Origin of the sequence: Mariniphaga sediminis (assembly GCF_003573545.1) — a bacterium.
In the GTDB taxonomy this organism is placed as follows: domain Bacteria; phylum Bacteroidota; class Bacteroidia; order Bacteroidales; family Prolixibacteraceae; genus Mariniphaga; species Mariniphaga sediminis.
On sequence record NZ_QWET01000001.1, the window covers coordinates 461,372 to 576,714 of the forward strand.

The window sequence follows — 115,343 nt, forward strand, 5'->3', positions numbered from 1 at the left end:
AAGTTTTGGCGTATTTATCCTTATTTCAGGCTATTTTGAAAGGTTAGTTGTACAAATAAAATAACACTTTATATGAAAAATTACAGAAATAATCATCAATAATGCGTAATACAGGAAAATTGAATTCAGAAATAATCATTAAGCAGGTGAATGCCTATTGTAAAAAACATCTCAATAGCGAATACCGGGATATCTGCACTCGTGTATCTCAAGATTTAAAGGAGGATGAACCGGGTATTTTTGAACGGGGAAAAGCAGAAATCTGGAGTGCTGCCATCGTTTGGGCAGTTGGAAACGCCAATTTTCTTGGTGACAAATCGTTTGAACCGTATGCTTCACTGGCTGATATTTGCAACTATTTTAATGTAAACAAATCAACGGTGGGGCAGAAAGCGTCAAGGATTCGAGATTTACTTGATATCAACCTTTGGAATCCTGATTACCGGACAAAAAATCCGGCAGGCGATTTTATCGATAGCCTGGTAATGACCCCCGAAGGTTTTATCATTCCTGCCAATATGCTCGATGATGATTTGGAGGAGGAGCAAAATGCGGAACCAGAAGATGATGAGCCAACAGAATACCTGGTGGTTTTAAGCTCATTAAAAAATGTGGATAACGCTTCTTTGTACCAATTGGAATACATCGTAAGGAAGGCGCTTTCAGCAGAAAGCAAATTTATAGCTATTGAGAAACAACATTTAAAAACTGTTTTGATAACATTCTATGGAACAATGGCGGATGTAGTAGCAATGGAAAATAAATTACAATCTTCCGGCTTCTCCATAGCCAATCTTTATTATGCAGATTACGATAATAATGAACAGTAAATTAAAATAATGCAAATTACTCAAACCATCATCCACTTTCCCGATATTCAGCTTCAAACCCGCGATGCGCATAAATTGCGCGGCTATTTTGGCAACCTGTTTAAAGAACATTCGCCTTTGCTGCATAACCATTATCAGAATGGAAAAACAAGGTATGCCTACCCGCTGGTGCAATACAAGGTTATTGATAAAACACCATTGCTGGTTGGCTTTCAGGAAGGAGCCGATCTGCTGGTTTCGCTGTTCCTGAAAATAAAAGAAATGGAAATAGAAGGGCGGCAATTCCCGGTACGGGCAAAAAATATTCAGCAAAAACAATACAACCTCACGGTGAACCAACAGCTTTACAATTACCGGTTCAAAACCCTGTGGATGGCGCTGAACCAGGATAACCACCGGAAATACCAGCCATTGGACGAAACCGCAAAAGCTCAGTTCCTAAACCGCCAGTTACAAAACAATATTCTCAGTTTTTATAAAGGACTGTCGTTTCGTATATCGGAACGCATAATGGCCATTGCACGGGTAGATGAAAAACAAACCCGGTTTAAAGACCAGACCATGCTGGCTTTCGACGGCGAATTTACCACCAATGCCTTTCTTCCCGAAATGGCCGGTATTGGAAAAGCTGTCAGCCGCGGTTTTGGCACCGTACATCTAATACAATAAAGTTTGAAACATGCAACTAATTATCAACACCTGGGGAACCTATGTACACATAAAAGATGAACTGTTCGAAGTAACCCTGCCCAAAGACGGCGAAAAACAAAAACACCACTTTGCCAGTCAGAAAGTAACTTCCATTTTAATGAGCAAAGGCGCGGCTATCAGCACCGATGCCATTATTCTGGCTATGAAAAACAACATCGACATTATTGTTTTTGAATACGACGGAATGCCGGTTGGCCGGTTCTGGCACAGCAAGCCGGGCAGCACCTCGCGTATTCGCAAGCAACAACTCGATGCCAGTTTAAATCAGACGGGGGTATTCTGGATAAAATGCTGGCTTGCAGCCAAACTCACCAATCAAATTGAATTCCTTAAACGGCTCAAAAATCACCGTCCTGCCACAGCTGGCACAATCCAGGAGAAGATTGATGCCATTTCTGGGTTAAAAATAAAAATTGAAAAGAAGGACGCGGAGAAAATAGATGAAATCGATAGCTCGCTCCGTGGTTTTGAAGGAACAGCTGGGCGTGTGTATTTCCAGGTTTTGAGTTCGTTGCTGAACGAAAGATACCAGTTTGAAGGGCGCAGCTTCAGGCCTGCAAAGGATCCATTTAATGCGTTTTTGAATTATGCCTATGGCGTTTTGTACAGCCGTGTGGAGAAAGTGCTGGTTATTGCTGGTCTCGACCCGTATGTGGGATTTATGCATCGCGATGATTACAATACAAAAAGTATGGTATTCGATTTTATTGAGCCTTACCGCATTTATGCCGACGAGGTGGTGTTCAAACTATTCTCCGCAAAAAAGGTAAACGACAGTCATACCGATTCCATTACAAACGGGATAAGCCTGAATGCTGAAGGGAAAAATTTGCTGATGCAGTCGCTAATGAAATTTCTGGATGAAGATAAAATCAGGTACAAAGGGCGCAACCAAACCCGGATGAATGCCATGCAGATGGATGCCCACCAGTTTGCCAACCGTTTAATACAAAAATTATGATTTGTTGGGTATTGTATGATATAAAAAAGGACAGGCCGCGAGCCAAAGTTGCAAAAAAATGTAAACTCGCAGGGTTATACCGGGTGCAGAAATCGGTTTTCCTCGGCAGTCTCGAAGACAACGATAAGGATACTTTGGAACTGGAAGTAACCGAGCTAATCGACGAAGAGACTGATTCGGTTTACATTTTCCCGATGAGCAAAAACGAACTCAGGCAAACCTCATTGCTCGGGCAGGCTTTTGATAAAAAACTAATTACCGACGAAGTTAAAGCGTTGTTTTTCTGATGTCAGTTACACCATCACATATTATTGAATACCTCTACTGTCCCAGGTTTACTTATTTTGAATATGTATTGTGTATCCCGCAATACGAAGAAAGGCATTATAAGGTAGAGAAGGGGAGACAGGTCCATGACCAGAAACTGGAAAGAAACAAAGATTACCTGCGAAAAAGAATAGGTGCCATTGAAAAATATCCTGAACAGTACCTGACCAATGATTTATTGCGTGGGAAGATTGATGAAGTCCTGCTTTTAAATAATGGGACAATGGCCCCTCTTGATTATAAATTTGCTAAATTTAAAGATCGAATTTATGAAACGTATCGTACGCAGTTGGAATGTTATGCTGTATTGATTGAAAGTAATTTTCAGAAAAAGGTGGAAAAAGGTTTTCTGGTTTATACCCGTTCTTTGAATAAGTTAGTTGAAGTGCCCATAGATGAAAAAGCCAAATCAGAAATTCGGCACGTTTGTAGAGAAGTCAATGATGTGGTTGAAAAAAATGTTTTCCCAAAGGCGACAAAATACAAACAACGTTGTGTCGGGTGCACCTACCGGAATATTTGTGTAAAATAGTTTTACGGGTGGTAATTTATTTGAAGAAGTGGAGGATCAGTATTTAAGGTGTTGTAAATAAGAAATATAGATTTTCGGAAATGAATGGGAAATCATATAGAATGAAGTTCTTTGACATATTGAAAATAGGAAAATACATAATTATAAACTATTTATATTCGGCTGGAATACAGAGCGTAGAATGAAGCTACGGCTCCCAGACGAAGTTCCAACAGAAAAAGGATTGAAACATAATAGCTTCAATCCAGTAAGTTGTCGTCTTGGCCTCCCAGACGAAGTTCCAACAGAAAAAGGATTGAAACAAACCGCCGCCTCCTATATTGCAAATTGATAACTTCCTCCCAGACGAAGTTCCAACAGAAAAAGGATTGAAACACCAATGTAGGCGATGGTTGGTTAAGGGTTTGGTACTCCCAGACGAAGTTCCAACAGAAAAAGGATTGAAACCAAAACTGAATTTGAAAAATCAAATAATGACCCCACACTCCCAGACGAAGTTCCAACAGAAAAAGGATTGAAACTAATAAATGGGGCAGTTGAATGTATAATTCAGTTCGCTCCCAGACGAAGTTCCAACAGAAAAAGGATTGAAACAAAACAGAGCTTACAGTTTTAGAACCTGAGAAAAGTTCTCCCAGACGAAGTTCCAACAGAAAAAGGATTGAAACTATCTCATAATTTTTATTTAATTCCCAGTATTTTCACTCCCAGACGAAGTTCCAACAGAAAAAGGATTGAAACGGATTGAAAGCGCCACGGTTTTTAAACCCCAAACACTCCCAGACGAAGTTCCAACAGAAAAAGGATTGAAACAGTAGTTGGTTTGAATTGAAAAGATTCAAATTCAAACTCCCAGACGAAGTTCCAACAGAAAAAGGATTGAAACAATATGTTCACCCTAACCTTTACAAAAAGTACCTCAAACTCCCAGACGAAGTTCCAACAGAAAAAGGATTGAAACTCATTCCAAAGTCAGGAGGAACAGCAGACGGCGATGCGCTCCCAGACGAAGTTCCAACAGAAAAAGGATTGAAACTCGTAGACATAATCGGGATGCATAGGAATATTCAACCTCCCAGACGAAGTTCCAACAGAAAAAGGATTGAAACGGGACATTACGCAAAACATTGACAATATAGATAATGACTCCCAGACGAAGTTCCAACAGAAAAAGGATTGAAACGCTAAAAATCCAACAATACAAGATATCCGGGAGGCTCCCAGACGAAGTTCCAACAGAAAAAGGATTGAAACTGCGATAGGTGAAGGAGCCCCGATATGGCGCACATACTCCCAGACGAAGTTCCAACAGAAAAAGGATTGAAACAAAAATATAACGCCATTAGTGGCTAAAATTTGAGAACTCCCAGACGAAGTTCCAACAGAAAAAGGATTGAAACCTACCCGATTGGAGTTTGATGCCATTACCCGCCTGCCTCCCAGACGAAGTTCCAACAGAAAAAGGATTGAAACTATTTACCGAAGTAAGCGAAGTAAGAAAAGTAAGGACTCCCAGACGAAGTTCCAACAGAAAAAGGATTGAAACATAGTTTAGCTCAATATCTTTCTGGTTTTTTGTCAGACTCCCAGACGAAGTTCCAACAGAAAAAGGATTGAAACATACAAATAAGATAATATATCAGATTCATCGTCTGCTCCCAGACGAAGTTCCAACAGAAAAAGGATTGAAACTTTCTACTCTAAGCTGATTACTGGTTCCATTGCGCGCTCCCAGACGAAGTTCCAACAGAAAAAGGATTGAAACAATGTGTCGGTGGGGGTTATAGTCGTCAGGGTGTCGCTCCCAGACGAAGTTCCAACAGAAAAAGGATTGAAACTATATACCACAAGAGAAGCAGAAGGAGCAGTTATATCTCCCAGACGAAGTTCCAACAGAAAAAGGATTGAAACTGGAAGTTGGCATAATGTGCAAAATCCGGCTGTACCTCCCAGACGAAGTTCCAACAGAAAAAGGATTGAAACTTTTGATGGGTGCAGCAGCCGTTCCGGGACTTATTCTCCCAGACGAAGTTCCAACAGAAAAAGGATTGAAACCCGGCCAGCGCAGGAGGCAATGCAGATGCAACAACAGCTCCCAGACGAAGTTCCAACAGAAAAAGGATTGAAACAGAAATATTATGAGTCAGCATACAACCGGAATTTCAGCTCCCAGACGAAGTTCCAACAGAAAAAGGATTGAAACTGGCTGTAACCCGCATAAACAGGAACATATTCAGTTCTCCCAGACGAAGTTCCAACAGAAAAAGGATTGAAACAAGTTTTCAAATATCCAGTCAATGGCTGCTGGTGAAACTCCCAGACGAAGTTCCAACAGAAAAAGGATTGAAACTTGTAATATCAGCGGCAACTGCTCCTGTATATGCTGCCTCCCAGACGAAGTTCCAACAGAAAAAGGATTGAAACATCAAAACCTCTGTACGACGGAATTAAAATAGAAGCTCCCAGACGAAGTTCCAACAGAAAAAGGATTGAAACCGAATACCGGTCATAGTCGCTAAAAACTCCATTTCCTCCCAGACGAAGTTCCAACAGAAAAAGGATTGAAACTAACGGAACTATTTCAGAACTGATAATCTATAATCCTCCCAGACGAAGTTCCAACAGAAAAAGGATTGAAACGCAGTTCAAAATACAAATCCTCCTCTGTTTTCCTCCGGCCTCCCAGACGAAGTTCCAACAGAAAAAGGATTGAAACTAACGGAACTATTTCAGAACTGATAATCTATAATCCTCCCAGACGAAGTTCCAACAGAAAAAGGATTGAAACACAAAACCACAAACCTCTGTACGACGGAATTAAAATACTCCCAGACGAAGTTCCAACAGAAAAAGGATTGAAACTCTTATGTCCCACAACTCAACACTTTTTTTGATGGCTCCCGGACGAAGCTCCAACAGAATAAGGATTGAAACGCCGGTCTACAACATCGTGATGCTCGGCATATATCACTCCCAGACGAAGCTCCAACAGAATAAGGATTGAAACTGAAGTACGTCCGGTTGATTTAGAGGAAAAGGCCCTCTCCCAGACGAAGTTCCAACAGAACAAGGATTGAAACTGACGAGGGCAATCCTGCAAAGCATCCGGTTGATTACTCCCGGACGAAGTTCCAACAGAACAAGGATTGAAACATGAATGCGCGGTTACAAACCGCACGTCCCTGTTGTGCTCCCAGCAGAAGTAGCAATGTCTTGGCAACTGTCTAATAGTAAATTATAATACCTGTCCGCTTGTTGTTCAGACCATTTTTCAACAGTATATTCCCAAATTTCATTAACTACCAGACAACAACAAATTTTAGCGTTAATAAGAAATAATCCTGCTATAAGCCGAACCGAAATGGTTCAAAAATTGAAAATAAATGAATCCGCTATTCAAAAGCATTTAGGATCACTAAAAAAAAAGGAGGTTTAAAACGAATTGGTGGCACGCGTGGGCATTGGCAAGTGAATCTCCCGGAATAAACCACCCTCTCATAAACTGTGTAAGCATAAATCGATTACCAGCTACTAATAATTTTTTCTAACAGTATACTGTCGTGTTGAAGATAAGCTTATCTATACTTGAATGAAGTGGTGTAGTAGTGGTGTAGTTCAGTTGCCCTGAAAAAATGAACGACAAAATTCCCAAAATCAGATTGTACTCGAACATATTTTTGCTTATGCACAGGTTTTATCCTATGGGTGTAGCATTCTGTCATGATTGATTCTTTTCAGCCAAAACAGAGGGGCGAAATAAGTTGCGAAAGGACAGAAAATTTGTGAGGGTTTTAAAGTGTTTGTATGGCAATGCAACAATTACTAACTTTGAAACAGCAGATATTACTAAAAACAGTACAGCGTATATTACTAATTTTTATACAACATTTTTTACTAAATTTGCTCCATGATTTTATAATAAGGTTTTAACAAAGAAAACTGATATGGCTTCACCTTCTGAAAAATTAGCACAATCTCTGGAGCAGCTTCAAAAACTGCAAAATGAAAAGGGAATAGCAGTGGTTCGGGCCAATGACTTGTCCAGAACGCATAAGGAGCGTCTAATTGCCAACGGATTTCTTCGCGAGGTTATCAAAGGCTGGTATATTTCAACCCGGCCTGACGAGCAGAAGGGAGACACCACTTCCTGGTACATCTCATTTTGGTATTTTGTTTCAGTCTATTTGAATGCCCGTTTTGGCAAAGACTGGTGCCTTTCACCGGAGCAGTCGTTGTTGCTACACAGCAGAAACCGGACGGTTCCTAAACAACTTCTGGTGCGTTCGCCCAAAGCTCAGAATAACGTTGTAGAGTTATTGCATGGTACTTCTTTTTACGATTTGAAAGTGACAATCCCACCACAAACTCAGCGGGAAGAAATTGAAGGAAACCAGGTATATTCTTTGGCTTCAGGGCTTGTTTTTTGTTCTGCCGGCTTTTTCTCAGGTTGCCCTACCGATGCAAGGATATGTCTATCCATGATAAAAAATCCGTCGGAACTTTTATCTATGCTGCTTAACGGGGGACACACCATTATTGCAGGTCGGCTGGCGGGTGCATTCAGAAACATCGGGAATAACCGGTTTGCAGATGAAATTGTCAGTACCATGAAATCGGCCGGATATGATGTGCGTGAAAACGATCCTTTTAAAGAAAAAAATTCTTTTGATTTTGGTAACCGGGAGACATCTCCTTATGCCACACGCATCCGTTTAATGTGGAACAATATGCGTGAAACTGTAATAAAAAACTTTCCGGATGCACCGGGATTGCCAGCCGATAAAAAACAGTTTCTCGAAAAAATGGAAGAAAAGTATATTTCCGATGCCTATCATTCGTTATCCATTGAAGGTTACCAGGTAAGCCCGGAGTTAGTCGAACTGGTCCGTAGTGGGAAATGGAACCCCAACGCCAGAGAATTTGATAACCGGCAAAAAGATGCCATGGCAGCAAGAGGATACTGGCAGGCGTTTCAGAAAGTAAAAGAGAGTATCCGGGAAGTTTTAAATGGCGAAAATCCGGGAGCAGTTGCCGATAAAGATCATGGTGCCTGGTACCGCGAATTGTTTGCCCCGGCTGTTACCGCCGGAATTATCAAAGTATCTGATTTGGCCGGATACCGGAATAGCCAGGTGTACATAAAAGGGGCAACCCATGTACCGCCCAATGCTGCTGCGGTGCGCGATGCAATGCCTGTACTTTTTGAATTGTTGCAGGAAGAACCCGAACCGGCCGTACGTACTGTGATGGGACACTTTGTTTTTGTTTACATCCACCCATACATGGATGGTAACGGAAGAATTGGGCGTTTTTTGATGAATGTCATGCTCGCCTCAGGCGGTTATCCTTGGACCGTTATTCCGGTTGAAAAACGTGATGATTACCTTTCTGTGCTGGAAAAAGCCAGCGTAAACCAGGAAATAGAAGATTTTGCAAAGTTTATTGCCAGGTTGGTTGCTGAAGTTCAGTGAAATGAAATTATACCCCTCAAATAACAATTCAATATTTAAATGGAATTTAGCTGATTTCTTTTTGTCTGGTAATAAAGTATAAAGGCACGTTTTGTTTTCTCGTTCAAAAAAGAGCGCCGTGTTAATTCCTCAACCATGGGTTGTACCTGCAAAAAAGGTTTTAAAATTCTGTCCCTTCTTTTCTCGTCAATTTCAAATCTTCCGGCCAGTTCCTGAAAATCGTGTAACCCGGGATGATTGCTTTTTCTCATGGCTTCCGACTGAAAACCGTTACTGAACAACCCACCATTCAAAGCAAAATCCGTATCATCCACGTGGATTTTTGTATTGAGCAAATCATAAGCCGGACTAAGCACATAATCTCTCCCTGATGTTTCGAGAAGTGCATAATTTTTCAGATGTGCATCTCCGTTTGAAAACAGGAAGTTAAAAACAATCAACGAGAATAACTTCTCAATTTCCACGCGCCAGGCAGGAACATATTTTTTTAGTAATTCACCCATTTCCTCATAGCTGAAATCATACTTGAAGTTTTGTCCTGCATTTTCTTCTGTCTTACCGGCCAGCGATGCAAAATCTTCTTTTCCCCATTTCAGACCATCTTCTTTAACATCGAATCGTTTTGTGATATAGGCAGGTTCGCCGTCGGAAAAAAATATCAGTGCATTTTCGGCGGTTTGCAAACCATATACCTGCCGGGCAATTTGCATGGTTAAATGCTCGTTTGCCGGAACCTGGCTAACATTTTTTACATCCCTGGGGATAGGTTTTAACAGGTATGTTCCCTGCTCTCCTTCTTTAGTCAGGCGCAATTTATTTTTTTCAAGTATCAGCGAGAGTTTCTCCTGAACTCCGGATATTGAAATTCGTTTTCGGTTCTCAATAAATTTTTCGGCATCCTCCTCATTGCTTTGGGGTGGGGCATAAGGCAATACATGACTTACTTTTCGTCCCTGAAAGACCCTGCGCAAACAGGCAGTGCTGTAAGTATTAAATCCTTCTGCCAATGTTCCCGGACAATATTTTAGTTCTGGTAAAGTCATTCTTTAATTTCTGATAATGTTATTGCTCCAATAGTATCGGTTTTTGCCGTGGCCAACAGTAATCCAAAATAATCCTTTTCGTCAATCTTCAACTGACGGGTTTGCAGTTGTCTGTTCACACCTTCCGATAACATATTAAAGAAAAACGGAAACAAGTACTCCGATTTGTACACCTGTTTGCTTTTGGGCATGGTCAGGCTAATTGGCGGAAGTTCATCGTTGGCAAACCAATTATCATCATAACGGAATTCATAATCATTTGCTGAAAATTGTGTTAGTATTCCCGCCAGTTTGCCGTTTCTGTATACATTCGCTTTTCGCATTTTTTATAATAGTGGTTGTTTTACTGCAATTTTAATTTCCATACCGAGGATTTCAGCAATTTTATTCACTATCTGAATGGTTGGATTAGCCTGTCCCCGTTCAATTTTATAAAGCGTATTTATGCTGATTCCCGCCATTTCAGCCAGATCGGGCTGTGTTATGCGAAGCACCTTCCGTCTTTCTTTTATCTGTTTTCCTATCTCCTTACTTGTCATTATAATGTGATTTTGAGGTAAAATTAGTGTTTTGTTAATAAAAAAACAAGAGATATCACAGTATAATGTGATTATTGGATGAAAAGTAAGAGTTCACTAGTTCAAAAGATAAAAAATCATATTATAGTGTGATTTTATATGGTTTATTTTGACTCATTATAAATAAAAAAACCTGCAAATCATTTGATTTACAGGCTTTTGATGTTTTTTGGATTTCCTATCCGTCGGGGTGAGAAGATTTGAACTTCCGACCCCTCGCCCCCCAGACGAGTGCGCTAACCAGACTGCGCCACACCCCGATGCTAAAAATGCGCCTGCAAAAGTAACAGTTGAATTTTGTTCTGCAAAACTTTTTTTAGTAATTGCCGGAATATTTTTTAATCCTTTATAGGTTTGCTCTATCTGAGGTTCGTTTTTATTGATTGGATTTGTGGTGTGTAAAGCAGGATGTTTTATATTTTTGCAATTCAAAAAAAATTAACGATATGTTTAAGCCACTTGATATTAAAGAAAAAGAAAAAGACAATGATGTTCAACCTACGGATGTTGAACAGGTAAAGTGTTTAATAATAGGTTCCGGTCCTGCCGGGTATACAGCCGCTGTGTATGCTGCCCGTGCCAACCTGAACCCGGTCCTTTACGAAGGTCTTCAGCCAGGCGGTCAGTTAACAACAACCACCGAGGTCGAAAATTACCCTGGCTATCCGGAAGGAGTAACCGGCCCGGTAATGATGGAAGATTTTAAGAAGCAGGCCGAACGGTTTGGAGCCGACATAAGATGGGGGATGGCTACCAAGGCCGATTTCTCAGGAGATATTCATAAAGTATGGATAGACGATAAAAAACTGATTGAAGCTGAATCCGTAATTATTGCTACCGGAGCCACAGCCAAATATCTTGGTCTGGAAGATGAGAAAAAGTATGCAGGAGGCGGTGTTTCCGCCTGTGCTACCTGCGATGGATTTTTCTATCGTGGTAAGGATGTAGCGGTTGTTGGCGGGGGCGATACAGCCTGTGAAGAAGCTCTTTATCTTTCCGGGCTTTGCAACAAGGTTTATATGATTGTACGCCGCGATGTTTTGAGGGCTTCTCGGGTTATGGCCGAAAGGGTAAAGAAAACACCAAATATTGAAATTTTGTGGAAGCACCAGGTCAAAGGGCTTTATGGAGATAATGGTGTGGTAGAAGGAGCTTCACTGTTTAAAAATAAAGGCGAAGAAGGTGAGGAGGAAACAAAAATTAAAGTGGATGGATTTTTCCTGGCTATCGGGCATAAACCCAACTCCGATATTTTTAAAGAGTATTTGGAAACCGACAAGGTAGGATACATTCAAACGATCCCCGGAACTTCGAAAACCAATGTTCCCGGCGTTTTTGCCTGCGGTGATGTGCAGGATTCTATATACAGACAGGCTGTTACTGCAGCCGGATCAGGCTGCAAGGCCGCTATGGATACGGAACGGTATCTTTCTGAAAAGAATGCCTGAAGAATTTATTACGAATTAGACAAAAAAAATAATCCCGGCGCGTCATGCCGGGATTACTCAATAACCTTCAAAAGCGTCTACCTGGTTTTCTGTTTCAGGTTTGTAATGTGACAAACATAATTAATTTGGTTCAGTCATAACTGATTTCAATAACTGATTTCCAAGGTGCAAAAAGCTGATATTTCTGCTTCCAAAAACCTTAGGAGATCGATTAGTTGTCCATCAGTTTCATCTGAAGGTAGGAGTATAACAGTGCATACATTTTTGCCCGTTGTTCGTTGGTGGATGCCCCGGCATGTCCTCCTTCCGTATTTTCAAAATAGTAAATTTTATACCCCATGTCATGCATTTTGGCTACCATTTTGCGCGCATGCCCCGGATGTACCCGGTCGTCGCGGGTAGAGGTAGTAAAAAATACTTCGGGGTAATTCATCCCTTCTTTCAGGTTGTGGTAGGGCGAATATTTACGGATGTATTCCCACTCTTCCGGCACGTCCGGATTACCATATTCTGCCATCCAACTGGCGCCGGCCAGCAGTTTGTTATAACGTTTCATGTCGAGCAGGGGAACCGCACAAACCACAGCGCCATACAAATCGGGACGTTGGGTAAAGGCTACGCCTACCAGTAATCCGCCGTTACTACCACCATAAATTCCCAATTTTTTGGGAGAAGTAATTTTTTTCGAGATCAAATTTTCGGCTATTGCATGAAAATCGTCGAAGACACGCTGGCGGTTTTCTTTTAGTCCGGCCTGGTGCCACTGTGGTCCAAACTCACCACCTCCGCGCAGATTAGCGAGTACATAAACTCCTCCTTTTTCAAGCCATGCCGTTCCGGTAAGCGCCGAATAGCGGGGTAACTGAGGAATTTCAAAGCCTCCGTAAGCATAGAGCAGGGTAGGATTTGTTCCATCAAATCTTATTGATTTGGCATGCACCACAAAGTATGGAATGGGTGTGCCGTCTTTGGAAACCGCCTCAAACTGCTTTACCTGATACTTTTCAGTGGGAAACCAGGAAGATAGAGATTTCACTTTACTGAATTTACCCGTTTCAGCATCGCCAAAGTAGAGGGTGGATGGTTCCAGAAAATTCTGAAAATAAAAAAAGTAATGGTTGCTAAACTGATCGGAAGAGCCGAGGGAAATATTGCCAAAGTCAGGGGCATCGATCTTTTCTTTGATCCATTTACCATTATAGCGGAAAGCAAACAATTCACTTTTTACATTGTTGAGCATGTTTACCAGTAAACAGTCTTTGGTGTCCGATATCCCGGTAATACTAATCCTTTCACCGGGTTCTACCACCAACTCGAAGTTCTTTTTTTCTGCTAACAGATCATCATATTCAATACTTATAACAGCTCCCTGGGGAAATGTCTGACTATTAACCTTCCAGTCTGATTTTAGCTGAAAAATGACCTGTCCGTTAAAAAAAGTATTGAGTTCAATATCTTCCGGCAGTTCCGGTTTTAAAAGCTCCCCATTTTCAAGAAAGTAATATTCTCCCTCGTAAAACGAAGTGCGGCGCATAATCACCTGGTACACTCTGTCACGGGTATGCTGTGTGTAACCCCAAATTCCCATGTCGTTTTCATTCCCATTGAAGATTTCTTTTGCATCGTTCAGGTTGGTTCCTCTTTTCCATATTCTAACCTGTTTGGGATATCCGGAGGTGGTAACGCCATCTCCAAAATCAGTAGAAACCATCAGCGTATTTTCGTCAATCCAGCTTGCTCCTCCCTTTGCTTCGGGAAGAGTAAACCCATTTTCTTCAAATGATTTTGTCCGGGCGTCAAATTCCTTTATCAAAACAGCATCGCCACCTCCTTTTGAGAGGTTTACCAGAAATTTGTTGTAGTCCGGATATAGCCCGGTTGCCCCTTTAAAAACCCATTTTTCCCCATCCTTTTCAGAAAGTTCATCAATGTTCAGTAAAATTTCCCAATCCGGGTTCCCGTCTAGGTAGCTTTTTGTTGTTGCTCTTCGCCAGATTCCCCTTTGGTATGTCTTATCCTGCCAGAAATTGTAAATATAACTTCCGCGAATGGTGGGGTCTGCAATACGGTCGTCCGAGTTGAGAATTTCGAGATTTTTCCCGTACGTGTTTTCGTAACCGGGTTGGGATGTAAGCGTTGCCAACGATTTTTTATTCCATTCTTCCACCCACTCAAGGGCTTTGTCGTCATCTACTCCTTCCAACCAAAGATAAGGATCGTTGTTTTGGGCCATAATAAGTTGTGTTAACATTGCTAAAATAGTGAGTGTTGCCAAGTGTTTCATTGCTTTTATTTTGAAGATTATTTTTTAATTGTAAAAATAACGGCCTTCAAAGAATAAAAACATGAAAATTACACATCTTTAAGAATTTTTCTCTACGGACTTTTTAAATGATGTTTGAAATATATATTTTCGTAACAGGAAAATAAACCTGAGGAAAAGATCTGTATAGAGGATTATTACATAGATATATGAAATTATGCTTTCCAAAGGTTAAAATTTAAATATGGCAACATTACTTTTCTTTTTTGTTTTATCCATTGTAATTTCTTTTTTCTGCTCCATGTGGGAGGCGGTTATATTAAGTGTTACCCCCTCATATATTAGCCGTATGCAAAAGGAAAAGCCCCACACTGGCCACATGCTCAATATAATGAAAGACGATATTGACAGACCGCTTTCAGCAATTCTTACTTTAAATACCATTGCACATACGGTAGGAGCTTTGGGCGTGGGGGTTCAGGCCGGTAAATTATTTGGCAACCATCAGGTTGACTTTTTTTTTATTCAAATAACTTTTGAGTCTTTAATTGCCGGAGGAATGACACTGGCTATCCTTGTTCTCTCTGAAATTATTCCCAAAACGTTAGGGGCCAACTTCTGGAAGCAACTAACGCCGTTCACTGTTCGTTCATTGAAGGTGTTGATGTTTGTTTTGGCTCCTTTCGTATGGATGAGCAAGGGAATTACCCGGATGGTGAAAACGGAAAAAGGACGCAGTGTATTTAGTCGGGCCGATTTTGCCGCTATGGCCGATGCAGGGCTTAAAAGCGGCGCACTCGACCGGGAGGAAAAATCGATTATTCAGAACCTGCTTCGGTTGGAAAACCTGAAAGTGCGCGATATTATGACGCCACGTTCCGTAATTGTAATGATCGATGAAGAACTGACGATGGGCAAGATTTACGAAGAACTGAACCCCATGGTTTTTTCCAGGATTCCGGTTTACCAGGAACATCCCGATAATATAACGGGCGTTATTTTAAAAGATAACATCCTGGAAAAACTTGCCCAGGATAAACATTCCGTGAAGGCATCGGAAATAAAACGCGACATTCTGTTTGTGGAAGATAACTTTACCGTGGCCAAGCTTATGGATACGCTGATTTTAAACCGCGAACACCTTGCCGTGGTTGCCGACGACTTTGGCAGTGTAGTGGGACTGGTAACAATGGAAGACTTATTTGAAACTTTGCTGGGGCTGGAGATTGTGGATGAATCTGACAAAGTAGAAGATCTGCAGAAGCTGGCGCTGGAAAAGTGGAAAAAACGAACCGACAAACAGCGCCTGAAAGAATAGGCTGGAAAAGATACACATTCAACCGTTATCCTTTTAAGTTTACTTTAAATTGACTGGAGAAAAAATTCTTCAATAAATTATCCCCATAAAATGCTTTATTTTTGAGGGAGATAAAAATTTAGAATCTAAAAACAATCGAAATGAATATTAGTGCATTACAAAAAGAACGGGCAAATTACCAGCCCAAGTTGCCCAAATCATTAAAGGGAGCAGTGAAACTGGTGGAAGGCGACAAAACAGAATCTGTTGCCGATCCTAAAGAGATAGAAAAACTGTTTCCAAATACCTACGGAATGCCTCTGATTACATTTGAGCAGGGCGATAACGGAGCCCAGAGTGCACCGGTAAACGTAGGGGTTATTCTTTCGGGCGGACAAGCCCCGGGCGGACATAATGTGATTTCCGGAATTTTTGACGGGATTAAAAAGATTCATTCTGAAAGCAAATTATACGGCTTCCTCGGCGGCCCCGGCGGACTTGTAGATCACAAATACATGGAGCTGACAGCTGAAATTATTGATGAATACCGGAATACCGGCGGATTCGATATCATTGGTTCAGGGCGTACGAAACTCGAAGAAGAAGCACAATTTGATAAAGGACTGGAAATTGCCAATGATTTAAACCTGAATGCACTGGTGATTATTGGTGGCGATGATTCGAACACCAATGCCTGTGTTTTGGCAGAATACTATGCACAGAAGAATACAGGCGTGCAGGTAATTGGCTGTCCAAAAACCATTGACGGCGACCTGAAAAATGAAATGATTGAAACTTCCTTTGGTTTCGATACGGCCACTAAGGTTTATTCCGAACTGATTGGCAATATTCAGCGTGATGCCAATTCTGCCAAAAAATACTGGCATTTTATTAAGCTGATGGGGCGTTCCGCTTCGCATATCGGATTGGAATGCTCGTTGAAAACACAACCCAATATCACACTCATTTCGGAAGAAGTAGCTGCCAAACAGCAAACGCTTAGCGAGATTGTGGAATACATGGCAGGAGCCGTGTCGCAAAGGGCGGATAACGGAGAAAATTTTGGTGTAGCCCTTATTCCTGAGGGGTTGATTGAGTTTATTCCGGAGATGAAAATTCTTATCGCGGAACTGAATGACTTGCTGGCTGAAGGAACGGAAAGCGAAAAGGAATTTAAAATGCTGAGGAAAAGTCACCGTTTGGAGTGGGTTGCTTCTCATTTAACCGAAGATTCAGCTAAAGTGTTTAAATCATTGCCGTCGGGGATTGCCACCCAGCTTACTCTCGATCGCGATCCGCATGGAAATGTTCAGGTTTCGCTTATTGAAACCGAAAAACTTCTGGGCGAAATGGTGAAAGAAAAACTCGGCCAACTGAAAAAAGAAGGTAAATTCTCGGGCAAATTCAGCACACAGTATCACTTCTTTGGTTACGAAGGACGTTGTGCTGCTCCGTCCAACTTCGATGCCGACTATTGCTATTCATTAGGATACACTGCATCGGTTCTGATTGCAGAAGGAAAAACAGGCTACATGGCATCGGTACGTAACCTTACTGCTCCGGCAGAGGAGTGGGTTGCCGGCGGTGTGCCGGTTACCATGATGATGAATATGGAAAAAAGGCACGGGCACATGAAACCCGTTATCCAGAAAGCATTGGTTGAACTGGAAGGAGCTCCATACAAATATTTTGTATCGAAACGTGGCGAATGGGCGCTGGGTACGCACTATATTTATCCTGGTCCAATCCAGTATTTTGGCCCTACTGAAGTTTGTGATCAGCCTACCGAAACCCTGAAACTGGAGAAAGCTTAATTTTCGGCCGGTTATACCGGGCTGATTTACAGGTTATACAATGGGCAGCAGGCAAATTATTTTGGCCTGCTGCCCATTGGTGTTTTTGTCGGCCTGTTCAGATGGATTTAACGAAAGAACAGGTTAAAAGAAAATGGGCATTAGAAGCTGTTAACCAGGGTGTTTATTTTTAAGAGCTTTTCCAGCAGCGGTTCCAACAGATCCAGTTTTAGCATATTGGCCCCGTCTGATTTGGCCTCTGCAGGGTGGGGGTGGGTTTCAATAAAAATTCCGTCCACACCCACAGCGATTCCGGCCCGGGCAATGGTTTCAATCAATTCGGGCTGACCGCCGGTAACGCCACTGGACTGGTTCGGCTGTTGCAACGAGTGGGTAATGTCAAGTACAACCGGTACATTCAGCTGCTGCATTTCAGGAATGCTCCGGTAATCGACAACCAGGTCGTGATAGCCAAAAGTAGTTCCGCGCTCGGTGAGGATGATATTGGAGTTGCCACTTTCTTTTACTTTATTCACGGCAAACTGCATCGCTTCTGCCGAAAGGAACTGTCCCTTTTTTATGTTTACGGCCTTGCCGGTTTTTGCTGCTGCTACAAGGAGATCGGTTTGCCGGCACAAAAAGGCCGGGATTTGTAATACATCCACATACGGGGCAGCAGTTCCGGCTTCTTCTGCGGAATGAATGTCCGTAACAACTGGGATGTCAAATGTTTGGCTCACTTTGCGTAGTATTTTCAGTGCTTTTTCATCGCCAATTCCTGTAAATGAATCCAGTCGCGAACGATTGGCCTTTCGGTACGAACCTTTAAAAATATAGGGGATATGAAGGCGATCCGAAATCTTAACTATTTTTTCAGCAATCTCCAGGGCCATTTTTTCGCTCTCGATGGCACAAGGACCAGCCATCAGGAAAAAATTCCCGGTGGCTGTGTGTTTTAATTTATCTACTTGCGGAATCATTTTTATCTTTATAAGTGATTGACAAAAATAGGAATACCTTGTCAGAAGCAAAAGCGAATAATAAAAAACGAATAGAAAAATAAAAATGGGATAGTACAAAAATGGACGTTTTGCATTTTATTCATATAAACCTGGTTCATGAACGTGGGAAACAAAGAAAACGATATAAGTATCTGGCAAAGTTTTCGGAAGGGAAATAAAGCAGCCTTTCAGAAAATTTATATTGAAAATTACCGGTTTTTGTATAATTACTGCAGAAAGTTTGTCAGTGATAAAACGTTGGCTGAAGATGTTATCCAGGATGTGTTTGTAACCGTTTTTGCTGAAAAAGAGAAGTTGCGCGACACAGACAACATCCGGTTATATCTTTTTAGTGCCGTGCGAAGGCGGTTGTTTAGAATCCTGAGTACCAAAGAATATAAAAATACAAATTTGTTTGACCCTCATTTTCCTGAGTTTCATTTCGAGGAAGGAGTGGAGCCTGATTATGGAGAAGTTGAAGAGCAGAACCGCATGTTGAAGATTTTGTTCCGCGCTGTAAATAAGCTGGGGGCCAGGCAAAAGGAGTTGGTTTATATGAAATACTTTTCGGGCTTGAATAATAAAGAAATGGCCCAGGTGCTGGGAATCAGTTACCAGACAGTACGAAATACCCTCAGTAATGCACTGCAGAATATCCGTAAGGATTTTGAAGGCGAATTACCCAAAGGAAGAATGGTGGTATTGTTCAAATATATTCGAAAAATGAATGGTACAATATAGCCATTTGAGTATTCTATTATTATAACAGTTTTGACAATGCAGACGAAATTTGAAAATACGGACGACTTTTTAAACAGCGAAGAATATAATAGATATGTTCTTGGTCAATCAGGACGTCTGCAAAAAAAATGGGATACTTTTTTCAAAGCACATCCCGAAAAAAAAGCGGATGCCCGGAGAGCCCGTAAAATAATAAAGGGATTGGCAGAAATGAAAGATACAACGGCCGATTCGGAAATAAGCGAATTCCAGTTGTACCACAATTTTGAAAAAACATGGAAAGAGTATAAATATTCCCAGTCAAATACATGGATGAGGGGGGCTACTGTTTTTATGCGCCGCGCACTTGTGGTAGCAGCGGTGGTTATATTTGCTGTTGTCGTTTATACCCTGTTGAATAAGTTTATTATTTCAAGCAAGCCGGAAAATGTTTTTTATTCTGAAATTTATGTGCCACCAGCCCGGCAAAGCCAGCTTACTTTACCCGATGGCTCTAAAGTTTGGGTGAATGCCGACTCCCGGTTAAAGTATTCCAACCATTTTAATGCGGACGAAAGAGATATATACCTTCAGGGAGAGGCCTATTTTGAAGTAACGAAAAATACTGAAATTCCTTTCCGGGTTATTTCCGGCGAGGTAGAAGTCCGGGTTGCGGGAACAAAATTCAGTATGCGGGCATACCCGGAGGAGAACAGGGTGGAGGCTGTTCTGGCCGAAGGTAGGATAGAGTTTTTTACAAACCAGGAAACATCGGAGAAATCTTACCAGCTAAAGCCGGGAGATAAGGTCATTTATAATTTGGACAACAATCTCGTTTTACTTTCCGAACAGAATATAACCAGGGAACTTGCATGGAAAGACGGGCAGCTGGTTTTTACGAATGCGCCGTTATTTGATGTATGCCGAAGTTTGCAGCGTTGGTATGGTATTGAGATTGAGATTACCGGAGACACCCTGGGGCTCCATCCTTTTACGTTCACTGTGGAGCAGGAAACCATTGAACAAATTCTGGAATACCTGACCCGGGCGGCCCCTTTGGAATTCAAAAAAATGAAAGTTGAAAACACGGAAAGCGGGGAGGCGAAAACAAAATATACCATTTACGCAACAAAGTAAATTATTGAATAATAACAGGTAAAACTAAAATATGGAAAAAATAAAATGAATTAAATGAGGAAATGGAAGGTGCGCCAACACCTTCCATTTGCAATTTGCACTTAACAATGTGCCTACCAACAGTTACAATTGTCAAATTCAAACCATTACAAAATTATGGAATTTATGAGAAAAATGCCCGATCCGGGGATTAAATTTTCCGGATTGGCAAAATGGATGAAAGTTATGAAATTAACAACTTTTTTGCTGTTTTTCGCCGTGGTCCAAACTCTTGCTGTGGATGCCTATTCACAAACCAAGCTGTTGACGCTGGATATGAAAAATGCAACGATAAGGGAAGTGCTCTATGAAATAGAAGAGAGCAGTGAGTTTTTTTTCCTTTACAGTAATAAGCTCATCGATGTGGATCGGCGGGTAAATATTTCTGTGAAAAATAAGCAGGTAGAGGAAGTGCTCGACCATATTTTTAAGGAGCAGAAAGTAACCTACTCTATTATGGACCGGCAGGTTATTATTCACCCCGAAGGAATGGTGCCTGGTAGGTCTGGCAACATTTTTCAGCAAACACAACGTGCCGTATCCGGTAAAGTGACCGACACCGGTGGGCAGCCTCTCCCCGGTGTTACCGTCGTGATAAAAGGATCTACTCAGGGGACAGTTACCAATGCCAACGGAGAATATTCCCTGAATAATATCCCGGATGGCGTTACGCTTGTATTCTCATTCGTAGGAATGAGAACCCAGGAGGTGGTAGTGGGTACCCAGGCGAAGGTGAACGTAGTGATGAAAGAAGAGACTATCGGGATTGAAGAGGTAGTGGCTGTTGGTTACGGAACGCAGAGAAGAAGTCTGGTAACGAATGCCATTTCCAGTGTGGGTATCGATGATGAGAATATGAGAAACGTATTATCTCCTACTCAGTTGCTTCAGGGAAGGGCAGCAGGGGTAACAACCTCCACTGGCTCCGGTAACCTGGGGGCTGCCGAGAGGGTAAGCATCAGGGGAATGGCTTCTATCAGTGCCAGCAATGAACCCCTTTACGTTATAGACGGCATCCCCATTAATAACACAAATGCACAGATTTATAATTTTGGCGAATCAATGAGTTCGCTGGCCTCCTTTAATTTAAGAGATATTGAATCCATCGAAATTCTGAAAGATGCTGCTTCTGCCGCAATTTATGGCTCGCGGGCAAATAACGGGGTTATCCTTATTACTACCCGTTCAGGACAAAAAGGTCGTTCAGATATTAAACTGAATGTTAGTTACGGAATTTCCCAGTGGGCTGACAGAGATAAGATTGATTTGGTTGACTCCAGAATGTTTGTGGAACAATACAATGAAGGAGTTGCCAATTACAATGAACAATACGGTTTGCAGATTGGCGATGCCAGTTATAAAAGGCCCATTATGAACCCTTTTAATGGTTTGCCGGATACCGACTGGTTGAGTACGATTACCCAGCTGGGAAAATCTTATATTGTTGATGGAGCATTTTCAGGAGGAACTGAAAAAACGATTTTTTATGTTTCCGGGGCATATACAAACCAGGAAGGAATCATTAAAACAAACTCCATCGAAAAAATAAACTTCAACGCGAAAATCAGCCACGAAATGAACTCCTGGCTTGAAGTAGGAGCAAACAGCAGTGCAAACTATATTAAAAATAATCAAATTCCCGGAGCAAATCTTGGAACAACCATTCTGGCCCGTGCCATGGAACAGAGGCCGTTCGACAGGCCATATAAACCCAATGGGGGCTATTATGTGGGAGGGACAGAAGAGATGCTTCGCCACAATCCTGTCCAGATTTTGAATGAGCAGACTGCTTATCTGGACCAGTTTCGGTTTCTGGGGAATTACTTCGCGTTGTTCAAATTTAAAGAGAACTGGACTTTGCGTTCTTCCATTAACGCCGATTTAAACTATGTGTACGATTATGTGTATTATAACGAGGTTCATCCGTATGGAACGGGAGTAGGACGCTTAATAGACGGTAAGCGATTTGTTACAAACATGCTTTATGAGAATGTAATGAACTATAACAAAACCTTTGGCGATTGGTATTTTGCCGGGATGTTAGGACATTCTTTTCAGAAAGTTTCTGCCAACACTTCCAGCATCGATGGAAGGGGCTTTCCCTCTCCTGCATTTCATGTAATCGGCGTAGCCTCTGAAATTGCCGGGGCCAGCGGAAGTATTTCCGAATATGCTATGGAGTCGTATTTTGGAAGGTTAACTTCATCATACAAAGACAAGTATATTCTGAATGCCACTTTACGTACGGATGGATCATCGAAATTTGCTCCCGATACAAGGTATGGTTGGTTCCCTTCTGTTTCTTTAGGTTGGAATATTTCGGAAGAGGATTTTATGGCAAGTAGCAGTGCAGATCTTAAATTCAGAATAAGTTACGGAAGAACAGGAAACCAGGATGGTATCAGCAATTATGCTTTTCAGCCTTTGATGGCAGGAGGGCAGAACTATGGCAATGTTAGTGGTATTGCAGTCACCAGCTTCGGAAATAATGATTTGACCTGGGAAGTGGCCGACCAGTATGATGTAGGCTTTGATTTGGCTTTTCTGAAAGGGAAAATCAATATGATGTTCGATGCCTACATTAAAAATACAAACAACCTGCTTTATTCCAGGCCGGTTCATGCAACCACCGGTGTAACCAGTATTACCAGCAACATTGGTTCTATGCAGAACAAAGGGTTAGAGTTTACCCTGAATACCCACTTTAACCTGGGGCCTGTAAGATGGAACAGCCAGTTCAATATTTCAACGAATAAAAATGAAATTACCAGTTTGCTGGAAGATGACGCTCCTATTTCAATCGGAGGAAACAGGGCCTTGCAGGTTGGAAAAGAGTTAGGGTCTTTTTACCTGTTTGTTCAGGACGGTATTTACCAGTACGACGGAGAAGTTCCCCAGCCGCAGTACGATATTGGTATCAGGGCAGGAGATGTGAAATGGACGGATGTGGACGGAAATGGTATTATCAATGATAACGACAGGATGGTAGTTAGTTCTTCAAACCCCGATTTTTCGGGTGGCTGGAATAACTCCTTTAATTACGAAGGATTCCGTTTGGATGTGTTTACATCTTTTATGTATGGCAACGAAGTGTATGCCCAGTGGAAGTCAGACTGGAACGGAAGGATCGGAAACCACTATAATCCGGTGGTGGAATTATGGGAAAACCGGTGGACCGGTCCGGGTACAACTAATAAATATCCGCGGGCATTACACGGTGATATTAATAATCACCGGAATTCGGACCGATGGCTGGAAGATGGCTCTTTTATCCGTTTACGGACGCTTACGTTGAGCTACAACTTTTCAAATGAATTGTTGAGGAATTTGGGAATGAGTTCATTAAGGGTATATTGCCAGGCGGATAACCTCTTTCTGCTGACGAAATATTCGGGTTACGACCCTGAAGTAAGTCAAAATCTCGATCCCCGGTATTTTGGACACGACAGGTATGTAGTTCCTCAGCCGAGAACGATTTCAGTCGGTGCTAATATTAAATTTTAAAAACGCTTTATTATGAAAATATTTGTTGGTTTATTATTGAGTGTTTTTTTGTTGGCTGCATGTAGTGAACAATTAAATATTTCCCCTTATTCAGCCGTTGCTCCTGAAAGCATCACGGAAAATGATTTATCTGCGTTGGAAAGAGGGATGTACCACAGTGTTCAGAATGATCCGGGCAGGTCATTCTGGGTGTTGTTCGACCTGTTGGGAGGCAACCTGACCGGAAGTTCAGGAAACCCCAGCGACATTATAAATGGCATCCTCAACCCGTTGAACTCTGATGTCGGAAATAACTGGAATGGCTTGTACCGTGCATTATACCAGGTGAATAATGTTATTTCAATTTCAACGGATGTGCCAACGGGTAATACCCGGAACAGGGTAAAAGGAACCGCCCACTATTTCCGTGCATTTATTTACTATTCGCTGGTTACCCGTTGGGGGGATGTTCCGGTTTTGCGAAGCAATACGCTCGAATTGGTGACCAGGGATCCTGCATCAGAAGTATGGTCATTTATAGAAGAAGACCTGGAACTGGCAGGTCAGTTACTCGGCGATGCAGAAAGCTATTATTATGTATCGAAGGATGCAGCTACCGCCCTGATGGCAAGGGTTAAACTTGGCCAGGGAAAAATGGACGAAGCGGCAACTTATGCTGAAAAATTAATAACAAGCGGTAAGTACCAATTGGATGCCTTTGAGAAAATATTCAGGAAACAATTCAATGGTGAAATCATTTTTGCCTTTGAGAATCTCACAGAAGAATCAGGGAATAACCTGAGCAGCCAGTTTTATACGTATGCCCATCCGAACCGCGGCGGGTATTTCTGGCGGCCAGCTATGGAAGTAGTTGAAATGTTCGAAGATGAAGATAACCGGGCTGACATTTCTATTACAGAAGTAGCCGGTAGTTATTGTGTCAATAAATATCCGAGCGGGCAAACCGGTACCGATCCTATCAATGTTTCGCGCCTGGCAGAAATGTACCTAATCAGTGCCGAAGCCAAAGGAAGGGCAAATGGCCTGGCAAGGCTGAATGAACTTAGAAACTTCAGAGGCCTGCCAAGTATCAGTCCGGCTAATGACGAAGAATTTATTACGGCCATTTTGGATGAAAGAAGAAAAGAGTTGCTGGCAGAAGGGTTCATGTATTATGATTTGGTTCGAACCGATAGGGCAGCTCAGGAACTTAACTTATTTGACCATCAGCATCTATTGCCAATTCCCGGACGTGAATTGCTTCAAAATCCAAACCTCGAACCAAATCCGGGGTACTAACTTTTAAAAGCTAAGAATCATGAAGAAATTAATGTTATATATCTTGGGGTTCGTATTTGTTCTCTTTATTCATTCTTGTGAAGAAAAAGAAACGTATGCTGAATTTATCCCCATTCCATCCACTGAAAATGGAGAAAAGCTTGTTGAGAATACCGACCTTTTTGCTTCCATTTACCGCGACACCACCTACTCTTTGGTTAATGGAGTGGATGTTACCGAAATGGCATACCTTTCAGTAAAAGGGCTTGCCATGCGCCTCTTTTTGTTTGAAGTGGACCTGAGTGTCCCCGGAGTCACGTTACAATCTTCCCTGCCTTACAATAAATATGAATTTGCCATGCAACCCATGACAGAGCAGGCACTGGCTGTTGACAGTGAAGAAACATTTGTATGGGGAGGTACCAACGGCGACTTTTACAATATGAACACAGGTGTTCCGCGCGGCTTGTATGTCAGGGACGGTCTTGTGCTGAAAAATGCTTTTGATTCGGGCGACAGATCTTTTTTTGCCATTACCGATAACGGAAAAGCTGCTGTTGGCTCTGTTGATGACTATCCTCAGATGAAGGATGATATTAAAGAAGCTGTGGGTGGAAGCGTTTGGCTGGTCCGGAATGGCGTGGTGGTTGCCCAAACCAATAATTCTGTGGAACCGCGCACTGCCATTGGTATCAGCGAAGACCAAAATAAAGTGTTTATTATGGTAATAGATGGCCGGAATTTTTCCTATTCCAATGGGATGACTTATACGGAACTCGGACAGTGCCTGAGCGCCCTTGGCGCCCACGAGGCAATTAACCTGGATGGTGGCGGCTCTTCCACATTTTTTATCAGAAATACACCTGATTTTACAGAAGACCGCTTTGAACTGGTAAACTGGCCTTCCGACCGTGGCGGAAAAGAACGCGCTGTGGCCAACGGGTTGTTTATTGTTAGTGAAAATTAATCTGGATAAATTGTAAATTATGAATAAGACTAATATAAAATATTTGTATCGAATATTTCCTCTGTTTCTTTTGATTGCCTTTGCCGGATGTAAAGAGGAAATTGATTTGGAAAGTTTTACCCCCGATGAGCCTACCATGACGATAACTTCAGGAGAAATTGAGGTTTCAAATGAGGAAGAATCGTTTGAAATAGACATTGAGTCCAATTTACCCTGGAGGGCAGAAGCGGATGTCAACTGGATTAGCCTGGAAACAAAGAGTGCTCTGGGAGATGCCAGGCTTGTTTTTGCGGTGGCCCGCAATACTACTTTGGAAGAAAGACAGGGTACTATCCGGGTGTGGATTACCAAAGAGTACGACAAAGAAATTGTGGTCACGCAGGCGCCGGGTGAACCAACCGATGTTACGGTTCACTGGTATGTGAAGGAAGGTGCAACCGGTGACGGTTCATCCTGGGGAAATGCTACTTCATTAAGCAATGCACTTCAGAAAGTTGAAAACGACGGAGATGTGATTCATATAGCAGAAGGAACCTATGCCCCTGTGAACACAATCAGGAACGGAGAGGAATCTGACCCAGGCGATGTTACGTTCGAAATTTCCCGCAACATTACCTTAATCGGCGGTTATTCTTCCAATCCGGCTGAAGGAGAGGAACCTGATGCTGCCACTTATGAATCTGTTTTGTCCGGAAGCCTTGAAAGCGGGGGCTTTGCCTACCATGTGGTAACTGTTACGGCATTAAAGTCTGAGTTAAATAAGGTGGTGTTGAAAGGATTGACCATTACTGAGGGGCTTGCGTCGCCTGATGCCAGTGATGTTTCCGTTGATGGGACAACCTTTCCGCGAAACCATGGCGGGGGAATTATCATTGGTGGCGCCAATGTTGACCTGATGGATTGCAAGATTTCTGAAAACAGTTCAGGCCGCCATGCTGCTGGTATGTATGTTTTTGCATCGGCTTCGGTTTACATGGAAAGTTGTGAGGTGAGCAGCAATATTGGCATAAATTCCAACTCAAATGCCGGAGGAATGTTTCTCGACAATGCAACGGCCGTTATCCACAATACCCGGTTTACATTTAATAACGCTGGCGGGGTTTGTGCGGGAATAATGACGCTTAATTCGGCAAACATTACGCTCTATAACTCGATAATTGCCAACAATACTTCGAGAACACATGGTTGTGGTTTCTACAACCGTACAAATTCGAAAGCCCTTTTGGTAAACTGTCTTATTGCAGATAACACCAACAATACCGGAAACGGAGGAGGGTTTGCCGCGCACAACGGGACCACTACCGACATTATCAGTTCAACCATTGTCGGAAACTCTGCAAATGCAGGCGGTGGCATGTATATTTATGCCGGAAATACCGTGAATCTGTATAACTCCATTGTGGCTCAGAATAGCCCGGCGGAAGAACAGATTGTTCTGGCCGGAACACTGATGCAGAAAAAATCGATAATTGGTACCGCCGTTTTTGACGGAGATCAGAATCAGATCCCCGATGTTGTGTTCAATGCTGATGCAATGCTTGAAGACAAGGGGAATTTTGTGATTGTTCCTGTGGGAGAAGGAAATCCTGCAACAATTTATGGAATGTCATCACCAGAGTTGGGTATTCTCGGAAATTCTGTTAGCCCGCAGGTTGAAGACGAAATTATTACATTTGATTTATTAGGAAACTCAAGGGAAAATAAAAATACCATGGGTGCTTTCATTCATACCAATTAATAAGTTATATGAGTTCAGCTCTCTGCTCAAATGCAGGGAGCTGATTTTTTTATATGTAAATAATAAATGCCCAAAAGATAATAGATAATGAAAGTGTTATTTCGGAATGTTCTGCTCTTTTCAGCATTGTTTTTTTCGTTTCAATGTTTAGGAAACCCTTTCTCTCAACAGGAGGATTCCCTGAAAAACTTTTCTGAAAATCAACCTGATGTAGAAAAGATTGCCCGGATTGACTGGAATGAAACCTTTATTCGGGATGGCATTATTCTAAAATCAGCAAAGGTTGAACTGTTTGAGTCGCAACAAGCCATTTTTTTTGTGGAGATAGATACCAGTATTGCCGCGCTGAATTATTTTGTCGGAATGCCAGCGGACAAGCTATTGCCAACCAGTACCCAGGCAAAAGAAAAGGACGCTTTAATTGCCATTAATGGTTCTTATTTTAATATGAAAGAAGGTCCCAGCCGCCATTTTGTAAAGATTGAAAACAAGGTGGTCGCTGAAACAGCCCAAAGTGAGTTTGAGACACGTGCAACGGGTCTTTTTTCTGTTACACACAACCGGGCAGATATTGGTGAATGGTCATCTGAAACGGAAATGGAATTAGCTGGCAATGCAGCATTTGCTTTGGTCGCAGGCCCCATTGTTATCGACGATAATAAGAAGATGGAAATGTGGGATAGTCCTTTTGTCAATAAAAGGCATCCACGCTCTTTTGTTGCTTTTAGCAAAGGGAAATTACTGCTTGGCGTTGTAGATGGAAGAGATCCTGGCCGGGCAGAAGGAATGAATCTGCACGAATTGCGCATATTGGCCCGCGGACTGGGGTGCTCCGATTTGCTGAATCTGGACGGAGGCGGATCATCTACACTTTATGTAAAAGGCGTTTCCGGCACGGGCATTATTAATGTACCTTCCGACGGGCAGGAAAGGCCCGTGAAAAGCATTATTTATTTGACGCAGCAGTAATAAAAACTCCCCAAGCTATTTTCTGGCTTGTTTCAGGGTTCACCCCTTTTTTGAGGGAAAACTTTGTCCGGGCAGCGTTACCTTTTTAGTGATATTAGGTTATTTATATCTTTCAATTATTCCAATGAATTGGATAGATAAAAAATATTCAGAGAGGTTTGTGGTGGACCTGGTTCAATATCTTTTCCGAAATGGTTACTGATAAAAAATCGAAAACTTCCTAAATTTTTTTGAGCTTTGCTATCCCAGATTAAACTTCTGCTACTCCAACAGAAACAATGTGTTATAAGGATCAGTTCTTCCTGTTGCCCATTTTTGACTGGGCGGGAATAAAGAGATATAGATAGTTTCGGAGATTTGATCATTGGTTTTTTATTCCTTTTTTAACACTTTTGTAAATAAAAATTGCAACAAAAGCCAAAAATAGAAATTTTAGTTGGACAAATATCCCAGTTTTCTGATCAGAAGGCATTTAAGCAATTTTTTGATTTGTATGCAAACCGGCTTTTCGAGTTTGCATTTTCTTTTCTTAAAAGCAAACAACTTGCAGAGGAAGCGGTGGCCGATGTTTTTTTTAAAGTATGGCTCAACCGGGAAACACTTCCTTCTATTGAAAATATAAAGGCTTACCTTTTTAAGGCTACGTACAATACTACCCTGAATTATCTTGACGAGGAGAAGCGGCGAAAGGCCATTGGACTTGATGATATAAAAGTGGATCTTGGAGTGGATCTTATATGTCCGGAGACAGAGCTGATGACCAAGGAACTGAAAGGACGGATTGATCAGGCAATTGAATCGTTACCGCCCCGTTGCAAACTGATTTACAAACTGGCAAAGGTGGAGCAGATGAAGTACAAAGAAATAGCATCCTTGCTGGATATATCCGTGAAAACCATTGATCATCAGTTATCAATAGCCATTAAGAAAATTGGAGAAGAAATAAGGGAATACCTGAGCCGGGATGGGAACAACAGTAATTTTCTTGTGCTTATGCAGCTTTTTATTCCGCTAAAATGATTTCGCCTGTTTACATGATATGAAGTTTTTTTATGAGATCATATAAAGAGTGTGTCCCTTTTTTGTAATAACCTGATATTGTGCTATATGGGATGGTAGCATGGATTTTATCCTGTACAGTGAATTGAAAAAATAAAAAAACTTCTCCTTGCTTTAGGGGATTTTAAAAAAGCTGCTGTTATAGGGTATATAAAAGATTTTTAATGAAGGGAGATTCTGTTTGGAATATTATTACACGTCATTTAGCCGAAGAAAGTACCGCGGAAGAAAAACAGGCGCTGGACGAATGGACTAAAAAAGACAATTTAAACCAGGGAACATTGGATCGATTGAGGGAAATGTGGGAGTATAATCCGGTGCGGCAGTCAGGATATCCGAAAATTTACGAAGCATTTAAAACCCGGCTTAATCATTATGAAAAAAGGCAGACAAAAAATCCATTTCTTTACTATGCGGTAAGGGTTGCAGCCGTTTTATTCCTGCTGATTGGTACTGCTGCATTGGTTAACACAATGGTTCCCTTTTACAATAACAGGGAAATAACCTGGCAGGAAATAACTGTGCCCAAGGGTAGCCGGACTTCCATCTTGTTGCCCGACAGTTCAAAAGTATGGATTTCCAATAACTCAAAAATCAGATATCCCGATAAGTTTGCGTCCGGAACCCGGGAGCTTGAACTAACCGGGGAGGCCTATTTTGAGGTGGTGCACAACAAGAAGAAACCTTTTATAGTACATGCCGGTTCAGACAGAATTAAGGTCCTGGGGACAAAATTTGCAGTTTCTGCCTACCCGGATGACAGTGTTTTCAAGGCAGAATTATTGACAGGGAAAATTCAGGTGGATATTCATACCGGAAAAGGGGACGACAGCTATAAATCATTTATAGTGAAGCCTTCTTATAGCTTAGTTTACAACAAAACCTCCGGGGATATAACTTCTGCGGTTATCCCGGATGGTTTTCTGGATTACTGGAAAAATGGAATATATACCTTCTCCAACGAAAGTCTGGAAAGCCTGGCACAGAAAATTGACCGGATATACAATGTGCAAGTTGTTTTCGAAAACGATTATATTAAAACAAAGCGTTTCAGCGGAAATATAAGTATCGATGATAACATATTTACATTTATGGAAGCGGTGAAGCGTACCAGCCTGGTACCATTAGAATACAGGTATGAGAATAACACAATATTTATTAATCTAAAATCAGACTAAGCATGCCTATTTAAAATAACAAAAAGCGGAAAATGCTCCAACATTTTCCGCCTGTGATCAATCAAAAATGATAGCAGGAAGGGCTATCACAGTTAAAAACTAATCGTTTCAAAATTATGAAAAAATTTAAAACAAAGCCGGGAATAGTATTTTATATTCCCTTAAAGAAAGTGTTGCTTATGACAAAGTTGACAATGTTTCTTTTACTCCTGGGGCTCTTACAGGTGTCTGCCGAGAGCTATTCACAAACAGCAAAATTGAGAATAAAGATGGAAAATGTTCCTATCGTCGAAGTTTTTGACGAGATAGAGCGGCTTAGTCAGTTTCGTTTTTTTTATGATAACGACCTGGTAGATTTATCTGAGAATGTGTCGGTAGATGCTGAAGGGGAATCTATTGCAGACATTCTGGATAAAGTTTTCCGGAATAAGGAACTCGATTATGAAATTTTGGACCGGTTTATCCTGGTTAAATCTCCGAATGATAGAGAGATATTATCTGTAAAGGACAACTTCACTCAACAACAGCAAACAGTTTCAGGCAAGGTTACCGATTCCGGCGGACAACCACTGCCCGGTGTAACAGTCGTGGTTAAAGGTACTACGGAAGGTATAGTGACCAATGCCGATGGAGTATATACACTTACTAATATTTCAGGGAATGCTACGCTGGTATTTTCGTTTGTGGGGATGAAAACTCAGGAGGTGGTTGTTGGAGACCAAACAACTGTTAATATAACAATGGAGGAAGAGACGATTGGGTTGGAAGAGGTTATTGCAATTGGCTATGGAAGTGTGAAAAAGAAAGATTTAACCGGTGCCGTGGGATCGGTTACAGGCGATATTATTTCTAAAAGGCAAACTACCAATATAGCTAACTCTCTACAAGGTGCAATATCTGGAATAATGGTAACCAGAACTAATGATGCACCAGGTGCTGAAGCGACAATAAGGATTAGGGGTATTACAACTTTAAGCTCAAATAACCCTTTGATAATCATGGATGGGATTCCAGTAAGCAGTATTAATGATATCAACCCAAATGATGTAGAAAGTATCTCAGTGTTAAAGGATGCAGCATCTGCTTCGATTTATGGTGCAAGAGCTGCTGCAGGGGTGATTCTGGTTACAACAAAACGAGCGAGTTCAGACGAACTGGCTCTTAATTATAATTTTGAGTACGGTATAAAAAAACCAACCACTTTGGCAGAATATGCTGATGGTGTCCGATATATGCAAATGGTCAATGAATTAACATGGAATGATCTTGGCAACGGTTCCAACGATGAATATTCAGTCTTTGAAAAAGATCTTATTGACGATTATGGTACCTTGAATGCTTCCGATCCTAATCATTACCCCGAAACGAACTGGACTGATTTGATTTTAAGTAATAATTCACCATCGCAGTCACATCTGTTGAGCTTGTCTGGAGGGAGTAATGTCGTAAAAACAAAAGCCTCTTTAGGTTATGATAATACAGAGGCTTTGTATGAAGGGGCTTCATACGAACGGTTAACCTTACGTGTAAATAATGATTTCGTAATAAATCCTTTCCTTGCAGCTTCGCTAGACGTTTTTGTTAAACGTGAAAAATATGATAACCCGGTAATTGAGCCTTTATATCGTTTAAACTCTGCACCAATTTTTGCCGCCGAATGGTCAGATGGCCGTATAGCTGAAGGGAAGAGCGGAGAAAATGTTTATGGTCTGCTAAAGTATGGGGGATTTCGTGAAAAATACAATAACCAGCTAGGAGGTAAGGTAAGGCTCGATTTTAGTCCATTTGATGACTTAAAAATATCAGGGACCGTTTCCCGGATATTTAATGACCACGAGAATAAGACGTTTAAAAAGTATATACCCTATTATTCTGCGGATGATCCCACCATCTTGCTTGGCAATATTGATCGTGCAGACAGAACTTCATTAGCTGAAATCAGGACGAACGATAAAAACATGGTATTACAGTTCTCTGCAAATTATTTAAAAGATTTCGGAGAGCATAGCCTAAATGTAATGACAGGTTACGAAAGTTACAGCTATTTCTTTCAGGACCTTAATGCTTCAAGTGACTATATGGCAATGACATCATTCCCTTACCTTGACGTGGGTAATGATAACTACCGTTTTAATAGAGGAGGTGCCTATGAAAATGCTTACCGTTCTTATTTTGCTCGTTTAATGTATAATTTCAAAAGTAAATACCTTATACAGGGAAATGCCCGTTACGATGGATCGAGCCGTTTTCATAAGGACCACAGATGGGGGCTGTTCCCTTCATTATCTGCCGGCTGGGTAATGTCTGAGGAGTCCTTTCTAGAGGATTCACCATTTTTGTCATTTCTGAAACTAAGAGCATCATATGGAATGCTAGGAAATGAAAGGATTGGAAATTATCCTTATCAGTCGACAATGGTCTATGGTAATACAGAATTTTATCAGGGGACAAACGTGATTAGTGAAATTACGGCAGCCCAGGACAGGTATGTTATCGAGGATATTACATGGGAAACCACTAAAACACTCGACATTGGATTAGATGCGAATTTGTTTGACAACAGGCTTAGGTTTACAGCCGATTATTATGAAAAAACAACCAGCGATATGTTGCTGGCTATAGAGATCCCTGATTTTATGGGATCTGGTAACCCTGAAAATAATACCGGCACGATGTATACCAAAGGATGGGAAACAAATCTGGAGTGGAACGGTGCATTTGGTGATTGGAATTACAGCGTTTCGTTTAACCTTTCCGACTCAAAAACAAAAATTGGAGACTTGGGAGGAACCCAATTTTTAGGTGATCAAGTTAAAATGGAGGGTAGCGAGTTCAATGAATGGTATGGCTACCTGTCAGATGGGATCTTCCAAACTGAAGATGAGGTTGCCAGTTCTCCATTGTTATCATCGAGCAGCAAACCTGGCGATATTAAATACAAAGATATTAGCGGTCCTAATGGTGAACCTGATGGAATAATTTCGGCAGAATATGACCGTAAATTACTGGGTGGTTCCTTGCCTAGATATTTGTTTGGGGGAAACATTAATTTGAACTATAAGAATTTTGATTTTTTGCTAGTCTATCAGGGTGTTGGGAAACAGAAGGCTAGGATGTACGAAAACATGGTTAGGCCGTATATCGAAAGGTGGATGAATATGCCTATGTTTATCGATGGTCAATACTGGAGCAAATACAATACTGATGAAGAGAACCAAAAAACTAAGTACCCAAGATTAACGGATGTAAATCAGGGGAATAATTATCAAATGTCTGATTTTTGGTTGTTTAACGGAGCTTATCTTAGAGTAAAAAATATAACATTAGGTTATACAGTACCTGAAAGTATAACTTCTAAAATTAGCGTGAAATCCCTACGAATTTATTCGAGTGTTTCTGATTTGTTTTCGATACATAAGTATCCAAAAGGATGGGATCCGGAACATAAAATAACTGATAACAATATTTTAAGCAGTCTCTCTGCTTACCCAATCACTAGTTCTTTAATATTTGGTGTTTCAGTAAAATTTTAAAAACCAATAAATTATGAAAATTAAAATATTATTAATTATATCAGGATTTATTTTTTTTACAGCATGTAACGAGTTAGATCTGAATCCACTTTCTGAAGGATCCAGTGAAAACTGGTTTTCCAATGAACAGGAAATTAACATGTCACTAAACGATTTATACGGGTATACCTATTGGGGGGGGAAACATAAATATTTAAAGCGTAAAGAGGAATATACTGATGACTGGACATACAGGAATGCAGTTAGTGATGTATTAAACGGCAGTATTGACGGAACCAGCGACTTTGTAATTGAAAAGTGGCAAAGTTGCTATAAGGGAATTGCGCATGCAAATACTATTATCGAAAACCTTGAAGACCCCAAAGTGTCGTTGTCAGAGGATTTGATAAACAGATATTTAGGGGAAGCCCGTTTTGTACGGGCCGCCCAGTATGCTGAATTAATTTCGTATTTTGGAGATGTGGTGTTTGTCACCAAACAACTGGATATTGATGAAGCATTTGCAATGGGAAGGACATCAAAAGAGACTATCTTGGAAAGTATATATGAAGACTATGATTTTGCAATTCAATATTTACCGGTTAGTTACAGTAGTTCACAACCCCGCAGGGCAACCAAAGGAGCAGCGTTAGCTATGAAAGCACGTATTGCTTTGTATAATCAGGATTGGGCTTTAGCACGCGATGCCGCAAAAGCCTGTATGGATTTAGGCGTATATTCTCTCCACTCAAATTTTGCAGAATTTTTTTATAGTGAAACAAAGGAATCGCCTGAATCTATTTTCAGGATACCTAGCTCCACTGAATTTGGAAGTGATGTTTATATAAAGAATTGGAAAACCCGGAATTCAGGAGGGACAGCAGCCAGGGAACCCTCCTGGGATCTTTTCTTTTCTTTCCTTTGCATTGACGGACTTCCCATCCACGAGTCACCATTGTTTGATCCTCAAAATCCTTTTGAAAACCGTGACCCAAGATGTGCAGTAACATTTGCTGAATTTAATAAACCGTATTTGGGGATAATGTATAGTCCTCATCCTGATTCTTTAACTGTCATGAATTTTAACACGGGGCAGAGGATACCAAACAACGATACAAGGTCGGTTATAGGGTGGGCTGCATACCATGGAATGGTTTTGAAAAAATTTGTCTCTGATGCCTGGAAAGATGTTTCCTGGGTTAAATTAGATAATGTGGTTATGCGGTATGCAGATGTGCTATTGATGTATGCGGAAGCAAAGGTTGAATTAGATGAGATCGATGCATCCATGTTGAATGCTATTAATATGGTACGGGCTAGGGCTTACGGTGTGGATGTATCTGCGACATCAGAATATCCTGCCGTTACCAATGAAGGGCAGTCACGTGTGAGGAAGATTGTCCGTACAGAAAGGCGGATGGAATTAGCTTGGGAAGGCCTGCGTTATATGGATATTTTGCGTTGGGGTATAGCAGAACAAGTGCTGAACTTCGAGACATACGGAATGCTTAATGTTCCTGAGTTATATGAGAAAGTTATAAATAAAGGATTGTGGTTTTTCCCGGAAGTACCGGAGATGGACGAAGAAAATTGGTTCCCAGTCTTTGAACCTACCTATAATAAAGGATTGATTAGAATTCTTTCGACGCGGGAGTTTGACCCTGCAAAACATTACCTGTGGCCAATTCCATCAAAAGAAATACTTATTAACGAAAATCTTGATCAAAATCCAAATTATTAATAAAGAAAGAACCGCAAATCATTGAAATAAAAAACCGGGAAGTGTTACCGCACTGCCCGGGTATTATTTTGAAATACGCTCAAGGTGAGCATAAGTCAAACGTAAAAACATTCAAATTTATGAAAAAAAAGTTATCAATGAGATGGCTATTGGACGGATATGTCCTATACCACAAAATCTTATTAATTATTAAATTCACATTGTTTCTGTTCTTTTTGGCAATTTTTCAATCACTGGCAACAAATAGTTATAGCTTGTCAACCAAAGTGTCTTTGGAATTTAAGAATAAAAGAATTATAGAAGTCTTAAATGTCATTGAGGACAAAACAGAGTATCATTTTTTCTATAACGATCAATTGATCGATGCAGACAGGTCTGTTTCGTTTCAATGCTCAAATGAAAACATTGAGACTGTACTGGATTATATTTTTAAGGATACGGGTGTTAGTTATCAGATTAAAGACAGGCAAATATTATTGACTAACCAGGTTTCTTTAAATTTAGATATTTCAGGTAAGATTGTTAATCAATCAGGTGAACCAATCCCTGGTGTAACAATTATTATTAAAGGAACTACACAAGGTACTACTACCAATAGCGAAGGGAATTACACACTTTCAAATATTCCTTCCGATGCCATTCTTGTTTTTTCTTTTGTGGGGATGAAAACGCAGGAAATACCTGTAGCCGGTAAGGTAAAAATTGATGTTACAATGGCTGAAGAAACCATAGGGCTTGAAGAGGTTGTAGCTGTAGGATATGGAACTGTGAGAAGAAAAGATATAACTGGTTCAGTATCCTCAGTAAATGGAGGTGCATTAAAGGATATTCCGGTAACATCAGCAGCCCAGGCTATTATCGGGCGAATGCCAGGGGTACAGGTAACCAAAACTGAGGGCTCACCTGATGCTGAAATTAAGATAAGAGTGAGGGGCGGAGGTTCTATCACCCAAGACAATTCCCCCCTTTATATTGTTGATGGCTTCCCGGTTGCAGACATTAATGATATTGCCCCAACAGATATCGAATCAATAGATGTCTTAAAAGATGCATCTTCAACGGCAATATATGGAGCCCGGGGGGCAAATGGTGTTATTCTTGTTACTACAAAAAGTGGTTTTGAAAGTTCAGGTAAAGTAAGTTATAATACTTATGCCGGTTTCAAGTCGATAACCAAAACACTGGATGTACTTGACCCATACGAGTATGTTTTTTGGCAGTATGAGATAGCCAGTGAGAGCGAAGTTTTTGAAAAGTATTTTGGTGATTACAGAGATATTAATCTGTATAAGCAAATGGATGGTGCGGATTGGCAGAATACAATCTTCGGTGAAACCGGGACAAGTATGTATCACAACCTATCGGTGTCAGGAGGAGGAAAAATATCAAAATACAACATTAGCCTGACCAGAAATGATGAAGAAGAAATCATGACCGGATCAGGGTATTCACGAACAAATTTATCGGTAAAGACATCCCACAATATAAATAACTGGTTGACTATTGACCTAAATACCCGCTTATCCGATTACTATTTAAAAGGTGCTGGTACTTCTTCAAACAGCCGTTTGGCTCATGCTGTCCAATTTCGGCCGATTGATGGGTTGTCGAGTTTTATTGATGAAGGAGAAGATTATGAGATATCCAGTAACTACATCCTGAATCCATTGGATCAAACAAACGATGACTACCGCAGGTCGAAAAGATTAAGATTCGATTATAATGGAGCCGCTACAATCAAGTTGTCAAAGAACCTGAAATATCGGTTAGACTATGGCAATAGATATGAAGAAAGAACCAATAAACGCTTTTATGGAATCAAAACATCGAATGTTTTAAATTATGGTTCGCAGCCGATGGCCAGCATTGAAAAACTAAGTATCAACAGTTATCGCATAGCGAATACATTAACTTATAATAAAAGAGATTTCATTCCGGGGAACAACCTGACCGTAATGCTTGGACAGGAGTTGAACTATTATAAATCAGAATCAATATTGTCATCTGCAAAATATTTTCCAAAATATATTGATAAAATCAGTGCCCTGAGCATGATGAGTTTAGGTACAGCCGACCCGATCGAAACATCTGATAATCCGGCGTCAAAAATAGCATCATTCTTCGGCCGGATCAATTTTGATCACAAAGGGAAATATCTCGCTTCAGCTACATTTCGTGCCGATGGTTCAAGTAAATTTGCACCTGGCAACCAGTGGGGGTATTTCCCTTCATTTGCTTTTGCCTGGCGATTGTCGGACGAAAAATTTATGACATTTACAAACAACTGGCTAAGCGACATGAAACTCCGGGCCAGTTATGGACAAGCGGGTAATAACAGGATATACGACGATGCCTGGAAAAAAACATTTAGTACAATGGCAAAATACCTGATGCTGGAGGGCAATGAGACTACACTGACCCCATATATTGTTCCTAATTCTATACTCTCAAATCCTGAACTTAAATGGGAAACAACCATTACCAGGAATCTGGGACTTGATTTTGGTTTATTCGATCAACGTTTATCGGGCTCTTTTGAGCTATATAAGAATACCACCCAGGATTTGTTAATGAAAGCTACGATACCGTCCAGTTCAGGGTATTCAATTCAATGGCAAAACGTCGGACAAACCTCCAACAAGGGAATTGAGTTTGCTTTAAATGCATCCATTATTGAGAAAAAAGACTTCCGGTTGTCAATGTCGTTCAATATCGCATTTAATAAAAACAGGATTGACAAATTGGGTGAAATGGAAAGATGGCAGGAAACCTCTGGGTGGACCTCCAATGATGGACCTACCGAAGATTACCTAATCGAAGAAGGAGGAAAAGTTGGCTTGATGTATGGATATGAAACAGAAGGAATGTACTCATTTGAGGACTTTGACTATGTTGACGGAAATTACATCTTAAAGGAAGGAGTTTCAGATAACAGTGATTTAATTGGAGCGGTAAGATTTTGGCCGGGAGCCTTAAAGCTAAAGGACCAGAATGGCGATCTTCTTGTTGACGCTGCAAATGATAAAGTAATTATTGGTGATGCAAACCCCAAACATACTGGTGGGCTCAACCTTATGGCTCAATTTAAGGGAATCGATTTCTCTGCATTTTTTAATTGGGTATATGGTAATGACATTTACAATGCAAATAAACTATATTTCACTACCTATTTGTCAGCAAGAAAATATAAAAGCCTTTTAGGTTTTATGAATTCTGAAAACAGATTTATATATGCTGATAAGGCAACAGGCGAATATGTAAGAGATCCTGCCCAGTTGGCTGAAATCAATCAAAATGCAACAATGTGGTCGGCTGGAATGGCTCGTGCCCCGCTTCATTCTTGGGCTATTGAAGATGGCTCCTTTTTACGGCTGAATAATATAACCATTGGCTATACTGTTCCTCAGAAGGTTATTAATAAGTTGCATCTTAATAAGCTACGATTATATGCTACCGCCTATAACCTTTGGACATGGACTAACTACTCAGGATACGACCCTGAGGTTGATACAAGGCGGTCAACCCCTTTGACCCCAGGTATAGATTGGTGTGCATACCCCAGAAGCAGATCATTCAATATTGGGTTAAATGTGGAATTTTAAAAAATATGTTATGAGGCGAGCATGTAAGGCGCTTATGCCCTTGAGAATGATTAAAATACATGCGAGTTCCCTGTCTGACCGCACAAGCCGGGCATGCATGCTATACCTTTAAAAACAAACAATTTTAATAGTATGAAAAAAAATATAAAAATTATTGTATTCGCATTATTGATAATCGGTTCAAGTATCTCGTGCGAAGACTATTTGGAAACGGATTCTAATTCAACTTTTACCGAGGAAACAGCATTCTCTAATCTGGATTTTGCCACCAAAGCAGTATTTGGTATTTATGGCAATATTACCTCCTATTACATGTACACCTATCATCTGGGGCTTTTTTATAAATGCGACACAGATATAGAACTATCATTGTCTGAAGATAACGGCTCAAACAGGTCATTAGCTCATTACGCAGGAACAGAAGGTTCTACCGGATTAGATAGAGTCTGGAACCTTATGTACCAAACCATTGAAAGGGCTAACATTTGTATTGATAATTTACCCCAAAGTCCGATTTGGGAAGGAGAATATTCTGATGAAGCTCATCGCTTATATGGCGAAGCTGTTACATTAAGGGCCTTATTATATTATGAACTGGTTAATCTTTGGGGCGATGTGCCTTTCAAAGTTAAATCAACACAGGATGGAGATGACTATTATCTGCCAAAAACAGATCGGGATCTTATTTATGAGCATCTCATTCAGGATTTGGCTGACGTGGAAGAATATGTTCCCTGGATGACAGTTACCGGAACTGCAGAACGAGTAAACCGGGCATTTGTAAAAGGCTTACGGGCTCGCATGGCTTTATCTTACGCCGGGTATTCACTTCGTAACACAAGTTTTGAGACCAGGCGTGGCAGATATTGGGAAGATTATTACAAAATTGCAAACGAAGAGTGCCGCGAAATTATGGAAAGTGGGAAGCATACTCTAAATCCTGATTTTGAAAATATCTTTAAAACAATTCATGCATACAGCCAGGATTTAACATATAAAGAAGTGCTTTTCGAAGTTCCTTATGGACGCACATATAGCGGAAGGGTTGCATATAGTATTGGAATGAAGCATCGTTCAAATGATACAAAATATGGAAAAGCCGCAGCGGAAATCTGTGTGGCGCCCAATTATTTCTATTCATTTAACAGAAATGACATAAGGCGAGATGTTTCAGTAGCACTATTTGATTACAATAATAGCAAAAATGTAGGGAAACAATATTTGTTACCATATAATAAAGCCGATTATTACAAACCTACAAAATGGCGTAGGTCATGGATTGATCCGGCACTTGGCGGGGGAGCGAGTAAAGTTTCCTACACAGGCGTAAATTGGCCTCTAATGCGTTATGCGGATGTAATATTAATGTTTGCTGAATCTGAAAATGAAATGAATGGCCCTACACCGGCAGCCAAAAGTGCATTGTCGTTGGTACGACAAAGAGCTTTCTCCGAAGGAGATTGGGCAACAGATGTTGTAAATTATGTTGATTCTGTATCTACAAACAAAGAATCTTTTTTTAACGCTATTGTTGATGAAAGAGCCTGGGAATTTGGTGGAGAAATGCTGCGTAAGTATGACCTGGTGAGATGGAACCTGTTAGGCACCAAATTAGATGAGATGCAAGAAGATTGCCAAAAACTAATAAATGGCGACCCAAAATACGCTCATGTACCAACCTATATCTATTGGAAATACTTAGATGATAATGAAACGATAGAAATTCTAAATCCGGATTATGAGATGCCATCTTCCGTTTCAGTGGAAGGATATACTAAGAGTAGTTGGATTCCCAAGATGAGTGATAGTCATAAAAGCACCTATACCTATAGGATGAGTATAGCTGCGCATGGATATGATAGGACAAAAAACAACCACTTGTATCCGATTCACTCAGACGTTCTGTCGGCAAGTAACGGGATGTTAACCAACGACCAGATTCCATAATTTAAATTTCAGAAAAAAATCCTACTAAAATGAAAAGAATATCATATCATATCATTCTGCAGATAATGTTGATATTTTCAACATTATTGTTCAATGTCTCATGCGATGAGGAAGAAATTGTCGACAATACACCAGACCAACTGTTTCGCCCTGTAACGCTCAGCGCTTATGTCAACGAAGCAAGCGTAACGTTCTCTTGGGTTCCCATTGCCAATGCAACCTATCAGTTGGAAGTTAGCAGAGACAGCTTGCTATTTCAACAAGATTTACAAGTCTTTAATATTGACGAAGGAGAAGAAATTTTAAGCGTTGAAAATTTATGGAGTAATTCATTGTATTCGGCTCGAATCAAGGCTGTTAGTGTAGATGAGGCTGTAAAGGATTCGGAGTACAAACAGATCACCTTTACAACCGGAACCGAAAATATATTTTATGGTGTTACCGATGAAGATGTGGGAACTGATTATGTATTGCTGAAATGGAAAATAGGGAAGGAAGTTTCTCATATTGTTGTCTCAGGTAATGGGGCCAATGATGTTACTATTCCGTTAAACGCTTCTGATGTTTCAGCCTTACAAAAACGGATAGAGGGGCTCAACAGTGAAACACAGTATATTTTTAAAATTTATCTGGGAGAAATGCTCCGGGGTACAATATCCGTAACTACAAATTAGGATAAAATATCGAAGGTAATTAGTAAATGGGATCGAGATGAAAGGGGAATAATTAATTTCTCCTTTCATCTCAAACATATCATGAACCGCTTTTGAAGTAGTTTCTACCTAATTGGCAATTCAGCTGGTTCATATATCCAGCATATTAAAATAATATTATGCACAGAAGACAATATTTAAGGACAATAGCTCTTTCTCTGGGAGGATTGGCTTGTACACATAACATATTTGCAAAATCATTGTATTCAAATAACAAAAAGAAAACTATCCTGCTTGTTTCAGGACGGCAGTTTTCGAACATTGGAGATGTTGGGCATGTTACCGGCATTCTGAATCTACTAAATATCTATTTACCTGAAGCAAAGATTATCCTTTGGCCAAGAATTAGCAAAATTGATGATTTTGATAATCTCATTCATAAGTTTTGGCCGGATGTACAAATTATCCATTCGAAGCTGAGAGATAAAAATGGCAAAATTGACAACAGAAACGGACTGCCAGATAATGAAGATGTTTATAGAGCAGCTGAAGCAGCGGATCTCTTTATTGCCGGATCGGGAGGCGGAATAATGGAAGGTGCCCGCTGGCTTGCTGAAAACTATAAAAAACCATATGGCGCATACGGTGTTACCATCGAATATAATCCTACCGGGGCAATTAAAAAGATGCTTGACGAAGCCTCCTTCATCTTTACGCGGGATACCAGCTCATTAGAGTTTTTAAAGAATACACGGTGCAAGGAAATAGGTTTTGCCCCCGATTCTACTTTCGCTTCAACTATTGAAGATGATATAAAAGCGTCGCAATTTATGTCTGAAAATGGCCTGGAATACAAGAAATTTATATGCGTTGTCCCCAGGCTTCGTAAAACGCCCTATTATAAAATTCCACCCAGCCTGAGGAGTTTCTCAGAACCATGGACTGACGAAAAAATCGAAGAGGTCGACACGCTAAACAATAAATACAAAGAACAAGACCATGCAAAAGTTCGGGAGGCAATGATAACCTGGATACGACGAACAGGCAACCAGGTTTTATTATGTCCTGAGATGATTCACAACATGGACTTATATAATGAACTCCTATATGATCCATTGCCTGACGATGTCAAAAAGAAGGTTGTTAAAAAAGAAGATTTTTGGAAAACAGATGAAGCAACAACAGTATATAAAAATGCGACTGCTGTTATCAGCCTCGAATGTCATTCTCCAATACTTGCTCTGGGACAGGGAACACCGGCTTTTTATGTAAGGCAGCCTGAAGACACGATTAAGGGACAAATGTATTACGATATTGGCCTTGCTGACTGGGTGTTTGAAATAGAAGAAACCAAAGGAGAAGATATTTCTAACCGGTTAATGGAGGTTTATAATGATTATTCTGGTGCGAAATTAAAAGTCGAAGCGGCAATGGACTATGTTCGAAAAGTGCAATGGGATACAATGTCTTTTATCCGCAAGCAAATAGGTTTAGCTTAATAAATAATTCTTGGAAATGAGAGCAAATCATTTAGTTTCTTATCATGAGAATAGTTGAAGGATATCGATTTGTAAGAAATAAATATTTCTTTTTATTGTTTATTCAAGTCATACTTTTTGCGTCAGTCTTAAATTATAGTTGTAAAAACAATAATAAAGTTCATAAGGAAGAATTAGAAGGACTTCAGGAAAAAACAAAAACCAGAGTTATTGTTACTACTGATGGAGAGGGAGATGACCGCATGTCTCTGGTTCGTTTTCTTCTATATACCAACGAGTTTGATGTGAAAGGGTTAATCCGGTCAAGTTCTAAATTTCATTGGAAAGGAAGAGGAGATGTTCCTGGATACAAATGGAAAGACGATGCCTGGATTGAAAATCATATTGAAGCTTATGCCTGTGTTTATCCGAATCTTCTACTTCACGATGAAAACTATCAGTCGCCTGAAGAGTTGAAAAAACAGGTTCTTACAGGAAATATTGATTTGCCGGGAGACATGGAATTTGAAACGCCTGGATCTAATCACATTGCCGATGTTTTACTTGACCCTGATACTTCTGCAATCTGGCTTCAGGCATGGGGTGGTTCCAATACGATTGCGCGTGCGTTAAAAACAATTGAAGAAAAATATCCGGAACGTAAAACAGAAGTTTCCCGAAAGGCGAGGTTATTTCTTATTATGTTTCAGGATAGTACGTATCATAGTTACATCCGGCATAGCTGGCCGGAGTTGACGGTTATTGTCAGCACGGCTTTTGAAAGTATCGGGTATCCCTGGCGAAAAAGGGTCCCGGAAGAATTACAGCAATATTACAAAGGAACATGGATGAATAAAAGCATCCTTTTTAATCATGGTGAGCTTTGCAATATTTATAAAGAACGGTTATATAAGCCAAACAGGCGTACTGGTGATTTTATTTCAGAGGGCGATTCTCCTTCCTTTATGCATGAAATACAAAACGGTCTTTCCAATACCGAAAATCCTTCGTGGGGAGGCTGGGGTGGCCGGTTTAAGAGAGAAGGTGGACTCTGGGTGAGCGCATTTGATGATAATGACAAATTCAAAACCATCTATCGTTGGATACCTGCATTCCAAAATGATTTTGCAGCAAAAGCCGATTGGTGTATAATGAGTTATGATTCTGCCAATCATCATCCTGTTGTTAAAATTTCCAGCAAAGAAAATTTAATTGAGAAGTCCGGGAAGAAGGTAATAATTGATGCCAGTATGTCTGAAGATCCTGACGGAGACAATTTGTCGTTCTACTGGTGGCAATATATTGATGCGGGAACATACAAAGAGACTATTTCTTTAAAAGGATCAAAAGAGGCAATAGTCAGTTTTTTGTTGCCACATGATATAAGAGAGGGAGAAACGATTCATATTATATGTGAAATTACCGATGATGGTATTCCTGCTTTAACCCGGTATAAACGAATTGTAATCACCTGTGGATAAATATCACAAACAATTTATCTGTCAAATCATCAACAATTAATGAAAAATAGTATGAAAAAAATAATTTTATTAGCAGTCACCTTTATTTTTTGTGCAAGTGCATCTACACAAATCATTTTTCTGGAAACGGAAAAGTTTGAAGATAAAGGCGGATGGGTTATTGACCCATTATTTATAGATCAAATGGGATCACCGTTCCTTTTGGCACATGGGATTGGAAAACCAGTAGATGATGCAAAAACAGTCATTGAGATTAATGAGCCGGGCGATTATTCCGTTTGGGTACGAACCCGTAACTGGAATGCAGACTGGGACGAGTCGCAGTCCCCCGGACGTTATCAGATACTTTTTAATGGTAAGCCTTTGCCAAATGAATTTGGGATTGCCCCGTCGAAATGGGGGTGGATCAATGGAGGCAGCATTTATCTTGATCAAGAAGATGTCGAAATACGGCTTCATGATTTAACTGGCTTCGATGGTCGGTGCGATGCAATTATTTTAACTAAGGATAAATATTTTGTCCCATCAAATGACAATGAAGAACTGACAAAACTAAGAGAAGCATTGCTGGGGGCACAAACGATTGACGAAGGAGATTTTGATCTTGTTGTGGTAGGAGCCGGGTTAGCCGGATTGACTACTGCTTTATCTGCTGCAAGGCTTGGTGTAAAAACTGCCCTGGTACATAACCGTCCTATCGTGGGGGGAAATAATAGCAGCGAAATAAATATTGTTATTCAAGGGGGTATCTGTTTGCCTCCCTATAAAAATATTGGTAAAGTTGTTGCCGAAATAGGGAACGTTTACGATAAGCATGACTACGTGATCAGTGCTATTAAAAACGAACCTAATATAAAGTTATTTCTGAACATGCATGGCAATGGTGTTGAGATGGATGGAACTAAGATTAAATCCGTTTTGGCAACGAACATCCTGACGGCAGACAGGCATAAATTCAAATGTAAGTATGTTGCTGATTGTACGGGAGACGGGGCTATTGGATTCCTTGCTGGAGCTGAATACCGAATAGGGAGGGAACCCAGAAGGGAATTCGGAGAAGTGCTGGCGCCAGAGGAACCAAGTAGCTTAAGTTATGGCTCAACTGTGAAATGGAATGCAACCAAAACAAAAAAACAGGAAGGGTTTCCTGTAACTCCATGGGCGCTTCAGTTTTCTGAAGTAACTGTTCAATATGCCACCAGTTATGACTGGGACTGGGAAACAGGCTTTAGGTATAACCAGATTGAAGATTTCGAATACATTCGTGACTATTTCTTACGCGTAATTTATGGAAACTGGTCATACATAAAGAATTTCAGTAAACGCAAAGAAGATTATAAAGATTATGATCTTACCTATGTTTCTTTTGTCCCCGGCAAACGTGAATCCCGCAGGCTAATTGGCGATGTGATTTTTACCCAACAGGACATCGAAGGCGAGTATGTGAAATATGATGATGCGTTCGTGAAGGGAACTTATTCAATTGACCAGCATTTTCCTCATCCCGAAAATACAGTCCAGTTCCCGGGCGAGGAATTCCGGTCGATACAGAAGCATTGTTATAACCCTTTAGGTCCAACAGAACCCAAAATTCCTGGTGTTAATATTAATAATCCATATTTAATACCTTACCGTTGCCTTTATTCTAAAAATATTAACAACTTGTTTATGGCCGGGCGCGATATTTCTGTAAGCCATATTGCCCTTACTTCAACACGCTTGCAGGGAGCTACTGGTATGATGGGCGAAATTGTGGGAATGGCAAGTTCCGTATGTGTTAAAAACGAATGTTCTCCCCGGGAAGTTTATACCCTCCATCTCTCCAAGCTTAAAAAACTGGTACAACAAGGAATTATGATTCCCAATGTTCCTGAAAACGTAAAATTTGTTCCTGAATGGCATTAATTCAATTTACCATGCAGAATAGCTGCAACAAAGAAAGAGTCAAATATTTTTTAAGTTTTTAATCTGACCATTATGAATCGAGTTAAAATAAACAGGAATATTAAAACAGGCAGCACTTTCCTTTTTTTCTTGCTATATATAAACACACTGGTTGCTCAACCTACTTCCAGTATTATTGAGAAGGTTGCCGATAATATTATAGAAAACACATCCTACAAAATAGTTAACAAGAAAACGAAAGAACTTTATTCCAATTCGCATAACTTGCCTTTATCGCCTGATTATAAAGTTGAAAGTCCATATAATCAATGGGAATACTGGAACGGGGTACTGGCAATTGCAATGATACGGTTGAGCGAAGTAACCGGAGATATGAAATATCAGCAATACGCCCTTAATAATTACAAATTCATTTTCGATAACCTGGAATATTTTGGTAAACAGTATGAAGCAAATTATAAATGGACTTCTTTCCATCAATATTTCCGTTTGTCAAAATTGGATGACTGTGGCGCCATGGCTGCCGGGCTATGCGATGTATGGCAGTACGATAAAGACATCCGCTATATGCCCTATCTGGATCGGGCTGCTAATTATATTTTAAACGACGAGAAACGTCTTGATGACAGTACTTTTGTTCGTGATTTTCCGCGAGAGATGACTCTTTGGGCTGATGATCTTTATATGAGTGTACCTTTCCTTGCACGTATGTATAAAATCACAAATGATTTTAAATATCTTGACATTGCGATAACCCAGATTAAAAACTTCAGGAAATACCTGTATAATGAGAACAACGGCTTGTATTACCATTGTTGGTACAACGACAACCAACAAAATGGGGTTGCCCATTGGGGGCGTTGTAATGGCTGGGTGATAATGGCAGAAGTAGAGCTATTAAAATTAATGCCTGAAGAGCACCCTGATAAAAAGAAAATTATAGAGATATTGGAAGACCAGATTATCGGAATATCAAGGCATCAGGACTATACAGGTATGTGGCATCAGCTTATCAACAGAGCCGATTCATACCTGGAAAGTTCTGCTACTGCAATGTTTGTTTACGGAATTGCCACGGCTGTCAATAATGGATGGATTGATCCATCTTATGCAAGTATTGCTCAAAATGGGTGGGATGGCCTTTGCAAAAAAATCACTGAAACAGGAGAAGTAGAAGATATTTGTGTCGGAACCGGAATAAAGGATAACATCAGATTCTATTACGACAGGCCTGCAAAATTAAATGATATACATGGGTTAGGGGCTGTAATCCTTGCGGGTTCAGAAATTTATCTAATGGAAAAATTGTTGAAGGAGCAATGAAAAGAAAACTATGGCAGTCACATTGATAGATAAATTGACACGTTTAGGGGTAGTTTTATCTTGCCTGTTAGGTTTACTTTTAAATACTTCCGCGGATGCCCAAAAATTGGCATTCCCAGGAGCACAGGGATGGGCTGCCTATACTCCCGGGGGGAGAGGTGGAAAAATTATCAGAGTAACCAATCTGAATTGCCAAGGGGCAGGATCTCTTGCTGAGGCTATCGCTGAAACAGGGTCACGAATTATTGTTTTTGACGTAGCGGGTATTATAGATTTGCAAGGTTCTGTTTTATCTATCCATGAACCTTTTCTTACCATTGCTGGGCAAACGGCTCCTTCGCCTGGGATAACGATTATTGACGGGGGTGTCAGTATTAGAACCCACGATGTAATTGTTCAGCATTTAAAAATAAGGCCAGGAGCCGCTCGCCATACGGAAGGATGGGAACCAGATGGAATTTCAACCTACAAAGCTTCGAATGTCATTATTGACCATTGCTCCATTACCTGGGCTGTCGATGAAAATTGCTCTGCTTCGGGCCCCCGGTTTGAAGGTATTACACCAGACAAATGGAGGAAAAATACTTCTCATGAAATTACGATGAGCAATAATATTATTAGTGAAGGTCTAAGTCAGGCGACACATAGTAAAGGTGAACATTCCAAAGGCACTTTAATTCATGATAATGTTACGAATGTCGCTGTTTTAAATAATCTGTATTCTTCAAATAAGGATAGAAATCCACTTTTTAAAGGAGGAGCAAGAGGTGTTATCGCTAATAATTATATATACAATCCGGGAGGACTGGCGATCGGATATATTATTGTGGCTGATGAATGGGAAGGTCATAGTTTTGAAGCCGGAAAATTGTCTGTTGTAAAGAATGTTTTACAATATGCGAATGATACAAGGGACATTTCATTAGTATATGCCAATCAGGGGCCTTGCGAAATTTACATGGATGGCAACATTGCAAAAAACAGGTTCGGGAATGATATTCCGCAGTATAAAAGTGATCCTGAGTTGTTGGTTAATAACATTCCAGTTTGGAATGATAATATTTTGCTTGTAGAAGCTAAAAACTTACTGGAAAATATGAGCCGTCATATTGGCGCCAGACCATGGGAACGAGATGAAATAGATACACGGATTATTAATAATGTAATTAACAAGGGAGGAAGAATCATTAATCTCGAAACTGAAGTTGGTGGTTTCGGGGTAGCTAAAGGAAATTACTCGGAGTTTAAGACAGACGAGTGGAACTTAAATTATATGATAAAGCTTTCTCCCCAAATATTCATTCAGGAACCAACAAATGGGAGTGCTTTCAGAAATGATTCTATAATTTCTGCCAGCCTGAATACAGCATCTTTTGGAAATGAAATTGAGTACGCCGAGCTTTTTCTTGAAGGAGAATCCCTTGGTAGGGATTACAACGTTCCATTTTGTTGGGAGTTCTATTGTAAAGAACCGGGTGCTTACTCTGTGGTTGCATTTGTTTTAGAAAAGAATGGAATGTTTTACGCATCCCGTTCTATTCAACTATCAATTTTACCCACAACAGGAACACGGCCCGATTTAAGAAACAATTCTGAGAGTTTACATTTCATGGTATTTCCAAATCCTACAGATGATTCATTCTTTATAAAATATACTCTTAATCAAAAAAATGATGTGATACTCAAATTTTTCGATTCTCAGGGGCTTCTAGTTCATAAAACCAAAATGAAAACCCGGCAAGAAGGAATGCACATTTTCTCATGGAACCGGGGAAAATTACCTTCCGGAGTTTATTATGTTGTCATTGAAGCTGGAGATTATACAAATGCCAGGAAGATTATTTACAACTAAATTATATCGAAGATGAAGAAGTTAATTTTTATATCAATCAGTTTGTCTTTTTTACTTTTTAGCTTTTTTGTAAAAGCTCAAAAGCAGGAAGGAGTAGCACTTACTCCTCCAATGGGGTGGAACAGTTGGAATTGTTTCAGGGTGGAAGTCAACGAAGAAAAAGTAATGGAGATTGCAGATGCGATGGTTAGCTCCGGGATGAAGGATGCAGGGTATGAATATATTATAATTGACGATGGCTGGATGACCGACCAGCGTGATCCCAACGGGCATATTATTGTAGATTCGGAGAAGTTCCCAAGTGGCATGAAAGCTTTGGGAGATTACATTCACAATCTGGGACTAAAATTCGGTATTTATTCAGCTCCCGGTTGTTACACTTGTCAGGAGTTAATGGGTAGCTATGAACACGAACAAATTGATGCTAATGATTACGCAGCCTGGGGAGTGGATTACCTAAAATACGACTGGTGTAAATACCCAAGCACAAAAGAGGTGGCTTTGGAAACTTCTGTTTCAGATTGCCGGGAATCATTTGAATTGATGAGGGATTGTTTGCGAAAAACAGGTCGTTCTATAGTTTATAGTGTACATGTTCAATGTGTTGGGTGGGGAACAGAAGGTGATTCTTACCCTTGGGTAACCGATGTTGCACACCTGCATCGTTCAAGTGATGATATAAAAGACAATTGGGACAGAATGCTTTATTGTCTTGATGAAAATGCAGAATTGTGGGAATATGCCAGGCCAGGTTTCTGGAACGATCCCGATATGCTTGAAGTTGGCAATACAACACAGGAACGCTTATGGGGTGGGATCGACAGCACGAAGATGACCACTCTTGAATACCGCACACACTTTTCCATGTGGTGTATGATGGCAGCTCCCTTAATCGCGGGCAACGACTTAAGGTCAATGACTCCGGAAATAATTGAAATTTTAACCAATCATGAAGTTATTGCCATTGACCAGGACCCATTGGGGAAACAGGGAAGACGAATCAGGGTTGACGGTGAACTGGAGGTTTGGTGCAAAGAATTATCCGGTAACCGCAGAGCAGTAGCATTATTAAACCGAAGCAACGAACCAGCAGATATTGTTGTCAGTTGGAAAGAATTAGGCATCTCTGGAAAGTATAAGGTCAGAGATTTATGGGAACATAAAAATCTGGGGAAATTTAAAGGGAAATTTATTGGGGGAAATATAAAACCGCACGATGCTGTGGTTCTATTAATCTCAAAATAATATTAAACGATGTTTCAAAATGGAATAAAACACTTAGAACTTGAAATCAATGAGAATATTTTTTAACAGAGCCATATATTTAAGTTTGGGGTTCCTTTTTCTTTACTCATTTCCCCTATTGAGTCAAAACAACAATATAAATATCAAATTTATCGATTCTTATTTTGAGAATGCATCACCAGTTACCTGGGCAATACAAGGCGATACCATTGTAAAGATTTCGTTAATCCCCGATTACGAGAGAGAAACCCTTAATCGTCAGACCGATCACTGGAACTTTAAAATAGAAGCCCCCAAAGGCACAACGATTAAATTTATTTTGTCAAAACAAGAAGCTGATATTTATAATGGCAGGCTGGCCAAAAACTGGTGGAATTTTGAACACGGTATCTCCTGTTATGTTTCATACGACCAAAAATCATGGACCCCAATACATATTTCAAAATTGTCAGGTCATGAACTTCTGGTTGAAATGACCATGGAAGAAAATTTTGTGTATGTAGCCAATATTCCCCCTTATACGCTTTCCGATCTTGAAAATCTGAAACAGAGAATCGAGAGTAATCATCGTATAAAAATCATCACTATAGGGGAAACCGTTGAAAAAAGGCCTCTCGAGATAATAAGGCTTGGTAATCCAAAGGCACAACATTCGATTTTGATACGTGCCCGTGCGCATCCATGGGAACCCGGAGGTAATTGGGTTATTGAAGGACTAATCAATAAATTTCTTGAAGAAAATTCAAAAAAATGGCTGGAAGCATTTTGTATCTATATTATGCCAATGGCGAATAAAGACGGTGTTGTGAGGGGAATGACAAGGTTTAATGTTCGTGGAAAAGACCTTAACCGAAATTGGGATGTGATGGCCGACACTTTGCTTTGTCCTGAAAAATATGCACTGGAGAAATTTATTGAAGAGCTAATCAAAACAGGAAAAAAACCATGTTTTGCAATTGACATACACAATGATGACTATGGAAAGATACATGCTGCCCATTGCAGTAAGGGCGATAAAGTTTATTTGGATAAACTGCATTTATTTGAAAGTTTAATGAGAGAACATACATCTTTTTCAGAAGGAGTGAAGTACTCCTGGGAAACTAAAAACAGCTTGATCCCCGCTTCAACATTTCAAAATGGATTATCTCTGAGATATGGTATTGATGCCATTGTATATGAACTGAATGCTAACTGGATTGCTTCCCTGGGAAAAGTACCGGAAGCAAAAGACTGGATGGAAATCGGGGCAAATCTTAATCAGGTATTTTATGAATTTGCAAATCAATTAAAATGAAAAGACAAAAACAAAACAAAGAAATAATGGGACATTCTTTTAATTTAAAAATGGATTTAAAAAATTGCTTGGTTTTATTGGTAGTAATAATCCTTTTGTCAGCAACATCAACCCATTGTCAGCCAGTTTTAATACAAGATAAAGGAGATAAGTATAGTTGGATACAAACCGCCAGAGTATTTTTACTGGATGCTTATCAACCACCGTTTGCTCCGGAATTGGAATACGATGCACACGCGCTGGTTGATGCAATGGTTGATATGAATGCCAACGTGCTTCGGTTTGGCACTATGGGAAAATATGCCACCATACAGGGTATACGTTTCAGTGTTCATCCCGATCAGGGAAAAAGGGATTTGCTTTTTGAAACCATTAAGTTGTGTAAAGAAAAGGGAATTAAGGTTATCCCTTATATATCAACAGGGCATAAACTGGCATGGTCGATGGTAACTGAAGATTATCCCGAATATGGGCAAAAATCAACCCCCGGCGGGTTGCCTTACAGGAGTCACATGTATGTGGGAGAGGATCATGGTACAGTATGCTGGATGACCCCTTACAAAGAAGCATTTCTTGATTATGTAGAACATGTGGTTCGTGATTATGATATTGACGGAATCTATTTTGATGCCTGGTTTCCCCATTACTTTTGGAAAGGTAAGCAAGTGTGTTATTGCGAAGGATGCCGACAAGGATTTAAGAGAGCAACAGGCCTTCAAATTCCTTATCATGAGAAAGAGGAAGACTATACTGGCAAAGAGAATGAAACAATTAAAAAGTACCATGAATGGTACAATGAGGAGTATATTACGGAAGTTGTTCAACCGGTTAGGGAAATGGTGAAAAAGTATAAAGACATTCCTCTGATTTCAAATATTAACAATCCCCAAAAGATGGCAGCCCTTGACCCCAGGATAGTTAATGCAATGGACGCTTTTCTGTATGAGCGGGGGCACACGATTTTAGAACGTGCCGAAGGGGTGAGTGTGCCTCGTTCGCTGGGGCTGCATATTTTACCTTATATAGGCGTTTACCATAACTGGCCCCGCCTGGCTTTCAACGGATATAATTACCAGCAACAAATATTTACAAACCTGATGTTTGGTGGCGGTTCAATAATTGCCCAACCAACAGGTTATATTGAAAATTCAGAACATAGGAAATTTATCAAATATCCTTTTCATATCATTCAGCAAAACGAGGAGAAACTGAAAGACCTGAAAAATTATCCTAATATCGGTGTAGTTTGGGCCGATAACAGTTCTGAAGAACATCAGAAAGATAGTTGGAACGAGGGAATGACGGATGCCCGTTCTTCATCATTAGGAGCATTTTCTGCATGCCTATATGGTCATATTCAGGTGAGTTCCGTCAGTGAGTTTATATTAGACAAACCTGATTTACTTGCCGAATACCCTGTTCTTTATCTTGCCAACATTCCTTATATATCAGAAGAAAGAGTTCGAAATATTAAAGAGTACGTGGAAAATGGAGGATGCATAGTTGCTAGTTACCAAACCACTTTATTTGATTCGAAAGGAAAGCTCCAAAACTATTTTGGGCTGGAAGAATTACTAAAAGTCAAACCTGTAAAACCTAAGGGTGAATTAGCCGAGATTATTAATAGCTATACAGCGATGGTTGGGGGCCCTAACGATTTATATCTTCAGATAACCGATGAGGGCACTAAAGCTTTTAAAGATATATCTGATTCCAGACTTTTTCCCGTTTGGTTTTATCAACCGTTTGAAGCAATGGAAGGAGCCGACATTTTAATGAATATTGTTACAGGACCTGATCGCAAAGCAATACTGCCCGGTGTTGTCAAATCAAATTATGGAAAAGGGCAGGTGATTTATTGTGCCTCGGCATTGGAATCTCTTTATAACTCAGGTGGACAAGATATTGTACAGGAATTGATCCTGAAAATAATTGAAGTTGTGAATAAAAAACCAGCCCCATATACACTAACAGCTCCGGCATCGTTAATTGCTAACCTAACGATAACTGATAATAGGTTGGTAATGCATCTAACAAACTGGACGGGTAATAAATTTGAGCATCCCTGGAGGAATGAATATTACCTGGCTCCGGTAGAAGATGTCAGTTTACAAATTCAGATTCCGCAGGGAAAGAAAGTTAAACAGGTCAGCACAATGGTTGAATCTGATTATAACCAGAGAATATCAGGACAAACTCTTGAATTATTCTTCCCCCGTGTGGAATCTTATCAGGCAATAGTAATTGAGTTAGAATAAAATACATCTATATATAAAACAAAGGACATTTAGCAGGAGGTAATTTTATGGGAACATTAAAAGGAAGAACAGCCTTTATAACAGGGGCTTCACAAGGTATTGGTGCCGCCATTTCCGAGTCGTTAATTAATTCAGGATGTAATATTTGTATGCATTATTATCACTCCTCCTCTGGGCCGGAACGTATAAAAGAAATAGCAGAAAAGAAGGGACAAAAGGCAGTTGTTATACAGGCCGACCTAACCAATGAAAATGGGGTCAAAGATTGTATAACAAAAGCTACAGGGCATTTTCCGGTTTTTGATATTTTGATTAATAACTCTGGTGCTCTTGTTGAAAGAAGGCTATTAGCTGAAGTGGATACCAGATTCTGGCAAAAACTGCTCGATCTAAATATGACAAGCATGATGCTTGTTACCCGGGAGTTACTTCCATATTTAAATAAACAGGAAGGGGCTAGCATCGTTAATATCTCTTCACTTGCAGGCAGAAAAGGGGGCCATCCCGGTTCTTTGGTCTATTCAACAACAAAAGGGGCGGTTTTAGCATGGACCCGCTCATTATCTTCAGAATTAGGCCCGTTCGGAATCCGGGTTAATGCTGTTGCTCCGGGCTTTATAGAAGGAACTCGTTTCCATAAGGAGCACACAACGCGCGAGTCCGCCGTGGAAACTATAAAGGGTATCCCCTTAGGGCGTTCTGGTACTCCCGAAGATGTTGCGAGAGCTGTCACTTTTCTTGCATCAGAATATGATGGTTTTATTACCGGAGAAACAATTGACATTAACGGGGGAATCTATTGTGCCTAAAAACTAAAAAACATTGAACCAACAAAAAACAGGGACTTTAAAAGCTGAATGAATGAAAAATAATATATTTTCAAAAACGTGGAAATTCCTCCTGTCTATCGGGCCAGGTATATTTTGTATTGGTTTTACCATCGGTACAGGTAGTATTACATCTATGACGAAAGCTGGAAGCATGTACGGAATGCAGCTATTGTGGGTACTTTTTCTGAGTGCCTTTTTTTCATGGGTTTTAATGGAAGCTTATGGCAGGTTTACACTTGTAACCGGAGACACAGCCATTTATGCCTTCCGCAAAAATTTAAAATTTGGTAAAGCAATTGCATTAATCACAGTTGTCAGTATAACAATAGGACAATGGGGTGCTTTATCGGGAATATTGGGGCTGACATCCAACGCTATTTATGAAATACTATTCCTCTTTTTTGACGGAGGAGCAAAGAGCAAATATGAATACTGGTTCGTCCTGGGAATTGCCGTCGTAATTATTATTACTATGTTTTCCCTTCTATCTATTGGAAGGTATTCATTTTTCGAGAAAGTTCTAGTCATCTTCGTTACAATCATGGGAATATCATTTATTATTACCATGTTTATTGTACCTCCAACTTTCAATGAAATTACCAAAGGTTTTAAATTTCAGATTCCGGAAGGGAAAGATGGGAATCTGATGGCAACTGCATTTGTCGGCACTACTATGGCAGCCGCTACTTTCATTGTCAGGCCATTGGTACTGCACGGAAAAGGTTGGGGAAAAAGCAACCTTAAAGATCAATCGAGAGATGCACTTTCTTCCGGTATTTTAATTTTTTTTATAAGCATGGCTGTAATGATTTGTGCTACAGGAGCAATATTTGGGACGGGAAAAACTGTAACAAAAGTATTGGATATGGTTACAACCCTTGAACCATTGGCAGGGAGATTCGCTGTTGCGTTATTTATGACCGGTGCATTAAGTGCCGGCCTTTCTTCTATTTTCCCTATCCTGATGGTTGCGCCCATCATGTACAGCGATTACAAAGGGGATAAACTCGACCTAAAATCAAAACATTTTAAAATACTTACAGTAATTGCCAGTATTTTAGGTCTGATGGTCCCTGTGTTGGGAGCAAACCCGATTGCAGCACAAATTGCTACCCAGGTGGTTAATGTTTTTATCCTTCCTTTGGTAGTTGGAAGCATTATCATTCTCATTAATCGGAAAAAACTTATGGGAAAGCATAAAGCCGGTTTATTTATGAACATGGCTTTGGTAACAGCTTTTGTTTTTTCATGCTTGATTTCATATACAGGGATAATATCGTTGATTGAAATGTTTTGATCAATTCGAGGAAAGACAAAAGACACGAACTAATGAGCTGTGGGTTAGGATATAACCTGCTTTAGCACCGAAAAAGGTTTTGTTTTATCTCTCGCTTGTTACCGAAGCTTATTCAAAGAAAATTGTTGGCTGGTGCCTGTGCCCCGACCTTACCAGCGAAGGGGCTTTAAATGCCCTGAAAATGGCCATTTGGGGGGAAGGAGTAAAGCAGAATCTAATCCACCATTTCGATCCTGTAACAAAAACCAGCGATTAAATAGGATACTGCAAGAAAGATCAGGAAGAAAAACGTTACCTGTCCCGTCAACCAGGACTAACAAAGAAAGATGTAATTATTTGCAGGAGCAAAAAATTGAATAGTTTTGTAAACCAGTAAATGCAGAATAAACATTTACACCTATCAGAAATAAAAGTTAAATCTGTCAGCTATTTCAGGAAAGGACAGAATTTTCTCAATTAAAACGAGCCCTGCTGTGTTTTTTTTGTTCTCCTGTTCTTTTTTTTGAATTTCAGTGCGACAGAAAATCATAAATTGTTTCGTTTTTCTCATCTGGGAGAAAAATGAAATGGGGATTGGGGCAAAGCCCCAAACAAGTGGATAACCAGTCTGTTGTTATCAATAAGGTTTTGTAAGTAAAGTTTCTTACATCGAACTAACGTTGTTTAGTGAGATTTAATCACACCTTCAAAGTTAGTTTTGAGAAAATTTAAGGTAGGAAAAAAGTCAAATGAATATTGAAAGTTAAGCGCGATTACTTTTTTACTCCACCGGATTTTCAAGGTGACCCTTTCTCTCCATCGTTTTTGTTTAACGTAAAATTAAATCCTCCTGATATTCAGTTCATTTTTGCATCCCCTTTGTCGTTTCCCTAAAACGTTGCTTTTCTTCTGGCTTTTATTCAGATATTTAAACGTATGGGTTTCCAACCCATAGCAGTCAGGTCTTTCAGGACATAAAACCATTCAACGAAGGAGGATGTTTATAAGTTACATATTGTGTATATCCTGACAAAATTTCACTAAATGTTGAACACTTTGTGATTTTGTCGTGATACATTATGCAGATTTTTGGCATCGAAATGATTTTATGTTGTATTTAATTTTATTGATATGAAGTTTGAATATAGAATTCCCCTGGTAGCAATCTTGTTGATTGGTACTTTATTTGCCAAAGCTCAGAATCCGGTTGATTTTGAACTTTCTTCTGCTACCGACAAAAGTCGGTTCGTTTTAAGTGAGGCAAAAGGAAAATTTGTAGCGCTGCATTTTCTTTTAAAAACGGAGTGTCCGTATTGCCTTCTGCACACGCATGACTATTTGAGTAAATCAGCGTCCCTTTCCAATGTTATACAGGTTTTTATAAAGCCTGATACGGAAGAAGAAATAGAAGAATGGGCAAAGGGCTTACCTGAAGAAGAACTCGCACAGTTCCCCATTTTTCGGGATCCCGAAGCAAAACTTGCCGCTCAGTTTAATATCCCGGACGGATATGGCTTTCACAATCAGTTTGTTCATTACCCGGCACTAATTTTATTAGGACCTGACGGGAAGGAAGTTTTTCGTTACATTGGAAAGAACAACACCGATCGTTATCCATTCGAAAAGTTTAAAATCAAAGTTCAGGAACTCTCTCAATAATTTTTTTTCAGAACGAATGTGAAAATTGTTGGTTTGGTTTTTGTTGAAGCGTGGAGCTGAAATCGTTCATAACCCGATAATTATGGGTTTTGTGTTTATGTCAGTAAACAAAATGCGATGTTTGTTGTATTGAAATATTTACATTTGTAGATATTTTTTAATTGAATATTTTTTTCAAACATGAAGAGATTATCATTAATAGTTTTGGTTTATTTAATTGCGTTACCCGCAATTGCCCAAATCATAGAGCCTATAAACTGGTCATTTGACGCCAGGCAAAAAGGAAGAGATGTTGAATTGATTTTTCAGGCCAGTATCGATAAAGGCTGGCATTTGTATGATACTCACCTTCCGGAAGGTGGCCCAATTGCCACTCAAATGGTTTTTGAAGATTCTACGTTATTTGAGTTTGTTGGTGAGCTGGAAAAAGAACCACAGCCCGTGGAGAAGTTTGATAGTATTTTTCAGCTAAACCTTCGCTTTTTTAGCGATGAAGCAACATTGACGCAAAAAATCAGGTTGAAAAATGACTCTCCGGTTGATATTAAAGGATACGTCCTTTTTATGGGATGCGACGATGAAATGTGTCTTCCTCCCAATGAAGCGGAATTTTCTTTTCAGCTAAACGGGAGTAAAGGAACGCAGAGTGAAGTTGTACCTGCTTTGAGTGATGAAGAAGGTAATCCGGGAGCTACTTCCGGATCGGCCAGCGGACAAACGCTTTGGCTTTTTATTTTGATTTCTGCCCTTGCGGGTTTTGCGGCCATTTTAACTCCCTGTGTTTTTCCGATGATTCCTATGACGGTTTCATTTTTTATGCGGGGAAGTGAAAACAGAGGGAAAGCTATTCGAAGCGGGTTCTTTTTCGGATTTTCCATTGTGCTGATTTTTTCGGTGCTCGGAGCTTTGTTTACCTTTGGACTCTTTGGCCCGAATGTAGGCAGTATATTGAGTACACACTGGATTCCTAACCTGTTGTTTTTCCTGCTTTTCCTTGTATTTGCAGTTTCATTCTTCGGGGCCTTCGAAATTGTTTTACCCAGTAGCCTGGTAAATAAAACTGACTCAAAGGCTGAACAAGGTGGAATGGTAGGCGCCTTTTTTATGGCCCTTACCACCGTTATTGTGTCATTTTCCTGCACCGGCCCGTTCATTGGAGCGCTTATTATTGAGGCAGTGCAAGATGGTGGAATGCGTCCTTTGATCGGTATGTTTTTCTTTGGACTGGCTTTTGCCACTCCTTTTACCCTGCTGGCTATTTTCCCTTCGGCGCTCAGCAAACTTCCAAAGTCTGGTGGCTGGCTGAATTCGATAAAAGTTGTTTTTGCTTTCATTTTGCTCGCTTTTGGTCTGAAGTTCCTGAGCAATATCGACCAGGTGTACGGACTAAACTTTATCAGCCGTGAGATTTATCTCGCCATCTGGATTGTTTTGTTCTTCTTTTTGGGATTGTACTTTTTGGGGAAAATCAAATTTTCTCACGACAGTGAGTTACCATATATTGGAGTAGGAAGGTTATTGCTTTCTGCAGCTACATTCACTTTTGTCATTTATTTGTTTACCGGTTTGTTTGGGGCGCCGTTAAAATCCATTTCGGCATTGTTGCCCCCGCAAAGTGCTGGGCAGTCATACTTTCAGGCTGGAACTGCCGGCCCAACGGTTCCCGATCAGTTGTGCGGACCGGCAAAATATGCCGATAAGTTGCATTTGCCGCACGGACTAAACGGTTATTTCGATTACGAACAGGGAATGGCCTGTGCCAAAGAGCAGGGAAAACCAGTGTTTCTGGTTTTTAAAGGACACGCCTGTGCAAACTGTAAAAAAATGGAGAATGGCGTTTGGGCCGATCCCCGGTCGTTGAAATTATTGTCGGAGGAGTATGTTGTGATTGCCCTTTATACAGATGATCGCACAACGTTGCCGGAGGAGGAGTGGATCACATCCAGTTTGGATGGAAAAGTGAAAAAGACGATGGGCAAAAAGAACCTTGACTTTCTTATAGGAGAATATGATACCAACAGCATCCCCTTTCATGTAATTATTGAACCTGACGGCACCGAACACAAGTTAGGAGTCACTTTTGAAGAAGACAAATTTGTTTCATTTCTGGAAAAAGGAATGTAACCGGCTTATTATTTTTAATAAACCTTTGCTTATTTTTGAAAATAAAAACTTTGGTATATGAAGGAGGTCATGCTTACCATTATTCTCGGTGGTTTTTTTCTTCTGGCATTTGCCGGGGAAGGAGAACCTGAAGGAGACAGACTTAAAAGTATATGGGGCGAACAGGTGAACCCCGAAAATCCTTTGCCTGAATATCCGCGACCTCAGATGAAGAGGAACGAATGGCGGAACCTGAACGGGCAATGGAGTTACGCATTAACGGAAAAGGGAAGCAGCTTTCCCACTGCATTCGACGGTAAAATTCTTGTTCCTTTTCCAATTGAATCCAGCCTTTCCGGAGTGCAGAAACGGGTAGGGGAAAACCAGGAATTGTGGTATCAGAGGACTTTTACAATTCCATCTTCCTGGAAAAATAAACAGGTAATCCTGCATTTTGGGGCAGTTGACTGGAAAGCCGATGTGTGGGTGAATGATATTAAAGTGGGAATGCACAAAGGAGGCTACACACCTTTCAGCTTTGATGTTACTCCTTTTCTGATAAAGGATGGCGCCCAGAAATTGATGGTAAGAGTTTGGGACCCTACGGACAAAGGATTCCAGCCCCGGGGAAAACAGGTTGAAGACCCGGGCGGAATATGGTACACACCGGTTACCGGTATATGGCAAACTGTGTGGATTGAGCCTGTTGAAAAAACATACATTTCTCATTTGAAAACCATTCCAAATATTGACGGAGAGAATGTTACTGTTTTGGCATCGGTTGAAGGAATAACTTCATCTGATATTGTTGAGGTGAAAGTACTGGAAAACGGGAATGTGAAAGGTATTGGCAGGGCCGCAGTCAATGAGGAAGTCCTGGTAAGCCTCCCCGGTGCCAAACTTTGGAGCCCCGAATCTCCTTTTTTGTATGATATGGAGGTTTCTGTTTTGCGTGAAGGAAAAGAATTGGACAAAGTGGAGAGCTATTTGGGAATGAGGAAAATATCTGTTGCCAGAGACGCCAATGGCATTGTAAGAATGCAATTAAATAACAAGGATTATTTCCAGTTTGGACCGCTTGACCAGGGGTGGTGGCCCGACGGGCTTTACACAGCTCCTTCCGACGAGGCCCTGTTGTATGATATTAAAAAAACCAAAGACTTCGGTTTTAATATGATTCGTAAACATGTGAAGGTAGAGCCGGCCAGGTGCTACTACCACTGCGACCGCGAAGGGATTTTGGTCTGGCAGGATATGCCAAATGGAGACCGCTCTCCTAAATGGCAGATGCGAAACTATTTTAATGGCCTTGAACTGAAGCGCAGCGCAGAATCGGAAGCGAATTTTCGTCGCGAATGGAAAGAAATAATGGACTTAACGTACTCAAATCCGTCTGTTGTTGTGTGGGTTCCGTTCAACGAGGCCTGGGGGCAGTTTAAAACACCGGAAATTGTGGAATGGACAAAAAATTACGATCCTTCCCGGTTGGTGAATCCGGCCAGTGGAGGGAACCACTACGATGTGGGAGACATACTCGACATGCACAATTATCCGGAACCTGTAATGGGCCTGTTCGACTCCAAACGTGTCAACGTATTAGGAGAATACGGAGGAATTGGACTGGCAGTGGAAGGACACTTGTGGGAACAGGATCGCAACTGGGGATATGTGCAGTATAAAACTTCCGAAGAAGCTACGGATGCTTACATCAAAATGGCCGAAAAACTAAAGCAACTAATACCGAATGGTTATTCAGCAGCCGTTTACACCCAGACTACGGATGTGGAAATGGAAGTTAACGGCCTGATGACATACGACCGGAAGATTATTAAGCTGATTGAAGAAAGAATCAGGAAAGTGAACAAAGAGGTTTGTAATGCACTGAATGAATAATGTAAAAAGATGCTGCTACCTGAAAAGTAAATTACTTCAATCCTTCTATATTCATTTGATTATTCCTATTATTGTATCCGTTGAAAGGGGAGAAATCAAATACTGACCTTCTGAAACTCCTGAAGAAGGGAAATATACGCGCTTTTGATGCTATTTATGAAAAGTATTCCAAAAGATTGTATGTATTTGTATTTCGTTACATTAAACAGAAAACTGATGCAGAAGAGATTGTTCAGGAGGTTTTTTTGAAGATATGGGAGTCAAGGGAAAAAATTGATTTGTATTCCTCCTTCGATTCTTTCCTTTTCACCATCGCCTACAATAATACCATCAGTTTGCTTCGAAAGAGGGTGAACGAAAAGAAATACCTTGAGCATTTAAAACATAAACAACAAGTGAGTGACAATGAGGGTATTATTGCGGAGATGCATTTTAAGGAAATTGAGAAACGGGTTAAATCTTTGTTGGAACAATTAACCCCGAGACAAAAGGAGATATTTTATTTGAGCAGGGAAGAAGGTCTGACTCACGAGGAAATTGCCAAAAAACTGAATATTTCTGCCAATACAGTAAAAAACCATTTGGTAGCTACGCTGGCTTTTTTGAAATCCGGAATTTCAGGAAATATGTTAGCCATTATGTTATTTGTTCATTTATTTTTGTGACCGGTTTATTCAGTTATGTAATTGCCCGGATATTCAGAAATTACATCCATTCTGAACTATTCATTCACGGCATTTTTTATATCCGGCTGCAAAAAACGGGCAGGAACCTGAACCCTTCGAAGTTATAGAATTTAATGAGGTGAAACAGAGGAACACATATATGCTATTTTTTACTATTGTAATCGCGGTTAATCTAATCGTTAACTTTTATATTTTTTCCCGAACACGTGCGGTCTTTCCGGAAGGAAACAAGCAATGGATGACCGTTCTTTTCTGGGTTGTGGCCTTTGCCTATGTCATTGGTCGGTTTGTCGAACGTACAGGCCCTATGTGGCTTGCCGAAACGTTTGTGAAAATAGGCTCGTGGTGGCTGGGGGCGATGGTCTATCTCACCCTGCTTTTTTTACTGACTGACATTCTGCGCGGGGTAAACGGCCTTTTCAATGGTTCGGATTTATTGCGTTTTGCCTGGCTAAGCGGAAAAGGGAAAACAGTTGTCTGGGTGGTTTATTCCTTTACAGCAATCATTTTGTTTGGAGGCTACCTCAGCGCAAAATATCCCACTGTGCGGAGGGTTCCCATCCAAATCAGCAAACAGGTTCCCGATGGAGGGCAAAAGGTATTGCTGGTATCCGATATTCACCTCGGAATGACGATAACCAATGGACGGCTCAAAAGAATGGTAGATCTGGTCAACCGGGAAAAGGCTGATGTGATTTTACTCGCCGGCGATATTTTTGATGAAGACCTCGGACCGGTTATTCAAAATAATATGGGTGATTTATTAAAAAATTTGAAGGCCAAACAGGGTGTATTTGCGGTTCTGGGAAATCATGAGTTTTATGGAAATGCTTCCGCTGCCCTGGAATACCTCGAAAATCATAACATTACGGTGTTGCGCGATAGTGTGGTTACACTTCCCAATGGAGTTGAAATTGTGGGGCGCGAAGATATTACCGCAGAAAGAATGTACGGTAAGCCCCGGAAGTCATTGGACGAATTGCTTGCCGGAGTGAATGAAAAGAACCCGGTCTTTATGCTTGATCATCAGCCATACAAGCTTTCGGAGGTTGCTGCGCATAAGGTCGATTTGCAGGTCTCCGGACATACCCATAACGGGCAGATGTGGCCTTTTAATTACATCACCGGGGCGTTGTTTGAAATCAGCCGGGGGTACGGGAAAATCCTTGATACCCATTTTTATGTTTCTTCGGGATACGGTACCTGGGGGCCACCTATTCGCACCAACAGCCGCTCGGAAATCATTGTGTTGGAAGTATCAGGAAACTAAACTCAGCCCTTTTAATAACGAGATTTTTTCCAAATCCAACCAGGCAGTTATTTTAATTTTATAATTTTGAGAATTATGAAACGGAAGGAGGATGGATCTTGAGAAACCTGATTTTTTTATGGCTTATTTTTTCCGGCACAGTGATATTTGCCCAGGAACCACTCATGCCTCTTCTGCCTGAGAAGGATTCAACAATGCTGGAAACAGAGCGTAAGTTGATGTATCATCAATTGCTCTCGGGCATCTCGCCTTTGGGAGATTTGATGCAACCTTTGCAACTTCCCGAATTCGATTTCAGGGGGGAGCTGGCCAAACGGTGGAGTTATGATTTTTCCGGAGTTTCAACAAATCAATGGACAATGAACGGATTTATGCCGGGACATTTCGGACTGGTGTCTTCGCCGTTTCTCCGTGGTGAAACCGTGTTTAGCGGGGCAGTCTACCAACTGAACGATCGTTTTACACTGGGCGGATACAGCTACGGCGCCAATTCTGTATTTACAGCGCCTTTCCCAAACCAGGGAATAAACAATTTCGATTTTCGGGGTTCTACCCTGTTTTTGAAATATAATGTGTCGAAAAATTTTAAAATCGAAACCCGAGTCAATGTCACCCATGGCCCCGGCTATTAATTCAGAAATGCCTCTGTCACCCTTAAAACTTTCAACATTGAACTTTAAATTTTTTCCATGTTAACTGTTTACAAAGCATCGGCCGGTTCGGGCAAAACTTTCCAACTGGTAGCGGAATACCTGAAGCTTTTGCTGAAAAATCCGCTTAGTTACCGGAACATTCTGGCTGTAACCTTTACCAACAAGGCCACACATGAAATGAAAAGCCGTATTCTGGAACAATTGTATTTACTGGCAAATAATCAGGATTCTGCTTATCTGGACGTTTTACAAAAAGAAAGTTTGCTTACGGAGACAGCTATTCGCCAAAAGGCAGGGCAGGTACTGAAGAATATTTTGCATGACTACAACCGTTTTTCGGTTAGCACCATCGACTCATTCACCCAACGTGTAATTAAAGCGTTTAACCGGGAGATGGGAATTTCGCCCCATTTTATCCTCGAACTGGATAATGAATTGATACTGGAAGAAGCGGTTGACAGGCTTCTGGCAAAGGTAGATACCGACAAACAACTTCGAAAATGGCTGGTGAAATTCAGCGAGGAAAAAATAAAGAAAAACCGCAGTCAGCGCATTGAAGAGGATATTAAATTATTGGGTAAAGAACTGTTCAAAGAGAAGTTCCAGCTTTTTTTTCCGGTTGCCCGTGGGGAGAATACGGCTTATACCCGTGATAATCTGGATGCTTTTCGCAAAGAACTGGGAACGATTATTTCCCGGTTTGAGAAAACGATCAAAATAAAAGCGCAGGAATGTTGGAAAGTTATTGAAGATAACGGGTTTTCTATCGATGATTTTGCTTATAAAATGGCTGGTGTCGGGGGGTATCTGAAAAAGCTTTCGGAAGGAATAATTGACGAACCCAAAAAACGTGTGCTGGATGCGGAAGAATCGGCAGAAAAGTGGTTTCCCAAATCGCACAAAGAAAAAGATCGGCTGGGGCAGCTTGTGGAAAACCAGCTTCAGCCGGCACTGCGGGAGATTCTTTCTTTTTATTCAGGAAACAGCGTACCGTATTTTTCAGCGGTGGAAGTGCGGAAACAGTTGCGTATGCTGGGCATTCTTACGGATTTAAAAGAAGAGATTGAATTGTTGCTGCAAGAGAAAGGTGTTTTGCAACTTTCAGATTCCAACCTGCTGTTAAGCAAGATTATTGGCGATACCGACTCGCCGTTTATTTATGAAAAAATTGGGACCCGGTTCAACTACTTTATGCTGGATGAGTTTCAGGACACCTCGGCATTGCAATGGTATAATTTTAAGCCACTGGTTGCCAACGCCCTGTCTGAAGGGCACCCGGCGTTGCTTGTAGGCGACGTGAAACAGTCTATTTACCGCTGGCGCAACAGTGACTGGAATATTCTGGCTTCGCAAATTAACTCCGACTTTCCGCAGTTTCCACCCAAAGAGATTCCTCTCGACAAAAACTGGCGTAGCCGGCGTAATGTTATCGATTTTAATAATGCTGTCATTGGCCAATTAAAACAGGCTTTCCTTGGTTTTCTGTTTGATGAGATTGGAGAAGAAAGTTACCGGGAAAAATTTGATGCAGTTTACCATCATTTTCAGCAGGAACCTGGAAATTCTCAAGAAGGACAGACCGGGTTGGCAGAAGTTTGTTTTTTGCCGGATGATGATTTTGACAATGAGTCAACCGGACTGTTGATTGAGCAGGTAAAATGGCTTCAGGACAGTGGGCTGAAAGCTTCCGATATTGCCATTCTTATCCGGAAAAACAGCGAAGGTGCCAAAATCATTGAGGCTTTTTTAGCTGCGGCCAAACGGGAGGGGAATAAAAAATACAATCTTTCGGTGCTTTCCAATGAGTCACTTTTCTTGCATGCTTCGCGCGGGGTAAATCTGGTAATGCTGGTTGTCGGGTTATTGATTGAACCGGAAAGTAAAATTCAGAAAACCGCCTTGTTACACCTCTGGCTTTCCTGGCTGAAGCCTGAACTGAAATCTGCCGGAATCGTTTTGTCCGGTGACAATCAACTGACTTTCGATTTTGACAGTTCTGTCCCGGAGGATGAAGGAAACTGGCATATTCACAACGATTTCGAAGCCGTTTTTGAGTTGAAACTGGCGCAAAAAATGAAACAGCTCTGGCAAAAATCGTTGCTTGCTTCGCTGGATGAAACAGTAACGGAGATTTGTGCGTTGTTCGGCCTTTTCAACCTGGAGTCTGAGTTGCCTTTTTTACAAACCCTGATAGATCAGGCTGCGGAGCTTAAAACATCCCTTTCCAATGATTTGTCCAACCTGTTGTTTTGGTGGAATGAGAAAGGGTATAAAACTTCGGTGAATGTAAATGAGGAGGTGGATTCGGTGAGGTTACTTACTGTGCATAAAGCGAAGGGCCTGGAGTTTGAAGCTGTTTTGATTCCATTTTTTAACTGGGATACTTCATGGACGGGCAACCTGGCTCCCTTGCTGTGGTGCCGGACTGAAACCGAACCGTTCAACCGTTTTCCTCTTTTGCCGGTAAGAGCAGGGAGTAAACTCACCGGCACGATTTTCAGGGAAGACTATTTCGAGGAAAAGGCAAATAGTTTCACCGACTCGCTGAACCTTGTTTATGTAGCTTTTACCCGGGCAAAATCCGCGTTGTTCGTTCATTGTAAAAAAACTCCTGAAAAGAAAAAGGGAAGTTCAGGCAAGCCATTGAAATCGATCAACTCCCTGTTGGAATATTCGCTGGAGCAAATGACATCCGGGGAGCAATTTTCTCATTGTCTGAATGAGGATAACACGGTTTTCCGTTTTGGTGAATTACCGGAGTTTGGTTTGGAAAAGAGTACGCAGGAAACGGGTTGGATAAAAAAGTATCGGCACAACGATTTTAGTGAGCGTATTCAGCTGCGTCTGAACAGCGAAGATTTTCTTGCAAGCGGAGAACATTCCCGGTCGGTAAAAAATACAGGAAAGCTGGTGCATGAAATACTGGCGGAGGTGAAAACGGCAGATGATATAGAGCCCGCCTGCAATAAAGCCTTCCGGGAAGGAAGAATAACTGAAACGGAGCGGAATACTATTCTTGAAAAATTGGAAACCAGCTTAAAGAATCCGGAGATTAGGCGCTGGTTCGACAGCCGGTTCAATGTGCTGAATGAACGAAACCTGCTCCTACCCGGTAAGCTGCTTCGCCCTGATCGTATGATGGTTTCTGGGAAACATGCCATTGTGGTAGATTACAAGTGGGGGGATAAAATGCCGGAAAAGTATCACAGTCAGGTGAAACGCTACGCGGAAACCCTTAAAAAATGCGGTTTTGAAATGGTAGAAGGCTATTTGTGGTATATCAATCAGGATGAGGTGGAAAAGGTGGTGTAAGAAAGTATCAGGTAAATGCTGTTGGTTTCATAAGTTGCTGCCTGTTCCGACATACGCGTTCAATATTTAAGGAGGCAGGTTGTAAATAATTTATATTTTTGCGTGAAATTTTAGAAAATTATGATTCAGCGAATTCAAACGATATACATTTTTTTAGCAGCAGTGCTGATCGGGTTGCTGCTGAAACTGAACTTTGCCGAACTGGCAGTGGATGGCAATTGGTATGTATTCAATGCGATGGGCATTGGAAGCGGGGAGGAGATGATATTTAACGGTTTGCCGGTAATGGGTTTTATCGGCTTAATTACGTTTTTGCATCTTATCACCATATTCTTGTACAAAAAACGTATCGGACAAATCCGGTTGTTGAGCTTTACAATTATTCTGTTGCTGGGACTTTTGGGCATTATGCTTTACTTTTTGTATGCTGGCTTCGATGGAGCAGAAGTGGCTTTTAAAGTGCCCATGGTTTTTCCGCTGATTGCCATAATTCTCGACTACCTGGCCATTCGGTCCATTGGGAAAGATGAAGCATTGCTCAGGAGTTTAAACCGGATTCGCTAATGAACCAATAGCCTGTCGAGGCAGCATTCAATATTTTTCAGACGATTTCCCTTTTTTTGATCATTGGTTTTCAAATCGAAAATCACTATTCCTGAGATGTTTTTTTTTAGGAAAGGTGGGGCGTATGCATGAAGTAAGTTTGACCTTTACCTGTTAAAGTCTTCTCTGTAGCAACACCCGGAATGGTTTCCCCTCCCTGCGTATCTGATTGCTTTGTTACGGTAAGAAAAAGAGTGAAGGGATGAAGAATGAGGTTTGAGCCAGGCACATGGTTTGGAATTTTGATTTGTTCCAGGTTACGACTATTTTTGTTTGATTTACAAAATAAAAGTTTTAAAAATTGACAGTGAAGGCCATGGTATTTGCGGCGGGGCTTGGGACCCGGCTGAAAAATGAAACCCAAAATAAACCCAAAGCATTGGTGGAGATAGGAGGAAAACCTTTGCTGCAACGCACTATTGAAAAGTTGGCAGGGGAAGGTATTGAAGAGATCGTTGTAAATGTTCATCATTTTTCAGAATTGGTCATTGATTTTGTTCGCCGGAACGACTTTGGAGTTCCCGTAAGAATTTCAGATGAAACCGGGAAATTACTTGAAACCGGTGGTGGGTTAAAAAAAGCTGCTCCCCTTTTGTCTGGCGACAAACCTGTAGTTCTTTACAATGTGGATGTGTTGAGCAACCTGGATTTACAAATTCCGGTGAGGGAACATCTTCGCTCCGGTGCGCTGGCAACGTTGGTGGTGCGCAATCGGCAAACACAGCGCTATTTCAAGTTTAACAGTGAAAAACGACTGGTGGGTTGGATGAACAAAAAAACAGGGGAGAGCCGGATTGTTATTCCCAATGAGTTTGAGGGCTCGTCAGAAATGGCTTTCAGCGGAATTCATATTATAAGTCCCGATATTTTTAAGCTGATGCCGGAAGAAGACCGTTTTTCCATAAGGGACTTGTATCTTGGTTTGGCCGGAAAGTATCTCATTAAAGGTTTTTTCGATGAATCGGATTTGTGGATTGATGTAGGTAAACCCGATGAATTGGAAAGAGCCAGGAGCCGTTTTTTTTAGAAAATTAATTATATTTAGTCCAATATAAACAATCAGGAAAATGAAAATACTAAAATTATTCCCGGTACTTTTGTTTTGTAGCATAACAATGGTACAGGCTCAAACAGACAATGGTGTTTTTCGGATGGATGAATTCAGGAATGCCAAAAAGCGGCCCATCATTCAAATTCCAGGTTTTGACGGTTACCAGACGTTAAAATGCGACTTTCATATGCATACAGTGTTTTCAGACGGGCATGTTTGGCCCACTGTCAGGGTGCAGGAAGCCTGGCAGGAAGGATTGGATGTTATTGCCATTACCGACCATGTGGAATACACACCACATTCCGGCGACGTAAAAGTAGATCACAATCGTGCATGGGAACTGGCTAAAGGTGTGGCTACCCAAAATAATATCGTAATAATTAAAGGGACTGAAATTACACGAGCAACTCCACCGGGACACTTTAATGCCATATTTATTGGCGACGCTTCGGGCTATGTGGAAGGAAGGGAAAATGAAAAGGACAAAGAAGCTGTTTCAAAAGCGGTAGCACAGGATGCTTTCATTTTTTGGAACCACCCCGGATGGAAGGCAAGCCAAATTGAGGGGTCGTATGAATGGATTGACTTCGTGGATGAATTGCATAATGAAAAAGTATTGAATGGAATAGAGGTTTTTAACGGGTTCTCTTTCCATAAAAAAGCACTCGACTGGTGTATTGATAATGATCTGACCGTAATGGGATCATCCGACATTCATAACCTGGTAAAACATGATTACGATTTGGGAGATTATATTCATCGTTCCATGACATTGGTTTTTGCAAAAGAACGTACTGCCGAATCGGTAAGGGAAGCACTGGCGGCTGGCCGTACGGTTGCCTGGTCCAGTAAATACATTGCCGGGAAGGAAGAACATGTCAGGAATCTGTTTTTTGCCTGTGTAGAAATGGGAAGCCCTTTCCATTCCGGCGACGGGAAAGATTATTTCGAGTTGAAAAACAACAGCGACTTATATTTTGAGCTGGAACTAACATCGGGAGAGGGAACCAAAAAGGTCACCCTGTATCCCCGTTCGGCACAGGTAATTTTTGCAGCCGAAGGTCAGCAAAGCCTCGAATATAAGGTGCTTACTGCTTTTGTAAAAAGCAATAAAAACCTGGTGGTAAATATTCTGTTAAATTAGGTTTTAGTTTATAAAACTCAGCGCTTTTTCAATGGCAGCCTGCAGGCCGGAAACATCTTTCCCGCCGGCTGTGGCGTAAAACGGCTGGCCGCCTCCGCCGCCTTTTATCTCGCGCCCTGCCTCGCGGACAATCTGCCCGGCATTCAGCCCTTTTTCGTTTACCAGGTTTTCCGAAATCATTACCGTGAGGTTAGGCTTCCCGTCAATGTCGGCCCCCAAAACCAGATACAGGTTTTCTATCTCGTTTTTTAACTGGAAAGCTACGTCCTTCATCATGTTAGCACTAATTATATCTACCTGGAGGGCAATAATATTTACTCCTTTTTTTGTGAGTACTTTACTTTTTAGGTCGGCTTTCAGAATGTTGAGATGTTCACGTTCAAACCCTTCAATTTGTTTTGATAATTCGGTATTCTGTTTCAGCAAATTCATCACACCGTCCAAAACATCTTTTGAGCCTTTTATCGTATCTCCAATGCTTTTTAATATTTTTAACTGGTCGTTTACATACTTTTCTGCCCGTTGGCCGGTAATGGCTTCAATACGTCGCACTCCGGCAGCAATGGCGCTTTCCGACACTATTTTGAACAGCCCAATCTGACCTGTGGCTTCCACATGTATCCCTCCGCAAAGCTCAACCGATTCGCCAAATTTTATCACCCGCACCGATTCGCCGTACTTCTCTCCGAAAAGCATCATGGCTCCCATTTCCTGCGCCTGCTGAATGGGGACTTCGCGATTTTCTTCCCGGTGTGTATTTTCCCTGATTTTTTTGTTCACAAGGGTTTCCACCTGCTCGATTTCCTCATCGGTCATTTTTTGGAAATGTGAAAAGTCGAACCGTAAATGATCGGCATTAACCAGCGAACCTTTTTGCTCCACATGGGTTCCCAGAACTTCTCGCAATGCAGCATGCAGCAGGTGAGTGGCTGTGTGGTTGTTGGCTGTGTTAAGTCGTTTCTCCCTGTTCACTACCGCCTGGAAGTGCCCTTCCGGATTTTCCGGAAGTTTTTCCGTCAGATGAACAATGAGGTTATTTTCTTTCTGTGTGTCGAAAATGGATGTTTTTACTCCGTCGACTTCAATGTAGCCTGAATCGCCTACCTGTCCCCCTGATTCGCCGTAAAACGGGGTTTGGTTGAATACAAGCTGGTAAAAAGTTTTTTTCTTTTGAATGACTTTCCGGTAGCGGGCAATGCTCACCTCGGCTTCTGTGGTGTCGTATCCAAGGAACACGGTTTGATCGATTTTCCGGATTTCTACCCAGTCTCCTGTTTCCAGCTGGGCGGCATTTCGCGAACGGTTTTTCTGTGCTTCCATCTCTTTTTGGAACCCATTTTCATCAATGCCCAGATTATTCTCACGGGCAATCAGGGCAGTAAGGTCAAGCGGAAAACCGAAAGTGTCATACAAAACAAAGGCATCTTTCCCGTCAATAAGGGGTTCATTTTTCTCCTTTGTTTTTGAAATCATTTCATCCAGCAACCTGATTCCGGTTGAAAGCGTTCTTAAAAATGATTCTTCTTCTTCTTTTATCACTTTTTCAATGAGTTGCTGTTGTGCGGCCAGTTCAGAGAATGTCTCACCCATCGTTGCTTTTAAAACCTCCACTAATTTATAAATGAATGGTTCTCTGAAGGAAAGGAATGTGTAGCCGTAACGTACTGCACGCCTCAAAATACGACGGATTACATATCCTGCTTTGTTGTTCGAGGGCAACTGTCCATCGGCGATGGCAAAGGCAACGGCCCTTAAGTGGTCGGCGACCACGCGCATGGCGATGTCAGTTTTATCCTCGTTGCCGTATTTTATGCCACACAGTTTTTCAATTTCAGCAATGATATTCTGAAAAATGTCCGTATCGTAATTGGAAGTAACACCCTGCAAAGCCATACACAACCGTTCGAACCCCATTCCGGTATCAACATGTTTGGCAGGCAGTTCCTCAAGGCTGCCGTTGGCTCTCCTGTTAAACTGAATAAATACAAGATTCCATATTTCAATTACCAGCGGGTGATCTTTATTTACCAATTCGTGACCGGGAATACGGGCAATCTCTTCTTTGGAACGAAGGTCTACGTGAATTTCAGAGCAGGGGCCACAGGGACCTGTTTCGCCCATTTCCCAAAAGTTATCTTTTTTGCTGCCATTCAAAACCCGTTCTTTCGGGAGGTGATTTTCCCAAAAACCTGCAGCTTCGTTGTCGCGTTCCAGGTTGTCGTCTTCACTGCCTTCAAATACGGTGGCATACAAACGTTCAGCCGGAATTTCCATGCGTTCTACCAGGAACTCCCATGCCCAGTTGATGGCTTCTTCTTTAAAGTAATCTCCAAATGACCAGTTACCCAGCATCTCGAACATGGTGTGGTGGTATGTGTCCAGTCCTACTTCTTCCAAATCATTGTGTTTTCCTGACACCCGCAAACATTTTTGCGTATCGGTCACGCGGGGCCATTTAACCGACTCATTACCCAGAAACTGATCTTTAAACTGGTTCATTCCGGCATTGGTAAACATGAGGGTTGGATCGCCTTTCACTACCATGGGGGCTGAATTCACTACCTGGTGATTTTTTTCTTTGAAAAAATCAAGAAAAGCATTTCGTATTTCTTTCGATGTCAACTTCATTCCAAATATTATTCTGTCGTTTTGTTAAAAATTTTTAAAGCAAATTAAACAACTTGCCTGATTGTAAGTTATTTGTTTAATTTTGCGGCGTGAGAAAATTTCACAGCGTTTTTAAAATTCTTGCAAAGTTAGGTGTTTTAATTAATTTTGCTTAAAACAGGAAATAAAAATAGCCGGTACTTTATATGGCGAAAAAGAAATATAAATTTAATCCCGACACTCTAAGTTATGAACGAGTGGGAATTTCGTTCAAAGAAAAATTCGGAAAAATACTTACCTACCTGTCAAGCAGTTTTGCCCTGGCATTAATTATGGTGGTTATTTTTCTGAACTATTACGAAACACCCCGTTCCAAGGCTTTGAAAAGGGAAAACCAACAGTTGATCAGTCAATATGAGTTAATGCAGCACGATCTCGGGCGTATTGAAAATGTGCTGGCTGATTTACAACAACGCGACGATAATATTTACCGGGTGATTTTTGAGGCTGATCCAATTCCTTCCTCTATCAGGAAAGCCGGATTTGGAGGAGTGAACAAATATTCGCACCTGGAGAACCTGAATAATTCTGAGTTGATTATTGAAACGGCCCGGAAGCTGGATGTGCTGGCAAAAGAAGCTTACATTCAGTCTAAATCGTATGATGAGGTTTTAGAGCAGGCTTTGAACAAGGAAAAGATGCTGGCCAGTATTCCGGCCATTATGCCGGTGGCCAACGAAGACCTGAAACGGACGGCCAGTGGTTGGGGCTACCGTATCCACCCGATCTATAAAGTTCGGAAAATGCACTACGGCATGGATTTTACAGCCCCGGTAGGTACACCGATTTATTCTACAGGAGATGGTAAAGTGGTTGAAGTAAGTGGTTCAAAACGCAGTCGTTCAGGCTTCGGACTCATGGTGAAAATTGATCATGGATACGGTTATGAAACCATTTATGCCCATTTGAACTCGTTTAATGTACGGCTCGGGCAAGTAGTAAAACGGGGAGATGTGATTGGCTATGTTGGAAACACCGGTGGCTCTACTGCTCCCCACCTGCATTATGAAGTGCACCGAAGCGGAAGCGCAGTAAATCCGCAGCACTATTACTTTAAAGACCTTACCCCGCAGGAATATGAAAGGATGATTGCCATCTCTTCTAATATTGGTCAGACACTCGATTAACCCGAAGTGCCGTATAAAAAGCCGAAAATAGAAAAAGTTTTTTTCTCCATTGGAGAAGTTGCTGAAATGGTTGGTGTTACGCCGTCCTCAATCCGCTATTGGGAAAGCAGTTTCGATGAATTGGCGCCCCGGAAAAGCGGCAAAGGCACCCGTCTTTTTTCTTTGGACGACCTCGAAACCGTGAAGTTTATTCACCACCTGGTAAAGGAACGCGGGATGACGATAAAAGGGGCGCAGCAAAAGTTAAAAGATAACCGGCAGGAGACTGCTAATTCGTGGGAAATAGTAAAACGTTTGCAGAAGATAAAGGAAGAGTTGGTAGCAATAAAAGATGAAATGGGAGAATAGTATGCTGAAAATAAAAGAAATAGTACATTTTCTTGAAACCGTTGCTCCGCCGGCCTTGCAGGAATCGTATGACAATGCAGGTTTGATTGTCGGCAGTCCGGAAGCAGAGGTGTCATCAGCTCTGATAGCTCTTGATGTTACCGAAGCCTTAGTGGACGAAGCCATTGAAAAAAATGCTGGTTTAATAGTTGCACATCATCCCGTTATCTTTTCGGGTTTGAAAAAACTGACCGGCAGAAACGAAGTGGAACGTACCGTTATAAAGGCGGTAAAAAACGATATCGCCATTTATGCTGCTCACACCAACCTGGATGCAGTATCCGGAGGAGTAAATACCAAAATCTGTCAAAAACTGGGTTTGAAAAATTGCAGGGTGTTGCAAGCAGTTACTGGTCAGTTAAAAAAGCTGGTTGTATTTATTCCGCATGAAGCTGCCGATAAAGTGCGCAATGCCGTTTTTGAAGCGGGGGCCGGTCATATTGGGAATTACGATTATTGTGGTTACAACCTGGATGGTACCGGAAGTTTTAGGGCAGGCGAGGGAACCAATCCTTACGTTGGAGAGAAAGGTAAAGTACATTACGAAAAAGAAATTCGGTTTGAGACGATTTTTCCGGCCTGGTTGCAGGGGAAAATTATAAAAGCACTGGTTGATGCCCATCCATACGAAGAGCCCGCCTACGATATTTATTCACTGGAAAACTCTCTTGAACAGGCTGGTATGGGAATGATGGGGGAATTGGAAGAACCAGTAGATGAAAAGGATTTTTTAACTTCTCTGAAAGAAGTGTTTGATACTGGTTGCATCAAACACACGGCTCTCAGGGGTAAAAGTGTAAAGCGAGTGGCAGTTTGCGGAGGCGCCGGTTCCTTTTTACTGGGAAATGCCATTTCGAATGGCGCCGACTTTTTTGTGTCTGCCGATTTTAAATACCATCAGTTTTTCGATGCCGAAAATAAAATTGTGATCGCCGATATTGGGCATTTTGAGAGTGAGCAATTCACTAAAGAACTTTTTTATGAATTACTTACCAAAAAATTCCCTACATTTGCAGTCCGTTTTTCGGAGGTAAACACCAATCCGGTATTTTATTTCTGATTTTAATGAATTGAATTTTAAAAGATTACAGCATGAGTGTATCAATTCCAAAACAAGAAGACAAGGACATTTCTATCGAAGAAAAGTTACGCGCATTGCATGAATTGCAAAGTGTAGTTTCTGAGATCGATAAAATAAAAACCCTACGGGGTGAATTGCCGCTCGAAGTTCAGGACCTCGAAGATGAAATTGCAGGGTTGAGGACCAGGATTGTTAACCTCGAGGATGAGATTAAAACGCTTGAAACGGCAATCAATAACAAAAAAATTGCAATAAAGGATTCTGAATCACTGATTGCAAAATACACGGAGCAGCAAAATAACGTGAGAAACAACCGTGAATTCGATTCTCTTTCAAAGGAGATTGAATTTCAGACGCTTGAAATTGAACTTTCCGAAAAAAGAATCAAGGAATACAGCGTTGAGATGGCGGAGAAGAAGGAGACCATCGAATCCTCAAAAAGTTTGCTGAAAGAACGTGAAGAAGATCTGGAAAGGAAGAAAAGCGAGTTAAACGAAATTACTCAGGAAACCAAAATTGAAGAAGAAAAACTCAAAGGTAAGGCTGAAAAAATCGAATCGTTTATTGAACCTCGCTTGCTTACCGCTTTTAAACGTATTCGCAAAAATGCACGAAACGGTTTGTCAGTGGTTACCATCCAGCGTGATGCCTGTGGCGGTTGCTTTAATAAGATCCCTCCGCAGCGTCAGTTGGATATTGCCAGCCGCAAAAAAATCATTGTTTGCGAGTATTGTGGCCGAATACTGGTGGATAAAGACATCAGTGTCGTAGAGGTCGAATAACCAGGTACTACCCTGAATCCCTTGTCACCCCCTTTGATTGGTAATGTGCTTTAAAAATGAGGACATACCAGTCAAAGGGGGTAAGTTTTTAATAGTGGGTTTGATATGGTTTAGGCCGTTCTTGCTTTTTAGGAAATAATGCAGCCCACCAGTACCAGAAACTTTTCCTTTCTTTTTTTGTTGAATGTAAAAATTCAAATTAGCATGAGACGCATAATTACACTTTTTGTTTTTTTATTGGCTGCTGTTGGCATGGTGGCCCAGGACACACAAGATACTACTTACTGGAACGTATCGGGGCAGGCCTCGGTAAATTTTAGCCAGGTTTCATTTTCCAACTGGATTGGGGGTGGTAAAAACTCCGTTTCGGGAGTAGGGCTGTTTGATATAAATGCCAACTATGAGAAAGATAAAATTCATTGGGAGAATACCTTGAAAACCGGTTATGGTTTGCTTAAAGAGGGGGAGGACGAGGCAGTAAAAACCGATGATAAACTGGAGTTAAATTCAAAGTTAGGAGTGGAGATGAGAAAAGAAAACCTGTTGTTTTCTTCGTTCCTAAATTTTTTAACACAGTTTGCCGACGGATACAGATATCCCAACACAACAGACAAAATTTCCCGGATTTTTGCACCGGCTTATCTTACTGTGGCTACGGGTTTCGATTATCAGCCTTCAGAAATGTTTTCATTGTTTCTGACACCGGTGTCTGGAAAGTTTACGTTTGTTGCTGATGATACTCTTTCGGCGGCAGGGGCTTTTGGCGTAAAGCCGGGTAAAAAAATGAGAGCTGAAATGGGGGCGAGCCTGAAAAGTGAATTTAAAACCCCGGTTATGAAAAATGTGAACCTGTCAACGACTCTTACACTTTTTTCCAACTACTTTAATGAGCCCCAAAATATCGATGTAAAATGGGATGTGGCTGTGAATATGAAAATCAACGATTACCTGTCTGCCAACCTGTTGACAAACCTGGTGTACGATCATGATATCCTTATTCCGATCGACGATGAAGGGAATACCGGAAGAAGGATACAGATGAAACAGTTATTTGGGGTAGGGTTGAGTTATAAATTTTAAAAAGGGTTACCAGCTTCCGCCTGCGCCACCGCCGCCGAAGCCACCGCCACCAAACCCGCCGAAGCCGCCACCTCCGCCAAATCCACCGCTTCCGGATGAAAAGTTATTGAATGAGCCTCTGTGGGATCCCCCACCAGACAACAGGCCCAACGCAATCCAAAGTGGCAGGTTTTTCCCGGGGGAATAGTGTCTCCGGCTCCGTCCCCGCAGGATAGGGATCACTACAAAAAACAGGATAAAAAGGATGAGCAGAACGGGAAAACCACCGCTCCTTTGGGCATAATTTTCCCGGTAGTATTCTGCGGTATATTCTCCGCGTGTAATATCCATTATCACATTAATACCACTTTCGAGCCCTTTGAAATAATTATTTTCCTTGAAGTGAGGAATCATTTCTGTATCAATGATGGCGCCGTTTACCACGGCATCCGGCAAAATACCTTCCAATCCGTAGCCGGTGGCAATAAATATTTGTCCGGGGTCATTGCCGCTTTTGGGTTTCAGTAAAACAACGAGTCCGTTGTCCTTTCCTTTTTGGCCGACTCCCCATTTTTCCCCCAACCGGAAAGCATAATCACCGGGATCATATCCTTCAAGGTCTTTTACCGTAACCACTACTATTTGGGTAGACGTTTCGCGGGCAAACTGTTCGAGTTTACTTTCCAGCCTGCCGTATTCCGTTTGCTGGAGAACCCCGGCAAAATCGTTTACCAATCGCGGAGGCTCAGGGCGATTCGGTATTTCGGCTTTTAAAACAGTAAATCCGAATAAGGCTATTAGTAAGATGAATAATTTTTTCATTTTTCCTCTTTTTCTCCAAACGAGATTTCGTCTGAAAGTTCGTTAACATCGTCATTTTGCCAGGGAAAATGTTGTTTAAGCTGTTCACCTGCCTTTTTTATGCCGGCGGAAAGCCCTTCAGTGAATTTCCCCTCCCTGAATTTTGCCGTTAACAATTCTTTTATCTCTTCCCAAAAATCTTCGGGAACCTTTTGATTGATTCCGGCATCTCCTAAAATGGCAAGTTTGTGATCTTCAATGGAGAGATAAAACAAAACGCCGTTTCGCAGTTCGGTTTTGTGCATTCCGAGTTTTTTGAAGATATATGCGGCACGGTCAAGTACATCTTCCTTACAACGTTTCTCAACGTGTACGCGTATCTCTCCCGAAGTATTGGTCTCAGCTACCCGAATAGCATTGGTTATTTGTAGTTTGTTCTCTTCCGAAAAATATTTTTGTGCACTCATGGTTCTAAATTAAAATTGAACTTCAGGTACTTTTTCTGCCCCTTGTTGTGCTTCAAAATAGTTTTTCTTGTCGAATCCAAACCACCCCGAATAAATTAACTGGGGAAATTTCCGGATATAAGCATTGTATGACTGCGTTACTTCATTGAATTTTCGTCGTTCTACAGCAATGCGGTTTTCCGTGCCTTCCAGTTGAGCCTGCAGGTCCCTGAAGTTTTGATTGGCCTTTAGGTCGGGATAACGTTCCACTACCACCATCAGGCGGCTAAGGGCCGAAGAAAGGCCTTCCTGTGCCTGGTTAAACTGTTCAATGGTTTGTGGAGATAAATTATTGGGGTCCACGTTAACAGAGGTTGCTTTGGAGCGGGCTTCGATAACTTCAACCAGTGTTTCCTGTTCGTGGTCGGCATAGCCCCTGACCGTATTCACCAGGTTGGGAATTAAATCGGCACGTCGCTGGTAAACATTTTCCACTTGCGACCATTGCGAAGAAACCTGCTCATCAAGATCAACCATTTTGTTGTATCCGCAGCCTGACAGGAAAAACCCTGCAGCAATTGTTATAACGATAAGTATTCCTTTTTTCATAATTTTTCTATTTAAACTGATTGCAAATATTTTTAAAATTTACCGGAAAACATCCCGGTTTTCGGGGAAAGCCCCTAATTTATCGTTGTATCTCATCAATCAAAAGATGAACCAATGGAGGGAATTCTGACAAAGAACCCTCTCAGGAAGCCATTTTGACACCCGGATGGGTATTTTGGCCGGGGCGCAGACATTTCTTTCTGATGTGTTTCGCTCTCGCATTGTTGAGTAACTGTTTGGGACCATTGAGACGAAGTTTCGTAGCATTGAGCGGATATTTCAAAGAGTAGGACATTGGTTTCCTCCCTTCTACTGGTCAAGGCAGTGCTGCCAGACATAAAAAAAACTATATGGAATCTGGTATTAATCCCCAAAAATCAGGGAATAAGGGCGATCTATATTTTTTCTCAGTTCTTCAATTCCAATATTCCTGCTTTTTCGAATGGTTTCCCGTCCATCGAAAAAAACAAGGATGGTAGGTGCGGTAAATACCTGTTGCTGACCAGCTATCTCCGGCAAAATATCTAACCTTACATATACTGGTTTTATCCGGGGAAATTCATCCCGTACCAGTTCCTCCACTTTGGGCTTTAAAACTTTGCACACACTGCAAGTGTCAGTAGAAAAGTATCCCAGCAGTGCCGGCTCTTCCTCCTTCAACTTGTTGAATTCTTCTAACGACTTTATTTCGGCAAACATGACAGGTATGATTAAAATTGTCCGGTACGAAGCATTACCAGCGTACAACCTTCAACTGTTTCAATTCCGGCAGCTTCAAGTTTCTCATTTAACTCACGGTTTTCTGCTCCCGGGTTAAAAATGACCCGTTTCGGTTTCAGTTTCAAAAGTAGATTGTAATATTCCGGTTGGCGTGTGGCTGTTAAATACATGGTCACTGTGTGGACTTTTTCATTTTCCGGAAGTTCAGTTTGGATATTGACATCTTCAACCTGAGCGGCTCTTTTTGCCAGCGCTACCACCTCATGCCCGTATTCCCGGAGCATACGGATGGCTTTGTTCGAGTAACGAACAGGTTTGGGACTTGCCCCAATAACAAGTGTTTTTTTATGAAGGGTCTCCATTATTTTGCCTTTTCCCGGATTAATACCACCGTTTGTGCTGAAATGCCTTCTTCACGTCCCTCAAAACCTAATTTTTCGGTTGTGGTGGCTTTTACCGAAATTTGCCCTGTTTCTATTCCCAGTGTTTCAGCCATTGTTTTTTTCATTTCAGGAATAAAAGGCTTCAACTTCGGTTGCTGGGCGCTAATGGTAGAATCGATGTTTACTATCTCATATCCTTTTTCATTTACCAGCCGGTATGTTTCTTTTAACAGTATTTTGCTGTCGATATTTTTGAATTGTTCCGAAGTGTCAGGAAAAAGTGTACCGATATCACCTAAGTTAACGGCGCCAAGTAATGCATCACAAATGGCATGGAGGAGCACATCGCCGTCTGAATGAGCCACTGTCCCTTTACTGTGCGGAATCAAAATACCACCCAGCCACAAAGTTTCTCCTTCTGCAAGGCTGTGTACATCGTATCCAAGTCCTATTCTGAACATATTATCGTTGGCTTTCAAAAGCTTCTACATCAAATGATAGGGTGAAGCGTAACGTATTTTCCAGCGGGTGATTACGCTGGGTAGGCAAAAGGTAAGAGAAATCAAGTGCAAAAACATTCATTCTGAAACCGGCACCGAGTGTCAGAAACTTTCGGTTTCCCTTGTTTTCATGTTCATAAAAATAACCGGCGCGGAGTGCAAATTGCTTGTTGTACCAGTATTCAACACCCAACGAAAGGTTCACCTCCTGTAATTCTTCTTTCATCCCTCCGGGGGCGTCGCTAAACGAACTGAAAATACCCGCAATAACTGATTTGTCGGAGTTTATTCCCCCCGGGTATAAAATATCGTCATCATTGTAATCTGTTGTGTCTTGCGGAGGAGTAGGAATCAGTAATTTGTTGGCTTCAATGGCGAAAGTAAAGGTATTATACTGATCGGCTTCTGTCGTGTATGCAACCCCCAGCTTGAGCATGGTGGGTATAAAATCTTTTATTTCACCGTCCGTATAGGAAATTTTTGCCCCGATGTTTTGAATGTTAATACCGGCACTAAAAATGTTATCCTTACGGTTGGCCCTGAATTCGTTGTAATAATAAAAGGCTACGTCAGCGGCATAGGTATTGCCTGCCTGAGATTCTACGCCGTTGATTAATTGACCGCCGGTCAGGTCGGAGCGGATATAACGCACTGCTACCGATCCTGAAAAAACATCCGAGAGCATACGGGTATATCCTAAATCGATAGCAAACTCGTTGGGGCTCTGTTGCCCCATAAATTCAGCAAATTCGTTTCTGAAAATTATATCTCCCAGAGAAAAATAGCGCAATGAACTGCTGATGGTTTGTACATCATCAATTTTTTTGTATCCCACCAAATAGGCCATGTTCATATCACTGGCAAGGGCACGCAGCCAGGGGGAATAGGAAAGACTGACACCCATATCGCTTTCGAGGAAAGCATACTTGGCAGGATTCCAGTGTTGGGAATTCAAATCGGGAGTTGTAGCAACACCGGCGTCGCCCATCCCACCGGCCCGGGAGTCAGGTGTAATCGATAAAAAAGGAACAGCAGTGGAAACCACGTTGGCTCCTGAGGTAGTTGCTTGGCCTTTTGTAAATTTTACTGTTGTAAAAACAAGTATTAAAGCAAAAAATAAACGGACAAATTTGATCATAATCTTATAAAAATTGAGCGTTGCAAATATAGTTATAAACTTGTAATGGATTCAACATGAACTTAAAATCAGAAAACGGTTGTTTTTCTGAAAAAGTACACAGGTATTAAAATTTTAACGACCTATTATCATTTTTCCCGATTTTGAAGTGATGATTCCATCCGAATTTTGGGCGGTGATCCGATATAAATAAACCCCGCTCCGCAGTTGAATTTTAGTTTCATTTAGATCCCAACGTACAGGATTACTGACAATTCCGTCGGAACCCACCTCTGTGGGAAAATAGTCCACCCGGTGGCCACTTTGGTCAAAGACTTCAAAGATTGCTTCAAAAGTGGCATCTGCCTGATTGTGTTCAAACGTAAAAAAAGTATAGTCATACACTGGGTTGGGATAATTACTTACATGCGAAATAGTAAACTTGTCTGTTACCTCGAATTCTATCTCCACTTCGGTCGAATTATTTGCTACATCCCACGCTTTCAGTTTTAAGGTGTGTTTTCCTGGCGTAAGGTTTTTTAGCGGATAAGTTATTGTTCCGCTGGTAAAATCTCCTGTATTGGCCTGGTAATAGTTGTTCAGAATCATTACATCTGAATAGTTGTTGTCAAGGACCGCTGAAATGTCATGCCCTATTCCGGAGCCTACGGTATTAATTCCGTTTTCATCTGAAAGAAAGGCCAGTAAGGTAGGATTTTTGCTCACCGTATTTCCCGAAACAAAATCAGGAGTATCCAGGAAGACTTGAACCTCAGGCCCTTCGTTATCTGCAATCTGCGAGCCGGGACCCCCAATCCAGAAATTATCGAAAGCGCCATGTGCGTCTTCTTCTCCGCTTTGTGCATAATACAATATTTTACCTTCTCCCAAACTGTATGAAATGTCTTTGGGAATAACAAAGCTGAATGAAAATTCGCCGTTGGAAACTTCGGTAAGGCCTTTGTAGATTATATTTTCCTGTACTTTAAATTTCATGGGAGTTTCGCCCCCGTTTCCCATGGTTTCCATTATTACTTCTTTGTCGTAAACAGTCGGAACGATTTCTCCTGAAAAGTTTTCAAGCTTGTTCCCAAGAGCATCAGCCACGAAGCCCGATATGGTTACTTTTTCCAGGGCGCCAATTGTGTCCGCTACACCGGAAGCATCTTCCCCGTTAATTGTTGTGGTAATTATTTTGTGCCTGGGATACGACAACTGGAGGGCCGGATCGGTCAGTAGGCTGAAATTTCTTTTGTTAATAGTATTTATGGTATTGATTTTCGAAAGTCTCATAATATCCCCCATTCTGTAATGTTCCCCGTTTTCATCCTTTTCGAAAACAGCGTTGTAGAAATTCCGGCTCAGTAAATAGTTTGAATACGAATACACAAGGCGGGTGGTAGAGAACAATCCGATTCCTCCTCCATTCGGGTTAAAAAGAACATATTCGCCCGCCGAAGAATCATCGGCATCAAACCGGCTGAACTCACAGGTTGCAGTGACAAAAATAGGAAGTGTTTTGGTATTCGACCAGGAGTTAATATTGCTGATGTCAAGCACCTTTTCGTCGGCCAAGTTACGTGTATTGGCATGCCCTACGTAGTTCAAAATCAGTACGCCATTTTTTACCCGCTGGTTAATGGCTTCTGTTACCTCAGGGTAACTTTCTCCTCCTGGACCTGTAATTTGCTGATAGGCATCGAAATAAATTTTATCTGTAATGAACTCCCCATGATTCTCATTTACCTGGTTGGCGAGCCTTTCCGAATCCGACATGTGCAGGTTATTGTCTTCGTCGTCGGCAATAAAACAGACGATATTCCGCCAGTTGCCCAGTGCTTCCGGCGAATGATAATCCTTGATTTTTTGGATTACCAGATCGGCCTGGAAACTGGTAGAAGCCGGAATGCGGCCTATTCCCAGATCCACTGTCCCGTTGTAAACACTTTCGCCTTCATCGAGAACAACAAAATAGTCATCGGTTATAAAGGAGTAAACCGGAATCAAAGATTCATCAGACTGAAACGTGGGAATAAAATTCAGGCTGCCCTGCTTTATGTTTTTGTTGTCGTAGCTCCCATCGCCAAACAAAAGAACATATTTCAAACCCTCATTCCGGTCGTAGAACATTTTTATAAAATTGCGGATGCCCGTTACATCTTTATTGCCGGAACTGAATTCGTTATAAACCGATTCGGATGAAACCACTTCTACCTGCATGCCATCGTTTGTGCGATGAAAATTAGCCAGTTCCTCTGCCTGGGTCAGAAAATTAGGATGTGAAATAATTACAAATTCAGGCGTACTTAACCCATGCAGGTTTTGATTCTCCACTTCAGCAACTAATTCAGGTTCAGGGAAATTCCCGTTAGGGTAAAAAGCGGCATATTCGCGTAGTTCAGAAGCCGGTTGTTTCCCTTTGACATTATTGTTATCTGATTGCACCGGCACTTCCTTTACGTTAAAAATATCGGTAACATCCCAAACTTTTATATCAGAAGATTCGGTTTCTATGGAAAATTCAAGGATGTTTCCCTCGTCAACAGAATGCAGGTTTCGAAAGAAGAGTGCTTCGTTATTGTTGATTTTCAATTTTCTACGGTAATTTATTTCGATAAAATCGAGCCATGCCTCAGGATTAGTGCTGGATGCAAAATATTTGAGTGTAATGTCCAGATTCCCCGATTGAGGGGATACCGAAAAACGGGCGGCGCGTTCATCTGCATATAAAACAGTTGTTTCAACGGTGTTTACCATGCTGAAATTGATTTTCCCCAGGCTGGTTTGGTTGGCCGAAACAGGCATTTCCGATGCAACAGAAGCCCGTGCCGCAGCATTGATGCGGATGGAAATATCTGACGAATTGTCTACATCAGCTAATTGGAACGTATAATTTTTTGTTGTGCCGTGTATGAATTTATCTCCAAACCACTGTTTCCCTGAGTGCAGAAGGTTGTATTGTTCTTTTTCGTGTAACGCATAGTCATCGAAGGAAGAGATAGAGTGGGTTGCCGGTTCTTCTGGTTCAGGAAGTAATTCAATGCTTTTGGGGGTTCCGGTGTTATCGGTTAAAAAGAAATACCCTTTTGAAGCATAAGGATTTAAACGGTGCTTGAGGAAGTCCCCGGTAGCATCTGTTTTCCATTCCTGATTGCCGGGAGCATAAAAGAAGAGGCAATCGTTTCCATTGTTTTTTCCATGCCAAACCGCCAGTTGTGGTAAATCGTCGTATTCAACTTTTCCCGGATTTTCTGATAGGATTACTCCGCCTGCCCCGTAGATTTTCACTTGCGACGGATTGGAAAATCCCCATTCAGTTAACTTCGACCAGGGAATTATATGTATCCCCTTTCCATTGGTGCTGATTTTTGCCCATTTCCCGCTTTTTAAGACGGATTCCGTTTTCCATTCAAACGAATTGGCCGTGGCGGCTTTTAGCTTCACCGGGAATTTTTTCAGATCGAATTTTTTTAGAAGCAGAATTTTTCCGTTTCGTTGGACAACTCCGGGTATTTGAATTTCGATTTGGTGATGGTTTCCTGATAGGCGCCTGGTTTTTTTGATTTCTATTTTTTGGGGAATTTCATTTTCAATCGAAGCAAGATCGTTTATTTCTACTTCCTCAAATACAGGCGACTCCAGTGCAAATTGATAGTCGTGGCCAGGCCCCTCTACCGAGAATATTTTGAAAAACAAAGGCACCTGGGATCCCGGATGGGAATATCCTGCATTTTCAAAAGTGAAGCCTAACCTGTTGTCAGGTTCCCGGGAAATATGCCAATCGAGGAAAATGGTTTCCTTCTGGATATCGGCGACAGTAAAGCCTGTAAATAAGATAAGAAGCAGGTAGATATACTTATTCATTTCGTTGTGCAACAAATTAATAACATTAAAACGCCTGCCAAAAATAATTATTGCAGGTGCAATCATTTACAATAAAACAATTATTTTTGTCAAATAACAGGCAAAGATAATCATGCAGGTAGAAAACGTTAAAAATAATAATACTGCACAGACAATAAGAATTCGACAAATCAGTTATATTTGTGACAATCGGAAAAAAAATGAAAAACACTAATTTGATGAAACTAAGGACGTTATTGCTGTTGTTTTTAGCTGCATTCGTTTCAGGATGTGGATTATTAGGTCGTGGCGGTGGTGGTGAAAGCTCCCGTACCACAGGCTGGGAATACAATGCTGAAGAAACTGGTAACATTCCTTATCTTTCAGGATATGAGCAGGAAGCAGGTCCCGGACTGGTATTTATTCAGGGAGGGACTTTTACAATGGGACGCGTAGAAGAAGATGTTATGTACCAATGGGACAATCATCCCAGAAGGGTTACTGTTGCTTCTTTTTATATGGACGAGACTGAAGTTTCGAATCAGGATTACCGGGAATATACTTACTGGCTTAGCCGGGTTTATCCGGGTGATCGGAAAAAAATTTATGCAGCTCTTCCTGATACCACTCTGTGGAGAAGCGAATTGGCTTATAACGAGCCTTACGTAAATAACTATTTCAGGCATCCGGCTTACAGCGATTATCCGGTGGTAGGAGTTAGCTGGGATCAGGCTAATGCGTACTGCGCATGGCGTACCGATCGTGTAAATGAACAAATATTGGTTGAGCGGGGTATTTTACAGCATGATGTTTCCCAATCGGGTGAGAATGTTTTTACAACAGACACTTATCTTGCCGGGTTGTACCAGGGAACAGAAGGAGATGATCCACAGGAAAACCCGGATGGAACATCGCGTCGTGTGAGATGGGAAGATGGGTTGATGCTCCCGAGTTACCGGCTTCCCACCGAAGCTGAGTGGGAATATGCAGCTTATGGACTTATTGGTAATACCGATGGGGAATTACTTACTGATCGCCGGATCTATCCCTGGAATGGTGCCTATTTGAGAGAAGATAGAAGGAAAGAGAAAGGTCGGTTGAAGGCAAACTTTGTGAGGGGACGTGGTGACATGATGGGTATGGCTGGTGCATTGAATGACAATGCTGATATTACTGCTCCGGTATTCTCTTATTCACCAAATGATTACGGACTGTATTGTATGTCAGGTAATGTAAATGAATGGGTTTCGGATGTTTACAGACCTTTGTCATTTCTTGATGTGGAAGAATTTCAACCTTTTAGGGGAACCGTGGTAACAGAATATCGCCGCGATGCAGGTGGTAACCTGGTTCGCGATGAATACGGAAGATTAGTGAAGGATACTGTTGCCGATTACAGGAATTTTAGAGATGGCAGTGCTGATTCGCAAATGATTGAAACGGATGATTGGAATGCTGAGCAAGATAGAAGCACTTCCGATATGTATGTTCAGGATGACCGACCCGGTTTTTTCTCTTCACTCATTAGCGATGAAGTGAGAGTATATAAAGGAGGTTCCTGGAAAGACAGACCATATTGGATGGTGCCCGGAACGAGGAGGTACCTGGAACAAACAAAAGCACAAGATGATTTGGGCTTCCGTTGTGCCATGACGCGTGTGGGAAGCCCTGAGGGATTTTAATAAAAGAATGATAATACATAAAGCCTCATTTGTTTTCCGAATGAGGTTTTTTTATTTTGTGAAATGACTATCGAACAGATTTACCGGCTTTTTTTATCAAATCCGCGGATAGAAACCGATTCCCGGAAAATAGGGGGAGGGGATATTTTTTTTGCATTAAAAGGAGAAAAATTCAATGGCAACCAATTTGCTTCCGAAGCGCTGAAAAGAGGTGCTGTGTGCGCCTTTATCGATGAGAAGGAGTTTCATCGACCGGGCAAAACAGTTTTGGTGGAGAATGTGTTGAAAACGCTACAGGATTTGGCCCACTTCCACCGGAAGCAGTTGAACCTTCCTATTGTGGCTATTACCGGTTCCAATGGGAAAACAACCACCAAAGAACTCATTGCTTCTGTTTTGGCCTCCCGGTATCGTGTTTTTGCAACTGAGGGTAACCTGAATAATCATATCGGTGTTCCGCTCACTCTTCTTCAGATGGATAAAACGACGGAAATTGGTGTTGTTGAGATGGGGGCCAATCATCCCGGAGAAATTGGAGAACTCTGTTCTATAGCTGATCCTGATTTTGGAATTATTACAAATATTGGCCGGGCACACCTCGAAGGATTTGGTTCTTTTGAAACCATAAAAAAAACAAAGGCTGAACTGTTCCATCATCTGAAGAAAAAGAAGGGCATCATTTTTTACAATATCGAAAATCCGGTTCTTACACAACTTGTAGATGATTACCCGGGAAGGGTGAGCTTTGGAGAAAAGAATGCTGATTTTATCGGTGAGCCGGTATTGTCCCCTCCTTTCATTCATGCCAGGGTAAATTTCCCTAAAGGGGCTCTCTACCTCAATACCCAACTTACTGGTCGTTATAATTTTGAAAATGTATTGGCCGCTGCCTGTATTGGCCATTATTTTAAGGTTGACCCATTGGATATACAGGCTGCCATAAAAAAATACCATCCGCAGAACAATCGATCTCAGTTGGTTGAAAAAAGGAGGGTAAAAATAATAATGGATGCCTACAATGCCAATCCAACCAGCATGCAGGCATCCATTGAAAGTTTTGTCTCAGCGTTCCAATCCCACCGGTTTCTAATTCTTGGTGATATGCTCGAACTGGGATGTTATTCCCCGGCTGAACATACAGCCATTCTTGAGCAAATAAAAAAATACACCTTTGATGCGGTTTTTTTGGTTGGTCCCCTGTTTTCTGAAGCGGCTAAAGATTATCCGTTTCACACCTTTCCGAATTCAAGTGAACTTTGTCAGTATCTGAGCCAAAATCCAATTAAAAAGGGAACGGTTCTCGTGAAAGGTTCCCGTGGAATTCAACTCGAAAAGGTGCTTGGTTTTTTTTAGTTTGCCAGTGGCTTTTCCACTTTCAGCACATCGTTGATGGCCTTTTCAAATGTATCCTTGGGAAGCGCTCCCATGGCCATTTGAGGTTGTCCGTCAACCGGTACAAAAAGCAGCGATGGAATACTTTGAATGCCAAACATTCCTGCCAGTTCCTGTTCCTGTTCGGTATCTACTTTGTAGATTCTGAGCTTGTCGCCATACTCTTTTTGCAACTCTTCCAATACCGGTGCAACCATTTTACACGGACCACACCAGTCGGCATAAAAGTCAATCATACAAGGTACTGAACCTTCGTATTTCCATTCTTTATTTTCTTCCCAGTTGAATACTTTTTCTTTAAAAGTCTCTTTTGTTAAATGTTCTAACATATTTATAAAATTTAAAGATTTACATATCTAAATTTGTCGATATTATTAGTCAAAGATAATACCATTTTATCTGAATGAAAAAATTGAGCCTTTTTTACGGTAAATAATTGTAATTTTGTCACGTTTTTTTCAAAACTGGCAGTAAAAAATTACTTTGAAACCTATTTTGTCAGGAGATGGATAAAGAATTGAATCACAAAATATTTAAACATATAGCAGAAGTAGCTGGTAAAATTCAGCAGGAAACTTACGTAATTGGCGGATTTGTGCGTGATTTGTATTTAAAACGCCCTTCAAAAGATATTGATATTGTAACATTAGGCAGTGGAATAGAGCTGGCTGAAAATGTTGCCAGTACATTGAAACCCCGTCCCAAGGTTACTGTTTTTAAAAATTTTGGTACGGCACAGTTTAAATACCGCAACTATGAAGTAGAGTTTGTTGGAGCCAGAAAAGAGTCCTACAGTCATGACTCACGGAAACCGGTTGTAGAAAATGGAACGCTGGAAGACGATCAGAATCGCCGTGACTTTACCATTAACGCCCTTGCTTTGGGGCTTAACGAGTATAATTTTGGCCAACTTGTGGATCCGTTTAACGGTTTGAATGATCTGGAAAATAAAATAATCCGTACTCCGCTCGATCCTTCGATTACATTTTCTGACGATCCGCTCCGGATGATGCGTGCTATCCGTTTTTCCACCCAATTGGGATTTGAGATCGAAACGAAAACATTGCAGGCAGTTGCCCGTAACAAGGAGCGTATTAAGATTGTTTCGGCAGAACGTATTGCCGATGAAATAAATAAAATTATGATGGCGCCTTTACCTTCAGTAGGATTTAAACTGCTCGAGGAGACCGGGCTGCTGGAAATTATTTTCCCTGAGTTGCAAAAAATGAAAGGGATTGATGTGGTAAACGGAACTGGTCATAAAGATAATTTCTACCACACGCTGGAGGTGCTTGATCGTATTTCTCCAAACACTGATAATCTTTGGCTGCGCTGGTCAGCATTACTGCACGATATAGCCAAGCCTGCCACCAAAAAGTTTGTGGATGGTCAGGGTTGGACATTCCATGCGCATAATTTTGTGGGAGCAAAAATGATCCCTAAAATCTTTCGCAGGTTGAAACTTCCTTTGAATGAAAAAATGAAGTATGTTCAGAAAATGGTAGTGCTTCACATGCGCCCTATTGTGCTTTCTGAAGAAGAAGTGACTGACTCGGCGGTACGACGTCTTCTTTTTGAGGCCGGTGACAATATCGATGACCTGATGACCCTTTGCGAGGCTGATATTACTTCTAAAAATTCCCAGAAGGTAAAACGTTACATGAAGAACTTTAAAATTGTCAGGCGTAAGTTGAAAGAGATCGAGGAGAAGGATGCAGTCCGCAATTTTCAGCCGCCGGTTTCCGGTGAATTGATTATGGAGGTTTTTGGGATTTCTCCCAGTCGCGAGGTCGGTTTGATTAAAGATGCCATTAAAGATGCTATTCTCGATGGAGAAATTAGAAACAATTACAAGGAGGCTTATTCTTTCATGTTGAAAAAGGCACATGAGTTGGGGCTGACTCCCAAAGTCAGGGATTGATTTGTAGCTTCAGAACGACCGGCAAATGATCGCTAAACCCGCCATGGTAACGAAATCCATAATATGTTCGATGAGGTTTTAACCCTCCGTACCTTTCATCCTGTTCAAGTAAAAAGGGGAGTTGTACAATCCGGGCCCATTCCGGATGGGTAAACAATTTTTCTTCTTTATTTAGCAACGTACCCGAAACAATTATCTGATCAAATACCGACCACTGAGACTGATATTTTAACGTTCCCAACTCTTTTCCTATCCAGGAAAATGAAAGGTTGTACAATTTTGCGGGCTCAACCGAATCAACGGAAGAGGGCAATTTTCCGGCTTTTAGATAATCTACTACGCTTTCATCAGTTGGTTGATCATTAAAATCGCCCACCAATACAATTTTGGGGTTGCGATACTTTTTCTGTAATATTTTTATTTGTTGATGCAGTACTTTGGCGGCCAGGTTTCTTTGGGGCTGGCTTTCTAGCAGACCTGAATACCTTGATGGCCAGTGATTGACAAAAAGGTGCAGGGTATCGGATTCATTCAAAATCCCTGAAACATAAAGTATTTCCCGGGTTTTGGAAACAGAATCTTTTGTCGTTTTTAACGGAAAATATGTGTATGTCAGTGGATAAAACGTTTTTTCATCGTAAACAAGCGCAACATCTATTCCTCGTGTATCCGGCGATTCTTTATGAATAATTTTATAAGGGAAAGCGCGTAGTGGAGTGTCATTTAGTAAGCGTTCAAGCAACTGGCGGTTTTCAATTTCACACAAGGCAATAATTTGTGGTGGCGTCCAGCCCGAGGCGTTTAAGATAACCTTTGAAAGGTTAATCAGCTTTTTATTCAACCGTTTGTATGTCCAGTGTCTTTCTCCTTCAGGCGTAAACTCTTCGTCCAGGGTTTCCGGATCGTCTTTAACATCGAAAAGGTTTTCCGCATTGTAAAAAAGGATGGAGAATGCTTCGGTGTTTTGAGAAAAAGTAAAGGAAGCAAAGAGAAGAGAGACACAAACAAGAAAAATCTTATTTTTCATCTTTTTTTTCTACTCGCTCGAAAGCTCCCAGATCCGGACCATTATCGGCCAGACGGTCGCGGTTGAGGATGTCGTTGGGGAAGAACTTGGCATATTCAAGACTTCCCTTATCCTTCGCAGCCGAAAGGGTGTCGAGTGCATAGTTGTATTTTTCATAGGGGTCCATAAATAGCGGATCGTAAGTTGATCCCTTCCAAACGTTCCTGTAATGTTCTTTGTTGGAAGTATTAAATGTGTCAGGTACCTGAATGATACAATGGTCGAAATAGTAATTGAAAGCTTTCTCGTCGTTTTTTCCCAGTTCTATTTCCATCCTGTTGTTTCCGTATATAATACAATTTCCGAAAAGGGCTTTTTCCAGATTTCCGGTATGGGTAACTTCCGATCCATCAGAGTCTTTTATTATCAGGTTGTTGGAAAGTATTAGCGAAGCAGTTTGTCGTGCGCGGCTTGAGTAGCCTCCCCAATAATTGGCAATTGTTGTATGGTAAAATTCGTATTCACCTCCCACAAGAAGCGCTGCTGCATAAAAACCGCAATTGGCAATAACATTATTGTAGCCGGAAATTTTGGATTTCATTGCAAACAGGCCCGCATAAGTCATATTTTCAATTCTTGAATTATTTAACTCCAGGGTGGCAAAACCTTCATGTTCGATGGTTCCAACTTGTAGGCCAATATATGCATTTTTTATGGTGGCAAAGTTAAATACATTGTTGTGGCTTCCGGAATACAGGATAATCCCGTTCCATTGATCCGGAATGTTTTTGTAAGCTTCCTCAAGCCGGTCAGACGTAAAAAGGATCGGATTCTGAAAGGTACCTTCGGCTTCAATAGTTCCTTTTATATATAATCCGGCCTCTTTATGAAAATATATTTTTGTTCCGGGCTCAATGGTGAGCGTAGAAACACTGTCTACATAGGCATTGCCGTAAACCAGATAAGGCTTTTCTGCAGTCCAGGTAGTAGTGCCAATGTTTTCATTTTTAACCAGCTTAAAATCCTGTCCGTATGCCACTAACTTAATACTTTGGCGGTTTGCGTTGGTTGTAAACTCAATGGAATCCTGCACTACCATCGGAAGATTCTGTCCATTGGGATCGATGGTTACTTCAACAAAAATAAAGATACTGTCCCTTGCCGGAACTTCTACCTCATACACTTCATTGGCAGGGGTGCCGTTCACATTCAGTCTGAAATTGGAAAAATCACCGCCGGCTACCCGGATGCGGGAGATCAGAATATTTTCTTCGTAGGGATTGTAAATTCTCAGATGTTGAGTTGTTGAACCAATGGTTGTAAAAATAGTATCGAACATGACGGTGTCGGAGGAAAACTTCAATTGCGCGTCCGGAGAGCTCAAATAGCCCTCATCCTCGCATGAAAACAGCGATATAAGCATCACGGCCACAATTAATATTTGAAGCAGATATCTGATCAATTCCCCAACTTTTTAATGCTACTAACGTTCTTTTCTTAATCTTAGTATTGCAAATATAGCAAATCAATTTACAAAATTTAACATTTATTTGCAACTATTCATTGTTTTTTGCATCATTTTTTCGGGAGAAAATCCACAATCCGGTCAAGGTAATAATTCCGTTGAGTATAAGTAGTTCAAAACCAAATTTATATCCGTGAAAGAGCCACTCTGAGTACTTCGAAATAAAAAAACAACTAACCGGCGAAATAACAGCGATAAGTGGCACCCATCTGTCTTTTACAATTCTTTTCGAAAACATACCAAATATAAATAACCCGAGAATGGGACCGTAGGTATAACCAGCCACGGTAAATACAGCTACCACGACACTTTCATTGCTGATAGCGTGGAAAATCAGGATTACAGTGGCCAGCAGGGCTGAAAAAAGAAGGTGAACAAGTTTTTTTATACGCTGCCTTTTTTGCTCCTCGTAGCGGTCAATTTTTATAAAATCGATACTGAAAGAGGTTGTCAGGGCAGTAAGAGCAGAATCCGCACTGGAATAGGCCGCCGCAGTAATGCCCATTAAGAATGCAATTCCTACAGGAAGGCCCAGATGATTAAGTGCAATTAACGGGTACAGATCATCTGTATTTTCAGGAATTGGAATGCCGGTTTGCCCGGCAAAAACATACAATAAAACACCGAGACACAAAAAGAGGAAAACTGCAATGAGGAAAGAGAAACTGAAGACCAACATGTTTTTTTGAGCTTCTTTTTTGTTTTTGCAGGTAAGGTTTTTTTGCATCATATCCTGGTCCATTCCTACCATTACAATGGTGATGAACATGCCGGCAAAGAACTGTTTGAAAAAATTATGGCCGCTGCGCCAGTCCCAGAAAAAAGTTTTTGAGGAAGGTTCTGAGGCAATTCGTTCAACAAGAGTGGGTAAGTCGAAACCCAGGTTTTGACTAATCGCAATGATGGTAAAAATCACAGCGCTTATCAGAAATAGGGTTTGCAATGTATCCGTCCACACAATCGTTTTTATTCCACCGCGGAAGGTGTAGACCCAGATAAGGGCAATTGTTACCACTGTAGTTATCGAAAAGGGAATATCAAAGGTATCAAAAAATGCAATTTGTAAGACACCGGCAACAAGGTACAACCGGAAGGCAGCCCCAATAAGTTTTGAAATGATAAAGAAAAATGAACCGGTTTTGTAAGACGCATTTCCAAAGCGCTGATCAAGAAAAGAATAGATAGAAACGAGGTTCAGCCTGTAGTAGAGCGGTAGTAAAAAACCTGCCACTAACCAGTATCCAACAATATTACCCAAAACAAATTGTAAATAGGAAAATGCCGAGTTGCCTACCTCCCCCGGCACTGAAATAAAAGTAACCCCCGAAAGTGTGGCACCTACCATACCAAAGGCTACGACCAACCAAGGGGATTTGCGGTTAGCGGTGAAAAAAGTTTGCGTATCGGCACGGCGGGAGGTAAAGAATGAAATACCGACTAAAACAAAAAAATAGCCTAATATCAGACTTAAAACCAAATAAGGATTCATAATCAATCAAAATCGGGGTAAAGCAGATATTTTTTTCTTATTTGCTTGTATTGTTCCAGTTTTGGTTGCCAACTTTCAACAATATCATTTTCACTTTGTCCCTGTCTTATCTGTTCAATCAGTTTATCCGTACCGGCAAGTTGATTGAACCAGTTCTCCTTTGTGAGAAAATCTTTTTCATTTTCATATTGGTGGTAAAAATCAAGAAAGAATTTTAATGTGAAAGAAGGTACTTTTTCTAACTTTCTGAGATCGACGCCATAACAAACTTTTCCCTTATTGAGAGGGTTTACGGCTGCGCCAGGAATGGATCTTGGGGTAAAACTGAAATCTCCGAGTTCTGGTTTTGGCCCACCCAGAACCTGGAATGGAAAATCGGTGCCGCGCCCTACACTTACACTGGTGGCTTCGAAAAAACAAAGAGAAGGATAGAGTTTTACCGCCAAATCAGTAGAGAGATTAGGTGACGGTGGAATGGGCACGGAATATTTTGTTTTGTGGGTGTAATTTGCAACCGGAATAACAGAAAGATCACATTTTTTTGAGGAGCCGAACCATTGTTCTCCATTAATCATCTGAGCCAATTCCCCGATAGTACAGCCGTGAACAATTGGAATGGGGTGCATCCCAACAAACGATCTGTATTTGGGTTCGAGAACCGGCCCGGCTACATAGTCGCCGTTCGGGTTGGGACGGTCGAATACCCAAAGCGGCTTCCCGTTTTCAGCGCAGGCTTCCATCACCAAATGAAGGGTTGAGATGTAGGTGTAAAACCGGCATCCAACATCCTGGATGTCAAAAATCAGAAGATCCAAATCAGAAAGGTGCTCAGGAGTGGGTTTTTTGGTCGCGCCGTAGAGAGAAATTACCGGTATTCCCGTTTTGCTGTCCACACCGTCTTCAATTTTTTCACCGGCAGAGGCATCTCCCCTAAAGCCATGTTCTGGCGCGAAAATCATTTGTACGTCTACTTTTTGCTGTAGAAGGTAATCAATCAGATGAATATCACCTTTCATGGAAGTATGGTTTACAACAACCCCAATTTTTTTATCTTGAAGGGTGGGAAGGTATTTTTCGGGTTGTTCTGCGCCGGTTTTTATTTTTCCGGTATTTTCTCCATCGCATGACAAATACAAAACAACTACTGTTAGAAGTCCAATGATTTTAAACATGTGTATTCTTTTAAATTTTGTGTGCTAAAAATACCAATTGAATTTTCGAAAACCTAAATTATCATTGTGAATTTCCGAACGGGATTGAAAAACCGAGCCAGGGGATGCCCACAAAATCAATACCGGATCCAAAAGGAACAAAAAGACCGAAGTCAAGAGCGGCCCTTTTTATAATCCATCGGGCGCCGCCACTGATTATTCCTCCCCCATCTTCACTCACTCCGATGTAATAGTTTTCAGAAATAAAATACCAGCGGGGGGAAAGCCTGAACATCCCACTGATGTTGACGATCGGTGAAGAAGCCCATTCTCCGTCAGCAAATCCGTATCCCAGTCCAATGCTTATGTTTCTGTCTGGCGGGCCAAAGGTAGAAATACCGTATGCGAGGCCAAACGTTCCTTCCGTTTCTCCCAATACGGTTCCAATTAAGGCTCCGGCACCTAAATTGAATTTTTCTTTTTCAACAGGGAAAGATATTTTGGGACTGATAAAAACCGGAGTTGGTCCTCCACCAAATAAAAACAAGGGGACGACAGCACCTCCGATTGAAAAATTATCAGTTATGCCGTAAGCAAACTGGTTCCACAGAACCCAAATATTTTGATAATACCCTTCGCCTTTTTTCAACCCGTACCCGTTGGGAGACCAGAAATAGCGTGATGCCTGCGGATTGGGAAACCAGACCTTGCCATCTTTTATTTGTTGTGATTGAATGTTTTTTTGCGATTTGATGTCAGTTTTCAGAATGGAGATTTCCCCCAGTCTTTGTGTGGAAAGGATAATTTTATCTGTGTCTTCTTTGGTAATTCGCCCGACATATTCGTTGCCGTCACGCGTTTCAATTCTAACCAGGGAAGTGTCGGCATTTGTCTGGGCCTTTAATAAAATAGTAGAAACAAAGAGACATATAAATAGAAAGGTTTTAGAAGCTTTCATGTTTGAATGATTTAAGTCTATTTTCAATAATCGAGGTGTAAGTTACGTAAATCTGTGATGGCAGTCAAGAGCAGATTAACAGTAGTTAACCACGGCCATGATTATTATTTCCATGTCTTTTTGAAAACTTCTGGGTCCCTTTTTTTTCTGTTGGTCTTATTTTTTTTCCGAAATTTTTTCTTTTGAAGTCTTTTCGCGGTTTAAATACTTTCCACTCTGGCCCTTCATTCATCCCCTCGGGTAGAGGGATTTTTATTACCTCCCTTTCAATTAATTTTTCGATTTGGTGGAATTTCCCCATTTCCTTTTCGTTGATTAGGGTAAGTGCCACTCCCGTAGCGTCAGCTCTGGCCGTGCGTCCTACACGGTGCACATAATCTTCCGCATCATGTGGTACGTCGAAATTGATGATGAGGTTAATTTCCTTTATATCAATACCTCGGCTGAGCACATCGGTAGCTACCAAAATTCGGGTACGTCGGGCTTTAAATGCCTGCAACACCTTTTCCCTTTCTGTCTGTTCCAAATCAGAAGAGATAGGCTCTACGGATAAATTATTTTTCTTGAGGGAAAGGGCCAGTTCAGTTACTTTCTTTTTGGTAGAACAGAAAATAAGAATGCTGTTGTATTCCGGTTTCCCTGAAATCAGACGGTTAATCAGATCAATTTTTTGATTCTCATAACAAAGGTAGGCGGCCTGCAAAACTCCTTCTGCCGGTTTCGACATGGAGATGTTTATCTCGTGAGGTTTTTGTAGTATTTTCGATGCAAGTGTCCTGATCTTCGGGGCCATGGTGGCACTGAACATGAGTGTTTGCCTCTCTTTGGGCAGGAACGAGATAATTTTCAGAATATCGTCGTAAAAACCAATGTCGAGCATCCGGTCGGCTTCATCGAGGATGAGGTATTTTATGGTGTCGAACTTTACGTATCCAAGGTTAAGATGGGCAATAAGCTTGCCCGGTGTGGCAATTACAATATCGGCTCCCTGTGTGAGTGCCCTTTTTTGCTGTCCCCAATCGTCTCCATCGCTGCCACCGTAAATGGCAATGGAATGAATGCCGAGTCCGTAAGCAATTCCCTGCACTTGCTGGTCGATTTGAACTGCCAGTTCACGCGTTGGCACCAAAATCAATGTGGTGGTTTCGCCTGACGGATGATCCATAATCAGATCGAGTACCGGAATAACAAAGGCCGCTGTTTTTCCTGTACCTGTTTGAGCGCATGCAATCAGATCGTGTCTGCCCAATATCTCAGGAATGGCTTGCTCCTGGATGGGGGTGGCGTTTTTAAAGCCCATATAAGAAATGGCATCGAGAATATCGTTGTGTATGCCTAATTTAGAAAATTCCATTTAGTAATCCCTTTTTCACAAAATAAAAACCTGAAACAAAATCGTTTGTTTCACGGGGACAAAGTAAGTGAAATTTATTGAGTTACTCTCTTATTTTTTTGTAGGCTTCCCAATCGAACGATTTTATAAATTCAAGGCCTTTGCGTGCGCCAAGCAGAAACAGTTTCTTTTTCTTTTCATCGCTCATTTTGAAATTGAGCCAGTTAAAGTCTTTGTCTGCATCTATAAAACAAATCAGTTTCCTGAAGTCCGGATTTTGAAGCAAAAATTCATTGTCTGCATCGTGTCGCATGGTGCTGACCATTGAACCTACAAAGGTGCCCAAATCATCCACATCAGCAAACTCTTCGCGGTAAGAACTTAGTTTTACTCCAAAGGTAGGTTTGCGTGGCACCCTTTTAAATTTGGCATGAAATACATTAATTGGGAAGTTGGAAATCATACCGCCGTCTACGAATTTAACTTTTTGAGGAATGGGTCCGTAAAAGTTAGCCAGTTTTATCCATTCACCGCTTGCAGGTTCTCCGGCTGCCGGAATGTTGTCAATTGAGAACGGAACGAAGAAGAACGGCACCGACATGGAAGCACGCACCAATTTTGCCGGAGATATTTCATTGACATGTTCTCCCCAATACAAATGGGCCATTTGCGGAAAAAGTACCTTTGTTTGTGTGGTAACATCGGCAGTTATAATGTGCATTTGCGCTGAATCGTCGGTAATTGGTTCGCCGGTAATCCGGTGTTTCAGCCCTTTGGGAAAATATTCTTTACTTCGTTTTTCCAGCAACTCACCAATGGTGGTAATCTTGTTGGTCGATTCTTTTAGTACAGTTTCAATCCATTGCTCGAAGGCCCTTCCAGGGTTTAACCCCAGGTTTACAAAGAGCGCTTTTTTTATTTTGCGTATATTCCAAAGAAGTTTGACCAGCATTTTTTTTATGGGCGTACCATCAATAATTTTTTGCATAATGGCTTTCAATGCCGGGTCGCCATCAACAAATTCAAATAAATCCTGTTTGGCTAAAACGTCGAGTACCTGTTTCGATTTTTCTTTTTCTATAGAGTCAATTCCGGCAAGCACCAGCGTGTTGATAGCACCGGCTGAGGTTCCGGCCAAATGAAAAAAACGAATTCCCGCTGTTTCAAGAATATATGTATAACCGACAAGGGCAATGCCCAAAACCCCTCCACCTTCCTGCACCAGGTCAACATACTGGAGGCCATTCTCGTCAATTACATCTGAAAAAATTTTGCTTTTTAGTTTTTCTGCTTCTTTGGTTAGTTGCTGAAATTCAGGTTGATTGGTAAAGTCTTCGTAATTCATTTTATGTAATAAGTTTAAATTATCAGATAAAAAGATACGTAATTTATCCGGGATTATTTTATGTTCTGAACAGAATTTTTGTTGGGTTATCCCATGACAATATTTGCCGGTGCCCCACATTTCGGGCACCGTCCGTCAAAATCAGCCGAAATAATTTTTGTCTGGTACCCGTTTCTTTCGATCAACAAGGTACCGCAACTGCTACAAAAGGTCGACGATTTTTTTCCTTCATTCACATTTCCAAGATACACATATTGTAAGTGTTGGGAGGCAATGGAAAACAGGTTGTTTAAGGTTTTTTGCGGAGTGGGAGGGAGCGTTGACCGGTATTGAGGAAAATAGCGCGAAAGATGAAGGGGAACTTCGGGACCCAGTTCAGCGGCAATCCATTTTACCATTTTTTCAAATGCTGATTCATCATCGTTGAGGCTGGTAATTACAAGATTTGTAATTTCCAGATGGCTTTCGCTGCCGGCAATTGTTTTCAATGTTTCCTTTACCGGTTTCAGTTTGCCTTTTGTTTGTTTTTTATAAAAATTGTTATCGAAAGCTTTCAGATCGATATTAAAAGCATCAATATAAGGTAAGATCCGGGAAAGGGGTTCCGGATTAATATATCCATTGGAAACTACCACATTCCTAAGCCCGTTTTCGTGCGATAACTGGGCGATGTCGCTCATAAATTCATAAAAAGTGAACGGTTCATTGTAAGTGTACGCGATGCCAATGTTATTGCGAACCGAAAGAGCTCTGTTCACAATTTGCTCGGAAGTGACGGAATGAAAGCCGTAAAATTCGGTGGCCCGGCATTGAGAAATATGGTGGTTTTGGCAAAAGTTGCAATGCAGGTTGCATCCCACTTCTCCTATTGAAAGGATGTTTTTTCCCGGATAAAAATGATAGAGTGGTTTTTTTTCGATGGGGTCGGTGCTCAGTGCGGCTACTTTGTTGTAAACATGGGTAACTAATGTTCCTTCCACATTTTCACGCACTTTGCAGCTTCCGGTTTGTCCGGGTTTTAGTTCGCAGAACCATGGGCAGAGGAGGCATTTTACTAAATCGTTTTTTTGTTTCTCGTAAAACAGCGCTTCCTGCATTTTTTCTGTTTTTTTCAAAATTACAAATTTTCTTTTGTTTCTTTAGCTTCCGTTTTTTGTTTGAAATCAGGTATTCGAAACAAAATAAATTTGTGGCATGCCAAAACCTATAAGAAAAAAGACACTTCGTGTAAGGCAGGCAGCGTTGATTATTGCGCCTGTTATCAGTTTACTGATTATTTTATTTGCTGATCTGGATCCCGGGAATAGAAAGGTGACTTATACGTTTGCCATTGCAGTTTTAATGGCTACCTGGTGGATTACCGAAGCGATTCCACTGGCTGCAACGGCACTTATCCCGGTGGCACTTTTCCCGTTGTTTGGAGTAGTCGATGGAAAGACGGTGTCAGCCATGTATTTCAACCACCTTATTTTTCTTTTTATAGGTGGTTTTTTAATGGCCTTTGCCATGGAACGCTGGAACCTGCATCGACGAATTGCCCTTCGGATTTTGATTCTTTTCGGGATAAGCCCGGGACGCATTTTACTGGGATTTATGCTGGCTACTGCATTTTTGTCCATGTGGATGTCGAATACCGCCACGGCAATGATGATGGTGCCTATTGCCCTGTCTATTATACTGAAGCTTGAAGAGAACTTGGGAAAAAAGAGTACCCACCGGTATTCCACTGGTTTGCTGCTCGCTATTGCCTATTCGGCTTCTATTGGCGGGATCTCCACCCTTGTGGGTACGCCACCCAATTTATCGTTTGCCCGGATTGTTTCGATTATTTTTCCTCAAATGACAGAAATTTCATTTGCCGACTGGTTTTTGTTTGCCTTTCCTGTTACGGTGTTACTGTTTTTATCAGCCTGGGCATTGTTATTTTTTCTTTTTCGCCCCAAAAAGAAATGGGAAAACTTAAAGTTGGATGATTTCCGAAGGGAGTATGAATTACTGGGGGGTGCGAAACCGGAGGAGAAAATCGTGTTGGGATTATTTTCTGTTCTCGCATTGCTTTGGATTTTCAGAACAGGATTTGAAATACAGTCGGTGAAAATACCTGGCTGGTCGCTTTTGTTTAACTCTCCTGATTTTATTAACGACGGAACGGTGGCTATTTTTATTGCGCTTCTGTTGTTTGCTATTCCTTCAAAAACAGAGCCGGGTGAGCGGCTGATGAATTGGAAAACTGCTAACCGGACTCCCTGGGGTATTGTATTGCTTTTTGGCGGCGGATTTGCGCTGGCGCAGGGGTTTGTCGATTCCGGTCTTTCCGTCTGGATGGGAGAGCAGTTGGCCGTACTGGCAAATGTAAAGCCTATCTTTCTGACGCTGGCAAACGTTTCCCTGATGTCGTTGCTAACGGAGCTGACTTCCAATGTTGCAACTACACAGATTATTTTGCCGGTTTTGGCAGATTTGGCTGTTTCTGTTTCCATAAACCCGCTATTACTGATGATCCCTGCAACTATTGCTGCGTCGCTGGCCTTTATGTTGCCGGTGGCAACACCGCCCAATGCCATTATTTTTGGTACGAACAGGATTACAATAAAAGAAATGGTAAAAGCAGGTGTTCTTTTAAATATAATCGGGATAATTATAGCAACCCTGGTTATGTATTTTTGGGGGACCCTGGTTTTTGGTATTGATGTGGGAGCTTTTCCTGAGTGGGCTGTTTCGGAAGGTAAAGGATAATAGGGCAGGGGACGGTGCCCCATGTTATGATGTCTGCGGCTCCCTGTCTCCGTTTTTAATACTTCACATCGCCATATCCTATTCGGCGGGGGCCAAAATCGAGTGTAAGCGAGGCCAGGCCAATAGGCGTCATTCCCACCACAAACGGTTTGTTTTTGTATTCAAAATAAAACATGGCATATCCATGTTCATAAAAAACGATATCCCCGACTTCGGGCTCGTTTGTTGATGGTAATATTGTTCGAAGATTGTATCGGTCATTCTCCGCTACCTGTGAATCTGAATATTTGTTAATCATGTATGTGGCAAAGCTCGGCGAATCAAAACCTACCTCAGGGGTGGTTCCTCCCAGGTGCCATTGTGTGGTTTTGTTCTCAATCATATTCCTCATGGCAGAAAGCATTTCTGTTTGGGACGGATACCTGGAGTACAGTTCTTTATCAATGGAGAAATTGAACGAATGGCGTTTGTCTTTGTAGTTAACGGCCAGTTCCATCACTTTTTTCATTTCGGCAAGGCTGTCTGTTTTCAGGTTGATATTCTGATTTAGCTCATTGATTGTGCTTTCAAGATTTTGTTTTTGAACACGTAACTCTTTTACCTGCTTATTGGCATTGTTCACAGCTAAATAAGAAGCAGATATAAGTATAATAGTGATTACAAGAGGAATTGAAGAAAATAGAAACATCCGTTTTTTTGACTTCTTTTCTTCGGCCTGAAATTTTCCCAGCATATTTTCATCCCGGTTTTCCATAATTAATCCACTACGTTTTTTTCAATGATTTTCCATATCAGTTCTTCCACTTTCTGTTTATCTTTTCCTTCTGATATTTTGTATTGCTCAGATAATTCGTGAATGAGCTTGATCCTGTTTCTTCGGTCTATTATTTCTTTGATAGGAAAAGCGCAAATGGAGGAAACAAGTGTACCTGAAACGCTGACCAGGCTTTTCATTTCGTTCGGAAAAGTAAGAATGTTGAATGAATTCAGCATAATAATCAATATTCCGATAAAAATGATAAGCACGGCAAAACCTATCCGGAACCGAATGGAAGATTTATAAGTCAGAATGATTTGATGTATGTACAAATCAATATCCATTTCAGAAAAATGATGATTTTCAACCAATTTACTGAAAATAAAGAAGACATGCAAGTATTTTTTTTGTGGCGGGATAGAATGTTTGCCGTCTGTTTTTAATCAGAATAGTCAGACAGCTCAGAAAAGAACCACAAAATATTCTTTCGCCCCGTGTGCACCAAGCACTAAGTTTTGCTCAATGTCAGCCGTTTTGGAAGGACCGGAAACAAATACACCGAAACCATTTGTCCTGTTCCCTAACCGGGAATAAGCAGTGTGCATGTTGCCGCAGATTTGTTCCGAATCAAGGCAGACAACCAGTTTTTCTGCAATAAATGGAACCAACCGGTTCGGGAAGTTTGATTCATCCATCCATACTGCCCCGTTTTCTGCTACTCCAAACTGGGCCTCCAAAATAACAGCTCCCAGTTGGGACAGTTCCTCTTTCCCACAACCTGGAGGGTACTTTTCCCATGTCTCTTTTTTCCTGAAATCTTTGGCACCGGGAAAGTGTTCTTCAACAAACAAGTTTAGGTTTTCAGCCCCTTTTACGTCAAAACATTCTCCTCCTACCTGTTGCAGAATCTCTTTAAACCGGTCTAATAATTTTTTGGGTTCTTCTTCCGGAGTGCTGAATGTTTTGGGTAAGGGGGCTGCCTGGGCCTTGTTTTTCCGGATGGTTTGAAGTATTTTATTCCTGTCCATTTTTACCTCCTTTTCCCTGATGGGTTTTTTTGTACCATTGTTTGAACGATTCTTTGGGAATTTCCGGCAGCTCTCTCCCTTTTCCCCATACATTCAGCCGGTTGTAAATGAACATGCGGGGCAGGTTTTTAATTCCCCATCTGGCCATTTTTCCGGAAAGATCATACATCCTGCTGCCTGACAGGACTTTTCCGGCCACCTTCATGGTAGCCCTTTTCCCGGGAGAGACTATCTTCTTTTCCGATAAATCCTGCCGCCACCGGTAAAGCTGGTCGTGAATGTCAATTTTTACCGGGCAGACGTTGGAACACGAACCACAAAGGGAAGAAGCAAACGGAAGGTCTTTGTATTTTTTGCTATTTGTGTGCGGCGCCAGGATGGAACCAATGGGTCCCGGAATTACACTGCCGTAACTGTGCCCTCCACTTTTTCTGTACACGGGACAGGTGTTCATGCAGGCCCCGCAACGAATACATTTTAATGCGTTCCGGTAATCTTCCTTTCCCAGGTGCTGCGACCGGCCGTTGTCAACAATTACAATATGCATTTGTCCGCCGGGTTTTGGTGCCAGGTAATGCGAGGTGTAGGCAGTAACAGGCTGACCGGTGGCACTCCGGGCCAGCAACCGGGTAAATACCCCCAGGTCTTCCATGCGCGGGATAATCTTTTCAATGCCCACACAATGGATTTGTACCGGCGCGGCATGTACCCCCATGTCGGCGTTTCCTTCGTTGGTGCAGACTACCACCGCCCCGGTTTCAGCCACAGCAAAGTTAACGCCGGTTATGGCCACTTCGGCCTCAAGAAATTTCTGCCGCAGGTGCAGGCGGGCTGCTGCAGTCAGGTAGGCAGGATCAGAATTTCCTTTTTCGGTATGGAGTTTTTCATGAAACAGCTCACTTATTTCTTCCTTCTTCAGATGAATTGCCGGCATCACGATGTGGCTGGGTGGTTCGTCCCTGAACTGGATAATCCGCTCGCCCAAATCGGTGTCGGTTACTTCCACACCCTGTTTTTCGAGAAAAGGGTTCAGACCACATTCCTCGGTGAGCATCGACTTGCTTTTTACCACCTTCCGGGCGTTGTTTTCTTTTATGATTCCGGAAACAATTTCGTTGAACCCTCCGGCATTGGCAGCCCAGTGTACCTGCACTCCGTTTTTTACAGCCTGCTGCTCAAACTGTATAAGGTAGTTGTCCAGCTCCGACAGGGTGTGCTGCTTGATTTGTGAAGCCTGTTCCCGCAGGCTTTCCCATTCGGGAACGGCGCGGGCCATTTTGTCCCTTTTCTGCCGGACAATCCACAATGTCTCGTCGTGCCAGGAAGCACGTTCCCCGTTTTTCAGGAACTGTCCGGCTTTATGTGCGTGTCCTGTCATAAGCGGTTGCTGTTTAAAATTTCTGCAATATGCACGGCTTTCAGGTTATGTTTTTGCCTGCGGGCAATTCCTTCGAGGTGCATCAGGCAGGACATGTCGGTCGCGGTGATAATTTCCACGCCGTTACGCAGGTGGTCTTCCAGTCTGTCTTTTCCCATTTTGACGGAAACGTCGGGCTCAAAAACTGAAAATGTGCCGCCAAAACCACAACATTCATCTTCCCGGTCGAGGCCAATGATTTCAATTCCCTTAGCTTTTTTCAGCAACCGGTGTACTTTGGAAGAACGTTCGGTCACCAGTTCCGAAGGGGTGCCCAGCTTCAGGCCTCTCAGCCCGTGACAACTCTGGTGGATACCTACTTTATGCGGATATTCGATTTTCAGGTCATCTGTTTTCAGAATATCCACAATAAATTCGCAGAGTTCAAACGTGTTCTTTCTCACTCTTTCCACTTCATCAGTCTGTTCCAGGATATTGTAATGTTCCCGGACATGGTACACACAACTGCCCGAAGGGGAAACCACGTAGTCGAACCGGCTAAAGTTCTCTACAAAGTTTTTGTAGACCGGAATGGCTTCTTTTTCCGAACCGCTGTTGGCCAGGGGCTGGCCGCAACAGGTTTGCTCCAAAGGGTAGTGGACGTCCAGTCCCAGTTTCTGTAACAGTTCCAGTGTGGCAATGCCCACCTGTGGATAGAATTGGTCGATGTAGCAGGGAATGAAGAGGCCGATATGCAGATTTTTCAAATTCATTTTATTTGTTTAGAATACATTCACCCCTGTTGAGTAAATAATCAAAAATACGATAATTCCTGTAATCGTTGCGTAAATAACAACCGGTATAACATTCCGTTTAATTATCAATCCTTCAATACCGGTCAATCCCACCGTGGCACAAACCGCAATGATGTTATGAATGCAAATCATATTGCCGATGGCTCCCCCTACGTTTTGCAGGCTTACCACAATGGTCCTCGAAATTCCAAGGTTCTCTGCCAGCGAATATTGAAAGAGTGAAAACAACATGTTTGACACCGTATTGGAACCTGAGATAAAGGTTCCCAGCACTCCAACAAAAGGAGCGAAAGCCGGCCATACGCCCTGGAATATTCCCGCAAGGTAACCTGCCATAACCAACGGCATACTGTCCATTTCAGTAAGATTATTTCCTGAATCCATCATCAACCTGACAAGCGGAACGGCAAAAAACAGGGCAATTGCCGGAATTTTTATTTTGTCGAATGTGTCTTTCCACACGGCGCACGATTCTTGCTTTTTCATTTTGAAAATAACTACTCCAAGCAGCGCCACAAAAATGAAAGGAAACAAGCCGGGATTTTTGAGCGGTACGAAACTATTTCCGACGGAGGTATTGAACAGGCCGGAAAACCGGATTTCTAAACTGTTAAGCCAATCACTGAATGGCAATGAAGGGATCCGCGACAATATAAGTAGAAGTCCAATCAGGATGTAAGGTATCCAGGCTTTAAACAGCGAAATATTTTTTTCGTTATCACTGGTGGAAGGTGAGATAGAGCCCATCCAGGAAACCGGCCATTTTTCTTTTTCAGCAAAATCCCAATGTGTTTTTGGAACCAGAAATCCAGCCCTGGTGAGTGGAATGATGATAGCTAAACCTACCAGCGGCCCAATAATAGAAGGGAATTCAGGGCCCAGGAACCAGGCCGAAAGTAAATAGGGAATGACAAAACAAACCCCGGCAAACAGGGCATAAGGCCAAACTGCAAAACCTTCCCTGAAACTTTTTTTCTCCCCGAAAAAACGGGTCATTATAACTACCACGATGAGTGGAATAAGCATAGCAGGAATACTATGGATAAGGGCGCTCCAGGCCCCAACGTTATGTATAAATTCGCCATACCCCAATCCTGCTCCGTTGAGGGCGTCCACTGTTTCCGGTGTGTTCAGCGAAGCGCCAATTCCCAGCAAAGTAGGGGTGCCAACTGCTCCGAATGAAACCGGTGAACTGTTCGCAACCAGTGCTACAATAACGGCTGCCAACGCCGGGAAACCAAGTGATAAGAGCAGGGGCGCCACCAAGGCAGCAGGTGTACCAAAACCAGCTGCACCTTCGATAAATCCTCCGAAAAACCAGGCGATAATAATTACCTGTATTCGACGGTCGGGCGAAATACGCGTAAAACCCCGGTTGATAACCTCAATTGCCCCGCTTTCTCGTAGCATAAATAACACAGCCAACGCCCCAAAAACGATGAGCAGAATCTGAAAGGCAATAAAAAGTCCGTTAACATTCGATGCCAGCAGCCAGTTAAGCGGAACATCCCATACAAAATAAACCAGCGCCATGGTAATAAGCCATGCTACCGGCATTGCTTTTACAGCAGGCCAGCGAGACCAAACCATGAGAATAAAAAGTATGATAATAGGAGCAGAAGCAAGTAAGGCCAACAATCCGTTTGTCATAGATTTACAGGTTTTCCAATAGGCATAATTATACGCGCAAAAATATAAAAAATAAGTAGTACCCCAAATTAGCCGGCCCAATGCAGCTGCTACTTTGGGGCAATAACCGGGAAGCTGTTTTATTCTAAAATGGTTCCGGCTTTACAGTGGGTTCAGTTATTTTTCCGGGAAGTTTGAATATATTTCCGTTTTTAGGCCTACCTTTCACCTATTGTAATTAAATAACGACCTTCCTGCAGTTCAAAACGTCCGGATGAAAGACCCTCAAGCTGGGCTGGATTAAATTTGGCATCGTCTGGTTTTTTTAGTTCAATCTTTTGCGATGATTCCTTTTCCAGGTGAACAGAAGCTGTGGTTCCCCGGGGAATTTCTATTTCGTATTGTACCATTTTTCCTGATTTTTTCCAGTTCGATACAATTTTTCCGTGAGGAGAAACATAACTTGAACTGACATTTTCCAGGTTTTCAGGAACAGTGGGGGTCAGCAGAAATTTTTCAAATCCCGGATAACCGGGGTCGGGTTGAATTCCTCCCAACCACCGGTAAAACCATTCAGAAATACTTCCGAACATGGGGTGGCAATTGGAGTACACGTTGTCACTTTCCTTCCAGGTTTCCCAAAGTGTAGTAGCATCATTATTAATCATAAAGCCCCAACCGGGGTATTCCCGGCTGTTTACTACCTGAAAGGTTTTTTCCGGAGAAACATATTTTGAAAGGGCCTCAAGAATGTATTTTGTCCCGAAAATACCGGTGGTGAAATGACCGGAAGGAGCCTGTTCAATGGCATGTAACAATGAATCTACTGCCATGGCGGTCTCTTCCTTCGGAACAATGTCGTAGTAAAGCAATGTCGCAAACAGGGTTTGCCGGTTTATTTCTTTGGTAACAGGTTTATCCCAGAATTCTTCCTTCAGTTTTAGTTTAATTTTCTCCGCAAGCTGGTCGTATTGTTTTTCGCCATCGCGGTCATGCATAAAGGCAGCGAACTTTTTCATTATCCGGGCGCACCACAAATAATGACTGGTACCTGTCAGTTCTACGGGCACCGGAACCAACGATTCATGATCGCCCAATCCGGAATCTACCCAACCCTCCGGATGGAGCCGTGCCACCTTTTGCATCCATTTTTTATTGAACTCATACATTTCCTTAATCAGTTCCACATCATTGTAATAAAGATAAAGGTAGTATTGGGTTATAAGAAAAGCCGACTCCCAGCTTAATCCGCAGTACTCGATTCCCACAGATGGGGCTGTATCTGTAAAGGTAGAATCGTTTATGGCATCCACCCAGTCGTATATGGTTTTCCGGTAAAAGGACTGCATATCAAAGTTATAAATAAAAGCCTCACTGGTGGCGTTTAAATCGCCGCCGTAACCAAATTTTTCGCGGGCAGGACAGTCTGACTGAACGCTAATCAAATTGGAAAGAAAAGTTCTCCGGGTGGCATTCTGGATGTCATTCAGCAACTGCGATGAACTGGAAAAATGGTTGTTTTCTGCTACGTTTGTATTTAGCGCCAATCCTTCGATGTCCTCAGGGTCAGGTTGTTTTTTTAATCCGGTAATTTCCATATACCGAAAGGTATGAAAGGTAAATTCAGGTTGGTACCACACTTCCTTCTGATCGCCCATAATGTAAGTGTCTGTTTGCCATGCCACCGCGGGAGCACCGGGGCCACCTATTCCTTCTTTTTTTATTTGCCCGCACACAGTTGTCATAGGATTTAACGTTCCATCAGGATAAATCCTTTCACCAAAACGAAAAACAATTGAATCTCCCGGTTTTCCTTCCAGCTTGATTTTGAAAACGCCGGCAAAATTTACCCCCATATCCACCATATAAACCTGTTCCTTCGGCTCATATATTTTCACCGGAGAAATCCGTTTGGTGACCTGAATGGGCGGGAAAAATGCTTTTTGTAACTTGCCTCCCGGTCCTTCAGCATAAACTGCATTATTCCAGGAGGAATCATCGAAGCCCGGTTTGTCCCATCCTGTGGGTTCCTCTCGCGCATCGTATACCTCGCCCAGGTAAACATTGTTTTTCAACAAAGGGCCTTCCGTAAATTTCCATGCGTTATCCGTACTGATTTCCTCGATTTTCCCATCCTGATATTCCAGTACCATTTTACCTATAAATACAGGTCTTCCGGTATTCAGTGTTTCCCTTAAGTTGCGACTGCCCCACATTCGCATGGGCAGGGGATTGTAAAAACCATTTCCAAGGGTGACGCCAATGCAGTTTTTTTCAGAATCCAGTAAATCTGTAATATCATATTCCGAATAGTAAATTCTTTTGCTGTAGTCTGTCCAGGCGGGATCCAACATGTTTCTGCCTACCCTGTGTCCGTTAACGCTGGCGCGGTAATACCCTGCGGCTGTTATTAACAGTTTCGCTGATTTTAATTCCTTGCTTAATGTGAATTCCTTTCGGAAGAGTGGCGCCGGATCGTCAAGGTAAAAAAGGGAGTCATGTTCTGGCTGTGTTTTATTATCGCCAATCCACTTTGCGGCTCCTTTATCATGTAGCAGGGTGTAGTCTGAATCATTTTTGGGGGAAATGCATCCCGATACATAAAGTAAAATTATAAATGCAAACAATGTTTTCATTTTCAGTATGGTATCAGATAAATTACAGGTTCTCATATTAATCTCTCCGGGTTTTTATTACTTCACTTTAAATGAATAAGCGCCGGAACCAATTCGGTATACAGAACAGTTTTCTTCTGTTTTAACAAAACTGACTTCATCCACTTCTTCAACCAGCCTGCCGCTTTCTGTAACTGTGTTATTTCCGGCTGAAGGAAGATATACCAACGCAGTTGTGTTAACAGGAACCTCAATGTCGTATTCAAACTGGCCATCTTTTTTTCTCCATTCGCTTTTTATCGGACCGTACGGTGATTCAAAAAAGGCTTTTACTTCCTCCATGTTACCAGCAGGCTCTGGTTTCAAGACAATGGTTTTAAAAGCGACGGAGTTTTTTTCCTGCCGGATTCCTCCCAAACCATTATAAAACCATTCCATCAGGTGCCCCAGCATCAGGTGGTTATGGGATAAATTTGGAAAGGCCTGCCAGGATTCTGTCAGTGCCGTAGCGCCTTGTTCCAACTGGTAGCCGTAGCCGGGAACATCGGTGCGGCTGTTCATGTCGTATATTACATCTGACCTGCCTGCACTGGCAAGCACCTGTATTAAGTAACGGAATCCGATGTCTCCTGCCGTCAGGCTGTTATTCCGGTCACGGATATCTTTTATGATGTTTGCAATAACCGCTTCCCGGTTTTCGGGCTCCACAAGGTCCATGTATACTGCCATTGCATTTGCAGCCTGACTGTTGGTTCCGTAATATTTTTGTTCTTCATTAAAAAAGGTATTGTTGAAAGCTTCCTTTACCCGTGCTCTCAACAGTTCGTATTTTTTTACATCTTCCGGTTTGTTCAGGATATGGGCTACCTCTTTTAATATACAGATATCATAGTAGAATGTGGCGGTAGCCGTAATGCCAAAAGGTGTATTTTGTGAGTGTCCCGGCGGTTTAGGGCCAATATCGACCCAGTCACCCAAACCATACGATAGAATGTGATCCTGTGATTTGTGGTCCAAGTAGTTCACATAGTGTTGCATCATGTTATAACTACTCTGCAATGTTGTTTTATCGCCATACCATTGATACACATACCAGGGAAGGATTACGCCGCAGCTTCCCCATTCCGGTGAGTCCCTGAACCCCTCATTAAAAACGACATACTCGGGTGCAATATCCGGTATCAGTCCTTCGGGAGTTTGGGAAGCTTTCATGTCTTCAATTACTTTTTTACATAAATTTTCTATGTCGTAATTATATTGTATTGAGTTTCCCATCAGGTAAGCTTCTTCGAGCCACCCCAGTTTTTCCCGGTGCGGGCAGTCGGTGAACACATGCGCCATATTGCTTTTGACAGCCCAGTCGATTAATGTATTTATCCGGTTAAACAATTCATTGGAGCAGTAAAATTCGCCTATCTTTTTTGACGCATTTCGGGTGTGTAATCCCTGTACCTCAACTGTTACAGGAAGATTGTCCGGATTTGCCTCTCCATCCGGTACGGCGCCTTCTATTTGCAAATAACGATATCCGTAATAGGTAAAACGTGGCCTCCAGGTTTCAGTCGCCTCTCCTTTTAATGTATATTCGAAATAAACGGGGCCTCCGGATGAAGCCTGGGATACCATCCCTTCGCCGTCCAATAGTTCACCGGGAATGATTTTTACTGTTTGTCCTTTCTCCCCCCGAACGGATATTTGCGGGATAGCGGAGGCATTCTGTCCAAGATCATAAATCCAGTATCCGGGTTTTGGCTGCGTGATTTGTTGAGACAGGAATTTTTCAAATATTTTCATAGGTGGGGCTATTGTGGCATCCAGTTTGGATGGTCCTTCCACAATCAGAGCTTTTTCCCAGGCAGAGTCATCAAAGGAAGGGCTGTTCCAGCCTGGCTGTTCCCGTGTGGCGTCGTAACTTTCCCCCGAATAAATACCGGAAAATGTGATGGGGCCGGGGGCTGCTTTCCAAGAGGCATCGCTCACCACATCCTGCGAGGTCCCGTCTTCATATTCAAGAACCAGCCTGCAAATCATTTTTGGGTAACCGTAAGCGCCGGTCAGTTTTCTGTAACGTTCCCTTGGGATGTAATAGAAACCGTTCCCCAGCATCACCCCGAGGGCATTGTCTCCTTGTTTTATTTGCTTCGTTACATCAAACGTAACGTATAGCGCATGTTTTTGATATAATGTCCAGCCGGGATCCAGAAAATGGTCACCCACTTTTTCCCCGTTTAAAAACAGGTCGAAATGTCCCAGCCCTGAAATAAATGCAGTGGCCTGCTTTATCTGCTTTTCCGCCCTAAACTCTTTTCGCAGAAGGGGGAGTATATTTTTGCCGTCTCCCCATTCCGGTTTGCCGGTGTGATGCCAGGCAGGAACAATTTTTTCTGACTCTTTCAATTCCTCGTAACCCACCCATTTGGCATCTTTCCAGTCTTCCGGAGAAAGCATTCCCATTTGCCATATTGCCGGTTCACTCCATCCGGATTCATTGCCTTTGTTATCCCATATTTTAACTTTCCAGTAGTACTTTTTAGCGGCATTCAGTGGCTTTCCTGAATAGGGCACCCGGATAGATGCGTCCGAATCCGTTTTTCCGCTGTCCCAGATATTTCCCTGGTTTGCGTTTAACGCTGAAAGTGCATCTGCAACCAGTATGTGGTATGCTTTCTGGGTTACATTCCGCTCCCCGGAAGTTATTTTCCAACTGAGTTTCGGGTCCTGTACTTCCACACCCAGCGGATTCTCGCGGGCTACACATTTCAAAGAATGTACATGGGGAGCTGTGGGAGATTTGCACGCGGTCAGCATACAGATGATACTGAGAAAAAGCATTCCGATATATTTATCGAAACCCGGAAAGTTTTCCGTATTCATATTTTTAGTTTTAAGTATAGTTTAAGCACTGAAGTCGCTGAAAGTTCAGTATAAAGTAAAAATACCTTCTTTGAGAACGGCTTTTAAATTTGCGGTTAAAGATATATTTTTTTCAGGGAATCAGCTCCCGGTAAATTCAGGTTCCTCCTTTACCCACCCCGGCTACTCTTGTCATATTCGGTTACCGGGAGATGTATGTTTCAGCAAAATGAAACGTTTTTTACCGTCGTATCTTTTCCATTATAAAGCGGAGTATCTGTTTTCCGGAACTGTATCATTTGCATGGGAAACTGTTTCTGTATTTGTTTGAGAAAATAGGGAAGGATATTGTTAAGTGTCAAAAAAAGAAAATGGTCTGTCAGAAAGAAACGGGGAAACCATATCTATTACGGTTTTGGATGTGCTCCCGGAAGAAAACTTCCTGCTGCATTTGATACAGCAGGAAGTTTAATATCAGGTTTCTAGTTTGATGAGCGGTAATAATGTACTATTTCACTGTTTTTTTGAATGATAAATCAATTTTAACACATTTTATTTCTGCCTTGTACCTCGAATTTATTTTTGGAGTTTTGCCACTAACGATATCACTTCTGTGGCAAAAGTTCCTCTTT

The 115,343-nt window shown here is 41.5% G+C and carries 86 protein-coding genes, 1 tRNA gene and 1 CRISPR repeat array (1 of these 88 cut by a window edge); of the genes, 54 read left to right on the top strand and 33 right to left on the bottom strand.

Annotation, left to right across the window (positions count from 1 at the left end; all coding sequences use genetic code 11):
- Positions 1–101 precede the first annotated feature (101 nt).
- From D1164_RS01665 to D1164_RS01700, 7 genes are all read left to right on the top strand, one after another.
- Positions 102–830, top strand: a complete 729-nt coding sequence (locus D1164_RS01665; RefSeq protein ID WP_119348186.1) for a DUF6398 domain-containing protein — start codon at positions 102–104, stop codon at positions 828–830.
- Positions 831–839: 9 nt separating this feature from the next.
- Positions 840–1,499: a CRISPR-associated endonuclease Cas6 gene (locus D1164_RS01670; RefSeq protein WP_119348187.1), complete on the top strand. Its 660-nt coding sequence runs from the start codon at positions 840–842 to the stop codon at positions 1,497–1,499.
- Positions 1,500–1,509: 10 nt separating this feature from the next.
- Positions 1,510–2,502 carry a CRISPR-associated endonuclease Cas1 gene (cas1, locus tag D1164_RS01675; RefSeq protein ID WP_119348188.1) on the top strand — a complete coding sequence of 331 codons (993 nt, stop codon included), beginning with the start codon at positions 1,510–1,512 and terminating at the stop codon, positions 2,500–2,502.
- Positions 2,499–2,789 carry a CRISPR-associated endonuclease Cas2 gene (cas2, locus tag D1164_RS01680; RefSeq protein WP_119348189.1) on the top strand — a complete coding sequence of 97 codons (291 nt, stop codon included), beginning with the start codon at positions 2,499–2,501 and terminating at the stop codon, positions 2,787–2,789. Before cas1 ends, cas2 begins: the two co-directional genes overlap by 4 nt.
- Positions 2,789–3,361 (top strand): CRISPR-associated protein Cas4, encoded by a 573-nt coding sequence (gene cas4 / locus D1164_RS01685; protein WP_119348190.1) that lies wholly within the window; start codon positions 2,789–2,791, stop codon positions 3,359–3,361. The genes cas2 and cas4 overlap by 1 nt, the downstream gene beginning before the upstream one ends.
- A gap of 193 nt (positions 3,362–3,554) precedes the next feature.
- Positions 3,555–6,514: direct repeats of the CRISPR family, unit length 37 nt; unit sequence CTCCCAGACGAAGTTCCAACAGAAAAAGGATTGAAAC.
- Positions 6,515–6,650: 136 nt separating this feature from the next.
- On the top strand, positions 6,651–6,797 hold the full coding sequence (locus D1164_RS24175) for an HTH domain-containing protein (RefSeq protein WP_394340391.1): 147 nt from the start codon (positions 6,651–6,653) through the stop codon (positions 6,795–6,797).
- A 508-nt stretch (positions 6,798–7,305) separates the two neighbouring features.
- Positions 7,306–8,832 carry a Fic family protein gene (locus D1164_RS01700; RefSeq protein ID WP_119348191.1) on the top strand — a complete coding sequence of 509 codons (1,527 nt, stop codon included), beginning with the start codon at positions 7,306–7,308 and terminating at the stop codon, positions 8,830–8,832.
- Positions 8,833–8,867: 35 nt separating this feature from the next.
- Here the strand turns inward: D1164_RS01700 and D1164_RS01705 are convergent, their stop codons facing one another.
- The 4 genes from D1164_RS01705 to D1164_RS01720 all read right to left on the bottom strand — a co-directional run bounded on the left by D1164_RS01705 (position 8,868) and on the right by D1164_RS01720 (position 10,713).
- On the bottom strand, positions 8,868–9,875 hold the full coding sequence (locus tag D1164_RS01705; RefSeq protein WP_119348192.1) for a type II toxin-antitoxin system HipA family toxin: 1,008 nt from the start codon (positions 9,873–9,875) through the stop codon (positions 8,868–8,870).
- Entirely contained in the window at positions 9,872–10,198 is a 327-nt protein-coding gene (locus tag D1164_RS01710; protein WP_119348193.1) for a HipA N-terminal domain-containing protein, read from the bottom strand. The genes D1164_RS01705 and D1164_RS01710 overlap by 4 nt, the downstream gene beginning before the upstream one ends.
- A gap of 3 nt (positions 10,199–10,201) precedes the next feature.
- Positions 10,202–10,414, bottom strand: a complete 213-nt coding sequence (locus D1164_RS01715) for a helix-turn-helix domain-containing protein (protein ID WP_119348194.1) — start codon at positions 10,412–10,414, stop codon at positions 10,202–10,204.
- Positions 10,415–10,638: 224 nt separating this feature from the next.
- Positions 10,639–10,713, bottom strand: a tRNA-Pro gene (locus tag D1164_RS01720).
- A gap of 186 nt (positions 10,714–10,899) precedes the next feature.
- Between D1164_RS01720 and trxB the strand changes: the two genes are divergently transcribed.
- The gene (trxB, locus tag D1164_RS01725; protein ID WP_119348336.1) at positions 10,900–11,901 is read left to right on the top strand and encodes a thioredoxin-disulfide reductase; all 1,002 of its coding nucleotides are present in this window, start codon (positions 10,900–10,902) and stop codon (positions 11,899–11,901) included.
- Between the two features lie 211 nt (positions 11,902–12,112).
- Here the strand turns inward: trxB and D1164_RS01730 are convergent, their stop codons facing one another.
- Positions 12,113–14,185, bottom strand: coding sequence for a prolyl oligopeptidase family serine peptidase (locus D1164_RS01730; RefSeq protein ID WP_119348195.1), 2,073 nt, complete (start codon positions 14,183–14,185; stop codon positions 12,113–12,115).
- 223 nt (positions 14,186–14,408) lie between these two features.
- Here D1164_RS01730 and D1164_RS01735 point away from each other — a divergent pair, with 223 nt between their 5' ends.
- Entirely contained in the window at positions 14,409–15,482 is a 1,074-nt protein-coding gene (locus tag D1164_RS01735) for a CNNM domain-containing protein (protein WP_119348196.1), read from the top strand.
- 140 nt (positions 15,483–15,622) lie between these two features.
- Positions 15,623–17,275: a diphosphate--fructose-6-phosphate 1-phosphotransferase gene (locus tag D1164_RS01740; protein WP_119348197.1), complete on the top strand. Its 1,653-nt coding sequence runs from the start codon at positions 15,623–15,625 to the stop codon at positions 17,273–17,275.
- Positions 17,276–17,415: 140 nt separating this feature from the next.
- On the opposite strand, the gene kdsA is transcribed toward D1164_RS01740, so the two are convergent.
- Entirely contained in the window at positions 17,416–18,234 is an 819-nt protein-coding gene (kdsA, locus tag D1164_RS01745; RefSeq protein ID WP_119348198.1) for a 3-deoxy-8-phosphooctulonate synthase, read from the bottom strand.
- 138 nt (positions 18,235–18,372) lie between these two features.
- Between kdsA and D1164_RS01750 the strand changes: the two genes are divergently transcribed.
- The 35 genes from D1164_RS01750 (at position 18,373) to D1164_RS01915 (ending at position 71,597) form a co-directional block, all read left to right on the top strand.
- A complete protein-coding gene (locus D1164_RS01750) occupies positions 18,373–18,996 on the top strand; it encodes an RNA polymerase sigma factor (RefSeq protein WP_119348199.1) in 624 nt (207 codons plus the stop codon).
- 36 nt (positions 18,997–19,032) lie between these two features.
- Positions 19,033–20,112 carry a FecR family protein gene (locus D1164_RS01755; protein ID WP_119348200.1) on the top strand — a complete coding sequence of 360 codons (1,080 nt, stop codon included), beginning with the start codon at positions 19,033–19,035 and terminating at the stop codon, positions 20,110–20,112.
- Between the two features lie 156 nt (positions 20,113–20,268).
- Positions 20,269–23,655, top strand: coding sequence for a TonB-dependent receptor (locus D1164_RS01760; protein WP_206610893.1), 3,387 nt, complete (start codon positions 20,269–20,271; stop codon positions 23,653–23,655).
- 12 nt (positions 23,656–23,667) lie between these two features.
- Positions 23,668–24,933, top strand: a complete 1,266-nt coding sequence (locus D1164_RS01765) for a RagB/SusD family nutrient uptake outer membrane protein (RefSeq protein ID WP_119348201.1) — start codon at positions 23,668–23,670, stop codon at positions 24,931–24,933.
- A gap of 19 nt (positions 24,934–24,952) precedes the next feature.
- Positions 24,953–25,879: a phosphodiester glycosidase family protein gene (locus D1164_RS01770; protein WP_119348202.1), complete on the top strand. Its 927-nt coding sequence runs from the start codon at positions 24,953–24,955 to the stop codon at positions 25,877–25,879.
- A 19-nt stretch (positions 25,880–25,898) separates the two neighbouring features.
- Complete coding sequence (locus D1164_RS01775; RefSeq protein WP_119348203.1) at positions 25,899–27,617, top strand: BACON domain-containing protein; 1,719 nt, start codon at positions 25,899–25,901, stop codon at positions 27,615–27,617.
- Between the two features lie 87 nt (positions 27,618–27,704).
- On the top strand, positions 27,705–28,586 hold the full coding sequence (locus D1164_RS01780; RefSeq protein WP_119348204.1) for a phosphodiester glycosidase family protein: 882 nt from the start codon (positions 27,705–27,707) through the stop codon (positions 28,584–28,586).
- Between the two features lie 405 nt (positions 28,587–28,991).
- On the top strand, positions 28,992–29,606 hold the full coding sequence (locus D1164_RS01785) for an RNA polymerase sigma-70 factor (RefSeq protein ID WP_119348205.1): 615 nt from the start codon (positions 28,992–28,994) through the stop codon (positions 29,604–29,606).
- 203 nt (positions 29,607–29,809) lie between these two features.
- Positions 29,810–30,823: a FecR family protein gene (locus D1164_RS01790; RefSeq protein ID WP_119348206.1), complete on the top strand. Its 1,014-nt coding sequence runs from the start codon at positions 29,810–29,812 to the stop codon at positions 30,821–30,823.
- A 116-nt stretch (positions 30,824–30,939) separates the two neighbouring features.
- Positions 30,940–34,356, top strand: coding sequence for a TonB-dependent receptor (locus D1164_RS01795; RefSeq protein WP_119348207.1), 3,417 nt, complete (start codon positions 30,940–30,942; stop codon positions 34,354–34,356).
- A gap of 13 nt (positions 34,357–34,369) precedes the next feature.
- Positions 34,370–36,076, top strand: coding sequence for a RagB/SusD family nutrient uptake outer membrane protein (locus D1164_RS01800; protein WP_119348208.1), 1,707 nt, complete (start codon positions 34,370–34,372; stop codon positions 36,074–36,076).
- Positions 36,077–36,213: 137 nt separating this feature from the next.
- On the top strand, positions 36,214–39,678 hold the full coding sequence (locus D1164_RS01805) for a TonB-dependent receptor (protein WP_172594300.1): 3,465 nt from the start codon (positions 36,214–36,216) through the stop codon (positions 39,676–39,678).
- 132 nt (positions 39,679–39,810) lie between these two features.
- Complete coding sequence (locus D1164_RS01810; protein ID WP_172594301.1) at positions 39,811–41,625, top strand: RagB/SusD family nutrient uptake outer membrane protein; 1,815 nt, start codon at positions 39,811–39,813, stop codon at positions 41,623–41,625.
- Positions 41,626–41,654: 29 nt separating this feature from the next.
- Positions 41,655–42,299 carry a hypothetical protein gene (locus D1164_RS01815; RefSeq protein WP_119348211.1) on the top strand — a complete coding sequence of 215 codons (645 nt, stop codon included), beginning with the start codon at positions 41,655–41,657 and terminating at the stop codon, positions 42,297–42,299.
- A gap of 158 nt (positions 42,300–42,457) precedes the next feature.
- Positions 42,458–43,777 carry a polysaccharide pyruvyl transferase family protein gene (locus tag D1164_RS01820; protein WP_119348212.1) on the top strand — a complete coding sequence of 440 codons (1,320 nt, stop codon included), beginning with the start codon at positions 42,458–42,460 and terminating at the stop codon, positions 43,775–43,777.
- 44 nt (positions 43,778–43,821) lie between these two features.
- Positions 43,822–45,237: a DUF1593 domain-containing protein gene (locus D1164_RS01825; protein ID WP_119348213.1), complete on the top strand. Its 1,416-nt coding sequence runs from the start codon at positions 43,822–43,824 to the stop codon at positions 45,235–45,237.
- A gap of 51 nt (positions 45,238–45,288) precedes the next feature.
- Entirely contained in the window at positions 45,289–47,142 is a 1,854-nt protein-coding gene (locus D1164_RS01830; RefSeq protein ID WP_172594302.1) for an FAD-dependent oxidoreductase, read from the top strand.
- 72 nt (positions 47,143–47,214) lie between these two features.
- Positions 47,215–48,465 (top strand): glycoside hydrolase family 88/105 protein, encoded by a 1,251-nt coding sequence (locus D1164_RS01835; protein ID WP_119348215.1) that lies wholly within the window; start codon positions 47,215–47,217, stop codon positions 48,463–48,465.
- 10 nt (positions 48,466–48,475) lie between these two features.
- Complete coding sequence (locus D1164_RS01840) at positions 48,476–50,317, top strand: T9SS type A sorting domain-containing protein (RefSeq protein ID WP_119348216.1); 1,842 nt, start codon at positions 48,476–48,478, stop codon at positions 50,315–50,317.
- Between the two features lie 12 nt (positions 50,318–50,329).
- Positions 50,330–51,562: a glycoside hydrolase family 27 protein gene (locus D1164_RS01845; RefSeq protein WP_119348217.1), complete on the top strand. Its 1,233-nt coding sequence runs from the start codon at positions 50,330–50,332 to the stop codon at positions 51,560–51,562.
- A 49-nt stretch (positions 51,563–51,611) separates the two neighbouring features.
- Positions 51,612–52,859: a M14 family zinc carboxypeptidase gene (locus tag D1164_RS01850; RefSeq protein WP_119348218.1), complete on the top strand. Its 1,248-nt coding sequence runs from the start codon at positions 51,612–51,614 to the stop codon at positions 52,857–52,859.
- Between the two features lie 50 nt (positions 52,860–52,909).
- The gene (locus D1164_RS01855; RefSeq protein WP_172594303.1) at positions 52,910–55,117 is read left to right on the top strand and encodes an alpha-amylase family protein; all 2,208 of its coding nucleotides are present in this window, start codon (positions 52,910–52,912) and stop codon (positions 55,115–55,117) included.
- A 47-nt stretch (positions 55,118–55,164) separates the two neighbouring features.
- Positions 55,165–55,926 (top strand): SDR family NAD(P)-dependent oxidoreductase, encoded by a 762-nt coding sequence (locus tag D1164_RS01860; RefSeq protein ID WP_119348220.1) that lies wholly within the window; start codon positions 55,165–55,167, stop codon positions 55,924–55,926.
- A gap of 52 nt (positions 55,927–55,978) precedes the next feature.
- Positions 55,979–57,244, top strand: coding sequence for an Nramp family divalent metal transporter (locus D1164_RS01865; RefSeq protein ID WP_119348221.1), 1,266 nt, complete (start codon positions 55,979–55,981; stop codon positions 57,242–57,244).
- 79 nt (positions 57,245–57,323) lie between these two features.
- Positions 57,324–57,500, top strand: coding sequence for a hypothetical protein (locus tag D1164_RS23705; RefSeq protein ID WP_172594304.1), 177 nt, complete (start codon positions 57,324–57,326; stop codon positions 57,498–57,500).
- A gap of 854 nt (positions 57,501–58,354) precedes the next feature.
- Complete coding sequence (locus D1164_RS01870) at positions 58,355–58,882, top strand: peroxiredoxin family protein (RefSeq protein ID WP_119348222.1); 528 nt, start codon at positions 58,355–58,357, stop codon at positions 58,880–58,882.
- 180 nt (positions 58,883–59,062) lie between these two features.
- Positions 59,063–61,006 carry a protein-disulfide reductase DsbD family protein gene (locus D1164_RS01875; protein ID WP_119348223.1) on the top strand — a complete coding sequence of 648 codons (1,944 nt, stop codon included), beginning with the start codon at positions 59,063–59,065 and terminating at the stop codon, positions 61,004–61,006.
- Positions 61,007–61,063: 57 nt separating this feature from the next.
- On the top strand, positions 61,064–62,878 hold the full coding sequence (locus tag D1164_RS01880) for a glycoside hydrolase family 2 protein (RefSeq protein WP_119348224.1): 1,815 nt from the start codon (positions 61,064–61,066) through the stop codon (positions 62,876–62,878).
- Positions 62,879–62,949: 71 nt separating this feature from the next.
- Entirely contained in the window at positions 62,950–63,543 is a 594-nt protein-coding gene (locus D1164_RS01885; RefSeq protein WP_119348225.1) for an RNA polymerase sigma factor, read from the top strand.
- A 259-nt stretch (positions 63,544–63,802) separates the two neighbouring features.
- Positions 63,803–64,834: a metallophosphoesterase gene (locus D1164_RS01890; protein ID WP_172594305.1), complete on the top strand. Its 1,032-nt coding sequence runs from the start codon at positions 63,803–63,805 to the stop codon at positions 64,832–64,834.
- A gap of 98 nt (positions 64,835–64,932) precedes the next feature.
- Complete coding sequence (locus D1164_RS01895) at positions 64,933–65,466, top strand: hypothetical protein (RefSeq protein ID WP_119348227.1); 534 nt, start codon at positions 64,933–64,935, stop codon at positions 65,464–65,466.
- Between the two features lie 57 nt (positions 65,467–65,523).
- Positions 65,524–68,799 carry a UvrD-helicase domain-containing protein gene (locus tag D1164_RS01900; protein ID WP_119348228.1) on the top strand — a complete coding sequence of 1,092 codons (3,276 nt, stop codon included), beginning with the start codon at positions 65,524–65,526 and terminating at the stop codon, positions 68,797–68,799.
- Between the two features lie 120 nt (positions 68,800–68,919).
- Positions 68,920–69,363 (top strand): DUF4293 domain-containing protein, encoded by a 444-nt coding sequence (locus D1164_RS01905; protein WP_119348229.1) that lies wholly within the window; start codon positions 68,920–68,922, stop codon positions 69,361–69,363.
- A gap of 346 nt (positions 69,364–69,709) precedes the next feature.
- Positions 69,710–70,429, top strand: a complete 720-nt coding sequence (locus D1164_RS01910) for a nucleotidyltransferase family protein (protein WP_119348338.1) — start codon at positions 69,710–69,712, stop codon at positions 70,427–70,429.
- Positions 70,430–70,469: 40 nt separating this feature from the next.
- Positions 70,470–71,597 carry an Sb-PDE family phosphodiesterase gene (locus D1164_RS01915; protein WP_119348230.1) on the top strand — a complete coding sequence of 376 codons (1,128 nt, stop codon included), beginning with the start codon at positions 70,470–70,472 and terminating at the stop codon, positions 71,595–71,597.
- Between the two features lie 3 nt (positions 71,598–71,600).
- On the opposite strand, the gene alaS is transcribed toward D1164_RS01915, so the two are convergent.
- A complete protein-coding gene (gene alaS / locus D1164_RS01920; protein WP_241558240.1) occupies positions 71,601–74,225 on the bottom strand; it encodes an alanine--tRNA ligase in 2,625 nt (874 codons plus the stop codon).
- Positions 74,226–74,410: 185 nt separating this feature from the next.
- On the opposite strand from alaS, the gene D1164_RS01925 reads away from it, so the two are divergent.
- The 5 genes from D1164_RS01925 (at position 74,411) to D1164_RS01945 (ending at position 78,721) form a co-directional block, all read left to right on the top strand.
- On the top strand, positions 74,411–75,391 hold the full coding sequence (locus tag D1164_RS01925; protein WP_119348231.1) for a M23 family metallopeptidase: 981 nt from the start codon (positions 74,411–74,413) through the stop codon (positions 75,389–75,391).
- Between the two features lie 6 nt (positions 75,392–75,397).
- Positions 75,398–75,739: a MerR family transcriptional regulator gene (locus D1164_RS01930; protein ID WP_119348232.1), complete on the top strand. Its 342-nt coding sequence runs from the start codon at positions 75,398–75,400 to the stop codon at positions 75,737–75,739.
- A gap of 1 nt (position 75,740) precedes the next feature.
- The gene (locus D1164_RS01935; protein ID WP_119348340.1) at positions 75,741–76,838 is read left to right on the top strand and encodes a Nif3-like dinuclear metal center hexameric protein; all 1,098 of its coding nucleotides are present in this window, start codon (positions 75,741–75,743) and stop codon (positions 76,836–76,838) included.
- A 32-nt stretch (positions 76,839–76,870) separates the two neighbouring features.
- Entirely contained in the window at positions 76,871–77,641 is a 771-nt protein-coding gene (locus tag D1164_RS01940; protein ID WP_119348233.1) for a zinc ribbon domain-containing protein, read from the top strand.
- Positions 77,642–77,845: 204 nt separating this feature from the next.
- On the top strand, positions 77,846–78,721 hold the full coding sequence (locus tag D1164_RS01945; RefSeq protein ID WP_172594306.1) for a DUF3078 domain-containing protein: 876 nt from the start codon (positions 77,846–77,848) through the stop codon (positions 78,719–78,721).
- A 6-nt stretch (positions 78,722–78,727) separates the two neighbouring features.
- Here D1164_RS01945 and D1164_RS01950 read toward each other — a convergent pair whose 3' ends face one another.
- The 8 genes from D1164_RS01950 to porU form a co-directional block, all read right to left on the bottom strand.
- Positions 78,728–79,522, bottom strand: coding sequence for a TPM domain-containing protein (locus tag D1164_RS01950; RefSeq protein WP_119348235.1), 795 nt, complete (start codon positions 79,520–79,522; stop codon positions 78,728–78,730).
- Entirely contained in the window at positions 79,519–79,968 is a 450-nt protein-coding gene (locus D1164_RS01955; protein WP_119348236.1) for a TPM domain-containing protein, read from the bottom strand. Before D1164_RS01955 ends, D1164_RS01950 begins: the two co-directional genes overlap by 4 nt.
- A 9-nt stretch (positions 79,969–79,977) precedes the next feature.
- Positions 79,978–80,556: a LemA family protein gene (locus D1164_RS01960; protein ID WP_119348237.1), complete on the bottom strand. Its 579-nt coding sequence runs from the start codon at positions 80,554–80,556 to the stop codon at positions 79,978–79,980.
- Positions 80,557–80,919: 363 nt separating this feature from the next.
- The gene (locus tag D1164_RS01965) at positions 80,920–81,255 is read right to left on the bottom strand and encodes a thioredoxin family protein (protein WP_119348238.1); all 336 of its coding nucleotides are present in this window, start codon (positions 81,253–81,255) and stop codon (positions 80,920–80,922) included.
- Between the two features lie 11 nt (positions 81,256–81,266).
- Complete coding sequence (locus D1164_RS01970) at positions 81,267–81,638, bottom strand: CoA-binding protein (protein ID WP_119348239.1); 372 nt, start codon at positions 81,636–81,638, stop codon at positions 81,267–81,269.
- Entirely contained in the window at positions 81,638–82,120 is a 483-nt protein-coding gene (ispF, locus tag D1164_RS01975) for a 2-C-methyl-D-erythritol 2,4-cyclodiphosphate synthase (RefSeq protein ID WP_119348240.1), read from the bottom strand. Before ispF ends, D1164_RS01970 begins: the two co-directional genes overlap by 1 nt.
- A gap of 1 nt (position 82,121) precedes the next feature.
- Positions 82,122–83,297: a type IX secretion system outer membrane channel protein PorV gene (gene porV, locus D1164_RS01980; protein WP_119348241.1), complete on the bottom strand. Its 1,176-nt coding sequence runs from the start codon at positions 83,295–83,297 to the stop codon at positions 82,122–82,124.
- A gap of 114 nt (positions 83,298–83,411) precedes the next feature.
- A complete protein-coding gene (gene porU, locus D1164_RS01985; RefSeq protein ID WP_172594307.1) occupies positions 83,412–87,140 on the bottom strand; it encodes a type IX secretion system sortase PorU in 3,729 nt (1,242 codons plus the stop codon).
- A 218-nt stretch (positions 87,141–87,358) separates the two neighbouring features.
- Between porU and D1164_RS01990 the strand changes: the two genes are divergently transcribed.
- Positions 87,359–88,801 (top strand): SUMF1/EgtB/PvdO family nonheme iron enzyme, encoded by a 1,443-nt coding sequence (locus tag D1164_RS01990; RefSeq protein WP_119348341.1) that lies wholly within the window; start codon positions 87,359–87,361, stop codon positions 88,799–88,801.
- Between the two features lie 63 nt (positions 88,802–88,864).
- A complete protein-coding gene (locus tag D1164_RS01995) occupies positions 88,865–90,154 on the top strand; it encodes a UDP-N-acetylmuramoyl-tripeptide--D-alanyl-D-alanine ligase (RefSeq protein WP_119348243.1) in 1,290 nt (429 codons plus the stop codon).
- Here the strand turns inward: D1164_RS01995 and trxA are convergent.
- Positions 90,151–90,522, bottom strand: a complete 372-nt coding sequence (trxA, locus tag D1164_RS02000; protein WP_119348244.1) for a thioredoxin — start codon at positions 90,520–90,522, stop codon at positions 90,151–90,153. The genes D1164_RS01995 and trxA overlap by 4 nt on opposite strands.
- Before the next feature lie 176 nt (positions 90,523–90,698).
- Between trxA and D1164_RS02005 the strand changes: the two genes are divergently transcribed.
- The gene (locus D1164_RS02005) at positions 90,699–92,114 is read left to right on the top strand and encodes a CCA tRNA nucleotidyltransferase (RefSeq protein WP_119348245.1); all 1,416 of its coding nucleotides are present in this window, start codon (positions 90,699–90,701) and stop codon (positions 92,112–92,114) included.
- Here the strand turns inward: D1164_RS02005 and D1164_RS02010 are convergent.
- The 8 genes from D1164_RS02010 to amrS all read right to left on the bottom strand — a co-directional run bounded on the left by D1164_RS02010 (position 92,104) and on the right by amrS (position 102,036).
- Positions 92,104–93,141, bottom strand: coding sequence for an endonuclease/exonuclease/phosphatase family protein (locus tag D1164_RS02010; RefSeq protein WP_119348246.1), 1,038 nt, complete (start codon positions 93,139–93,141; stop codon positions 92,104–92,106). The two genes, D1164_RS02005 and D1164_RS02010, sit on opposite strands and share 11 nt — an antisense overlap.
- Positions 93,131–94,582, bottom strand: coding sequence for a hypothetical protein (locus D1164_RS02015; protein ID WP_147371986.1), 1,452 nt, complete (start codon positions 94,580–94,582; stop codon positions 93,131–93,133). The genes D1164_RS02010 and D1164_RS02015 overlap by 11 nt, the downstream gene beginning before the upstream one ends.
- Before the next feature lie 94 nt (positions 94,583–94,676).
- The gene (locus tag D1164_RS02020) at positions 94,677–96,134 is read right to left on the bottom strand and encodes a sodium:solute symporter (protein ID WP_119348248.1); all 1,458 of its coding nucleotides are present in this window, start codon (positions 96,132–96,134) and stop codon (positions 94,677–94,679) included.
- Positions 96,135–96,136: 2 nt separating this feature from the next.
- Complete coding sequence (locus tag D1164_RS02025) at positions 96,137–97,306, bottom strand: exo-beta-N-acetylmuramidase NamZ family protein (protein ID WP_172594308.1); 1,170 nt, start codon at positions 97,304–97,306, stop codon at positions 96,137–96,139.
- A 61-nt stretch (positions 97,307–97,367) separates the two neighbouring features.
- Positions 97,368–98,243, bottom strand: coding sequence for a hypothetical protein (locus D1164_RS02030; RefSeq protein WP_119348250.1), 876 nt, complete (start codon positions 98,241–98,243; stop codon positions 97,368–97,370).
- Positions 98,244–98,328: 85 nt separating this feature from the next.
- Positions 98,329–99,597 carry a DEAD/DEAH box helicase gene (locus tag D1164_RS02035; RefSeq protein ID WP_119348251.1) on the bottom strand — a complete coding sequence of 423 codons (1,269 nt, stop codon included), beginning with the start codon at positions 99,595–99,597 and terminating at the stop codon, positions 98,329–98,331.
- A gap of 82 nt (positions 99,598–99,679) precedes the next feature.
- Positions 99,680–100,921, bottom strand: a complete 1,242-nt coding sequence (locus tag D1164_RS02040) for a patatin-like phospholipase family protein (protein WP_172594309.1) — start codon at positions 100,919–100,921, stop codon at positions 99,680–99,682.
- 86 nt (positions 100,922–101,007) lie between these two features.
- The gene (gene amrS, locus D1164_RS02045; RefSeq protein WP_119348253.1) at positions 101,008–102,036 is read right to left on the bottom strand and encodes an AmmeMemoRadiSam system radical SAM enzyme; all 1,029 of its coding nucleotides are present in this window, start codon (positions 102,034–102,036) and stop codon (positions 101,008–101,010) included.
- Positions 102,037–102,115: 79 nt separating this feature from the next.
- Between amrS and D1164_RS02050 the strand changes: the two genes are divergently transcribed.
- Positions 102,116–103,657, top strand: a complete 1,542-nt coding sequence (locus D1164_RS02050; protein ID WP_119348254.1) for an SLC13 family permease — start codon at positions 102,116–102,118, stop codon at positions 103,655–103,657.
- Positions 103,658–103,712: 55 nt separating this feature from the next.
- On the opposite strand, the gene D1164_RS02055 is transcribed toward D1164_RS02050, so the two are convergent.
- The 9 genes from D1164_RS02055 to D1164_RS02100 all read right to left on the bottom strand — a co-directional run.
- Positions 103,713–104,411, bottom strand: a complete 699-nt coding sequence (locus D1164_RS02055; RefSeq protein ID WP_119348255.1) for a hypothetical protein — start codon at positions 104,409–104,411, stop codon at positions 103,713–103,715.
- A gap of 2 nt (positions 104,412–104,413) precedes the next feature.
- Positions 104,414–104,758 (bottom strand): hypothetical protein, encoded by a 345-nt coding sequence (locus D1164_RS02060; RefSeq protein ID WP_119348256.1) that lies wholly within the window; start codon positions 104,756–104,758, stop codon positions 104,414–104,416.
- A 117-nt stretch (positions 104,759–104,875) separates the two neighbouring features.
- Positions 104,876–105,442: a LutC/YkgG family protein gene (locus tag D1164_RS02065; protein WP_172594310.1), complete on the bottom strand. Its 567-nt coding sequence runs from the start codon at positions 105,440–105,442 to the stop codon at positions 104,876–104,878.
- Positions 105,429–106,820: a LutB/LldF family L-lactate oxidation iron-sulfur protein gene (locus D1164_RS02070; RefSeq protein WP_119348258.1), complete on the bottom strand. Its 1,392-nt coding sequence runs from the start codon at positions 106,818–106,820 to the stop codon at positions 105,429–105,431. Before D1164_RS02070 ends, D1164_RS02065 begins: the two co-directional genes overlap by 14 nt.
- Entirely contained in the window at positions 106,817–107,572 is a 756-nt protein-coding gene (locus tag D1164_RS02075; RefSeq protein ID WP_206610895.1) for a (Fe-S)-binding protein, read from the bottom strand. Before D1164_RS02075 ends, D1164_RS02070 begins: the two co-directional genes overlap by 4 nt.
- A 9-nt stretch (positions 107,573–107,581) precedes the next feature.
- Complete coding sequence (locus D1164_RS02080) at positions 107,582–109,264, bottom strand: L-lactate permease (RefSeq protein ID WP_119348259.1); 1,683 nt, start codon at positions 109,262–109,264, stop codon at positions 107,582–107,584.
- A 197-nt stretch (positions 109,265–109,461) separates the two neighbouring features.
- Positions 109,462–111,879, bottom strand: a complete 2,418-nt coding sequence (locus tag D1164_RS02085) for a family 78 glycoside hydrolase catalytic domain (protein WP_119348343.1) — start codon at positions 111,877–111,879, stop codon at positions 109,462–109,464.
- Positions 111,880–111,936: 57 nt separating this feature from the next.
- Positions 111,937–114,732 carry a family 78 glycoside hydrolase catalytic domain gene (locus D1164_RS02090; RefSeq protein WP_172594311.1) on the bottom strand — a complete coding sequence of 932 codons (2,796 nt, stop codon included), beginning with the start codon at positions 114,730–114,732 and terminating at the stop codon, positions 111,937–111,939.
- A 584-nt stretch (positions 114,733–115,316) separates the two neighbouring features.
- On the bottom strand, positions 115,317–115,343 hold the end of the coding sequence (locus tag D1164_RS02100) for a hypothetical protein (protein ID WP_119348261.1). The gene runs 2,187 nt beyond the window's last position; only the last 27 of its 2,214 coding nucleotides appear in the window; its start codon lies off the right edge, out of view; its stop codon occupies positions 115,317–115,319.

Coding starts and splice junctions, on each gene's coding strand:
- D1164_RS01665 (WP_119348186.1), top strand. CDS start 102: ATGCGTAATACAGGAAAATTGAATTCAGAAATAATCATTAAGCAGGTG.
- D1164_RS01670 (WP_119348187.1), top strand. CDS start 840: ATGCAAATTACTCAAACCATCATCCACTTTCCCGATATTCAGCTTCAA.
- cas1 (WP_119348188.1), top strand. CDS start 1,510: ATGCAACTAATTATCAACACCTGGGGAACCTATGTACACATAAAAGAT.
- cas2 (WP_119348189.1), top strand. CDS start 2,499: ATGATTTGTTGGGTATTGTATGATATAAAAAAGGACAGGCCGCGAGCC.
- cas4 (WP_119348190.1), top strand. CDS start 2,789: ATGTCAGTTACACCATCACATATTATTGAATACCTCTACTGTCCCAGG.
- D1164_RS01700 (WP_119348191.1), top strand. CDS start 7,306: ATGGCTTCACCTTCTGAAAAATTAGCACAATCTCTGGAGCAGCTTCAA.
- D1164_RS01705 (WP_119348192.1), bottom strand. CDS start 9,875: ATGACTTTACCAGAACTAAAATATTGTCCGGGAACATTGGCAGAAGGA.
- D1164_RS01710 (WP_119348193.1), bottom strand. CDS start 10,198: ATGCGAAAAGCGAATGTATACAGAAACGGCAAACTGGCGGGAATACTA.
- D1164_RS01715 (WP_119348194.1), bottom strand. CDS start 10,414: ATGACAAGTAAGGAGATAGGAAAACAGATAAAAGAAAGACGGAAGGTG.
- trxB (WP_119348336.1), top strand. CDS start 10,900: ATGTTTAAGCCACTTGATATTAAAGAAAAAGAAAAAGACAATGATGTT.
- D1164_RS01730 (WP_119348195.1), bottom strand. CDS start 14,185: ATGAAACACTTGGCAACACTCACTATTTTAGCAATGTTAACACAACTT.
- D1164_RS01735 (WP_119348196.1), top strand. CDS start 14,409: ATGGCAACATTACTTTTCTTTTTTGTTTTATCCATTGTAATTTCTTTT.
- D1164_RS01740 (WP_119348197.1), top strand. CDS start 15,623: ATGAATATTAGTGCATTACAAAAAGAACGGGCAAATTACCAGCCCAAG.
- kdsA (WP_119348198.1), bottom strand. CDS start 18,234: ATGATTCCGCAAGTAGATAAATTAAAACACACAGCCACCGGGAATTTT.
- D1164_RS01750 (WP_119348199.1), top strand. CDS start 18,373: ATGAACGTGGGAAACAAAGAAAACGATATAAGTATCTGGCAAAGTTTT.
- D1164_RS01755 (WP_119348200.1), top strand. CDS start 19,033: ATGCAGACGAAATTTGAAAATACGGACGACTTTTTAAACAGCGAAGAA.
- D1164_RS01760 (WP_206610893.1), top strand. CDS start 20,269: ATGGAATTTATGAGAAAAATGCCCGATCCGGGGATTAAATTTTCCGGA.
- D1164_RS01765 (WP_119348201.1), top strand. CDS start 23,668: ATGAAAATATTTGTTGGTTTATTATTGAGTGTTTTTTTGTTGGCTGCA.
- D1164_RS01770 (WP_119348202.1), top strand. CDS start 24,953: ATGAAGAAATTAATGTTATATATCTTGGGGTTCGTATTTGTTCTCTTT.
- D1164_RS01775 (WP_119348203.1), top strand. CDS start 25,899: ATGAATAAGACTAATATAAAATATTTGTATCGAATATTTCCTCTGTTT.
- D1164_RS01780 (WP_119348204.1), top strand. CDS start 27,705: ATGAAAGTGTTATTTCGGAATGTTCTGCTCTTTTCAGCATTGTTTTTT.
- D1164_RS01790 (WP_119348206.1), top strand. CDS start 29,810: ATGAAGGGAGATTCTGTTTGGAATATTATTACACGTCATTTAGCCGAA.
- D1164_RS01795 (WP_119348207.1), top strand. CDS start 30,940: ATGAAAAAATTTAAAACAAAGCCGGGAATAGTATTTTATATTCCCTTA.
- D1164_RS01800 (WP_119348208.1), top strand. CDS start 34,370: ATGAAAATTAAAATATTATTAATTATATCAGGATTTATTTTTTTTACA.
- D1164_RS01805 (WP_172594300.1), top strand. CDS start 36,214: ATGAGATGGCTATTGGACGGATATGTCCTATACCACAAAATCTTATTA.
- D1164_RS01810 (WP_172594301.1), top strand. CDS start 39,811: ATGAAAAAAAATATAAAAATTATTGTATTCGCATTATTGATAATCGGT.
- D1164_RS01815 (WP_119348211.1), top strand. CDS start 41,655: ATGAAAAGAATATCATATCATATCATTCTGCAGATAATGTTGATATTT.
- D1164_RS01820 (WP_119348212.1), top strand. CDS start 42,458: ATGCACAGAAGACAATATTTAAGGACAATAGCTCTTTCTCTGGGAGGA.
- D1164_RS01825 (WP_119348213.1), top strand. CDS start 43,822: ATGAGAATAGTTGAAGGATATCGATTTGTAAGAAATAAATATTTCTTT.
- D1164_RS01830 (WP_172594302.1), top strand. CDS start 45,289: ATGAAAAAAATAATTTTATTAGCAGTCACCTTTATTTTTTGTGCAAGT.
- D1164_RS01835 (WP_119348215.1), top strand. CDS start 47,215: ATGAATCGAGTTAAAATAAACAGGAATATTAAAACAGGCAGCACTTTC.
- D1164_RS01840 (WP_119348216.1), top strand. CDS start 48,476: ATGGCAGTCACATTGATAGATAAATTGACACGTTTAGGGGTAGTTTTA.
- D1164_RS01845 (WP_119348217.1), top strand. CDS start 50,330: ATGAAGAAGTTAATTTTTATATCAATCAGTTTGTCTTTTTTACTTTTT.
- D1164_RS01850 (WP_119348218.1), top strand. CDS start 51,612: ATGAGAATATTTTTTAACAGAGCCATATATTTAAGTTTGGGGTTCCTT.
- D1164_RS01855 (WP_172594303.1), top strand. CDS start 52,910: ATGGATTTAAAAAATTGCTTGGTTTTATTGGTAGTAATAATCCTTTTG.
- D1164_RS01860 (WP_119348220.1), top strand. CDS start 55,165: ATGGGAACATTAAAAGGAAGAACAGCCTTTATAACAGGGGCTTCACAA.
- D1164_RS01865 (WP_119348221.1), top strand. CDS start 55,979: ATGAAAAATAATATATTTTCAAAAACGTGGAAATTCCTCCTGTCTATC.
- D1164_RS01870 (WP_119348222.1), top strand. CDS start 58,355: ATGAAGTTTGAATATAGAATTCCCCTGGTAGCAATCTTGTTGATTGGT.
- D1164_RS01875 (WP_119348223.1), top strand. CDS start 59,063: ATGAAGAGATTATCATTAATAGTTTTGGTTTATTTAATTGCGTTACCC.
- D1164_RS01880 (WP_119348224.1), top strand. CDS start 61,064: ATGAAGGAGGTCATGCTTACCATTATTCTCGGTGGTTTTTTTCTTCTG.
- D1164_RS01890 (WP_172594305.1), top strand. CDS start 63,803: ATGACCGTTCTTTTCTGGGTTGTGGCCTTTGCCTATGTCATTGGTCGG.
- D1164_RS01900 (WP_119348228.1), top strand. CDS start 65,524: ATGTTAACTGTTTACAAAGCATCGGCCGGTTCGGGCAAAACTTTCCAA.
- D1164_RS01905 (WP_119348229.1), top strand. CDS start 68,920: ATGATTCAGCGAATTCAAACGATATACATTTTTTTAGCAGCAGTGCTG.
- D1164_RS01915 (WP_119348230.1), top strand. CDS start 70,470: ATGAAAATACTAAAATTATTCCCGGTACTTTTGTTTTGTAGCATAACA.
- alaS (WP_241558240.1), bottom strand. CDS start 74,225: ATGAAGTTGACATCGAAAGAAATACGAAATGCTTTTCTTGATTTTTTC.
- D1164_RS01925 (WP_119348231.1), top strand. CDS start 74,411: ATGGCGAAAAAGAAATATAAATTTAATCCCGACACTCTAAGTTATGAA.
- D1164_RS01935 (WP_119348340.1), top strand. CDS start 75,741: ATGCTGAAAATAAAAGAAATAGTACATTTTCTTGAAACCGTTGCTCCG.
- D1164_RS01940 (WP_119348233.1), top strand. CDS start 76,871: ATGAGTGTATCAATTCCAAAACAAGAAGACAAGGACATTTCTATCGAA.
- D1164_RS01945 (WP_172594306.1), top strand. CDS start 77,846: ATGAGACGCATAATTACACTTTTTGTTTTTTTATTGGCTGCTGTTGGC.
- D1164_RS01950 (WP_119348235.1), bottom strand. CDS start 79,522: ATGAAAAAATTATTCATCTTACTAATAGCCTTATTCGGATTTACTGTT.
- D1164_RS01955 (WP_119348236.1), bottom strand. CDS start 79,968: ATGAGTGCACAAAAATATTTTTCGGAAGAGAACAAACTACAAATAACC.
- D1164_RS01960 (WP_119348237.1), bottom strand. CDS start 80,556: ATGAAAAAAGGAATACTTATCGTTATAACAATTGCTGCAGGGTTTTTC.
- D1164_RS01965 (WP_119348238.1), bottom strand. CDS start 81,255: ATGTTTGCCGAAATAAAGTCGTTAGAAGAATTCAACAAGTTGAAGGAG.
- D1164_RS01970 (WP_119348239.1), bottom strand. CDS start 81,638: ATGGAGACCCTTCATAAAAAAACACTTGTTATTGGGGCAAGTCCCAAA.
- ispF (WP_119348240.1), bottom strand. CDS start 82,120: ATGTTCAGAATAGGACTTGGATACGATGTACACAGCCTTGCAGAAGGA.
- porV (WP_119348241.1), bottom strand. CDS start 83,297: ATGATCAAATTTGTCCGTTTATTTTTTGCTTTAATACTTGTTTTTACA.
- porU (WP_172594307.1), bottom strand. CDS start 87,140: ATGAATAAGTATATCTACCTGCTTCTTATCTTATTTACAGGCTTTACT.
- D1164_RS01990 (WP_119348341.1), top strand. CDS start 87,359: ATGAAACTAAGGACGTTATTGCTGTTGTTTTTAGCTGCATTCGTTTCA.
- D1164_RS01995 (WP_119348243.1), top strand. CDS start 88,865: ATGACTATCGAACAGATTTACCGGCTTTTTTTATCAAATCCGCGGATA.
- trxA (WP_119348244.1), bottom strand. CDS start 90,522: ATGTTAGAACATTTAACAAAAGAGACTTTTAAAGAAAAAGTATTCAAC.
- D1164_RS02005 (WP_119348245.1), top strand. CDS start 90,699: ATGGATAAAGAATTGAATCACAAAATATTTAAACATATAGCAGAAGTA.
- D1164_RS02010 (WP_119348246.1), bottom strand. CDS start 93,141: ATGAAAAATAAGATTTTTCTTGTTTGTGTCTCTCTTCTCTTTGCTTCC.
- D1164_RS02020 (WP_119348248.1), bottom strand. CDS start 96,134: ATGAATCCTTATTTGGTTTTAAGTCTGATATTAGGCTATTTTTTTGTT.
- D1164_RS02025 (WP_172594308.1), bottom strand. CDS start 97,306: ATGTTTAAAATCATTGGACTTCTAACAGTAGTTGTTTTGTATTTGTCA.
- D1164_RS02030 (WP_119348250.1), bottom strand. CDS start 98,243: ATGAAAGCTTCTAAAACCTTTCTATTTATATGTCTCTTTGTTTCTACT.
- D1164_RS02035 (WP_119348251.1), bottom strand. CDS start 99,597: ATGGAATTTTCTAAATTAGGCATACACAACGATATTCTCGATGCCATT.
- D1164_RS02040 (WP_172594309.1), bottom strand. CDS start 100,921: ATGAATTACGAAGACTTTACCAATCAACCTGAATTTCAGCAACTAACC.
- D1164_RS02050 (WP_119348254.1), top strand. CDS start 102,116: ATGCCAAAACCTATAAGAAAAAAGACACTTCGTGTAAGGCAGGCAGCG.
- D1164_RS02055 (WP_119348255.1), bottom strand. CDS start 104,411: ATGGAAAACCGGGATGAAAATATGCTGGGAAAATTTCAGGCCGAAGAA.
- D1164_RS02060 (WP_119348256.1), bottom strand. CDS start 104,758: ATGGATATTGATTTGTACATACATCAAATCATTCTGACTTATAAATCT.
- D1164_RS02065 (WP_172594310.1), bottom strand. CDS start 105,442: ATGGACAGGAATAAAATACTTCAAACCATCCGGAAAAACAAGGCCCAG.
- D1164_RS02070 (WP_119348258.1), bottom strand. CDS start 106,820: ATGACAGGACACGCACATAAAGCCGGACAGTTCCTGAAAAACGGGGAA.
- D1164_RS02075 (WP_206610895.1), bottom strand. CDS start 107,572: ATGAATTTGAAAAATCTGCATATCGGCCTCTTCATTCCCTGCTACATC.
- D1164_RS02080 (WP_119348259.1), bottom strand. CDS start 109,264: ATGACAAACGGATTGTTGGCCTTACTTGCTTCTGCTCCTATTATCATA.
- D1164_RS02085 (WP_119348343.1), bottom strand. CDS start 111,879: ATGAAAACATTGTTTGCATTTATAATTTTACTTTATGTATCGGGATGC.
- D1164_RS02090 (WP_172594311.1), bottom strand. CDS start 114,732: ATGAATACGGAAAACTTTCCGGGTTTCGATAAATATATCGGAATGCTT.